Here is a 115343-nt window from a genome sequence, read left to right as displayed (position 1 = left end):
CAGCCAATTTCGCAGCATGAGGGCCACGGCCTGCCAGATCGCAGGCTATGCGTATCAAGTAAACGGGAGAGATCGTTCAATGCCACTTACAAAACCCAGCCTGGCGTCCGCTCTTCTCTTGGCAATGGCCGCTCCTGCTGTCGCGCAATCTGTAGAAGACGAACTCGGCGTGGCCACCATGCAGGATTTCAGTGGTGGTGGCATGCTCAATGGCACTTACTTCGATGTTCGCAACCAGTCGAACAGCGGGGTCGGTTACCAGCATGGATTTACGCAGATTGGTGCTCTGACACCACTGCTTAATGACGGGCAGTTCCTGATTGCTCCACAGGCGAGATTACTGATTACAGACACCAGTAAGATCGGCGTGAACGTGGGTTTGATCGGCCGTGTTTACGATGCCGGTCGAGATCGCATCTGGGGTGCCAACGTCTACTACGATAACGATGAAACGACTTACTCGAATCGCTACAGTCAGATTGGTTTTGGTTTCGAATCGCTGGGTCAGAACCTTGATCTGCGGGCCAACGCCTACCTTCCAACAGGTAGCAGTGACAAAGTGATTGGGCCCAACGGTCTATCTAATACACTGTTTTATACAGGGAACCAGCTCAATTTCACCGGTAGCTACCTGAGTGAAGAAGCTCTTCGCGGGGCAGATTTCGAACTGGGAATCCCTGTCACGCAGAATATGTCATGGCTGCGCGCTTATGGCGGTGGTTATTTCTATGATGCGACACAAAACAATGTCTCTGGTGTGCGCGGCCGACTGGATGCTCAGTTGTCAACAGACCTGACGGCTGGTGTGATTGCGACTCACGACAGTACATTCAAGACCCGTGTGAATGCCTATGTCGAATGGCGCTTTGCCGGCTTTGTGCCCACTGTCTGGTTCCCACGCCTGAATACTCAGGAACGCATGCTGACTTCTGTGCAGCGTAACTGGCGTGTCTCAACAACCACTTATAACACGACAGTTGCTGTTCCGGTGATCAATCCCCGGGATGATCAAGCCTACTTCATTACATGGGTTGACAGCGCCAATCCCAACGGTGGAGCAGGTACCGGAACTTATGAAGATCCATTGACCCAGCTTCCCCCGAATTCGCCTCCTGCCGACCTGATTCTCGTTCGGCAAGGGAACAGCAACGTTACTCCTTACAACAATTCCATCACCCTCACCGATTTCCAGCGATTGCTGGGCGAAGGCAAGGTTCATCAGATCGAGGGCTATGCCAACTACGGCCCCTTCTCGATCCCACAGCAGACCTTCACTCTGCCCGAGTTTGATTTCAACGACCCCAGTCGCAATCCCACACTCACCAGTACTGCTGGCAACGTCGTCACTCTAGCTAGTAACAACGAAGTCTCGGCGTTTAACATTCAGGACGCACTCGGCAGCGGGATCACCAATACTCCTGGCGGTTCGACCAACTTCCTGCTGCAGAACTTGAATATCACGAACAACAACACAGCTGGTTCCGCCACTGCCGGTGGAATCTATCTGTCGAATGTGGATGGTACAGGAACGATTCGGACAGTTACGACATCTAACAACCAGGGCTTTGGTACCCGCGTTGCCGCAGATACCGATCTTGACCTGCTGCTGGATGGCCTGGCCAGCACTGGCAACGAACTGGATAACCTGAACATCTCCGGTGCATCCGGTGCTGATATTGATGTCGCACTCACCTCGACCGGCGGTGCTAATGCCTTCACCGGCAGTACGGCAGGTTCCGGTATTGTCATGTCGATCGACAATGCGACCGGTACATTCACTTCTACGACGCCGCTTACTGCTTCGGGCAACGCTCTGGATGGTATCAGGCTGGAATCAACCAGTGGCATCCTGGGAACAGCTTTAACGCCCTTCTCACTTAACGGGGCCAATCTGGCGAACAATGGCCGCGATGCACTCAGCCTGATCGGTACAGGTGCCGGAGCCAACATCTCGGTGGCGGGTGCTAACATCAATGGCACCAGTGCGGGGCGTCACGGAATCAACATCGATGCAACAGCCGGTGCAAACGTCACGGCCAACCTCTCCAACTCACAGTTCGGTGGTGCCGGTGCCAACGGCCTGAATGCCGTTCTTGATGCCGCCACAGGAACCGTACTACTCACAAATGTTGATGTTTCCAACAACGGGCAAGCCGCGGGCGGAACAGGTCTGCAAGACGCGATCAATCTTGATCTTGCCAATGCTTCTTCGCTCGGCCTCGGCTTGACGGATGTCATCGGCGATGGTGGTGCCACCCAGGAACGCGGCCTTGTTTACAACGTCGCTTCCGGCAGTTCGTTGACCGTCAACGGTCTTCGCGGATCCTTCGACAACAACCTCGTCAACGCCATTAACGGTGTGGCCACCGGTGCGGGATCGATCGCAAACGTCTCGCTCGATGGGTTTACTGGCAACAATGCCGGTGCGGACGCAGTGGTCGTCTCCTCGCTGCTCGGTGCGACACAAAACTTCGAACTTCTGAACGGCACTTTCAACCTTGCTACCGGCAACGGATTGAATTTCACCGCCTCAGGCGCCTCGACTCTGAACACAGTACTCGAAGATGTCACTGTCAACGGCTCTGGTGCTGAAGGCATGCTGGTTTCCTCGACAGGTGGTTCAACCTTTACCGGTGTCATCCAGGATTCGTTCCTCACGGGTTCGACGCTCAGCGGCCTCAATGTCTCTGTGAGCGATGCGAACTCCGTCGCCACCTTTGGTGCCATCGACTCGCAGTTCAACGGCAATGGCGAAGAAGGACTCGTGGCTTCGGCTACGTCAGGTGGTGAGTTGAACTTCCGCAGTGCCGGCAGCCAGTTTAACGGCAACGGAACTTCGGGTGTCTTTGATGGCGTGAATGTCACTGCTGACGGTGCGAACACCATCGCCCGCACACTCTTCGCCGATTCGGAATCGAACAACAACACCGGAGATGGCTACGACTTCGCTGCATCGAACGGCGCCTTCATGACGGCCCGCATCGATACATCAACTGCCACCAACAACCAGGGTTTTGGTGTGCAGATGGCGGGAACAGGGGCAGGCACCACAGCCGTCCTCCTGATGGAAGGCGACAACGACATCAGCGGAAATACGCTGGGTCAATACAACGCCACGTTCACCAACGTCGATACTGCAGTCGTCAGCCTCTCGGGTTCGTTTAACAACGGGCCAGGCGATGGCGTGAATGTCAATATGACCGGCACGGGTACAGGCACAGGCCTGGTGTTGCTCAATGGAGCCGCTGGCCAGACCATCGATGGCAACGCTGGTAACGGCGTCAACATTTCGATGACGAACCTCCTCAATGCGGGAGTCACCGTCGCAGGTTACGATTCGATCAGTAATAACACACTCGACGGCATAAACATCAATCTGGATACCATCCTCGGTGCCGCTGCTGTCAACCTCACCGGGCCAACTGTTCTCTCCACCAACGGTGACAATGCCATCGACATTGCCCTCACCAATGTGGCTCTCGGTGCTTTGCCACCTGGCGTGGGAACCGACACTTACTCAGTACTCACTCGTACCGACAACGATGTGACCGAACCTCGCTTGCCAGTGCCGGTTGACCTGGCGCTCAACACGCTCGCCACTTTGCCAACCGCCGATGGAATCGTGATCGATTCCATGCTGGCCGACACCTCGGGGACTTCCTCCGGCAATGCAGCAGGGATCGCGATTGTCGGTGATACCGTCACCAACGGCTCCGGGACAGCTGGTATTGTTGTCACAAACTCGCAGTCGAACACGACGACAAATGGCGCTGGCCTCCTCGTGAGCCTGCTCAACTCGACGACTCCCGGGACAGAACTCAACCTCGATATCAACACGAACAACTTCAGCAACAACGATCTCGATGGTGTGCTCGTCACTCTCGATGCCTCGAACCTCGACACGCTCAATATCAGTGATAACGTCGATATCAGTGGGAATGGTGGTTCCGGTGTTGTCGTTGATCTGAGTAACGGTTCGACTGTCGCCACCACAACGATCAACAATAACCTGCTCATCGACGCCAACGCACTGAATGGCATTCAGCTCGTAGTGAACGGATCTGACTTCACGAACGGTGTGGAACTTCGCGGCAACACCATCACGGGCTCAGTCGCTGGCGACGGCATTAGTGTCGTTGATCCCACCACGACAGCCGGGCCACTCGTGCTGACCATTGCCGAGAATACGATCACCGGCAACGGCGGCAACGGTGTGAATCTCACAGCGACGACCGGTGGTGATTTCAGCGGCTCGGTGATTGACGACAACACAATCGACAGCAACCTGGCCAACGGTATCAACCTGACTCTGGTTAACTCCACAGCCGACAACTTCCAGATCATCAATAACAGCTCGATCTCCGGGAATACTCTCGACGGGATTAACATCGATCTCGACAACTCGAGCTTCGCCAACTTCCTCATCGATTCCAACGGCCTCGGTGGGAACAATCCGACACCGATCAGCCAGTTTAATATCGAGGTCGTCCTTCTCGGTGGCCTCACTCCTTCCCAGCAGGCCATCTTCTCCCAGGCGGCCGCTCGGTGGTCGCAACTCATCACAGGTGATCTGGCCGACGTCGACCTGGGTGGCGGCGATATCATCGACGATCTCAGAATCTCCGCCGAAGGTGCCAATATCGACGGCGTCGGCGGGATTCTCGGCCAAGCCGGACCTAATGGAATCCGGGCTGGCAGCAATCTCCCGTACTCCGGCGGCATGCGATTCGACAGTGCCGATCTCGCCAACCTCGAGGCTAGCGGACAGCTGTTCGATGTCATCCTCCATGAGATGGGACACGTTCTCGGGATTGGCACGGTCTGGAACCTCCAGGGTCTGTTGCAGGGTGGCGGCACAGCCGATCCACGCTTCACGGGTGCTCAAGCGACGGCGGAATACAACGCCCGCTTCGCGAACGTCGAAACTGGCGTGCCAGTGGAAAACACCGGCGGCCCTGGAACTCGCGATTCTCACTGGCGTGAATCGATTTACGATAACGAGTTGATGACCGGCTTCTTGAACCCCGGTGTGGACAACCCGATCAGCCGCACGACAACAGCTTCACTGGCCGACCAGGGCTATGTGGTCAACATCAACGCCTCCGATCCCTATTTGCAGGCTATCACCAGCGGATCCACTCCATCCAGCCCCTCATCCACGGCTGAGGTTGTCCGCACAACCAACTTCACTGTCACTCAGGCGATGGCACCCCATGCGGCTCTGGCCAGCATTGCCAATAACGGCCTAAACGGCATCGAGTTCAACGTCGTCAACAGCACCATCGGCGGTACGATCAGCAACAACACCATCGACGGCCACATCGGCGGCGACGGTATCCGCATGATCAACCCCACCAGCGGCAGCTCAATCGATATCGTCTACGATGCGAACACCATCACCAACAACACAGGTGGTGCGGGTATCAATCTCGCCGCCAATTCAACAACGATCCTGAACCAGACTTTCACGAATAACACGATTGATAACAACGGCGATCAAGGTGTGAATCTCGTCCTGGCGGATACCGCTCAGGCGACGATGACCTTCACCGATAATGCTTCGATTTCTGCCAACGGTGCCGAAGGCGTGAACTTCCTCGTCCAGAATGGTTCGCAGCTCACAACAACCTTTGCCAACAACCGTGTCAACAACAACACAGGTATCGGGATTAACATTGTTGCTAATGGCACAAATGCCAATGCCGTCAACCTGACGATGGAAGCGGGAGCCAACCCCAGCCTCGTCAATATTGTCGACAACAACCGCGGGGCGGGTGTCGCAGTGGCTCTCAGCAACACCGCCGGGGCTACGGTTGATATCTCGGGCACGACCATCTCGAACACACAGCTTGGTACGGTCGCAGGTTACGCTGGCCAGGGTCTCTCGTTGCGGGGTGTCGGATCGGCCACTTATGGTGGCATTACCATCGGGGATGCGACCGACACCACCGGAACACTGTTCAACGGAAACAACGCTGAGGGTATCGAAATCACCCTCACTGACAACACGCTGGCACCGAATGTGACCGTGCCTTCGATTGTGGTGCAGAATATCGATTCTTCAGCAAACGGAAGCCATGGCTTCTCGCTCAATACGAGATCGTTTGCTGATGTCACCGACGTCTCGATTACCGGGTCGACCTTCAACGCCAATGAAGGGGCTGGTGATGGTCTCCACTTTGACCGTGAAGCCGACTCGTTCATCCGCAATGTGCTGATCGACAACAACATCATCACGGGCAACAGCGACGGTATTGATATCACCGCCCGTGCCCGCAATCTCGATGCTGATGTCTACACGATCACCAACAACACCATCGATAACAACCGGGCCCGCGGTATTACTGCCCAGCTGGTGGCGGATGCTGACCTGCAGGTTGATATTGATACCAACTCAATCCAGAACAACGGCGGCGACGGGATCCAGTTCTCAGTCAATTCCGCTCTTACCGATACCCCCTTCATCAGCAGTGTGATCACCAACAATACGATTGTTGGAAATGGTAATGACGGTATTGACGTTTCAGTGGCTCATTCACTGTCAATCACCGACAACACCATCAGCGAGAACACAGCGAACGGAATTAACATTTCCGGTTCGAGCTTCAATCCGAACACCAATGCTCAGACGGTTGACACGATTGTCAACAATACTATCGATGCCAACGGTTCCAACGGGATCCTGGTTACATCTGGTGGCATCAACAACCTTCAGATTGCCGACAACGACGTTACCAATTCTGGTAACGACGGTATCCAGTTGAATTCCAGTGGAGCTATACTGACTGCCACGATCGACAACAACCTGATTGCTCTCAACACGGGTGACGGTCTGCAGTATGTCGCCACCGGCTCTGGAAATTTGCCGCTTGGGCCCAACAACGTCGTTCTGACGAACAATGATATTGCTCAGAACACAAGACGCGGGATCAACCTGCTCAATCGCGGGGACGCTAACACAGTCTTCACGATTGGTGATGGAACGATTGGCAACCAGAACCAGGTTCGCCGGAACCAGTTGGAAGGTATCTATGTTGTCAACACGGCCTCGACGACACAGGACGCCGACGCGAACGCCAATACCGCGTTGCTGGCAAACGGTTCCATCTTTGCTTCTCCAAATCTGCAACTGAACGTAGATACGAATGAAGTCACGGCTAACGGACGGATCAGTAACCCGGCGGCAGTCTTTGATACCACGGGCCTGGTATTGCGAGTTGGGACGAGTGATGGTGGGGATGGTTTTGATGATGAGGGTGGGTTTGCCGCTGGCGGGCGAGGTGGTGTGATTGCCAGCGTTACAGATAACATCTTCGGGGGCCACTTCGGTGCAGACGTGACCTTTGAATCGTTTGTTTCCACATCAAACCCTGGTGCGACTGGGGGCACTTGGAACTACGACAACACAGCCGTTTTTAATCCTGCAAATAACTTGTTCACGCCGACGAACTACCAATCTGACCCCCTGGCCCGCCTTGATTTGACTTTCACCGGGAACACCGGACAAGGCATCATCGCCACTCGAACCGGGGCAAGTTACACCAACTCTGAAGCAGTGTTCAAATCGCGTACAACCGATCCGGGTGGGTCTACTGCTCCAGGTGCTCCTGGCAGTGTTAATGGTCCATTCGGCAGTGACACCCGTGCCCGTAATGCCCAACGTCTGGCAGCCCGGTTTACGTTACCACCGACGATTAATATTCCTGCCAATGGTGGCTCTGATAACTTCCTGTTCCCAGGTCTTGGAGAAAGCACCTTCCGTGTCAACGCGAATGCCAATGCGGCCAACGTTGGATTTGGTGGAACCCTATTCATCTTTGATGCCCCCGCTTATATCGGCACAGGATCAGCAGGGGGAGTTGGAGCTACGGGTGGTGGCCCATTTGGTATCGATAACATGCCATTCGGCTGGGGAAGACTCCCATAACCTGATGCCAGCGTGAGTGCCCGGCACTTGCGGTGAGAATTCGAGGCGGGGTTGATCTGATTAGACCAACCCCGCCTTCGTTTTTTAGGAGCCAGAGCCGCAATCCATTTCCCAAAGAAATCTCGATTTCCCGATTTTTCGCGAGAAATCAGAACCTGGGCGTCGTTTTTCAATTGTCATCGTTGGCGTTGGCTGGCTGTCAGGCAAAGTCTCACAGGGTTTACCTTGTCACAGGCTGTGCCTCAAAAGTCTGCATCCACTTCTCGATGATACGACATCCTGAGCCTGGCGAATCGATGACGTCCTGATGAACAGGGTTCGTGATAGGATTGCGGTCACCGAATCACTCTTTCAAGGAACTCAACATGCTTTTGAAACGCTCTGTAACCGCCCTCTTTGCCATTTGCCTGACATGGCTGGCAGCTTTCCCTTCGCTACTGATGGCCCAGGAAACCGACGCTCCGGCGGAAAGCCAAGTCGCAGTCGAGGATCGGGTGATTGCAGAAGTTCAACTGGAGGGTGTGCGATTATCAGAAGCGATTGAGCACCTGAAAGAGGTCTATCCGGGGTTTCAGGCCATTGTGATTACCAAATCCAATGTCCCTGCCACCGATCCCGTTCTGCCGAACATTGCACTCAAGAATGTGAAACTGAGAAATATCCTGAGGCTGCTGGAAATCTCCGTTCCGGGTCTTGCCTATGAAACGATTGATGACGGCGAAGGGAATTCTGATCGCATTACGATGTTTCGAGTCGACTACACCGAAGATGCCCCGGAAAATGTTTTGAAGATCTTCTCTTTGCGAACCATTTTAAGCAGGTCTGATGATCGTCGAGCAGCGTTGGATGAAACTCTCTCACTCCTCCAGGCTACTCTCGAAGCGATTGGAGAATCCAATTCGGTCTCCATGAAGGTGCATGAAGGAACCGAAACCGTGCTGATTCGAGGAACTCTGGAGCAGGTCGCCGCTATCGAGGAGGCGATTATCGCTCTCACACCGACGGCAGAAGAATTGGAAATGGCAAATGCAGCCGAGTCATCTCAGGCTGAACTGGAAAAGATGGCAGCACAGATCCATCAACTGTCGGAGGCGTTGCCGCGAATTGTTTCTGTCATGGAAAAGTTAAAGCAAACCTCTGAAGCGACCTCAAGCGAACTCGCCGCCATGCAGAAAAGACTCGATGCTCTCGAAAAATCGGCAGCGGCCAAGTAGTTTCAAAGGATTGCTCTCTGAGACGATTCCCCGATCGATCTAATACCTGCAACCGAGAAACCATGTGCATCAGCCCATCAGCGAACTCACCCGAGCGATGTCTGCTGGATCTGTGAAGGCTATTGAAGAGTTCTATCGGGAATACTTTCCACAAATTTACCGAACGGCTCGGCGCATCACCGGACGCGACGAGTCGTTCGGTCTCGATGTGGTGCAGGAAGCCATGCTGCGAATTCTCCGCTGTATTAAGCCGATAGAGAATCAACAGCATCTCACTGCATGGCTGGATCTGGTGGTGAAATCGACAGCTTACGATCTGCTCAAAGCGGAAGCCCGCCGCCAGAAGCGAGAACAAACGGCGGTTCAAGGCCGACAGCTGACAGTTGGCATAGTGCCTGCCGCACTGGCTGGTGACGAGGAAGCGCATGACCGCCTGGTCTGGTTACGACAACAGCTCTCACAATTCGATCCGGAACTCGCTCAGATGATTGATCTGCGCTATCAACAATCGTGGACACTCGACCGCATGGCTGAGTTTCTAGGATTGTCGATCGCGACGGTCGATGGCAGGCTGCGTCGAGCCATTAATCGATTGAAGAAAGCCGCAATGTCTCAGGGTGCATTCGAAGAGATTACGACTTCAATACCAGGCTATCCATGCGAAACCATTCGTCCTGCCATCAACGGGGGAGGAAGTTATGATCGATGAAGCGCACTTGAGTCGCGAAGGTGAGCGACGAAAAGAGGCCATCCTGATGCTGGCGAAGCAGACTGGCCAGCGACGCAGAGATCGGCGTGTGGCCACCCGGTGGGGAATCATGCTGATGTTCTGCGGTGCGGGGTTGTTCGCAGCCTGGCAAGTGGTGATCACCGAAACAGCCCGATTCGTGCAACACGCCCCGGCACCTCATTCACCAACGAAGGAACCAGTTCTTCCGATCGACAATAAACGCCTGAGTCCAGTTGTCGGACAGCAGCCTGCGCTAGCCAGAGCACCAGATCGTCGAATCTCACCGGCTCGTGATCTTCAACCGGCCCGCCATCTTCAACCGACCAACAGGCCAGTGGTGATCTCGAAAATCAAAACGGATCCCGGGCTGCGGCAAAAATTAACGATCGCTCGAAAAACTCCCCTCTGGGAGAAGATCGACGATCAACTGTTGATCGAGGAATTGCGCCAGGGTCAGATCCCTGCGGGTCTGGCTATCGTCGCTGGAAAATCCCAATTGATCTACCATGATCTTCCGTGAACGAATCGAAGTCTTTTGCCGGTTCGAGCTTAAAAACCTTGTTTTATTGCTCCCCATGAACTCCGTGAGGATTGATCAGGCTGGTGGCGTGTCGTTGAGGAAGCAGCGATTTGACAGACCTTGATAAAGCCGGGAGCCCACACGCACATGTGTGGCACCGCATTCGATCGCGATGGGAAAATCGCCACTCATGCCCATCGAAAGCCATGGCAAGCGATGCTCCGAGGACATCGCTTCCAACTCGATTTTCAGGTCCTTGAGGCCGCTGAAAATCTGCACGAGTTCTGCCGGCGAAGCATCGATCGGGGCCATTGTCATCAGGCCGACAGGCAGGTGGCTCTGGGCCATACAACCTGCTGGACGCTCGACAGCCTGCGCTCGCCACCAGGCTCGCGCTTCATCGGGTGTGAATCCATGCTTCGAGACTTCTCCACTGATGTTGATCTCGAGGAAGAGGGGCAATGGACGCGGCGTGGCCGATAAAAGTTGATCCAGCCTCGTCAGCAGTCGTTCGCTATCGCACGAATGGATCGCATCCGCTTTACTGACTGCGAGCTCGGCTTTATTTCGCTGCAAATGACCAATCAGATGCCATTTCAAATCGGCTAATGTCCCCTCGTCACGAGTCGAACCGCTGGTAGTGGATGGGAACAAAGCCTCGACTTCACAGCGGCGGAGAGCCAGGTTCTGCGGGCGACTTTCGCCGACATCGCGCACACCCAAATCATACAGGGCGGCAATCACCGGCGCGTGAACGTATTTCGTGACAGCAATCAGCGTCACTTCGTTCGGGAGACGACCAGACTTCTCGCAAGACCGGATGATCTCCTGTTCCACACTCTTGAGGTTCAACGCCAGTTGCGCGACATCCTGTTCGGCAAGAGCATATCGAGCTGCTATGGCTGAGTAGTTGACCGCTGGTGAAAGTGAATTCGTCACGAGATATTTCATGAGTAGGATGCGGGTCGGAAGCTCTGACACTCAAATTTTAGTCATCCCGCGGAAATGAATGCGATGTTTTCCCGACAATATCTGAGGACCATGAATATCCCCGTGAGAATCATCACTTCGCACTCAGAATTCCAGTCCGCAGTGGCTGATATCTGATTCCGGGGCTCTGTTCATTCATGCGGATTTGGCTGAGGTCTGCTGTGTTGTTCCTGAGAATTCAAGCTGAGTCGAAAGTCGCTGGCTTGTCGTGAAAATACTTTCTGGTACATTTTCTGTACAGAACGCCTCCGTAGCTCAGCTGGCAGAGCGACGCTTTCGTAAAGCGTAGGTCGCTGGTTCGAATCCAGTTGGAGGCTCTTTCTCACCATTTTGACGATTCTCACATGGATTGTGACGCATGGTTTCGTCAGGCAGGAGCTACCCGCAACGTCCTGATTGCCGGTCAATGTGACATCGTGGAGCTTATTCCAGCTTTTTGGGGCTCATGAAGATCGCCGGCGAACTGCGCCCAGAATTCAATGGTGTGTTGAGGGCCAGTCAAGCATGCTTGCTCCGAGCTGCAAGCATGGCACATAAAGCGCTCTTAACACGCGGGGATGTTTTCAGGGGCAAATGGGACGTCCATCCGGAAAGAGCATACTGATGCTGGTGCGCTCGTGGATGGAGCGAATGGCTTCTGCGAACAGTGGGGCGACTGTCACCACCTGAACATTCGGCGGAAGCGGATCGAACGAGTTCTCGATGGTATCCGTCACGAACATCAACTTGATCTGACTTTGTGCAATCCGCTCACTGGCCCCTTTCGAAAGGACTGCGTGAGTCACAGCGGCATAAACATCTCGGGCACCCCGCTTCTTTAACGTCTCAGCCATTGCGATCAAAGAGCGGCCCGTGATTGTCAGATCGTCAACGAGCAGCACATTACGATCCTTGACATCACCAATCACTTCCAGCACTTCCACCGTTTCGGAGTGGTCTGTCCGCTGTTTGTTACCGATGACCACTGGAGTCCCCAGCAGATTAGCGTAAGCTGCTGCTCCCTTCGCGAAGCCCACATCCGGGCTGCACACCACGAGATCTGGAATCTGCAGCCTGCGGACATGTTCAGCCAGTACCTGCCGACCATAAAGATGATCAACAGGAACACGAAAGAACCCCTGAATCTGCGGGCTGTGTAAATCCATGGTCAGAACACGATCGGCACCAGCCGCTTCAATGGCGTCAGCACAAACGCGAGCCCTGATGGAAACGCGAGGTTCGTCCTTTTTATCGCCTTGTGCATAACTGAAAAAAGGAATCACAGCCGTGATGTTCTGAGCGCTGGCCCGCCTCAGTGCGTCAATCCAGAAGAGCAACTCCATGAAGTTGTCGTTGACCGGAAAATGACACCCTTGAATGATGTAGGCATCTTTCCCCCGGACATTTTCCTTAATGCGGACAAAGACATTTCCCTCACTGAAAATATGAGCCCGGCAAGGAGTCAGACTGACTCCCAGAGCCGTGGCCACATGCTGCGCCAGCAATGGATTGGCAGTACCTGAAAGGATCGCCAGATCGCCTTGAGGGGCTTGAAAGGGAATGGGGCGAGGACCTTCGAAAGTCGTTCGAGGAGTCTCCATGATCTCGCTTTTCTTCCTGCCGTCGATTGGATGATCAACACAAGGGACTGAAATAGAACACAATTTGAAACGACGAGTTGTTTAAATCAAAGCCATTTTCGCTCTCAGACGTTTCCTACGAACTAACAGCGATGTGTTGAAGCGAAGACATGCTTGCCCAGAGCCGCAAGCATGGCACGCAAAGCGCTGTTCAAACCTGGAATCTGTATGTCTGGAACCCATGTGACTGAAGTTCGTGTGACAAGGGTTAAATGTCGAGATCTTTCACATCCAGCGCATGCTTTTCGATGAATTCCCGGCGAGGTTCCACCTGGTCGCCCATCAGGACGCGGAACATTTCGTCAGCTGCTGCGGCATCGTCCATACGAACCTGCAGAAGCGTCCGAGCGGTGGGTTGCATACTGGTTTCCCAAAGTTCTTCGGGATCCATTTCGCCCAGTCCCTTAAAGCGGGTGACTGTCAGACCATCTTCACCGAGTGCTCTGAGCTTTTCGAGAAGCTCACGGAGACTTTGGAGCTTAAGAACAGACTTCTCTTGTTCGATCCGGAAGGGGAAAACCAGTTCCCCATCACGCATCCCAGCCGGAATAAGATGCCGGAATTGAATTCCAATCCCCCTGAGATCGGAGAGCACGTCGTTCAGCGTGCGGATCTCGTGAAGGTCTGTCAGTTGAGCAGCACCTTCGACGGGCTTGGCTGTATCAGCGGCAACAGGCTGTGCATCACTGTTCGCCATATTCAGTTCGCTGCCGCGACGAGCCGCTTCTGATTGCAGGAATGCCTCAACATCTTCGCGTGTGTGGAACCAGTGGTCGGTTCGTGTAATCGTGACCCGATACTGCGGGAGCTTAAAGCTCGCATTGAGCAGCGGTTCGAGAGATTTCAGAGAAATTCCCCGTCGTTCGAGAAGCTCGACAGGTTCAGCCAGTCGCCGCATCAGATTCACGACGTGCCGGAGTGATTCGCCCTCAAACGTGAATCCATCATTCGGGTCAACGAGCCGGGTGCCGTTCATCCCGAGTTCGATAAGCTCCGTCATCATCATGTCATGCGTCTGCACATAACGAGTCTTGTTTTTCTGAATGACTCGATAAAGAGGCGGCTGGGCAATGTAGATGCAGCCATGCTCCACAAGAGCCCGCATGTGACGGAACAGAAACGTGAGCAGCAGCGTCCGGATATGGCTGCCATCGACGTCGGCGTCGGTCATCAGAATGATCTTGCCGTACCGCCGTTTAGTGACATCTTCCAATTCAGCCATCGGTGGAATGCCGACGGCTTTGAACAGGTTGGCAATTTCGGCATTGTCGAGAATCTTGACGAGCTGGGCCTTCTCGACGTTCAGGATCTTACCGCGCAGTGGCAGAATGGCCTGTGTATTGGAGTCGCGGCCAGTATCTGCAGAACCACCAGCTGAATCACCTTCGACGAGGTACAGTTCGGTGATGTCAAGTTCTCGGCTGCGGCAATCACGCAGCTTTTCGGGCAGTCCACCAGAAGTCAAAGCCCCTTTGCGGCGTACCATCTCGCGGGACTTGCGGGCAGCTTCGCGGGCTTCAGCCGCCATCGCACCCTTCTGGCAAATCTTCTTCGCAATCCCTGGATTCTCTTCGAAGAACTTGGTGAGACCTTCAAAGACAATCGAGTTGACAATCCCTTCCACTTCCCCATTCGAAAGCTTGGTCTTGGTTTGACCTTCGAATTGAGGGTGCGGCACGCGGACGGCAATCACGCACACCAAACCTTCGCGGAAGTCATCACCAGTGGTGTCGATATCTTTGAACAGGTTTTCGCGCTTGCCATAGTTGTTGATGGCGCGTGTGAGTGCCGAGCGGAAGCCCGAAAGGTGAGTTCCACCTTCCATGTTGTAAATGTTGTTGGCGAATGCCCGCACGGTTTCGCTGAAGCCATCGTTGTGCTGCAGGCAGACCATGACCTTGACGCCCTCGATTTCTCCTTCAATCGAAAGAATATCAGCGTACAAAGTCGTTTCGGTGCGGTTCAGATGTTTGACGAACTCTCGCAATCCATCGGGGTAATGAAACTCTTCGGACTGTTCTGTTCGCTCGTCCGCAAGGCGAATATGTATCCCTGCATTGAGGAATGCCAGTTCCTGCAACCGCTTGGCAAGGACATCAAAAACGAACTTGCTCTCGGTAAAGATGGTGGAATCGGGCTTGAAGGTAATCTTGGTGCCGGTGACATCGGCCAGGCCGAGTTTGGTCAATTCGGTCGTGCGGGTGCCGCGTGCAAAATCCATGGTCCAGACATGGCCTTCACGACGGATCTCGGCTGAAAGCCACTCACTGAGGGCATTGACCGCTGTGATGCCGACGCCGTGCAGGCCGCCAGTTCCGGTCTTGTAGCCACCCTGACGGTCAAACTTCCCACCGGCATGAATCTTGGTGAGGACAATCTCGAGTGCCGACTTCCCACCCTGATCGGCCATCGCTCCGACAGGAATCCCGCGGCCATCGTCGATGATCGACACACTGCCATCGACGTTGATCTTCACGGAGACCCAGGTGGCATAGCCGGCCACAGCCTCGTCGATTGAGTTATCGACCACTTCGAACACGAGGTGATGCAATCCACGGGAGCCTCGATCGCCAATGTACATGTCGGGGCGAAGACGAATCCCTTCAATCCCTTCCAAGGCTCGAATGTTCTTTTCACTGTACTCACTCGTCGAAGGGGCAGGCGTCGCGGCGGCGTCGGACAACGGTCACTCCCGGCTGTGTGTTGCTCTCTTGTGCCCTGGCTCAATCCTTCTCGCGCCAAGGGCTTAAGGTCACTTAGATCGTACCAGAATCGAGGAAAAATTGACACTCCGAGTCGCAGGATTCTTCGCTATGGTCAAGAGACTTCAGAAGACAACTCTAACATTCGTAACATATTTATTCAAAATAGTTTACGACATGAAGCAAGTGCTGGAAAATCAAGATCTCTCAGCCTGACAGATCGCTGGGTATGAAAAGGGTGACTGAGCCCTTTGGTCTGCGTGGCAAAATGGCTGTTTCAAGTCGAGTCTGAGTCTTCAGGCAGGCGATTGGGGAATCATCGGCGGAATATGCCAGCCTTTGATTTTCCGAGGTGCGAACTGACGAAAACTGCCTTTCATCAATCGACCGACCGTAAGAATTTGACGGGTTATGCGGATTGTGGCGAAGTTTCTGGCCAACAGGCGCCGATGATTGGAAGGCCAGGAGAGATGGAACATTCCATGCTTTCCAGATCGATTGTCAGAATTGTCGAATTGGTCGCCCGGGGCGGCCCCATTTTCGCCTGTGGCCAGGAAGAGATCATGAACGGAATGCAATCGACCGGATGGCGGATGTCAGTCGCCCTGATGGTGCTGTCGGCTTCAGCCTCGATGTCGGGCTGCTTCCAGACCACTGTCGGCGGACAGACATTGCCTTCAGCCTATTATCTCGAAGACGATGTCCAGTATTTCCCCGCTGGCCCTGAAACGAGGTTATACAACCAGATTCAGGCTATGGAGCGATACAATCTCGAACGCGAACAGCTCGAATCTTCTTACTAATTGACGACGCGACTCCTGCAGAATCTAGAGAGTACCTCTCCACGAAACTGTTCGAGACGATGGTGAGTCGACTTCGACTCACCGAGCGAGTCATTTGTGAATTTGAGTGCCTTCGAGCCAGTACTTTCGAGTCAGTGCTTGCGATCTGGTAACGCCACGTTGATCGAGCAGTGCTCATCAATTCATTGGGCAGGTCTGATTATCTTCTTCAATCGCTTGTCTTCGGATGCTCGTCATGATGCCGGAAGATTCACTGACGCGCCCCTCACCTTTCAGGCTCACGCTGGCTCCCGATGACTTTTTTGCCAGTGTGGAACACGAAGAAGCGCTCTCCCGCCTCTGGTATCTGGCGGAACAGCGGGCACCTGTCGGTGTACTGAGCGGAATCAGCGGTACGGGAAAGACGTTTCTGCTGCATGTGCTCGCTCGAGAGCTTTCGCAGGTGGGAGTCGAGGCGATTCTGCTGGATGCCACCAGCCTGGATCGACACGAATTGCTCTGGCGCATTGTCGAAGCATTCGGACTCGGCCCGGATGTCGAAGACAGCCCGCTCTGGCTCTGGTCGCGGCTGACAGATTTCCTCGAAGGCCAGAAATCCACCGGCCAGCGTCTGGCATTTATGATCGATCATTGCCAGACACTCGACCCTGCGTCAGCGCACGTCTTGCGTCGATTGCTGGCACTTTCGATGGGCTGCGAATCGAATGTGACCTGGATCTTTGCGATTGGCCGCTCTGAAGAACATGCCTTTCTGTCGTGGCTCGAAGAATCGAGCGGCCTCAAAATTGATCTGCCGATCTGGTCATCGGCTCGATGTGATGAATTCCTCCGGTGGCGACTGGCCCGCAGTAATTACTCACTGCCGATCTTTACCAAAGCGGCCGTGGATCGGCTTTACACACGCTCGCGTGGGATTCCACTGGAGATCTGCCGCCTGGCCGATCTGGCACTGCTGGCGGGGTCAGCCGAGGGGCGAGAACTGATCGGTGCGGAGACGATCGATTGTGTCGCCCAGGAATTGATCCGAGATCGGGAAAGCTCAAGGCCCGGCACTGTCGTCTTTGATTGATCCATCACGATGTCGATCAATTCAGATCGGGAGCTTCGTCGCCGAAGAAAGCGGCAACGATCACTTTCTCTCATGGCGAAGTCCTTTCGCTCAGGGCAGAATAAAATCTGTCCACGTGAAGCCAGCACAGGCGACTGGCGACGATCACTCTTGAGAGGAACTTTGACGTGTTCAACTGGTTGCCCGGCACTTTGGCGGTCATCAGTTTTGTACTCCAGTTTTCTCTTGTTTCTGTGGTGCTCCTGACAAAGCGCCGTCAGGAAACAGCCACTGTAGCATGGATCATTACGATCATTACGCTGCCGTACATCGGTGCGATTTTGTACCTGATCTTTGGCATCAATCGGGTCGAATCGACTGTTAAACATCGTTTGCGAGCCTGGCGGCGACTCAGCCATCGGCTTCCCGAGCTCTCCGAACGACATCTGCTGGACAGTGATCGATTAACTCCACTTCAATCCAACATGGCAAAGGTCGCCACCCGCCTGGCCGAATCCCGCCCGACCATGCATAATCGAGTGGATCTTTTGCATGATGCCGGGATTGCTTTCGACGAAATTGAAACTGCGATCCGTAATGCACGCTCCACAATTCATCTCGAATACTACATCTGGCAACCGGATAAAATCGGCACCCGGCTCAGAGACTTGCTCATCGAAAAGGCCAGAGCTGGAGTCAAAGTTCGATTTCTTTATGACTCGATCGGTTCATTGAGATTGTCCCGCCGCTTTATTGCTCCGATGCGGGAAGCGGGAATTGAAATTTCGGCGTTTGTTCCGGGACGAGGCTGGCTCGAATCGTGGTCGCTGAACCTGCGTAATCATCGCAAGATCATCATTGTCGATGGGGAAATCGGTTTCACAGGTGGTATGAATGTGGGTGATGAGTATCTAAGTCGCGTCCCCCATTTTGGCCACTGGAGTGATACACACCTTCGACTCATGGGCCCTTCAGTGCTGCAATTGCAGATGATCTTTGCGGAAGACTGGCATTGTGCCACTGGTCGCGAGATCTCGTGGCAAGACGATTTTCCGCGACCCGAAACACATGGTCATGTCGAGGCGCAGGTGGTTTCCGGTGGTCCCCATATGGAAGACAGCGTATTTCAGTCGCTGTTCTTTGCAGCCATCAATGAAGCCCGGCATCACATCACAATTACCACAGGATACTTTGTTCCCACAAACGCCCTGGTCGTGGCATTGGAGTGTGCGGCTGTGCGCGGTGTGAAAGTGCGATTACTGCTCTCGGGTGCCAAAGGTTACTGGTACACCCGTATGGCGGGCCGGTCGAGTTACAGCCCGCTGCTGCGAGCCGGTGCTGAGATCTGGGAATACAACCGCGGTTATCTACACTCGAAAACGTTGACTCTGGACGGCGAGTACTCTCTGGTGGGAAGCCCCAATTTCGATTCGCGCAGCGTGTTTCTGAATTTTGAAGTCGCTGTCGCGATGTACGACAAGGGGATCGCTGAGCAGCTCAACTCGCAGTTTGAAATCGATGTCCGCCAGGCAGAGCCAATTGAGAAAAGCCTGTGGTTCAAACGTTCCCGCTGGCAGAAGCTCCAGGAAAACTGGGCTCGCATGTTCGCCCCGATTTTATGACACAGAAAGCCCCCTAAACAACCAGAAATACCCAGCTCACTGCGGGAGCCGGTCTGGACGTTTTCTTCGACTTCTGCAAAACTCCGTCTGGAAATCTCACCAGGAAACTTGCTCACTCAAGACTTACGATTCAGCAACCCATTCACTCACTAATTCACTGGCAATGCCTGCATCGATGACATGGATGTCATTCCGAGCGATGCAAATGCCCTATGGATGTCGGCAACAGGCGATTTAATATGCACGTTTCGATTGTCGTTCCGATCTATAACGAACTCGAAAACCTTCCCCTTTTGCATGCCGCCATCATGCGGGTGATGGAGCCCCTGGTACACAGTTGTGAGTTAATTCTCATCAACGATGGTTCCACCGATGGTTCTACCGAAGTCATGGATCAAATTGCCGCGGCAGATTCCCGGGTGAAGCTGATCGAGTTTCGCAAAAATTTTGGCCAGACGGCTGCGATGCAGGCGGGGATTCAGGCAGCCACTGGTGACGTCATTGTCACCATCGATGGCGACCTGCAGAACGAGCCCGAAGACATTCCAATGATGCTGGCGAAAATCGAGGAAGGTTACGATCTCGTGCATGGCTGGCGTAAGAACCGGCAGGATGCAGTTCTCCACCGGAAACTTCCGTCAGTTTGTGCCAACTGGCTGATTGGGAAAGTGACTGGTTTCCCGGTGCACGACCTGGGTTGCACACTCAAGGCCATTCGCAGCGAAATCGCCAAGGAACTACAGCTTTACGGCGAAATGCATCGCTTCATCCCCATTCTCGCCAGACAGCGCGGGGCAAGATGCATCGAAGTCGTTACGAGGCATCATGCCCGGCGTTTTGGTGTCTCGAAGTACGGCCTGGGCCGCGTCACTCGCGTGCTGCTGGATCTGGCAACCGTCAAATATCTGATTCAGTACGCCGTCAGCCCCATGAAACTCTTTGGGATGATGGGATTAATGGCCATGTTCACCAGCGGTCTGGCAGCATTCGCCAGTATCGGCCTTAAGCTGACCTATAACTATGATATGACTGGCAACCCCCTGCTGCTGTTGAGTGCTGTCTCCGGGTTGGCGGCGATTCAGTTTGTCTTTCTGGGTTTACTGAGCGAACTCTGCTCACGCATCTATTTTCAGGTGCAGAACGTACAGACGTATGCTGTCCGCAAAACGACAAATTTTGAGACAGTTTCACTCGCCATTTCACCGGCTCCACTACTGGATCCTCGCTCACGCCGGGCTGCCTGAATGCGGGTGTCATTTCGACTCCATTACTGAATTTTTCTCATGGGCTCTCGGGCGGCATATCACAAAAGTCATTGCTGCTCAAGAATTGAGACTTCGATAGCGCCGATCGGCGGCAGACAAGGATGATTGATTCCATGACGCACGAGAACACGACGAATTCGACAGAAACGACTCCAGCAGCTTCGCGGCTGCGGTTTCGCTGGATTCTGATTCTGGCAACGATCGTGGCCATGGGTGCTGGTGGCTGGGCTTATCGTCAGAATCATCGCTACAAGCATGTCGCGATTCACGATCCCGGAAAAGTGATTCGCTGCGCCTGGGTGGAAGCCGACGTGATGGCCGAACTCGTCCAGAAGCACCAGGTGAAGACGGTGCTCAATCTTTGCCGCCCGGGAGAAATGGGCCCGGATCGCGCACGGCAGGAGCGAATGGCTGTGGAAGCCGCCGGTGCCAAGCTGATTGAACTTTCACTTCCGGATATTGATGATCCTTCGAGCCCTCTGATCGCTCCACATATCGCAGTGTTAAAGGATCCCGCGAACTATCCACTGATTGTTCATTGTCAGCATGGATTCAATCGAACAGGCCGCGTGTTAACGATGTACGACGTAATGTTCCGTGGAAAAACAGGTGAAGAAGCTCTGTCGAAGATGCCTCTTTTCGGGCGCCACGACTACGCACCACTCGAGCATGCTTTCGCTCGAAACTTTGATGTCTTCTATGCTGCCGAAAAGGCCAAAGAAGCCGCTGGTGAAAAACCTGACCAGTCCACTCCCTCTTTAACGACTGAACATGTCGAGACAGCAGTCCCTGCCATTGAGCAGACCAGCTTCCAGGAGGGAACTGGCAAACCGTCGCGTTGATGAATGTCTTGCCGATCATCACTTGGACGTACGATTGACCGGCCTTTTCATGAGATGATGGCAGTGTGTTGATATTGAACATGCCACCCGAAGCGGTGTGAAGGGTCGTCGCAGGACACACGCTGGGCGCAGTTTCTTGTTGTCGTGGCGATGCACGACAACCCGGTCAAGAGTTGGCCGGGCTACCCGTCACCACTTTTGCAGGCCTGGCGCTGCGCCAGGTTGTGAAAAAGCCAATACATAGCCACGGGCATGGCACACTAACCGCTGCAAAATTGTGGGGACTTGAATATGAGCCCAACCACCCGTCTGATAACCACGCCCTTTCACAAAGCTTACAGGGCGTGCCACCCAACGCCCGCTGGTTTTCCACAAGCTGACAAAAAGAACCAGGGGGATCGGTGACAGGCACTGATCCCCCTGGAGGACTTACAAGAATTGATGTCTTGATCCGCCGAACTATGTGAGGCTCTTCTCCAACTGCATGTTCAGGCAGAGACCACGAATTTCGTTGTTGAGCACTTCAAAGCTGGCAGGTGTACCGGCTTCGAGAGTGTTTTCTCCCTTGACCATCGATTCGTAGATCTTCGTGCGGCCTTCCACATCGTCGCTCTTCACAGTGAGCAATTCCTGCAGAATATAGGCAGCACCGTAGGCTTCCAGAGCCCACACTTCCATCTCACCAAATCGCTGACCACCAAAACGAGCCTTACCACCCAGCGGCTGCTGAGTAATCAAAGAGTAAGGGCCAGTGGCGCGGGCATGAACTTTATCTTCGACCAGGTGATGCAGCTTGAGCATGTAGATGTAGCCCACAGTCGTCTTCTGCTCGAACGGTTCGCCGGTGCGGCCATCCAGCAACTGTGCCTTTCCGTCTTCGGGAAGACCAGCCTGCTTCAGCAGTTCGCGAATCGTTTCTTCAGCCGGTCCATCAAAGACAGGGCATTTCGCTCGGAAGCCCAGCTTGGCTGCAGCCCAGCCCAGATGAGTTTCGAGAATCTGCCCCACGTTCATACGGCTGGGCACACCCAGTGGGTTGAGAATGATGTCAACCGGTGTTCCATCGGCGAGGAATGGCATATCCTCGACTGGCAGCACCTTGGAAATCACCCCCTTGTTGCCGTGACGACCGGCCATCTTGTCACCGACAGAGATCTGCCGCTTCTGAGCGACATAGACCTTCACCATCTGCAGCACACCGCTGGGCAACTCATCGCCACGCTTCATGGTGTTCAGCTTACGGTCACGATCATCAATCGCTTCTTCCACCGGGCCCCAGAATTCCTTGATGGCCTTCTTGCAGTCGGCCTTCTTCTGAGGACTGCGGAGATCCATGGTTTCAAAACGATGCAGGAATGACTCCGCATAAGTGGCCAGGAACTTGGCATCATCGAGCTTGCCAAGATCACGTCCATCGTCATCCTGCAGTTTCTTTTCCAGAGCTGTTTCAAAATGAGTGAGGAAGGTCTTGAAAGCAGCTGCAATCAAATCATTTCCAGACTCTTCCACACGCTTCAGGTCAGTTTCGAACTTCTTACGTTCGGTTTCCGAGAGACTCATTCGACGAGAGAACTTCTCTGTATGAATGACGATCCCTTCCACACCACTGGGGACTTCCAGTGATTCGTTCTTCACGTCTTCCCCGGCCCGTCCGAAGATCGCGTGAAGGAGCTTTTCTTCCGGTGTCAGTTCGGTCTTGGCTTTGGGCGAAACCTTACCTACCAGAATATCGCCTGGCTCAACGCGTGTACCGACATGGATCACACCGTCATCATCCAGATGACGCAGAGCCTTATCGCTCACGTTGGGAATGTCGCGAGTGAATTCTTCGCGACCCAGTTTGGTTTCGCGAACTTCCACATCGAATTCATCGATGTGGATTGACGTGTAAACGTCTTCTTTCACGAGACGTTCCGAAAGGATGATCGCGTCTTCAAAGTTGAAGCCTTCCCAGGACATGAACGCGACGAGCACGTTTCGTCCCAGTGCCAACTCACCATCACCCACAGCAGCACTGTCAACAAGGATATCACCCTTCTTGACCTTATCACCCACCTTGACGACAGGAGTCTGGTTCAGACAGGTGCGCTCATTGAGGCCTGTGTACTTGCGAAGTGGTGTGCGTTTGCCATCGATTTCGATGCAATCCCCATCGACGTAAGTCACTTTACCTGACTTCTCGGCTCTCAAAACCATCCCGCTGTTCTGGGCAACCGGTCCTTCAAGACCAGTTCCTACCAGAGGTGGTTCCGCAATCAGCAGAGGAACGCCCTGCCGCTGCATGTTTGAACCCATCAGTGCGCGGTTGGCATCGTCGTGCTCAAGGAACGGAATCAAACCGGCCGAGACACCCACCATCTGGCAAGGTGCGACGTCGATGTAGTTCACCTGAGAAGCGGGCAGCCAGAGGAAGTCGTTGTGGTGACGACACATGACGCGTTCATCACGCATCTTGTCGTCCTGCACCGGCGTATCAGCCGGGGCGATGTAAACATGCGACTCTTCGTCGGCTCGCAGCCAGACGATTTCTTCAGTCACCTTCTTATCGACAACCTTGCGATATGGGGTGATAAGGAAACCGTAATCATCGACCTTCGCAAAAATGCTGAGGCTTGAAATCAGACCGATGTTGGTACCTTCCGGTGTTTCAATCGGGCAGATACGGCCATAGTGCGAAATATGTACGTCGCGAACTTCAAAGCCTGCCCGCTTGCGGTTCAAGCCGCCCGGGCCAAGGGCACTGAGCCGGCGCTCGTGAGTCAACGTGGCCAGAGGATTGGTCTGATCCACCACCTGTGAGAGTTCGCCACGGCCGAAGAAGAAATCAATCGCTGCCGAGACACTCTTCGGGTTGATCAAAGAGCGTGGTGACATTTCCTCCACATCTTTGAGGCTCATTCGCTCCTGAACGGTGCGGCGGAGCTTCAGGAAGCCTTTGCGAAGTTCTTCCTGTGCGAGTTCGTCAATGGTTCTCAGGCGCCGATTGCCCAGGTTATCGATATCATCGACATGGGCTGTCGCATCACCCGTCCGCAACTTCATCACATACCGGATGGAGTTGATGATATCTTCGGGACGAAGAGTCATCTCGGTATCAGGCACATCCTGATCAAATTTACGGTTCACGCGGAAACGACCGACGCGACCAATTCGATATCGATTCACGTCAAAGAACTTCTCTTTGAAGAGTTCGATGGCCTTTTCCAGCTGAGGTGGATTGCCTGGACGCAGACGCTGATAGATTCGAAGCAGCGCGTCTTCATGGCTCGCGGTCGAATCCTCAATCAGACTATCCATAATGATGGGATCATCCGACTTCTCGGCGACATCGACTGTCTTGATCCCCGATTCCTTAATCTCTTCAGCCAGTGGCTTCGTGATGACATGACAGGCTTCGCAGATGATCTCGCCCATCCGCTCGTGACCGGCTGGATAAACGATATCGTCCGCAGCGTGCTTGCCAGCGACGTGCTCCACGAAGTGGCTGTCGCTGACCTTGAATGTCACCACATTGTGGAACAGCTTGACCAGATCTTTCGTACGACCATACGCAGGATCCATCGCCCGCAGGAAGGTCATCGCACTGAACTTGCCTGACTGATCGATGCGGACATTCAGAGTATCCCGCTTGCCGATATTCAGCTCGATCCAGCTACCACGCTCGGGAATGACACGGCAGGAGAAAGTCTTCTTTTCACCGGGTTCGGCTGACATCACAAAGTCAACACCGGGAGAGCGGTGCAACTGACTGACAACAACTCGCTCGGAACCGTTGATGATGAATTCGCCACCACCGATCATGATGGGCAAATCACCCAGATAAACTTCTTCTTCCTGCGGCTGCTCCTTCATGAGCCGCAGCCAGACCCGGAAAGGACGTCCGTAGGTTAAGCGAAGCTGGCGGCACTCGAGTGGTGTATAGCGAGGCTTACCGAGTTCGTACTTGATGTACTCCAGGCGATACTTCTGATCGTAGCTCTCGATGGGGAAGACTTCCCGAAGAATCGCCTCCAGACCGTCATCAGCTCGCTCACGTGGCTCACTCTCAAGTTGCAGAAAGCGATGGTAAGAAGCTGTCTGGATTTGTGTGAGTTCAGAGATGGCAAACTCACCACGAATGGATCCAAAATGGCGAGTTTCATGAGTCTCAATCACACGCTGGGCGGGGTTGGGCATGCGAAGCTTCCTGTGACAACGAAATCAATCAACGTGATACAAAACAGGCATGTCAAACAGCACGAGTCATTCTCATGCCATCATGTACGCCGATCCGACCTCATTCGATGCAGAACACACCAGTGATCTGCAGATTGAAGCCGAAGGCAACGTGGGAGCACCCTGTTCATTATTGTGAGCAAAAGAACTGCCTGAGAATTCTCAAATCAACCATTCAACAGACTCATGGACGACTCTGCACGAGAGATCATGATCCTGAAGGTGGTTCGCTTCATCACCAAGCCAGCATAACGCGCGAGATTGTTATCGCAACTGTGCAGCCCATTCGATCACGGCCACTCAGTCGCTCAACCACGAGGATGATTCAAGACTCTGCCTGAAAGAAACCGGAGCTGAGACGCAGAACCTGCGAAATGAGAACGAAATTGCAGCGACAGCAGTTTGCTATCGCTGCAATTCGAAAACAATCGAAGGGTCGCACCGACAAATCTTTACAGCAGATTGCTGACAATTGATCGAAGCTCATTCAAAACGAGGGAGACCGCTTCTGTGCCGCCGACGAGAACTGTCACACGTGGGCAAGACGCCATCCAGCAAAACGAGAAGGCGGACAGATCACCCCCGTTTCACAATTACTTGATCTCAGCAGTGGCACCAGAAGCTTCGAGTTCCTTCTTGAGCTTGTCGGCATCTTCCTTCGAGATACCAGTCTTGACTGGCTTAGGAGCGCCTTCGACAAGATCCTTGGCTTCCTTGAGACCAAGGCCAGTGGCTGTACGGACAACCTTGATGACGCTCAGCTTGTTATCGCCAAAGCCAGTAAGAATCACATCGAACTCAGTCTTCTCTTCGACAGGAGCAGCAGGAGCGGCACCACCACCACCAGGTGCCATTACGACAGCACCGCCAGCAGGCTTAATGCCGTGAACCTGCTCGAGATAGTCGGCCAGAGCCTTCGCCTGGAGCAGAGTGAGAGCAACAATCTTGTCGCCCAGTTCAGTTGTTGCAGAATCAAAATCAGCCATTTGCCCGACCCTTTCGTAGATCGCACGAACTTATCAAAAATCACTCAAAATCCAGCGACTGGCAGAAGCATCCAGAGCACTGAGTTCGAGCCACCAATCTCTAAAAAATAAGATCGCATGCCATCGCAGGCGATCAGAAAACGACCAAACTATTCAGTCTTCTCAGCAATGCTTTGCACCTGTCCAGCCAATGTGCCACCAGCACCCAAGAGAGCACCAGCCAGGTTTGCACCTGGTGACAGAATCAAACCAACCAATTGACCCAGAACCTCTTTGCGGCCAGGGCTCTTGCTGAGCTTCTCCACATCAGAAGCTGAAAGAGCAGTCCCACTGAGAGTTCCGCCCTTGACTGCGAGGTTTTTACAGTCCTTGAGGGAATCAACAATCTCGCGAGCTAAAGCCACAACGTCTTCAGCACCCCACACTATAGTGGAAGGGCCTTTGAGCGAATCCGCCAGATCGATGCCGACTTCTCGAAGAGCAGCATTGGCGACTGAGTTACGCACGCCCAGAACAGAAATTTTCTTGGACTGCATCAGCAGTCGCCACTTGTTGGCGGAGACTGCATCAACCTTGGAGGCATCCAGAACTAATAAATCACGATGTTCGCCGACCGCTGTGCGGATGTCGTCGATCATCATTTTTTTGACAACTTTACTCATGATCTCTCAATCGACTCCGAACCATTAACCACAATTCGCATGACAAGAAGCATCACATCCATTCGCTGGCAACCTGTGGGAGAGCACAAAGGCTCTACCGGCACTAGACTGCAGTCACATAGACGGCGGGAGTCATGCTGCCGACGATGACAATATTACGAATGTACTGGCCCTTGGAGGTCGCGGGCTTGAGTGAGCGAATGTACTTCAAAAACGCTTCCACGTTTTCAATCAGCTGTTGCTCGCCGAAGCTCATCTTGCCGACTACACAATGGACGTTGCCGCCATCATCGACGCGGAACTCGACTTTACCAGCACGGTATTCTTTAACGGCAGCCGCGACGTCAGCAGTCACTGTCCCAGCCCTGGGAGAGGGCATCAAACCGCGAGGACCGAGGACCCGGCCAAGGGGACCGACGACACCCATCATGTCGGGCGTGGCAATGGCGACATCAAAGTCAACCCAGCCTTCTTTAATCTTGTCGGCCAACTCTTTGCCACCGACAAACTCGGCACCAGCGTCCTGAGCAATCTTGACGTTGTCGCCCTGAGCGAAGACCAGCACGCGCTTCGATTTACCAATGCCGTGAGGGAAAACGATCGAGCCGCGGACGATCTGATCAGCCTGACGCGGATCGACACCAAGGCGGACAGAGATGGTGACCGTCTGGTCAAACTTGCAAGGCTTGACACCCTTGGGCAGCTTCGACTCCATCCCCTTGAGAGATGTAACAGCTGCCGGCAGATCAACCACACCAATCTTACCGGCGATTTCGCCGAGATGCTTCATTCGCTTAGAAACAGTCGCCATTCTTAATCCTTAATCGCTCCCCAGTCGCAAACCGCTACTGAGTCGAACGCGAAAGAGAAACACAAACTAATCCAAAACTTCGAGACCAACACTGCGAGCCGTACCAGCGATAATTCGAACAGCAGCGTCCAAACTGGAGGCGTTCAAGTCGGCCATCTTCGTCTTGGCAATTTCAGCCAACTGAGCCTTCGTGACTGAACCGACTTTCTCGGAGCGATGCTTACTGGCACCCTTGGCAATGGCAGCAGCCTGCTTCAGGAGCACAGAGGCTGGCGGGCTCTTCAATTCAAACTTGAAGGTACGATCTTCGAAAATCGTAATCACAACCGGAACAATCATTCCGTTCAGATCTTTGGTGCGATCATTGAACTGAGTCACGAATTGACCAAGATTCACACCGTGAGGCCCGAGTGCAGTACCCACGGGAGGAGCCGGCGTGGCCTTCCCCCCAGGGATCTGGACCTTCACCTGAGCCTTAATCTTCGCTTCTTTCTTGGCCATATCTATTCAGCTTCAACAAGGATTGCAGATCTATCACCTGGAACGAGTTAACAACCAGCAGCGGAGACTACGGCCTTTCGGCCTGCCAGTACTCCAGCTCAACAGGTGTTGACCGTCCAAAAATTTCCACTAGTACGTTAATCTTGCCGTTCGCTTCGTCAATCGAATCAATCGGGCCTTCAAAACCTTCGAAGGTCCCTTCCTTGATCTTGACAATATCACCCACAGCAAACTCAATCTTCATGGCAGGAGCAGCAGATTCCTGCTTCTGCTCCTGCTTCTGCAGCATACGAGCTATCTCATGATCCTGCATCGGTGTCGGCTTACCGGCAGAACCAGTGAAATCACCCACACCACCCGTCGTTCTCACAATGTACCAGGTGTCATCGTTCAGAATCATCTGAACCATGAGGTATCCAGGGTACAACTTGTGCTCGACAACTTTCTTTTTACCGTTTTTATTCTCTACCACCTTTTCAGTGGGAATCAGAATCTCACCAAAAAACTGCTCGAGGCCTTCCTGCCGAATTCGCCTCAGGAGATTGTCTCGAATTGATTTCTCACGATTGCTCGTAATCTTCAAAACGTACCAGAGCATGGCGTTCTCGGTCGAAGCAACCTCTGAGTTGCTGGAGGAAGCACCCCCAGCGACTCCTTCTGTCGCTTTCCCATCTACCGCCATGACAACTCCTCCCGACAAATTAATCGCAAAACAATTTTTACTAGCCAGATAGATCACCAACCAGAAATGGCCGTTCTGCGCGAAGCAGGCATCATGACAGCAGCTATGAGATTTTGCAACTCAGCAGAGACCGGTTCAATTTAATGAATCCGAAGGGTTAACCCCACCACCATCAATGCCGGCAGCCCGCCCGAATCCAGTCGCCTAACCGTAAATCTGCAACACGCCAATCAAGCCCAACACCCATTGCCAAAAGAGATCAAACCCAAATAAAACCAGGCTCAATGAAATTGTCACAAAAAGGACCACCCCGGTAGCCTTCATGAGCTCAGGTCGCTCCGGCCACGTGACCCGGCTCATCTCTGATTCAACTTCAATGAGAAAATCAGCAAACACGGGATAGTGCACAAGCCTCCAAGCACACCAGCTTCCAAGTACCGCCATCACTGTGGGCACAGCAATTCGAATAGCATTCGAAAAGTTCGAAATCGCCGGAAAAGCCGCACTCAGCTGAGCCATGAGATCATCAAAGACTCGTACAGAGAATGTCCATGAGCCCAAGAGGACCGCAAGAATCATGGCAGCGGCCGTCAGGTAACGAACGAGTCGTCCCTGATTTCTTTTATAAAGGCCAGGAGAGATGATCGATTGCCAGATTGTGGCTTGGGCAGTGCTTGCCATATTCATCCATTAACCTGCCTGACGGACACTCAACTCTGCGTTGAACATTCATCAAGACTTGAAATCATCGAAACCAACTTCATCAAAATCGAGACCCACTGGCGGGTGCAGCTGCAGACCTTCTCGCCAGCCCCCTGGACGACCAAGACAATCAGGGCTGAGAACGACAGAGTGGTTGTGAGCTGAAAATCTCACTATGAACACGGGCGGAGGGACTCGAACCCCCAACCTGCGGATTTGGAATCCGCTGCTCTGCCAATTGAGCTACACCCGTAAGCCTCAAGGCATGACTCGTTCAATGGCCACACCATCCAGGCCTCGAAGCCGAAAACTACTTCTTACGAGACTCTTTATGGAGAGTATGCTTCCGCAGCCTGGGGCAATACTTCATGAGCTCCAGCCGTTCCGTACCACGAGTCTCTTTGGAGACGCGGTAATTCCTCTGACCAGATTCTGTACATTCGAGCCAAACGAATTCGCGAGCCATAATTGCCTCTCTCCAACAGCACCATCGGCCATCGACCGTGGCAGCCAGAGTTTACTCAAAAATCAGAGAACTGTTGAAAACAACCCCGCGGCTTACCAAAAAGCCGCGGGGAAACCACTCAATCAATAGCATGGCATGATCATCTCATAAAGATGAGAGCCATCCTGATTAACTAGGCGAGAATCTTTGTAACCACGCCTGAACCGACCGTCTTGCCACCTTCACGGATAGCAAAACGAACGTTTTCAGTCATGGCGATGGGCTTGAGCAGCTCAACTTCCATCTTCACGTTGTCGCCGGGCATACACATTTCTGCGCCGCCGAGGAGCTTGGCACCGCCGGTGACGTCTGTGGTACGGAAGTAGAACTGTGGCTTGTAACCATTGAAGAACGGGGTATGACGACCACCTTCTTCTTTGCTCAGCACGTAAACCTGGCACTCAAACTTGGTGTGCGGCTGAATTGAACCTGGCTTGGCCAGCACCTGACCACGCTGCACGTCTTCCTTCTTGATACCGCGGATGAGCACACCCACGTTATCGCCGGCACGACCTTCATCGAGAGTCTTCTGGAACATTTCCACGCCGGTGCAAACCGACTCAATGGTGTCCTTCAAACCGATAATCTGAACCTTATCACCAACCTTGAGGATGCCCTGCTCGATACGGCCGGTCACCACAGTACCACGACCTTCGATCGAGAAGACGTCTTCGATCGACATGAGCATGGGCTTGTCGACAGCACGTTCCGGTTCAGGAACGTTGGCATCGAGTGCGTCCATCAGGTCGCCGATGCACTTGTTGAACTTAGGATCGGCTGGGTTATCGAGAGCACCCTTGGCGTTGCCACGAACGATGGTGATATCATCGCCGGGGAAGTCGTACTTTGTAAGGAGCTCACGAACTTCCATTTCGACGAGTTCGAGAAGTTCTTCGTCGTCAACGAGATCGCACTTGTTGAGGAACACCACGAGAGCAGGGACGTCCACCTGACGGGCGAGCAGGATGTGCTCGCGAGTCTGTGGCATCGGACCGTCAGCAGCGGAAACCACGAGAATAGCGCCGTCCATCTGAGCGGCACCGGTGATCATATTCTTGATGTAGTCAGCGTGGCCTGGGCAATCGATGTGAGCGTAGTGACGAGTGGCGGTTTCGTATTCGACGTGTGAAACGGCAATCGTCACGGTCTTGGTTTCGTCGCGAACGGTACCACCCTTGGCGATATCCGAATAGCTCTTGAACTTGGCCAGACCCTTGGCAGTCTGCACAGCCAGAATCGCGGCAGTTGTCGTGGTCTTGCCATGGTCAATGTGACCAATCGTTCCAACGTTGACGTGGGGCTTTGTCCGCTGAAAAACTTCCTTCGCCATTTCTCCGAAACCTTCTTTGTTGCTGTTTGTCGACCAGCGGAACTTTCCGCCCGTGTATCAAATTGGGACGACAGAACGAGAGGACGACAATCCCATGGGCACCACGACGGCACCCACGCCAAATACGTGGACTCAAACACTCAATCGATGCTGACAGTAACCAAACTGCCAACATCCAGACAAAATTGCATCGTGTAAAGACTGGCAACCTTGCCAGAATCTCGCCACCAAAAGCTACCGGTGGGATTCGAACCCACGACCTCGTCCTTACCAAGGACGCACTCTACCAACTGAGCTACGGCAGCGAGATCAACTTCAAATCACCGACAACTTCCCTACGAGGCTGTAGACGATGACCCGAATTTTCCGCAATGTCAACCGACACGACCTGCACAGCTTTGAAACCTGGGAGTCTCTCTACAAGAAACCCCAGGAAGCTGCACAAATGTGACATTTTCACACAGAGAGCGGGTGAAGGGAATCGAACCCTCACCACCAGCTTGGAAGGCTGGAGCTCTACCATTGAGCTACACCCGCAACTACTTCGAAAAGCAATCAACACACAAAAATTGGCGGAAACAGGATTCGAACCTGTGAAGGCATAGCCACCAGATTTACAGTCTGGCCCCTTTGACCGCTCGGGAACTCCGCCGCTGAAAATTCACAAAAGCTGGCGGAGGGATTCGAACCCACAACCTCCTGTTTACAAAACAGGAGCTCTACCGTTGAGCTACACCAGCTTGAACTGACTTCCTCAGTTGATGACGAAATAACTCGTCACCTCGAAGCAGGCCACACAATTGACACACCAGCCACCGGCCAGTTCACCAAGTGCGAGACTTCTTTTCTGAGAAAATCGATTTGGATGAAAAGTATAGCAACCCCTACTCACCCTGCAAGGTTGGCGGACTTTCCAGAAAATGAACGCAACCTATTACTCAAAAACACCTTACGTTTTATCGCCCGCAGTGGCATTTCGGTTTTGGTACTGAGAAACCCCTTGGCGCTACGACTTTCGGCAATTTTTTAGATCGACTGTGGCTCACCTGCCGCGTCAGATTGAGACTTTTCGTTCACGGCATGCACGACTTCGCGGAAATCTGATAGTCAAGACTGAGTTGGTCGAACCACTCGAGGAATTGCTCCCAAAAGGCAGCTTTTGTGAAAGTTCGGGAGATCAATCCCCGCTTGAGCTCAACCGGCTCAAGCCACGATGAAATCGCTACCTGAGAAAACGGACTCGATCAAAGTCCGGGAGGCGGAGCAGCCATTCCTGATCACCAATCTTCAGGCGACCGGGCTGTGAAGGTAAATGGACGAGAAAAGGTTTTCCGACCAGCAATTTGCGATGAACACCCGGGACTTCCCACTGTCGGCTATCGTGCGAAACGGGACTGTTATCACCAAGGACAAAGAATTCATCCGGCCCCAGCTGATAGGGGCGATTGACCGCGTGGCGACTTCTATGGAACGTATAAAAGACATCCCGATAGAGCGTGGGATTGGAAATTCGCACTGTTCCACTCAGTGCGCCAAATCGAACAGGTGAGCGAGGTGACTCTGCCCCCAGAGGAACAGCTGAAATTGGCCACGCGGGGAAGACTTCGTGCCCATCAATCGCCAGGGCCACTTGCCGGTCAATCATGGAAGCCTCGATCTGCACACTCTGACCACGTTCTGGAGGAGACCAGGGACCCACTCGCAGTGGTCGATCCGTTCCCTCCAGGAATAGCCGGACCGATTCGCGCTCGCTGTCAAAATCCAGTGTGTATCGTTCGAAACCATCCGTCAGTTGAATGAAGAAGCGTCCCTGTTCCTGCGGCAACGAAAGGTCACCAACGAAGGCAATATCGCGGACAGAATTTGGTTCCATGGAGTTGGCTGCTGGGTTGTAGCCGTAACGATCCGTGATAGGAGCCAGGTGAGAGGCGGCCTTCAATTTGTCGATCGCCTGCAGAAAGACGAGGTTCTGCGAGTTTGTCCTTAAAAACGACACGACGTCATCGGGGAGGACACCAAAGCAGGAGAGTTTTTTAGTTTTCGAGTCGTATTTCAAACCCGACGGGGGAAGTGTGGCCAGTTGAAGATCGCTCGGCCACTCTTCGAGAGTGACAGTGGTGATATGAGTTCCACCGGAACGCACCCAGTGCTGGTACTCGATCCAGGAAATGGAGGATTCTGCAGCCACAGCCGTCTGGCCAGCAGGTTGAGATGTTATGTTTTGTTCAGAATCAGAACTTATCGCAGGGAGAGCCTCAGTAGCGCCGCCTGCTGTCTGTTCTCGAAAGAGAAACGAGGTGGGCGAACTTCTCCAGCCACGAAGGTTGGAAGTGGGCTCCAGCCAGCCATCAGTGCTGACCCAGCGATCCTGAAAGCTGGTATCGTGAGTGGGACGATGTTCCTGATGATAGACAGGAATCCACATTGTCCGCTGCACAGCGAGTGGTTTACGGGCAATTTCGCCGTTAATCCAGAGATCGCCATTTCGGATCGAAACGGCTTCACCGGGCAGACCGACAATCCGTTTGACGTAGGCTTCCGTAGGCAGATTCGGGTTACGAAAAACCGCAATCTCCCATCTTTGGGGAGAGCTCCACAAATAAGCCTGTTTGTTGACCAGTAACTGATCCCCATGATTTCTCGGGACATGGCTGAGATCGATCCCCTGCTGGCTGCAATTGGGGCAGATCGATTGTTCCACCTCAAACTCCGATGAACTGGCCGCCAGGTGATTGGCCGATTCATCCCAGGCAGTTCCATAGGCAAACAATTCACCGCATTTGGGGCAGGCCACCCGTTTATGAAAACCGAGTAATGTCGGGGCCATCGACCCCGTAGAGATCATAAAGCCTTCTGCCGCAAAGGTTCGAAACAGCAATACGGCCAATAACAGAGCCACCACACATTCAACGGTGGTACGCAAAGGCCCGTGGCCGAAGGTTGTGACCATCGGTTGAGGCGATCGGCGGTTGCGATCATGCGTTGAAGTTTGGAACATGAAGTCGAGGCCGAAACGAGTTCAATCCACCGCGTGTCAAAATCAAGGTCGGATCGCTGGTAAAACCATGGGCCCCCTACAGTGTACGAATCAGGCTGGTTGGCGAAAAGATCGACAGACGGGAGTCTCCCTGTGATCTCTGAAATGTGGCAAAAAGCGATGCATCGATTTCTGCTGGCCAGTTGTGCGGTGATTCTCATGAGCCAGCGGTGGGTGATCGCGGAAGATAACATCTCTTCTGTGCCACCTGCGCGACCTTGGCCGCGAGCACTTACAGAATTTACGCCTCTTTCATTAGAGCCCATTTTTACAGGTCGAGGTTTACCGACATCGCAAGAACTTTCCAGCCAGGAAAAACCGGCCTGGGATGCTCGAATTCGTGAACGAGGGGATATCCTGCGGCTCTCTCCTGACGACTGGCGACTGTATTACACAGGCTACGACGGTAGCAAAACCGGCATTCGACAACTGGGATTGGCACATTCCAAAGATGGTTTGCGATTTGAACGGAGTCAGCCTGAACCACTGATTCCCGGCCGTTGGGTGGAAGATGTGTGTGTTCGTACGCACAACAGCCAGAAAAACACGTCCTCTGCTCCTTTCCTGATGTTCGCGGAAGGGGAAGGGGATCAGATGCAGTGGTTTCAATCACAAAATGGAATCGAGTGGTCGCATCTGGGACAAGTGGACATCCGCAAAAGGTCAGGTGAACCAATTGAGCCGGGTCCTTATGGGACACCGACATTGTGGATTGAAGGTAATCAATGGCACCTGTTCTACGAGCGGCGGGATCTGGGGATCTGGCACGCCACGTCTGCAGATGGCAAAGTCTGGCAACTGGTCCAGGACGACCCTGTAATGGTTTGTGGGCCCCAGGATTTTGATCGCCTGCAGATTGCTGCGAATCAGGTGTTTCGTCATGGAGGGATGTACTACATGGTGTTTCACGGCTCGGGAGATGCCACCACACCTCGTCGCTGGGCGACAGGTCTGGCACGCTCGACCGACTTACACCACTGGGAGAAGTATCCGGGCGGGCCACTCAGGCCGATTGATGAAAATAAGTCGAGCGGAATCATCGTCCACGATGGATTGCGCTATCGCCTTTACACAATGCACGATCAGGTGATCGTGCATGTCGGGCCAATGACTTCTGATTGAGCTTTTTATTGCCAGCGGAGACGATCCAGATCCTGTGCGGCAGCGGTCATCGATGCGGCTTTACTCTGATTGCCCAGCACAATCAGGTCATGCCGGCGTAGAAATCTGGGCATGCGGTGCAGAATCGTGATCTCCTGAGGGAGCGCATCGACAATGTCTTCCATGCGATCCGCCCGGGTAATCAGATAACCTTCGGGAGCCTCATGGAAGAACTTTGTAATGTCTTTGGGAGAATCGAGCCTTTCGATGCGTTGTGCCGCATAAAAGACGACATTGGGGGCTGAATAATTGTGTGTCGCGATCCGCACCGGGCGTCCGTTGGCTTCATGCCGGATCAGTTTGGCCAATTGAGGAGAATCCTGGTAGCGGCTGATGCGTGGGGCAGCGACGCCCATCATGCCTAAAGAAAGCAGCAGTGCCGAAGCACAGCAGATCGCAACGGCTCGATGCCTTAATGCCTTTTGAGCAGCACTGAAAGCGAGGACTCCACCAACCAGAGGAATGACCCCCAGACTGGCAAGCCAGACTTCATTCGGCAGGTAAATGCTGGTGGCGTAGATCAGGGCTGGAATAGCGACGATGCCAACCACCGAAAGGAGCCGGCAGGCATTGCGAAATCCCAGCGAACGGATGTGAGAGGCTTCCTGCATCCATTCAGAAAGGTAATTGGCTACAAGTAAGGCGAGGGCCGGATAGCTGGGCAGGACATAGTTGGGCAATTTGGTGCTGGCCAGCGAAAAGAAACCAATCCAGACCATGGCCCAGGTGGCGACAAAGGTGACTGCCGCACGGTCGTTTGAAGGTTTTCGCACTTGCCGGGTCATCTGCCAGATCCCTGCCGGCAGAAAAATCGACCAGGGGAAGAAGCCCAAAGCAATTACGGGAATGTAGTAGATGATAGGGCCAGAGTGATTCTCCATCGGCCGCATGAAGCGATCGACATTATGCCCGCCAAGAAAACCTGCGAGCCACGCTCCTTGAGTCGCAAACCCGACGGCAATGTACCAGGGCAAGGCCACGAGCGCTGTTATCATCGTTCCTTGAACGACTCGCATCTCGCGGAGTGCCTCCCAGAAGGCACGGGGATGGTACAACTCCCACGTCATGAGGAATGTCCGGCTCAACCAATGCTGCCTGGCATCGATGACGCTGTTTCCGCACTCAGTGCGGTCTCGATACCTTTGCAACAAGAGGAACTGCCCCCAGATTGCCATGGGCAACAGAAAACCAATTGGGCCCTTGGCGAGGATCGCTAATCCCATGCTGGCATAGATGCTGGCGAACTCCCAGGTCGATTGGGGAACGTATTCACCCCACAATCTTTGAGCCACCACATTGCCATCACTATCGGCCTGGCCGAATCTTCCGCCATGACGACGGGCGACGGCAGTGACATAAGCGGTCATTGTCAGCAGGATGCAAAAGATTAACGTGGCATCGGGGGTGACTGATCGACCAACGGCGGCGAACATCAGGCTCGTGCCGAGAATCAAACCTGCCAAGAGACCAGTTTCTGATCTGAAGAGTGATTTTCCCAACTGCCAGACAAGCAGGACACTTCCTACAGACAAGATGGAGGAGTGCAGCCGGGCGGTGAGTTCGGAAACACCAAAGAGGTGGAACGAGGTCAGCATCAACCAATAGATGAGAATGGGTTTGTCAGTGCGGAGATCTTCGTTGAATGTGGGGACGAGCCAGTCGCCGCGAACATACATTTCACGGCCGCACTCGGCATTTTTAGGCTCATCTTCATCAAAGAGCCAGGGGCTTCCCAGGCCAGTGAAAAAGACCAGCCCCACGGCCAGCAAGAGACCCCATCGTTGTCGAGTTGTCAGCATCATCAGGCAGAATCCATTCCGCATGAACGCAATTCATGATTTTTGGAAGTCTCGCTCGCTGCTCACCAGCGGTGTGCAGCCAAGAAACGACTTCCGATATCGGCGCAGTCCTGTTCGTCAGGGATTTACGCCACGAGGACTGTAGCTGTAGAAGGGCTTGGGGAGCAACGGGAGTTTATCGATGACGCCTGAGAGAGAGATTCTGCACTTGTTGCGGCCTGCAGAATCTGCCGTTAAATCGACTCAAGTTCGTCTTGATCCACTTGAATAGATGGCATACACCTTGTGGAACTATCGAGAATGCTCGTCGGGTTGGTCAGGGTTTCGCACCTTGAAAAGCATCACAGGCAATCTTGATACGTGCCTGTTTTCTTCCCGCCACCTGCTCCTGCCCTTGCCCCAACTCTCATTACCTGTGAACCGTGAGCTCGCCTGTATTCAGCTTCTGATACCGGTAGCGATCACTTCCTGCCTGAATCTGTTTTCTCTCCACGCTGTTTCTCTCTCCACACTGTTTCTTTCTCACCTCACTGCTGCCCATTCCTGCCCGCTGCAGCGAACTCCGGAGTTTTCCGATGCCTGTTCGTCTTGTCAACATTCGTCGTTTTGCCTGTGCTGCCAGTCTGGCCTGGGCAATTGGATCTACTGTTGGTTGTGCCCCCATGAGTGGCTGGGTGATGAACAGTTCTGGTGCGGCGTACTACCAGCGCGGTGAGTTTGAAATGGCTCGCAATGAGTTTGCCAGAGCCGTCTATGACGACCCGCTCAATCCTGACTATCGTTTCAATCTGGCTGTGGCCCAATCGCGACTTGGACAAGTGGCTGAGGCTGAACAGATTCTGCAGCACAATTTAACCATTGATCCTTCGCACGAACCGACTTACGCAGCGCTCTCACGTCTGATGATCGATACGGGACGCTCTTCCGAAGCTGTCGGAGTGATGCAGACCTGGGTGGGTTCACAGCCTTACAATCCTGATGCTTATGTCGGCCTGGCCTCGGCTCAACAGAAGACAGGTGATCTGAGTGCAGCTCAGCAGACATTGCAGCAGGCACTGCGAGTCCAGCCCAACGAGCCCAAAGTTCTAGCGCAACTGGGCGAGATCCATCAGGCTCAGGGGAATGTGGCTATGGCCAGCCAGATGTATCAACAATCATTGGCGGCGAATGTGCATCAGCCGGATGTGCAGGCGAAACTCATGGCGACGGCCAACCAGGCTCATCCGGGAAGTATGCCTGCTACACAGCTTGCTCAGTCGATGCCCAAAGTCCCTTCAGTTCTGCACCCAATCGCGTCCGGCCAGAAAACCCCTGTCTCTCCGACTGCTGCACCAACTTCAATCGCCCGGCGGGCCCCGCAAAACGCCCATCAGGCTGTCCAGCAGCAGGCCCAGAACCAACCGGCTATCAATCAGGTGGCTCAGCATCGACCAGCATTGCAGCCCATTCCGGCTCGCCAGCCGACACCGATTGCAGCTTCACCTGCGATGAATGCACCTGCTCAATTCGCCATGGCCAGCCAGGTTTCGGCGATGCCACAAGGGAATATGGTGCAGTGGCAGGCACCTGCACAGGCTCCATCACCGGTCCCAGGATATCGGTATGTGATTCTTCCACAGCCAGTCGCCTTCTTGGTGCCGCAGGGACAGGTTGCTCAGCAACAGGTTCCCCAGCAATACCAGGTTTCTTACCAGCCGGTGATGTCACAGCCAGCGGGAGTTCAGCCTGCCATGCTTCCACAGGGCGTTGTGACTCAGGCACAGCCCGTTCAGACTCAACCGATGCAGGTGGTTTATCAGTGGCCTCAAAACTATGGAGTACCAGCGAATGGCATGACGGCCATGGTGATTCCACAAGCTTCGCAGCCACAAACTACATACGGCGCCCAGGCCATGATGGCACCGGCGACACAGAATTTCGCAACACAGAACCATGCGACGACATTTACGCCACCATTGTACCAGCAGCAACCAGCGGCTGTTCGTTCGCCCATGGTCAGTTCGGTGCCAAATCCCGGAACATCGGAAACGATCTTCCCTGTCAGCTATCATCCATTGCCGATGACGAATGCCACCAGTCGTAAAGAAGTTTCGCCTGTAGAAACGTCAGCACCAGCTCAGGTTCCAGCCTTTACACCTCCCCCGCAGGAACCAACCGTGGTGAGTGCATCGCACACGACGACTGCTCCCGCGACAACATCCAACCGCAGTGGCACGCCAATTCAGGTACTTTCGACACCCACGGAAACGCTGGTGTTGCCGGGAGTGATCCAACAGCCCTCGTCACCGGCCACAAATCTCGAAACCTCAGCAACAAACATGCATGTTCCACCGGCTCCCACCAGAACCGGCCAGCCAGTGGTTGTGGCACCGTCAACATCGCTGGTCTCTCAGACCACAACGGAACTGCCGCCAGGCTTCTAACCAGGTGCTGTTCCCGATAAGCTCTTTTAACAATGATCGTTGAATTGTAGACCACCGAATACCGCTTCGGTGGTCTACTCGCTTTCTATGAAATGCATTCGGAGAATCTGGTTTGCCGGGAAACGACTTGCCCAAATTGACAGTTTCGCAGCTCTCGGATTGTCTCCGGGAAATCGTGGAAATGGCATTTCCGCGAGTAATCGTCACTGGAGAGATCTCAGGGTTAACCCGAGCCAGTTCCGGGCATGTTTACTTCACACTCAAGGATGAAGCCTCGCAGATCAAGGCGGTGATGTGGCGATCATCGGCCATCAAGTTGAAGTTCGACCTCCGCGATGGTTTAGCCGTCGAAGCGATTGGAGGTGTCGAAGTCTATGCACCACGTGGGCAATACCAGTTGATGGTGGAGCGGCTGACGCCTCAGGGGATTGGGCCCCTTGAACTGGCATTTCGTCAATTGCATGCCAAGCTCGCGGCGGAGGGTTTGTTTGATGTGGCAAGGAAGCGACCACTGCCTCGCTTTCCCAAACGGATTGCCGTGATCACCAGTCCTGCCGGTGCGGCGGTGCATGACATTCTGCAGATCCTTCTCAGACGCTGGCCCGGCGTGAATGTGGTTGTAGTTCCCGTGCCTGTGCAGGGGCCAGAGGCAGCCCCAAAAATTGCAGCGGCTTTAGGAATGGTCCATCGACTGCCAGATGTGGATGTCGTGATCTGCGGTCGCGGTGGGGGAAGCCTGGAAGACCTCTGGGCCTTTAATGAAGAGCTTGTGGCCAGGGCCATTGCCCAATGCCGGATTCCCGTGATCAGTGCGGTGGGGCATGAAACCGATGTGACGATTGCCGATCTGGTCGCCGACCAAAGAGCATTGACTCCCAGTGAAGCTGCCGAGCGTGTCATTCCGGTTAAGGCGGAGTGGGTTCAGCATCTCGATCAGCTCCGTGATCGGCTCTGTTCCTCGCTAGTCGCGTTGACGAACAGTCGTCGCAAAGAACTTGAGCAACTGAAGAAGCGAAGAGCGTTGGCGAAGCCACTGGAACAGATCCATCGTTTCTCGCGGGAGTTGGATGATCTCGAAACTCGCCTTAAGCAAAGCTGGAAAAGAAAACTGGCCAGCCTGAATGCAGAACTGGAGAGTGCGGGCCGGGCACTCCAGGCATTGAGTCCACTGGCAGTGCTGGAACGTGGCTTTTCGATCAGCAAACGAGTACCCGGTGGTGACCTGATTCAATCCGTCAAGCAAGTGCAAGTGGGTGATCGATTGGCAACTCTGGTGGCCGATGGGCAGATTCTCAGCCAGGTTTTGCAAGTTGATGCGGACGATGATCAGCAGGATCCTGCTTCGAGCGAATCGTAGGATTGCTTTCAGAACTATCGATTGCTCCGGATGGCGCGTTGATTCCGTCAGTATCGATTTTCATTGAGGAATCGATTACAGGATGCACTTGTGGAAGCCACTCGCAGTGATCCCCAGGAAATTGAGCCTGCGAAGATCTTGAACTGATCTCGTCGGGTCGCGGACTCGCGAGGTCTGTCTCTGGCGAGATTTTCGTCACGAGCCATCAGTGATGCCGGGAGTTGGAGATAGTTCTCCCGCTGTCCCGAGTTCTTGTTGGACTGAGTGGAAATCCTGACCTACGGTTGCCACGCAGGCCCAGCCTGTTGCCGTTTTGCCACAAGCGACTCACCAGTTCTGGCACGGCATCCTGCGGCTCAGAATGCGATAAGGCAGCACTGTGTCCAATAGTTCACAATCCTCAACTCGACTACTGCAACTCATGAGGGGCGACCTGCCTGCACTCGATGCCAGGCTCAATGCCCTCTCGGCCGAGTTCGATATTCCCTCGGAAGAGGGGACAGATCGAAATGCGAAGCTCTGTCAACAGCTTTCGGGAATCGACCCTCACTCGACGAGAGAAGGATCGAAGTCTGACAAAGCTGCTCGCACTTCAACTTCTCAGGGTTCAACAACTCGGGCGCACGATCTGGAACCACAATCTTCTTCGAGCCCATCGCCCGGCAAGCCGCCACAACGGCGGATTTTTCAGGCCCATTATTCGGTTCTTTTGCCGCTGATTATCCCGGTGGCTGTCTTTGGCCAGACCGCAGTTCTGCTCTGTATTCTGCTGTTTGGCACGCCCATCAGTTCTTTGATCGTCTTTTTGTTCTGTCTGGGTGGTGTGCTGATCAGCGCTATGATTGCCGCCCGCTACGAAGCCGATGCCGCCAGGAGGCTTGGTCAACCTGAGAATCGCACACAATTGACAGCAGATCTGGTGCTGTTTCGAAACATTATCTCGGAAGCCAACCATCTCTTACAGCAGGCCGAAAAACGAACGGCAGAAGCAGTGCATGCCCGAGCGACTGTCGAAGCGCGATTCAAAGTGCAGAAACGTCACGTCCGCCGTCTGGAAATGGCTTTGGATGACATGGAACAACCAGTGGTCGTGACCGATGTCAATGGGCATGCGCTGTACCAGAATGAATCTGCGAGAAGTCTTTACAAACAGATCAGCCAGAAACTTGCACGGGAAATTCAAGAACAGACGGGGCTGATTGACATTCTCGAAGGGATGAAGCCGCTGCTGCAGGAGACTTTGACGCGGCGAGTGGCGAGTGATCGCAGAACAGCCGATATTCCCTGTCTGACCACGACGTATCGAATTCATGCACATACTCTCAAAGAGAACGAAAACACCCTGCTGGGGGCCGCGCTGGTTCTGCAGGATATCGGGCGAGAGGTGCAGGATCGCAGCCGGCATGCGGAGTTTGTCTCTTCGGTCTGCCACGAGTTCAAGACACCCATGTCGAGCATTAAAGCTTATGCAGAGCTACTGCGCGATGGCGAGATTGATGAAGCTGAAGAACAGCAGAAGATTCTGGTGTTCATCGATGAACAGGTTGATCGCCTGAGCCGGCTGGTCGACAATATGCTGAATCTGGCACGGATTGAAAGTGGTGTGATTCGAGTTCAGAGAAAAGATGTCGAAATCAACCGCTTGCTCAAGAGTGCGCTCGATGTGGTGACTCCTCAGGCTGCAGCGAAATCGCAGACCGTCGAATCGCTACTGAGTGATCTTTATATCCCCGCCCATGTCGATGAAGACCTCTTCAGCCAGGCCGTCGTGAATCTGTTATCGAACGCCGTGAAGTACACCCCAGCCGGCGGGAAGATTTCCCTCAAAAGCCGTTTGGAAGAAGATCGTGTCCTGATTGAAGTCCGGGATACCGGCATGGGGATTCCGGCGGCCAGCCTGCCTCGACTCTTTGAGCGGTTTTATCGAGTCCCGGAGAATATGAAAGCTGCTGCAGGAACGGGTTTAGGCCTGGCACTTGTGAAATACATCATTTCCAGCATCCACGACGGATCCATCAGCGTCTCTTCCAAACAAGGTGAAGGAAGCTGCTTTACGATCAGCATACCGGCTGGTCATCGCATTCGAAAAACACATCGTGTTAACGACCACGTCCTGCTCGATAACTGAAGAAGCGCTGCCATCAGAAGCACTGTCATCTCAACTGCGATACTGACAACTGCGAATTGGGAAGATCATGAATTACCGTGTCCTGTTATGTGATGACGAACCGCATGTGCTGTTGCCTTTGTCACTCAAGTTCCGCAAATCGGGGTTTGATGTGCAGATGGCAGAACATGGCGGGATTGCCTGGTCAAAAATTCTGGAAGAACAGCCCGATGTGGTGATCACTGATTGCAATATGCCGCATATGAGTGGCCTGCAACTCATTGAAAAGATCCGTAGTTGCGAGGCAACACGGCATCTGCCAGCCATTCTGCTGACCGCTAAAGGTTACGAAATGGACGAAGCGGAACTTCAGGAGCGGCTGGGAGTTTCGGCACTGGTCGTCAAACCCTTCAGCCCGAAAGAAGTTGTGCAGACAGCGATCCGATTATTGAATCCTGGTGGACACGATTCGGTCGAGATTACGGATCTGACGAATCACTTCCGGCCATAACCTGCCTGACTTGATCCCATTCGATGCAGAGCTGAATCTTCCTGTGAACGGTGAATGATATGCAGGTCTCGACAGAAACCTTTGGAAACGTGCTGGTCGCTCATACTCCGGAGGAGTTGACCGAAGAAACGACACGATTATTTCATGAAGCCATCGAGACGCATCTGCAGGCAGGGCTGAAAAGCGTCGTGTTGCAGATGGATCGCAGCGAAACCTTGGACAGTGCTGGTCTGACAGCTCTGGTTGACCTGCATGAAAGACTTCGCGAACAGGGCGGAAACGTCAAAATCTGCGCACTGACAGAGACGGGCCGCAAGATCTTTCATGTCACCAGGCTCGATGAAGAATTCGACCTGTATGAATCGATGATCGATGCTGTCGGAAGTTTCCAGTCGTGAAATCGACTCCACGTCTTAAGTGGCCTCTCATTCGAAAGCTCGGCAACTGAAATGGCTGGTTTACTTCAACTCAATAAACCGCGACTTGGCGATCTGCTTGTCCAGAAGGGATATCTCAGTGCAGAGCATCTGGATGAAGCTTTAGCCCAGCAGCACAGCAGTGGGGGGATGCAACTGCTGGGCGAGATTGTCGTCGCTCAAGGCTATTGCTCTGAAGACCAGGTACTCGAATGCGTCGCTGATGATTGCGGCATTCCTTACATCCGTCTCGACAGCCGACTGTTTGATCCACGCGCTGTCGAGTTGCTGCCTCGGGAGTTTCTCGAAAAGAACTGCATTCTGCCGTTGTTCAAAGTTCGCCAGACATTAACTGTCGCGACGGCAGAACCCTCGAACATTTTTATCATCGATCAATTGCGGCAGATCTCGGGCTGCGACATTCAACTGGCAGTAGCGAGCAGTCGAGATATACGGCGGACATTCCAGATGTACCTGCCGAACTCCAAAGTGTTTGTGATCGATGACATTATCGATGACGTGAACACCGAAGCTGTCGAATTAATCGAGGAATCGATCGACGATATTTCGTTTGATGTTGATCTTGCCGGTCAGAGCCCGATTATCAAGCTGGTGAATTATGTGATCTTCAGCGCGGTGCGGGATGGTGCCAGCGATGTGCATATCGAACCGACTGAACGCCAGATTCGTGTCCGTTATCGCGTGGATGGAGCGTTGCATCAGGCACTCGAATTGCCTTTACATATTGCTCCAGCGATTGCTTCGCGCATCAAGATTATGGCGACCCTCGACATCAGTGAGCGTCGCCTGCCTCAGGATGGACGCATTCATGTTTTGATGGAAGGGAGACCGATCGACCTGCGGGTGAGCACCTTGCCATTGCCGCATGGCGAGAAGGTGGTCATTCGAATTCTCGACAGTCAGAAGATCAACCTGACACTTTCTCAATTGGGATTCAGTGCCGAGATTCTGGAGAAATTTATTGCCCAGATTCATCATCCCAATGGAATTGCCCTGGTGACGGGGCCGACGGGAAGTGGCAAAAGTACGACGCTCTACTCGGCCATCAATGCCGTGACTTCGATGGAAAAGAACGTCTGCACTGTGGAAGACCCGGTGGAATTTCAGTTGCCGATGGTCAATCAGTTTCAAGTGAATGAAAAAATCGGGCTGTCGTTCGCGGCAGTGCTCAGGAGCCTGCTCAGGCAGGATCCGGATATCATCATGGTGGGTGAAATCCGCGATAATGAGACGGCCCGCATCGGGATTCAGGCAGCTTTGACGGGTCATCTGGTATTCAGCACGCTGCATACGAACGATGCCTGCTCCGCGGTAACACGTCTGATCAACATGGGTATCGAAAGCTACCTGCTGGCTGCCAGCCTGAACATGGTGCTGTCACAGCGACTGTGCCGGCGCATCTGTCCGAAGTGCAAGCAGTCATATGAACCACCCAAAGCCATGCAACTGGCCATGGGAAAAATGGGGATGGAAGCTAAGGAATTCTTCCGGGGAGTGGGGTGCAAGAAGTGTCGGAACACGGGATTTTCGGGACGAGTCGCGATTCATGAGCTGCTGGTGGTCGACGACGGCATGCGGGATCTGATTGCTCAATCGCCAGCACTGGGAGAGCTGAAAAGCTACGCCCAGAAGCAGGGCATGATGCCACTTCGTTTTGATGGATTCCGCAAAGTTCGCGAAGGTTTAACGACGATTGAAGAAGTCTTTCAGGCGAGTGATGAAGGCTGGTTACCGCTGAGAAGCTAATGGCAGGAAGTTAATGTCGGGAAGAAGTTAATGACTGGTCAAAGCGAGACTGCAAAGTGAGATTATCGGCCAAGTTCATCTGAAATCTGCGTTGGTGATGAGATGTGTTTGAGACTGATTTCCTCTGATGGCCTGCAATGGACCTGGTGCCCGTAATGAGCACGTTTACCTACACAGCACGTGATATTCAGGGCACGACCCATTCGGGCAGCGTGGAAGCTGAAACGCTGGCGATGGCAGTTCGTCAGCTCAAAACGGATGGATTGTATCCTGTCCAACTGGTGGAATCGGCAGTCTCTCTTCAATTGAAGCCCTGGTTGACACGTAAACCCAGGCAGGCAGATATTGTTTCGATGACGAGCCAACTGGCCGTTGTCGTCGATGCCGGCGTGGCACTTTCTGTGGCTCTGGAAGGACTGGCCTCACAAGCGGTTTCGCCCGCACTAAAACAGATGCTGACGACCATCGAAGAACGTGTGAAATCAGGAGACGACTTTTCGACGGCTTTAAGTGAGTTCCCGCGAAGCTTTGATGCACGGTACGTCAATCTTGTCAAAGCCGGTGAAGCGACAGGTCATCTGGGGCCAATTCTCAGTCGGCTGGCGGAACAGCTTCAGCAAGAATCCGAAACGAGGCAAAGAGTACAGGGGGCGATGATGTACCCTGCCGCCATGCTGCTGATGTGTGTCGGAGCCTGTATTTTTCTGCTGACGTATGTCTTCCCAAAAATTGCTCCGATGTTCGCTGGCCGGGGGATTGAATTGCCAGCAGCGACACGCATTCTGCTGACAGTTTCGAATTCGCTGACAGGTTACTGGTGGGCGTGGATCCTTGGTGTCGTGGCCCTGGTGGCGGCGAATGCTTATTTGCTCTCAAAGGAATGGGGTCAACGTCTTCGCGACCGCCTGATGCTGCAATTGCCTATTCTGGGGCCACTGGTTCGTAAAACCATTCTCGCTCGGATTGCAAGAACACTTTCGGCAACAGTCTCGGCCGGTGTGCCTGTACTGCCTGCACTCGAACTTGCTGCCAAAGTGGCTGGAAACCGCATCTTTCAGGATGCGATGGAAGATGTGGCCTTGCATGTGACCTCTGGTCAGTCGATCGCGCAGATCATGGCGACGAACCCTGTCTTTCCCAAATCGGTCGTGCAGATGATTGCTGCGGGAGAGCAGACGGGGCAATTGGGAACTGTGCTGGGCAAGTTGAGTGATCATTATGATCGCGAGGTGGCCGTCTCGATTAAATCGGCCACCAGCCTCATCGAGCCCATTATGGTCGCTGTAATGGGCCTGGTAATTGGCACAATTGCCCTGGGGATGCTGCTGCCGATCTTTAAGCTGAGCACGCATCATTAGGTGAACGCGAGAGCTGCTTATCTTGCCGGTAGCCAGTAATCGCCCGTCATCCATTGCACGAGCATTTCGAGTTCTCGTGGCGGTAACTTGTCGAATGCGGGCATGGCGTTTTTCGCACCAAAGTAATCGTCGCTACCAGGTGCTTTCAGGAATTGCGTGAGCCATTGGCTTCCGCCATAGCCTGTGAGTGTGGGTGCTCCTGTCCCGGAGTTTTCGGCAAGAGGCTTGTCTTCCCCGCGAACATGCATGGCATGGCAATCGATGCAGGCGGATGACAGACTTCCACTGGCGAGCTTGCCCGTGGCAAAGACTTCACGACCTTGCAGCGCCAGTTTCTCATCAATGGTCCCCCGATCTTTCCGGCCGGACTGCTGCGCCATGAATTCGAGCAGTGCCGCCAGGCTGGTGGCATTTTCTGGAGCCAACAACAGATCGCGGTTGTCACTGGACCAGCTGGCCATATCGCCTTCGAGAAACCGGGCTGCGACGGTGGCATCGGAGTGATTTTTGAGCGGAGCCAGAACAGTGGCGTAATCGATCAGGATGGCTTTCATCCATTCGCGTGAGCCGAAATGACTCAAATCCGCCGCCGAAAATTGGGGAGGATGAGCTGCATGGCTTGCCGCGACAGCTTCGTGGTGATGACAAGCGGCACAGTTCTTCTGAAATAGCCGTGGCCCTTGCGTGAGTGGATCGTTAGCCAGCAAAGCGACCGCACCACTGGCTGGAATACCGGTCTGCGAAGCAAGATCAACTGTTCGTTGGGCGAGTTGCTCGCTGTGGTGCAGCGCGAGTTGATGATCGACATTGAGAGCATCTTCTCGCAAAGTGGTGACAGTGAGATAACCCACACCTGCTAAAAGGAGCAGCAGGAAGGCGACATTCGCCTTGTGACCCCAACGGGAACGTCCCGTCCAGGGCATGATCAGGATGACCAGGCCAATGAGTGTGGGCAGGTAAATGGCACCGAACACCAGGCCGCCCAGTTGTTGAACGAATTCGAACTTCAGGAAGCGGAACAGAAAGAGAAAGTACCATTCCGGCCGGGCAGCAGAAAACGCCTCGGCAGGGTTCATGGGGGCTCCCAGTTCAGCCGGTTGTATCAAAGTCAAACCGACAACAGCCACGACAGCCAGCAACGAAAAGATTCCATTACGAAGTGCTTGCCCGGGCCAGAATCGAGTCGCGTTGAGCGGGACATCGTCCTGCCGGTTTCGTCTGGCTTCGGCTCGCCACAAAAGGGTTTGCAGGCACAATACCCCCAGGTAAGCGAGTGGAAGTAAGCCTACATGCAGAACATAGAGCCGCGATAAGGTGAGATTTCCGTAACGACTGCTCCCCTGCACCAGTTCCTGCAAATAAGGACCGGCCACGGGGGCTGAAGACATGATGTTCAGAAAAATGCTGGTGGCGGCATGAGCCCGCTGGTCACCAGGGAGCTGATAGCCAGTATGCGACAATCCCAAAATACAGAGCCCGCCTGCAATCGTGGCCCAGAAGCTCAATTCACGCGGAGCCAGATACCAGCGATCCCAGACAATCTGCAGCACCTGTAAAGCCAGAGCGACGACCATGGCCTGGGCGGCATAATGGTGAATTCCGCGGACAAGCCAGCCCCAATGCAATTGATGCTGGATGTAGTATGTGCTCTCCCACGAAGACAGGCGGCCTGGCGAATATGTGCCCGCCATGGCGAGGCCAGTGACGAGTTGAGTGATAAAGAGCACAACCAGCACAGAACCCCAGGCGTAACGCCAGCGCGGGCCACCCGCTACGGGAGCGTTTGCCAGCTCTCGAAACCAGGTGATCAATCCGGTGCGTGCTTCTAACCAATGACTCACTCGATGCATATTGCCGCATTCCTCAATGCCAGCGAGAACCTGCTGTACGCCGAACTGACACTTCAAGGTTGATGAGATGGAGTCGAGTTCGAGGTCTGTTGTGGGCTGTCAAACAACGACTTTTTCCGGGATCCCGGTTCGAAATTCCTGATACTTGACCCAGACCATTCCGGAGGGATCAATGCGTGCTTCCAATTGATCCAGCGGCCGGGGCGAGACTTTATTCATGGCCTGGCCATCGAGCGCAAAGGCACTGGAGTGACAGGGGCAGAAAAACCGGCTTTGATCGGCTTCGTAATCGACTTTGCAACCCAGATGCGGACAGATATCGCTGAAGACCACGACGGTTCGATCTGGAAATCTTCTCAGGTAGATGGTTCCGACTGGCTGATCAGGAAAAACCTGCCAGGCATCGCGGACATCAATCCGCACGACACTTTTGACAGGAGTTCCATCTTCAGGAAGTTCGTCAAACCTGATGATTGGCAAAAATCCACTGGCGAGTTCTGCTGCCGGGTTGCCTCCTGGAGATGAATCCGCAGTGCTACCGGACTTTCTGAGGAGAGGATCGAGAGTCAGGCCGACTGCGGCAGAGACCGGGATGGCGACAGCAGCCAGAAACGATCCACAGGCGAGCATGGCTGCGACAGCGTCGCGTCGCGAGGGCGCTAAATCGGTTGATGTCTGCGAAACGATCGCCTCTGCTGGAGCAGGAGGTGAGAGATGTGATCCCTCAGACTCAGACGCCACGCTGGGTTTGGTCGTCATAAAGGAAACACCGCTCGGTGGGAATTCGGGTGGGAGGGAATGGATGTCAAATGCTGACACGACGAACTTCCTGTCGGCATTTTGACAACCTGCTTGGAAACCTGAGTATACCGCCGCGGTCAACCCATCGAAATACACCGATTTGAAAATATGATTCGATTTGTCTTAACCGAGTTTGTCTTAACTGGCAGGAATTGAACTGCTGGCAGGATCGGGAAGGGCTTTCAAGCCTTCGAGCATGGCTGCGTGAACTCGCGCGTGTGCCACATCGAGGGGGCCGGGAAGAGTTGCACCGGCAGCCTGTTTATGACCACCACCCCCGAACTTTTCGGCAATGGAAGCTACGTTCAGTCCACCACGACTGCGAAAGCTGAATTTGATCTGGCTATTCATCTGTTCAACGCCGATGTAGGCCGCTCTGGTGCCAGCAATGCGCAGACATTCGTTCACGAGATCTTCGGTGTCTGCAGGCACTGCTCCGAGTTCGACAAAGTCGCTCCATTTCACAACTGTCGATGCCAGCAGGCCATCGGCATCGAGTTGAGCACGCCCTAAAACTCGGCCACAAAGGTGGAGCCTGGCAAGGGTCGATTGCTCGTAGAGATGACGGTAGATATCTGTGGGGTCGGCCCCACGCTCCATGAGTGCACCCGCGATCTGCATCGTTTGCGCATTGGTGGCAGGAAAGCGGAACCAGCCCGTATCAGTGGCAATGGCCGCATAAAGGGCCGTCGCTGCGACTTGGGTAAGAGGAACATTCATGAATTCGCAAAGACGGAAAATCAAAGAACCTGTCGCTTCCGATCGAGTGTCTTTGAATTCCATGGCTCCGAGATCATCACTGCTGACGTGATGATCGATGACGATCCTCGGAATGGTGGTCGTGCGCATCCATTTGCCGAGTTCGCCCAATTGTTGCCAGGCGCTGGTATCGACAATGATGTGCAAATCGGTCTCAGCCAGACTGGCACCATTCACAGAGCCGCCAAACGTTTCGACCATCTGCTCGGGGTCAATCCAGAACAGATTGGCCGGCGGTGCCGAGGGATTCACAATGCGGACTGTCTTGCCGAGATGTTTGAGCAGACAGGCTAAGCCTAAAGCCGATCCAATGGCATCCGCGTCTGGTCGAACATGGCTCGATACCAGAATGCGTTGATGAGATTCAATCAGCGGGACAATCGGTTTCCAATCAATCGTGTTCATATCACGAATGATAAATACCTGGAGCCCTGCTTCACCAGCAAAGTTTCCACAGAAATTTTGCGGAGGGCTTTCAATGGTCGATTGAAACCACTCCATCAACGGGATCTACACGTTGGATTAACAGCGAAAATCTTGCTGCTCAATCGGTTAATGGTGACTGAAGTACACGTATTCACCTTCAGATTTAATGGAATTCAATGGGCAATTCGTCACTCCACAGGAAAGCCGCACATCGACGCCTGCGCTTTTCTGCGGGGGGCCACTCCGACTGAATCTGCTGGCAGGCGAGAAAAATTTCCTCGACGGAGGGATCATTCCACTGCCGATCCAGCGACTCTTTTCGTGGTTGTGATCGCTTCACTGGTGTTTTGAACAAATGACTGGCGGTGGTCTGAAGGATCAAAATGTGACTCCTGATGGAAAATTGAAGATCGAAGGTGTGCAAATCACAGCTTGTGATCGCGCATGAAAAGGTCATCATGCGATTCCCCAGGCGGCATGGATCGCATACTTGGAACACCTGTTGGAACTGGGCGCGATGTAACTCTTGGCCAGCTTTCGTATCCCGTTGGGATCAGAAAAAAATGGTCTGGTCTTGTTGAGCCGCTTTTTGGAGGGATCAGGCTGGTTGATGAAAATCATCAGGCAAATTTCGTACCCCGGATTCAAAAGTTTTGTGCCTGTGAGCCTGCCGTTCATGGCGCTGTGATACGCATTCCGCAATCAATGGCGCGTTGAGAATCTGTCACGCATGCTTGCTCGGAGCCGCAAGCATGGCACTTACAGCGCTGTCAAATCCTGGTATTCGTAGAGGCCGGGATGCATGCCGTATGGCCGCAACTGTCGAAAGCCACCCATTTCCCCGGAGCTTTTTTGAGAGATGTTTTTAGTGCACTGTCACACGTGAGGCTGAGAAATGGAGATAACCCTTTAAGTCAGCTCGCCGCATGGGATTCATCTTCTTGATAAAGACCGCACCTCCGCGGCCAAGGAAATGAGAAGATTTCGACTGCCAACTGGTCGATTGGCAACCAGTTGGGCGGTGACCCGCCATCGATCGGGGTCAAAAACAGGAATTCGCGAGTCGATTGGTGACTTTCGAGCGTTTGGCACGACCCGTGCTTTGCAGGGCTCATCAGTCAACACAATTTTTTGAGTTACGACTGCGAATCGAACCATTTCCTAAAGTCATTTCTTAAGCGTGTGAACATCAGGCTGCCAATGCTTTGTGAAAGCCAGGCGAGGTCTCACACTTTTCGAAATGACGCATTCAGAAGATTGGAGAGCATCATGCTGAGCTGGGCACTGACATTTTTGATTGTGGCAATCATTGCCGGCGTCTTGGGATTTGGCGGGATTGCTGGTACAGCAGCCTGGATTGCGAAACTGTTATTCGTGGTATTTATCATATTGTTCTTATTGAGCCTGATTATGGGCGGAGTACGACGCCCCTCGATATAAATCGACACTCTATAAATAAGATGACTAGTGTTCTGATCGGATCAGATCACTAGTACGGGACGCTCGCTCAACACAGTGAACTTTTGTTTAGGAATCGATCAGCATGATTACACGTGAAGAAATCCAAGGACAGTGGACACACCTTAAAGGTCAGATTCGGGAACGCTGGGGCCAAATCAGTGATGATGAACTTCAGCAGGCCCAGGGGAATACTGAGCAATTGATCGGTCTGCTCGAAAGCAAGACTGGAGAATCACGTCGTCAACTGGAGCAGTTTGTTCAAGGGGCGGTGAAAAACGGACAGAACTTCCTGGGCAATGCAGGACAAACAGTTCGTGAATATGCCCAGACAGCTGCCCATGCCGCTGGCAAGGGATTGGGATCGATTGAGAGCGGGATTGAATCGGGGATGCAGGAAGCACACAAGATGGTTGCATCGCGTCCACTCGAGTCGATTACGACAGCCTTTGGTGTGGGACTACTGGCAGGAGTCGTCGTCACGCTGCTGCTACGTTCTGACCGAGCCTGATAACAAGTTCCCGATCTTGTAGCTATTATAAACGCTACTTATATACTTCAATAAAAAGCCTCACCGCCGAAAGACATATGATGGATGATCGAGAGAGAATTCGATTCAAGATGCGGCGGTTGAGGCGACAACTTGATCAGCATTCCAGCGAGTGGAGCGCTCAGGCCCACCGCTGGCTGGACTGGAAGTATCAGGTCAGCCAGCACCCTCTCCTGAGTGTGGGAATTGCAGCGGCAGCCGGTTATCTATTGATCCCGAGGAAAACGCCTGCTGTGCAGGTAGAAATCGATGAGGCAACGCGACGGGAAATCGTCAAGCAACTTCAGCGACAGCAGTTCAATGAGCCGATCAGCCAGTCACCTGCTGTACCAACTTTGTGGCAGACGGGAGTGACGATTGCGAGCCAATTTCTCCTACGCAGTGCAATCAACTATGGTGTTTCTCAAATTGATCGTTTGATTAACTCTGTTCAAACAGCGACTGAGCATCCATCATCAGATACGTTCAATGCTCCCGGCACTCATGATATCCATTCGCGAAATACGCCAATACCGGAAAACAACCTTCACCTCTACCATGGGTGATGATCGCAGATCGCTTTGACCGAGGGCCTGTCTGCAGCCATTCTAATTCTTCACAACATCATGGGGTGCTATCGGAAATGAGAGTACGAGAGAATCCGACTCAGGCATTACGGGTTACCGAGGGATTCACTGAGAATAAGCTTCTCGTAAGGACGATCGACAACGGTCGCTTACAGAGACCTGTTGATGCCTGGGATGTGGCGAATCGCTGGATTGCGCAGAATGCGGCCATGAGCCTCTTGATCGCTGCGACTATGGGAGCAACCTGGGGATGGATTCAGAAAAGATCGCGATGAATGAACGCGAGCCGGTACCTGCCAGCCGCGGCAATTTCAGAAACAATGAGCAGCCACCGACACTCATCACCATCGTTCACGAGTGTCTCAAACTGGCCGATCTTCAACTACAACTTTTCCAGATGGACATTGTTGAGTTCTGGAAGAGATCGCAACTGGCACTGGGACTGTTTTCACTAGGTAGTGCACTACTCCTGGGAAGTTTACCCATCGCACTGATGGCGATAGCTGCCTGGCTGAAAACGACTGTCGGCTTATCCCAAGAAGCGTCTCTAGCTTGCACAGCCGCCATGGGTGTGATCATCGCAGTCACAACATTGGCGTGGGCTGTGATGAGATTACAGCGTGCCATTGAACCACTCGCCAGTAATCAGGAGGAGTTCCGAGCTAATCTCCAATGGATGAGACATCTATTACACCAGGATGAGAGCAACGACTCAACAGGCCCCTAATCATTCGTTTTCTGGATCACTTACTACGTTTCATTCTCTGGCGGAAATCCGCTTGATTCATAGAGTTTCACGAGAACAAGTTATCATAGAAAGTCAATCATGATTACCAGTGAAGGTTATCAGGCGACGATTCCAGTTGGCCAAGAGAGAGACAATTCACTACCAGAAAGTGAGATGCTTTCTCATGCCTTGCAGCCGAGTTGTGAGCTTCAGCCATTTCATGATCTGGGAGAATACCTGAAAGTCTACGCCCGTGAAAAACCTGGCACTGCGGCAATGGTCTGCCTGGGTATCGGATTTGTACTGGGCTGGCGTCTTCGCCATTGGTAACCGTTCTCGCATTCTTTTTTCAGTATGCATTACAATAAGACGGGCGACTCATGGTAGAGTCGCCCGTTTTATGGCATGAGATCCAATCGCTTCAGCCACTGATCGTCTAAGGCCAGCTACGTTTGACGCGAAAAGATCAAGGCCGAGTAAGGGCCGACTTCGAGCGAAACATGGTGAGCTGGATTGGTGGCTTCATCCTGCAGATTCAGCTGATCGATACAGGGCGTATTGGCGAATTCTGGACTGTAAATCCTGGCGTCTGAATTCAATTCCAGTTGCCAGGTCGCTGCATTAGGGAAATTGAACTCGACCTGCCGGGGTTCGCGGTAAAAATTGAGGATCACTACTATATCGTCGTGTGGGGCTGGTGTATGCCAGCGGTGGAATACTAATGTTTTAGCGGTGTGGTCTTCATATAGCAGTGCAAGTCCTGAACCTGTCAATCCGCGAGAGACGCCTTTGTTATTGAGTCTCAAGTGGCAAAGATCCCGGAATAGCCGGAGAATTCCTTTGAGTTCAATAGCTTTATCCCAGTCGAGTGGCACGTCGTCGCGGAACCAGCCGTCTTCCAGAAATTCCTGTCCTTGAAAGACCATTGGAATTCCGGGGGTTGTCATGACCAGGGCGAGGCCTAAAGTGGCGCGCTTCTGGGCAAACCAGTTGCGAGTTTCGAGCGGCATGACTTCTGAAGGGATGCGGGCTTTGCCGTTTGCTACCTCATCGTGAGATTCGGTATAGATGACACGTTCAAATGGGTCGCCGTTGAAAGTGGCGAAGATGGCCCCCTTAATGGAATCGAGTGAACGGTCATCATCATCGGGTTCAATCAGGACTTCTCGTACTGGATGAACAAACCTGGCATCCCACTGCGCGGAGAAGGCAGCTCCGCCTCGTTCGACGGGTGCTGTCAGATCATCTTTATTGTGAAGATCTTCCGCGATTGTCAGGGCCTGGGGATGGCGCGCATGGATTTCGCGATTGATCCACTGCGTTAGAGACCACCCATCAGGGAGATCACCGCCGGGGTCGCCATCGCCACGCACACTGCGAATATATAACGTCATATCAAAGCGGAGGCCATCGCAATGAAAGTCTTCAAGCCAGTGGAGTGCATTATCACACAGGTATTGTCGAACCTCGGGTCGGCCGTAATCCGGGCGGGTGCTGCCCCAGGGAGTTTCAGCTCGCCAGTCGTTATAGAAGTAGATACCGCCGAGTTGATTTTCATTCCAGCCATCGAATTGCCATAGACTCAGATCAGATGGACCGAAGTGATTGTAGACAACATCAAGAATGACCCCGATGCCTCTTTGATGAGCTTCGCGAACGAACTCCTTAAAGGCTTTCGGCCCGCCATAACTCGACTCGACAGCGAAAATGTGAGCAGGATTGTAACCCCAGGAGAAATCGCCAGCGAATTCTGCCAGAGGCATGATTTCGACACAGTTTACACCCGTGCGTCTGAGATGATCGAGCTGGCGAATTGCTGAAGAAAGTGTTCCAGGCTGGCCATCGCCGGCATCTTTGGCGAAGGTGCCAATATGCATCTCATAAATGATAAGTTCGTTCCTGGGTGGCAGTTCGAAGGCATCGTTCTGCCAGTCAAAATGAGGATCTGTCACGACGGCGTGACCCACGGAATTCGTGACCTCTTTCGCGTAGGGGTCAATGCGCGTCATCCACTTCTCGCCAAGTTTTAAGGCGTACAAATACTCTGCACCGACACTGAGCCCTGTGACTTCGCCGTACCAGAAACCACTTGCGACAGATTCTGGAGCAGTTCCTGCCTGCTCATGATCTTCCAATTGCTCGCGGTACTCCTGGGAAAGTGGATGTCGAGTCTCCTGCCAGTCGTTGAAGTCTCCCACCACAGAGACGGCCTCGGCGTGTGGTGCCCAAACACGGAAGGCCACACCTTGTTGTGTAAGAATCGCCCCCATGCCCGCATGATGAGGAGCCGTTTCTGATGGTTTCGATGCCTGATTTTCAACCGATACACGATTTTCAACAGAGACGTTCGCTGGAACCATCAGCAACCTCATTTTCAGGGAGCGAAATGCCTGGGATTTCGCTTTTTGTGACCATCAGGCCCTAAATCTGCGTGAAATCCATGACCCGGATGAAGACAAAGGCGCTCGCACAACAATACCTCACCGCGCATGGAGACTATCAATTCCCAAATCTCTGCACGACGTGTACCAAACATTGACCGGGAAGAATCTCGATCTCGCGATGACTGTTGATCAGACAGACCTCAAAAGAATCGCCCTGAGTCTGGTTGCCAAACGATCATCCCGCCTGCCGATCGCGCGTTGATAGCCCACTCGATCCATGAGAGCCACGGCTTACAGTTCGGCTTGCTGGGTTTTGACGTAATTCTCGACCAGAATGGCATTGCGGATGTGGGCTTTGAAGGCAAGATCGAAGAGATCTCCCACAACGGGAATGCTCCCGGCTGCGAAATCGAGAACAATGTTGGCCGACATCTGCAGCAACAGCCATCGAGGGAGACCCACTCGATAGGCCAGATATACCAGCCATGCTCCGACCAGCCCGGTCAGTAAATCCCCTGCCCACGGAACCAGGCCAATGATGGAATCCCAGCCATAGCGAATGCTGGTGCCGGGAATAGTGAAACGAGCATCGAGTAAACGAGCCCACTTTTGAATCGTCAGGAGACGATCCAGATCGACGGAATTCAGTGTTTGTGTGGCGTCAACATCGGCATCGGCCTCTGGAAGAGAGGACAACTTCTGTCCCTTCGGGAGGATCACCGGTGTATGGAGTGGTGGTTTGGCTGGATTCACAGCATGCCCTGCTCTGATGTGGAAGTCTTTCAACAACCCCGGTTGTGACAGAACAGAATTGTAAGGCATCGATGGACACTCCTGCCAAAAATGTTGGATGACAAAAGCTTCTCAAGCAACCACCAGAAAGGAATACGCATGAGAATTTCTGCAGATGACGAAAAGTACCCTTCGGCGACTCATTTTCCTGAATTTTTGATCGAGGAGGGAATTGTCGCTTAGCTGTAAGCCCCGAAAACGGGTCTGAATCTCAGGTCGGGCTGAAGCGTCGTGGATCGATGATTCTGATCAGTGTGCGACTTCTTTGGACTTCGACTGTTATGCAGACCAGACCATGATGGGTTTTCGTGCCTATGTTTTCCGGTCTCGAAGGATCGCATTGAGGAAAGTGATCGCCGTTGCCTCGGGATGAATTTCGAGAGAACAGAACACAGGCATGGCACTTCACGCGGTGTGAAATTCTGAAATCTGTGTCAAATGTCACTGGTGAGAGCTACGATGCTGAATGACTGATTGAATTTTCGCTGATCTGGTTTTCCGTTGAGGTGGTGTGACCATGACATGGGCCGCGTGGGCGATGCTGATTCCGGCGTGGACGATTGTGATTCTGACAATGACCTGGTCAATGAATCGGGTGCTAAGGTCATCTTCAGGTTCCTCTGAGATGAAATCAGCCGACAGTGAATCAACCCAGGGTGCGCCATCCGAAGCGTCTGTTCCGAACCAGGGGAGTTACCGCGCGCTGACCTCGGATATGCAAGGTGCTCCGGAATAGCACTCGACGGTCGAGTTGAAAGGCTGAGAACTGCTCAGGCTCCAGGGCCGGAAGTCCCTTTGTCAGCTGAACCCAAAATCAGTTGAGATAAGCCAATTGGGCGGGGATGCGGAGAAATGCGTGTAACCATCGAATCGATGGGCACTTGCGTCCTTGACTTCTCTTGTTGAGCAACCCCACAATTCGCAAAAGAGAGAAACCTGTTGTGTGGCGTTTCTCAGCTTGTCCTTTCAAATTTCATATCATGCCAAATCACAGGTGATGATCGGGACTATTTGGGCAATACAGATCGATCAACACAGCTCGATCAACATCGTTGCCCAATGGCTCCGTAGTCGCCTGCTTCAATATTGCCTTCTGATCAAGCATTTCACTGGGCTGCCGCCGGCCATCTGAGTGGTTGGGACAGTCATGAACTGACGATTTTACAGCCGCCGATTTATCTGAATTGAACGCATATTCTGTGCATCTTTGAACTCGATTGACTTCAGAAAACTCAGGAGCCACCGATGGCGGATGATTACCTTCGCAAACTGATCAAGGATGGTCTCATCAGTAAGGATCAGCTTGGTGAAGCAGAGGACCTCGGCCGCAGTATGGGGATCTCGATTTCTGACGCCCTCATTAAACTGGGGTACGTGGGAGCGAGCGAGTTGGGCCAGAGGCAGGCCGCCGCTTTCGGCTACCAGTATGTCAGTCTGGACGGGATGGAGATCTCCAGTGGTGTGATCGGGCTGCTTCCCGAATCGGTTGCTCGCGAAAACATCGTGATCCCGCTGGCGATGGACGACGACCGGCTGAAGATCGCGATCAGCGACCCGATGAACTATGAGGTGCTTGATAAACTCCGATTTCTGCTGAACCGTGATATCGATCTGGCAGTGGCCTCGAAAGAATCGATTCAAAATGCCATCAATCGGCATTATGGCCAGAGTGAAACGGAATCTGTCGATTCGATTCTGCTGGAGTTCACCGAAACAGCCATTGATTTTACGGCGACGGATATTCCTTCATCGGCTGCCACGACTGCGGAGGAGAATGCCCCGATTGTCCGCCTGGCAAATCTGATTGTCAGTGAAGCCGTGAACATGCGTGCCTCCGACATTCATATTGAGCCTTTTGAAGACAAGGTGCGTGTTCGCTACCGAATTGACGGAGTGCTGGTCGAACGAGACAGCCCCCCCAAGCGGCTGCATTCGGCACTGATTTCCCGTTTCAAGATTATGGGAAATATGGATATTGCCGAGAAGCGGCGGCCCCAGGACGGACGCATCAAGACCCGCATCAACGGCCAGGACTTTGACCTGCGAGTCAGCATTCTCCCCACTGGTTTTGGCCAGGCCATCGTGATGCGAATCCTCGATCGCAACAATATTAAAGTGGGGATCCGCAGCCTGGGGTTGTCGGACGAGAATTACCGCAGGTTCAACAACACGATTCGACGTCCGAACGGAATCTTCCTGGTGACAGGGCCCACCGGTTCCGGGAAGACCACCACTTTGTACAGTGCCCTGGGCGAAATGAACCGGCCGGACAAAAAGATCATCACGGCTGAAGACCCTGTCGAGTATTACCTGCCCGGAATCAATCAGGTCGAAGTGAAGGCCGACATTGGATTGAACTTTGCACGCATTATTCGTGCGATGTTGCGGCAAGCTCCGAACATCATTCTGGTGGGGGAAATTCGAGATGCCGAGACCGCTCAGATGGCAATTCAGGCTTCTTTAACTGGACACCTGGTTTTCAGTACTCTTCACACGAACGACGCACCCAGTTCTATTACACGTCTGATTGACATGGGGGTCGAGCCATTTCTGGTGGCATCGTCGATTGTGGCCATTATGGCGCAGCGACTGGTGCGTACCGTCTGTCCGAAGTGCAAAGAACCTTATGCACCCGACCCCAGCGAAATTGCACACTTTGCCCTGACACCAGAACAGGTTGCAGGAGCGAACTTTATGCGAGGCAAGGGTTGTAATCACTGCCAGCAATCAGGTTATCGAGGTCGAGCCGCTGTGTTCGAGCTGATGATGATGAACTCCACATTGCGTGAAATGACATTTAAAGGGGAACCTTCCCAGTCACTGCGGAGACAGGCGCGACTGTTCGGCATGAAGACGCTGGTCGAAGATGCCGTCGACAAGGCCTTGATCGGAAAGTCAACGCTGCTTGAGGCTTACAAGCTTGACAAGGGGAGCGGACACTAGGCGGAAGTTAGGTTTTCGGCGCCGAAAGCAGCGCCGAACTTCTTTCGCACTGCGTGCAATACAATCTATTGAGCTCGGCCTCAGCTTACGGGTAGTACGACAGCACTCCAAGCGGCCTGGCAATCAAGAGGAAATCTTGATTGCCAATGGTGAAGGGGAGACGGCTGAAGATTTGCCTGCTGACTTCAGCTCTATGCATCACCTTGAATGTTGCAGAAGTGAGCACAGGTTTCGGCAGAGCCCTTCGTTCTGCAACATCTTCCTGGGCAAGGTGAGAGATTGAGAGCTCAACAAATTTGCTTGCCGGGAAATCAGGAAGTGCAACAGATGGCGGATGACGTGTTGCTGCTTAGCCGTGAACTTGAAAGCAAAATGAGGAGCTTTTGATGCGATGGCTTGAGATCGTCGGGAAGCGATGAATAATGTCTTCAGCGGGCCATCGATCAGTTTTCTTTCATACTCACAGTGTTTGACCGATTTTTCGCAAACGAATTTTGATCTGGTTCTCAGGTCACTCTCAGTCATTCATTTCATTTCGCTTTTCACACACCATTTCGTCATTCCTTTCGTCTTGTTTTCCTTCTGACTCGATCTTCACCGAAAACTGATACGGATTCACGGAAATCTGGCAGAGAGATCTCATAGTTCTTATTCAACTTCGACACTGTTTTTGGCAAGACGAATGCTCGCAGAAGGATAAGTGAGTTTTTGCCAATTTGTGTGGTTGATCAGACAATTGAACAGCATTTGATCTCTGTTCTCTGTAATTTTCTCCGTGTGCGATTTCTTGATCTGTGAACTATCGACAGAAACTTGGGTGCCATGGCTTTTCTGCAAATCGACAAACTGTTGGAAACAGTGGTTCGCGAGCGTGTCAGCGACCTGCACATCACGACTGGGCAGCCTCCCGTGGTACGTGTCAGTGGTCACATGGTCCGGCTGGATACCAAATCATTGGAGCCTGAAGACACAGTCGCTCTCATGAAAAGTATCACGCCTGAGCGTAACCAGCAGGAGCTCCAGGAGGTTGGTGGAACTGACTTCGGATTTGCGTTTGGTGATAAGGCTCGATTTCGTGTGGCTGTGTTCAAGCAGCGCGGCCACATCGGGATGGTGCTGCGGCGTATTCCGAATGAGTTTCTTTCGTTCGAACAACTCGGATTGCCCCCGATCATTCGAGATCTGATCCGCAGGCCGCGAGGTTTGTTTCTGGTGACCGGGCCGACCGGTTCGGGCAAAACCACCTCTCTGGCCAGTATGATCAACTACCTGAATGACAATGATGATGCGCACATCATCACACTGGAAGATCCGATCGAGTATTACCATCAGCATAAAAAGGCGACGATCAATCAGCGGGAAGTCGGTGTGGATGTACCTGATTTTCCAGAAGCACTCCGACGTGCGCTGCGTATGGATCCGGACATTATTCTCGTGGGGGAAATGCGTGACCTGGCGACGATTTCGTCTGCGATTACCGCAGCCGAAACAGGCCACGTGGTTTTTGGAACTTTGCACACTACCGGTGCTCAGGGAACTGTGGATCGAATTATCGACGTGTTTCCGACCAACCAGCAGGAGCAGATTCGAACCCAGCTCTCGACTTCGATTATCGGGATTCTTTCACAAGCGCTGTTGCCGCGAAAACCCAAGGGTGTGGTGGCAGCTTATGAACTTCTCGTGGTGACGCCTGCGATCGCGAACCTGATTCGTGAAGCAAAGACTTACCGAATTAACTCGGCCATTCAGACAGGCCGCAAGTTCGGGATGCAGCTTCTGGACGATGCGCTCTTCAATCTGTGGAAAAACCAGATCTGCGAAGAAGATGACGTGGTGGTTCGATCCAATCAGCCTGGCGAATTGAAAGCCCGTATTGCCCGGGCCAAGAAGGGATTGCTGGATGATGAACCTGAAGACGAAGAGGACGAGGAATAATCTTCGTGGCAGTAGATCGATCTCGCCTTAAAGGAACGCCCCACCTTCTGCACATCGGATTGAAGCGATGTTTGAGTGGGTGCTGAGTACTGGTTTCAGTTTGAGTATTCGTATCGACGGCAAACAGAATTGTTAGCCCGTTGTTAGATAAAGTTGGACGTATGGCACAGCGTAAACTCGGACAGATTCTGGTCGACCTGGGGTACATTTCAGAGGATCAACTCTGGGATGTGCTGGAGGAGCAGAAGCGCAGTCCGGGGGAGATCATCGGCCAGGTAGCGATCCGCATGGGTCTGGTGACCGAAGCACAGGTCACAGAAGCTCTGGCGGAACAATGGGGGATGCCAGTCGTCAATCTGGGAGAAACAACAATCCCACCCCGCGCCATTGAAATGGTGCCCCAGACGATGGCTGAACTTTACAAGATCATGCCCATTTCTCTGAAGGATAATGTGCTGACAGTCGCCATGGCTGACCCGCAGAATGTGGCGGCCCTGGATGATTTGAGGAATTTTCTGGGAGCCGAAGTCCGCGGTGCGATTTCGAACTTGAAGGATGTCGAAGCGGCTATTGCCCGTTACTACGCCGACAAGCAGGATAGTATTGAAGATCTGATTACCTCGATGGAGGAATCTTATGGAGGGACCGGCGGCCAGAATAGCCGTGAATATAATCTCGATGAAGCCGAGCTGGCTGATGCCGCACCGATTCGTAAGCTGCTGAACATGATTCTGCTGCTGGCCATTAAGGATCAGGCCAGCGACATTCACTTTGAACCGTTTGAAGACGAGTTCAAGGTGCGTGTGAAAGCGGACGGGATGCTCTATGAAATGGTGCCACCCCCTCGTCACCTGGCGAATGCCATTGTCAGTCGTATCAAGATTATGAGTGATCTGGATATTGCTGAACGTCGGCTCCCCCAGGACGGTCGAATTGAGCTGAACGTGGGTGGGAACAGTGTGGACTTGCGAGTCAGTATTCTGCCCACACTGTTTGGCGAAGCGGTCGTTATGCGAGTGCTGGACCGAACGGTCGTGCAGCTCGATCTGAATAAAATCGGGATGGACGCCAATACGCTGACACGCTTTCGCAGCATGATCAAGCGGCCGAACGGCATTGTGCTGGTGACGGGACCGACAGGTTCTGGCAAGACGACCACGCTGTATTCGGCTTTAAATGAACTCAATGACGTTGAAACCAAGATCATTACGACAGAAGACCCGATTGAATACGAAATCGAGGGCCTGCTGCAGGTGCCTGTGAACCATGATATCGGGGTGACTTTCGCGACGGTGCTGCGAGCGATTTTGCGTCACGATCCTGACACGATTCTGGTGGGTGAGATTCGCGACTACGAAACGGCTGAAGTTTCAGTTCAATCCGCACTTACGGGGCACCTGGTCTTCAGTACGCTGCATACCAACGATGCCCCATCGGCGATTACTCGATTGCGGGATATGGGTGTCCCACCCTTCCTGATTACGGCTTGTGTTGAAGCAGTACTGGCTCAGCGGCTGGTGCGACGAATCTGTACAGAATGCCGCACGAAGTTTGATCCCAGTGATGAATTGCTGATGGAGTTGCAACTGCCGATTCAGCAGGCTCGTAAATATAATTTCTACTACGGCAAAGGTTGCCAGCGTTGTAACAACTCTGGCTATAAAGGCCGTTGCGGAATTTACGAACTGCTGGATGTCACAGACGATATTCGCGATCTGATTGCCGCGAGTGCTTCTGTGGACGACATCCGTAATTTTGCCCGCTCGCAGGGGATGACCACTTTGCGAGAGGCCGGATTGAAGCTGATTTTTGACGGTGTGACCACGATTGATGAAATTGTGAGGGAAACAATTACGGAAGATGGCGAAGGCTAAAGATCATGGGCTCTTCGCTGGTTTTTCATGATTCCCTCGACGGGATTTGATGACGTTCTGGACACTTCACGATCAATCGATCGATTGAAACATGTTTGCTTGAGTCTTGAGAGTCTACTACTTCTGCATCTTTTTCAGATAAGGAACTGATAATGCCCACCTTCATGTACGAAGCGATGGACAACAAGGGCATGGAAGTCAAGGATACGATTGAAGCCGCCACCGAACAGGAGGCTCAATCGAAGATCCGCGAGCGTGGCTTCTATGTCACCAAGATCTCTGAAAAAGGTCGCACCAAGAAGAAAAAAGACACAAGCCCAGCCAAGGATGGGAAGAAGAAACCCAACGCCCGCAAGAAGGGAACGTTCACGATTGGTGGGGTAGGTGCCAAGCAGCTTTGCACCTTTACACGGCAATTGTCGACACTTCAGGATGCTGGTCTACCCATTCTTCGAAGTCTGCGAATTCTGGAAGTGCAGGCCAAGCCTGGTGCCCTTAAGAACTCCTTGATGGGCGTCATCGAAGATATTGAATCCGGTAGCACTCTATCGGAAGCCATGGGTAAGCAGCCCAAAGCTTTTGATAATCTCTACGTGAACATGGTGAGGGCCGGTGAAGCAGGCGGTGCGTTGGAAGTGATTCTCCAGCGACTCGCAGAATTCAAAGAACGGCAGCAAAGCCTGAAGCGTAAAGTTCAAGGCGCCATGATCTACCCGGCAGCGGTGATCACTGTGGCCACGTTGATCGTGGGCTTCATTATGTACTGGATTATCCCGAAGTTCAAAAAGATCTTCGACGACTTCGGTACGAAACTGCCCATGATGACGGAAGTCTTGATCGGCACCAGTAGTGCGGTCGTGAACTACTGGTACCTGGGGCCCGTCATTCCGATTTCGATCTGGCTGCTGATCAAGATTATCAAAAAGAACAAAACCGGGGCCTTTGTTGTCGACTGGATTTCACTCCGCATTCCCATGCTGGGGCTGATCTTGAAAAAGTCGATTATCGCGAGAACGTGCCGCACGCTGGGAACACTCGTGGCCTCAGGTGTACCGATTCTGGAAGCATTGTCGATTACCCGTGATACCGCTGGAAACGCCGTGTTCGTGAAGGCTTTCGAGCACGTCAATGCGGCTATTCGCGAAGGGGAATCGATGGCTGTTCCTCTCCGAGAAACAAAAATTTACGACGAGATCGTCGTCAATATGGTCGACGTCGGTGAAGAAACGGGAGCACTCGACAACATGCTCTATAAAGTCGCCGATGTCTACGACGAAGAAGTGGGCGTGCTGGTCGAAGGTCTGATCAACATGCTCGAACCACTCATGGTCGTGGTGCTGGGCTTGATTGTGGGCTTCATTGTGATTGCCCTCTTCATGCCTCTGATTCAGTTGCTGAACGACCTGTCCTGATCCCGGTTGAAACTGCACTGGGTGGAAACTGACACGGAAGCATGTCGCCAGCCTCGATTCATCAGAGAAATCTCTGATTTCAGGGGCGAGGTGTTTCCAGTGTCTGAACAGCCCTTTGCGATCTTCGCCTTGAACGAATTGTTTGTAACCCAAGAAATTCATCCATCGACCACCGGCTATCATCGCTGCGACTGGAGTTCATCATGTTCCTGAAAACCAACCCCTACAGCCTTCGTTTTGCCGGGCGCGGATGCGATTCCAGTACACAGTCAGACGGTGGCTCCTCCGGGCCTCGTGCGGGCTTCACGCTGATTGAATTGCTGGCTGTCATTGTGGTGATCTCGATACTGATCGCTCTCCTCTTGCCTGCCATTAACGGCGCCCGCCGCAGAGCAACCATTGCTCAGGTGCGTACAGAAATCAGTGCAATCGAATCGGCCTGTGTCGCCTTTGAGAAAGAGTATGGAATCCATCCCCCCAGCCGCATTGTCATTCCACAAACAGCGACACTCTGGGCCACTCCGGCGGATGGTGGGGTGGCACCGAATTTGTACACGGCTCAAGAGATTCGCGAGTCCAAAGCCATTATCCGTCAGTTCTGGCCACAGTTTGACTTTGCCTATACCGCTGGTGCTCCGGATATCGATGGCGATGGGACGGCTGGTGGGAGTGCGATTGTGCTCTCGAATGCGGAATGCCTGGCCTTCTTCCTGGGTGGTTTACACGAAAAGACAGTTGAAGGTTCCACCACGTTATGGCGGGCCATTGGTTTTTCCAAAGACCCGGCTGCCCCCTTCCGACGTGGAACTGGCCCGCGCACCACTCCTTACTACGAACATCCTGCAAGTCGCTATACCGATCTTGATGGCGACAATCTGCCAGAAATTGTCGATCCCATCTCAGGGCAGGGTACTCCTTATTTTTACGCAGCCACCACGAATGGTAAGTATGGCATTTTAACTTACGGCCCCCAGGGAAACTCAGCTAACTACCCTATCCTCCCCTATGCACAGGATAAAGCCAATAAGTCAGCCTGGAATGCTAAATCTTTCCAGATCATCTCTCCCGGGTATGACCAGACTTTCGGGCCGGGTGGGCCGTTCCAACCTGAAGTCGCTACACCATTGCCAGGTTACGCTGCCACCGATATTCCTTCTGCTGTCTGGGCACCGGGAATTACCGGGGCTGTGAGTGTGGCAGACCGCGAGGCGGAATTCGATAACATTACCAACTTTTATTCGGGAACACTGGGTGGTCGCTAGGCGCTGAGCCGAACCTCTATCTGTCATGTTCTTGATTTATATATAGCTTGCTTCTAGTCATAGCCACGGGGCGATCGCGGGATGCTCAGATGATCCATCCGTTTCACCAATTCGATTTTCGTAGTTCACCAACTGGCGCCATTGCCCGTTGCGCGAACAGAATTTCGTCGAATTCCAGCTTCCCGCCTCGTACTCGCGGTTCGCAACATCGCCGGGCAGGTTTTACCGTCATTGAATTGCTGGTTGTGATCGGCCTGATCCTGCTGATGATTTCGATATTTGCGGCTGTTTTTGGGAATACGATTCTTACAGCGCGTGAGCGAGCGACACAGGCGACAATTCTTAAAATCGATGGCCTTCTTCAGCAGCGGTTGGAATCGTTTAACCGCGCTGTTGATAAAGCCCTGGAGCAGGGGACAAACAACCAGAGATACTTCCGGCAGGTGCGGGCTGATCTGGGGATCAGTAATGCGAACACCAATAACTATATCCCGGCGATGAAAGTCCTTGCCCGGAAGATGCTGCTGAAACAGACGTTTCCTCAGTCATTCAGCGAGTTGCCATCGAGTCATCCCCTGTTGACATCAACAGCCTATATCAGTGCCAATCATAAGGTCGAAACCGAATCATCGGCACTACTTTATTACGCCCTCACCCAAGCCCAGGTTTTTGGATTACCACCCGTCAGTCCCGATAATTTTTCGAGTAACGAAGTCCGGGATACCGACGGCGATGGTCACCTGGAGTTTATTGATGCCTGGGGCGAACCATTGCGGTTCTATCGCTGGCCGACGGCTCTGGTCCGCAATACGACGAGTGGCACCACAGCGACTCTGGCAACAGCAAGCAATTCAAACCCACCACTCACTTATCCGAGTGGCACAATTGATCGACAGTATGGCCTTGTACTGATTCCTGAACTGCCAGCATCCACCGGCACCAATCTCGATCCCTTGGGTGTCGATCCTGATGATGGCTACGGCCGGATTCAATCGATGCTGCTCGGGCTGGGTCAAAGCGATGCGGCTTTTCGTAATAACTATCACCAGCTCGATACGTTCTTTACCCCTCTCATCGTTTCCGCAGGGCCGGGAAAAGTGCTGGGGTTGCAGGAGCCGCATACCACCACAGGGCGACTTGGCTTGCCGGCATCTCGCGATGATTTACTGGATGATATTTCGAACTTCAACAACCGTCGCTGATTCAAGGACGGGAGATTGACTCTCATGTTTGCTAAATACGTAATATTGCCGATCGGTCGCCAGCCGGTTCAGAGAATCTCTGAGCGACGCGGCTTTACGCTGATCGAACTGCTGGTTGTGATCTCGATTCTGGTCACGCTCCTGGTCATCACTGCGACGATGGTGCGACTGAGCCTCGATGGTGACAAAGTCCGCGCAGGTGCCAGGCAGATACAGTCGTTCCTCAATGGTGCGCGTGACCGAGCCATTTATGCTAAAGCACCCGTGGGTGTCCGTTTCATCAAGAGTCCGAATAATGACCGCACGATTACAAGTATGGTGTATATCCAACCTGGTGAGCTATGGTCGGATGGAACGATTGAATTGCGACGGGATGAATCGAACCTGACTTCGACCGATGTTCGAGTGGTGGCTGAAGCGGCAGGAACGAACTGGTCCAATCTCATTTCTCGCCAGCGATTTCCTAATGACATTCGCATTCGGATTCCTAAAGGAAGCCAGGGGACGTGGTATCGAGCAACCTTGGATACCAGTGCCGGCCAGATTCGTTTACGGCTCACAACTCCCTTCCGTTTACCAGCAGAAACACCTTCAGGAACACTTGAGGCCTTCGCTGCAGGCCGGGATGGTGTCACAACCTATGACCTGCAACTCGATCCGGTACCGTTTGTGGGTCAGAAGCCCGTCTTTCTGCCCGCAGGTGTGGTCGTGCATCTCGATCGATGCTCCCGGAATATCGACAATCTCGCGACAGCTTCTGCCAGGGGAAATATTCTACCGACCGCCTGGCGAGATGGCTCAGTCAATCCCCCTCGCTATAGCAACCAGATTGACATCATGTTCTCGCCCAGTGGCACCGTCATTGGTCAGGCCGCCACAGCGGGTTTACTACATCTCTACGTTGGAACACAAAAAGATGCCGATCTGGATCGACTGGCTTGGGAAAGCGGCTCTGCTGCCGAACTGGAAGACAGCGAAAACCGAGGCGATAAGTACTTTGTCAGTGTGGCAACTCGCACGGGAGCAGTTTCTGTGCATGAATTGGGATACGGAGCAGGGAGTGATCGCTTGCTGTATGCCGAAACTGGTGAAGGAGCCGGTAAATGAAAACATTACTTCCGCTCCCTCGGTCTACCAGAACTAACTATCGGCCAAACAAAACTCACGGCTCAAATGCTCGTGCAGGTGTGACGCTGAGTGAAGTTCTCATCTCGCTGATGATTATGGGGATTGGTATTGTCGGTCTGGCCTCCCTCTTCCCGATCAGCGTGCTGAAGTCGGTCGCTGCGACCAATATGACCAACTCGGCCATTCTGAGTTACAATGTTCGCGGAATGCGGAATGCACTTAGTCAGGTCAACACCGGCGCTGCACTCTGGCAACCGGGACTGACGGCGACATCCATCACCGACAATCCCGCGCGCCCCACATTTATATTGCCCAGTAACCCCATCACTCGTTCACAGTTTCCACGCCTGGTCTTTGGTTGCAGCACCAGTGGTGTCCTGGGAAATACGGAACCTGTCTGGGCCAGTACCGGGCCCATTACAGCGGCTGATGGGACGATCTGGCAGCCAGTTTCCATTACCAATGGTTATGTGGTGGATCCCCTGGGTTCGTTCCGCATGGCGGATGTCCTGGCACCCAATGCTGGTCGCTTTTTCGGAAATGATGGAACCAACGCGCTCACTGTCGTGCCGCGTTTTACGGGCGGTGCCACGACGTTATTGCAGGCAAGCCAGATCGCAACATTGCCCGACAGCTGGCTCCTGCAGGTGGAATCGGTCGATTTTGCTGCTCCCGTTGATAACGGAGACGGCACCTTTACGATCACCTTTGCTGACCAGACAGGCTTGAGTCAGATCGTCAATCCGGCCGTTACTTCCAGCCGGATGGTGATGTTCGATGCGGATATGCGTCGCGTCGAAGTTCGTCCAATCAGCGGGACACCCGCGCCGACATCGACGAGCCTGTCGTTCGTCGGTGCACTGGGCTTTTCACCAGTCAAGATTCGTATCGAAACACAGGAGTTGCGATACACCTGGCTGACGACAACGCGCGTTAAGGCCGATGGAACACGCAATTCGGATGCGGTGGTCTTCTTCCGCCGCCAGTTTGGCATCAATGACGAACGGATTCAGGGAGCGTTCTTCGCCTCGTATGTCGATACCTCCGGCGCAGCATCTTCGGTCATCGTTGTCAAATACGATGAGAACGATCCTCCCAAGTGGAAGAAGGGTGGCTATATCCTCGATGCCGGCCGCATGCGCTGGTATCGCATCTCCCAATTAGAAGAAAGTTTCACCAGTCTGGCGGCAGCCAAGCCTGCTGAGTTTCCAGCCGCTTCTTTTTACCCCACTGGTCTTTCGACAGGCTCAGGGACCAGCTATGCCCGCATACGTATTGAGGGCCGCGTGTTTGAAAATGCGAATGATGGATCGGCAGTCATCATGCCCAATGTGGTGGATGTCTTTCCGCTCAATCCAGTCTCTATTCGAGATGTGCAATAAATGAACTCTTTAACTCAACAACCAAGACTACAAGGCCATCGAAAGGGGCATTCCGCCGGTTTTACACTGGTCGAAATGCTGGTTTCGGTCGCACTTGTCCTGTTGATGATGACGCTCTTTGCGCAGGTTTTTCAGATCGCTGCAGGGACAGTCTCAACCCAGCGCGGCATCATGGAGAACGATCAGCGGGCGCGATCGATCCAGACGATCATCACCAAAGACCTCAATAACCGCACCTATCGCTATGTCTGGCCCTGGGCTGCCCGGCCCACGGGATATACAGATACCGTGAATACAGAAGAGAGCGATATGCTCGGCTACTTCTATATCTCGGAAAACAACCCGTTCGATGATACTGATGATGTGCTGGAGTTCACGGGCAAGATCACTGCGACGATTAACTCTTTAGCCGACACGGACAGCTACTCCGGGCGTGCGCTGCAGGTGGGCAACAGTCTGAATCAACCCGATTATGATGATGGCGACCTGGGTAACCTCTCGTCACTCAGTTCGACAGCCGAGATTTCGCTGTTTATGCGGCGCGGCACCACCGGTCGGCCAGGGGCTCTTTATCGACGTGTCATGCTGGTTCGTCAGCCCGCCGATTCAACTGCCGAAATTGAGCCTCATGAAGACGGCAATACCACGAACACGCTGTTCGATTCCACATCAGGAGCCACCACCAGATATACACCATCTGCTACTTCGACATTCTGGAAGGACTTTGATTTTTCGGCACGCCCAATCAGTTCTCGAACCTTCAACCAGACCATGCCACCGCCGTTTATCAATGGGGTCAGATTTAATACTCTGGCTGATCTGCAACTTCCAACCAGCCGCTTTGGTTTCGAATTCGCCGATGGAACGGCTGATGCCGGTAAACCGCGTGAGTTTCTATCCGGTGTGTTTTTTGGTCGCTACACGATGGAAGAAACCTCGAATGTCGCTTTTCAATATCCATTTACAGCAACGCCGAGCCCCATGAATCAGGCCACGGCGGGCCTGACGGTTGATGCCGCCACGGGAGTTGTGGATCCACTCCAGCACAATTCCGCGAATGGCAGTCGGCGCGGTGAAGATCTATTATTGGCGAATGTGGTTTCATTCGACGTGAAAGTCTGGGATGACTTTGCCAATGGAGGTTTAGGAGCCTTTGTTGATATCGGCGGTCCAGGAAGTGTGCTCTATAGCACCAATCCTGCAGTCACCGGAAATCCGGATCGTCGCCTGAATATTGATTTTGGGCCTGATGGACCAAGTGGAAACAATGTTTTTGATACCTGGGCAAAGGATGTTCGACTGGCGACCATCACGTCAGATCCGGCTGAAAATCCTCCCCTGCTTCCCAGACGCTACATTGCGGCTGCGACAGCGTCCGCCTTCGAATTGCCGCGATTTACTCCGGGAACGACGGCAGGCGCTGTATTGCCTGCACTGTCCGGGGGTGTCTCCAGCATTCCCGGCGATCCTGTCTTCTTCGTTCGCTCAGGAGCCAGTGCCGGGACGAACAATGCCGCTGGAGCCGCTATTCCACTGACACTACCCATCGTCTATGGAACTCCGATCAATGATGGATTGGTCGAATGGACTCCTGTCGATAACCGTCGCCCAATTCGCTTAATACAGATCACGGTTCGATTTTTAGACCCGACATCCCAGCAACTACGAACAGTCACCATGCAATGTGACCTGACTCCTTAACCATAAAAAAATTCAGATATCCGCGACCTGCAGTGCTATTCGAATCTCGTTAACAAATATCGAGTGCACGCAACTGGGGTTGGCTTGATCAACAATATCTAGCAGAAATATTGATCGATACCATTCGAGATTGCGGGCCGAAGCAACTCGTGAACGAAGTGTTCGAGCACCGTCGATGGGCATCTTGATTGATGCCGCTGCCAATTCTGGCAGGAGAGAACATTATGAAAAACATGATTCATGCAAAATCGGCTCAGCAGGTTGTTCAGCTTGGCAAAGATCGAAAGCCAGCAACCATCGCACATCCTCGCCGCGGATCGACATTGCTGATCGTTCTTGTGCTGCTGGGATTGCTCTCGATCCTGGGGGTGATCTTTTTCACCTTCGCCCGGCAGGAGCAAAGTAATGCCGAATATTTTTCGGAAGCGGCTAAAGCTCCCCAGGAACTGGGACTGACTGGCGAAGTTCTATTCGACTTCGCTTTGGAACAGATCGTCGTTGGCACCCGGCCCGAGTATCGCAGCAGTGCGTTATGGTCGAGCACTCATTCGATGGTGACCAACGCCATGGGGAATGTGCAACGCGTTGATTCAGCCGGGACAGGTCGTGTCGTTTACCAGTATCCCGACCGGCATCCGTTTGATGGCGGATCGATGCGTATGTCGTGGAATGCCGGCACTCTGGCCATTGATAACTATCTGATTGCCGATGTGGCGGCTCCTGTCCGTGTCAGTAATTTTAACCTCCTCGCAGGAACTGGAGACCGCATCAATGTTTCCACCGGAGCGACCGTTTCGACCATCACTGCCGGGCAAACCGAATACAACCCGCTGTCACTGAACGTCTCACCGGCTGCCAATAACTGGCGAAGTGCCGATCCACTGCTCCTTCCCCGCCGTGGTGGAGATTACACAGCCCCTGATATCAATACCGCATTCCTGGCTTATCGGGGATATATACCACACCCGACCAATCCAGCATTGTCTGTCCCGGTCATCGTGCCTTCTTATCACAGACCTCAGTACATGCGAAGGCCTGGTACGAACGATCCATTATTGGCGACAGATCCTGCTGGTCAGCGCTGGTATGACTATAACGGATGGGGTAGCCGCTCCTTGAGGCCGCACCCTGATCATCGAGTCCAGGTGCAGGGTTCTTCTGCCGTCAGTCGCTTCCTGACAAATGCTGAGGCGGCGAGTCCATCACTGAATCCGCCGATGACGCAGGGGTTCCCCATGCAGCCGATGGATGAAAGCTACACGACATCTGTCCCAGTATTTAAGACCGGTCGTCAGGGCATCTGGGAACGAATCGCGACTTCTTCCGGTACGTTCCTCACCGATGCTGCCACTTATGAATATGACATTGATAATGACCTCGACGGTATTCCAGAAGGGATCTGGCTCGACCTCGATTATCCTGTCCAGGAAGATGCTAATGGCAACCCATTCGTGCCCCTCTTTTCCGCCACGATCTATGATCTGGACAGTCTGATCAACCTGAATGCCCATGGAAATCTCGCTTTGAATCAGGCATTGGGAGTGCCTGCACTGGGGACGAATCCCAATGGTGCCACGGGAGCAGTACCTGCAGGAGTTCTCGGTGCAGCGGCTTCGCTCGAATTCTTTTCGCGATCCAATCAAGGCTTAGGGCCTGCCGAAGTGAACCCGTCCTGGGTCTTCAACTCCCGCCCGGGAACTGCTGATGTGGCAGGTGGTGTCGATTGGTCACCTTACTCTCAGATGTTCGGTGCACAGCCTGCGAGTTACCCTGGGCCGACGACAAATCCACCCATTACATCGATCGTCAATACCTGGAAGGAAGCTTCGAATATGGAATTGGCGATGATCCTCTTAGGCAGGGTAAAGTTCAGTGCCCCTTCAGTTATAGAGACACTTTATCCAGGTCGCCATGGAGAGCAATCGCTGCTGCAAAGCGTTGCGACCGGTACTGGAACTGTACTCCCTAGGGCAGGACTGACGAACAGTGATGATAACAATGATTCTGCCAATGGTGGCACAGGCTATCCAACCTCGTGGCCATATCCAGTCGCTGCGAACGTACTGAATTCGACATTTGCGTGGCCGCTCGATTTCATGGGTGTTGGATCTTATGTCTTATCAACGAACGTGAAAAATCTGGATTTCTTCAACAACCAGTTCCGCTTCAGCCGGATGGTCGGGCAGGACACGAATTCCTTCGTGAAATGGAATACCACGAATGCACCTCGCTTGGCCGGTGTCTTTACGTTGGGTGATGATCCTTACGAAACCGCCTACTATCGCGACACTCCCGATCTGAATGACAGCCTGTTCGATGCTTTTGATAGTGCCGTCCTGCAGATGCGTCAGGCAAAAGCCACGGAATATAATGTTGCAACCCGACTGACTGATCTGGCCCCTTTCAATCTCAATACAGGCAACAGCACTCGTGCCGATGATATTCGCACGAAGCTGACGACAGTGAGCTCGGATCGTAAGCAGTTCTCGTGGCCACGAAGCATCAGTCGAGCCTGGGAATACACAGCCAGTGGTGGACGATTTGTGTTTCCTCCCCAGTTCGGTGCTGTGGCGCCCTATTCAGCAGCAGATCCCTTGCGTGGCCCTGTGCGGAAGTGGTTGGAGATCATCGAAAATGATAACAACACAGCACGCATCCACCGCCGCATTCCACTCAACAGTGTGATTGATGGCACAGCAGCCAGCCCGACAGTCCGCCCATTGGTGCAGCATGAAGTGAATGCCGGCGCGAATATCGCGACAAGCACTCAAGAGCGGCAAGCGCGGCTGGATCGACAGCGACTGGCTCGCGATGTCTATGTCCTGCTCTATTTGTTTGGTGGAGCAGCCGACAACCTCAATGCGGCCACCCAGCCGGCCTCTGCACTTTATTCGCCGGATCAACTCCGGGAGATGGCGCAGTTTGCCGTCAACTATGTCGATGCCATGGATCGCGATGAAGTGATTACCCGCTTTGTCTACGACATCGACCTTTCTGATGGCTGGAACGTCGACGATGCCAACCTGCCCACTTCTGCGACAGTTTCTGGCAGTTCAACCTATGCTCAGGTTTATGGGATTGAGCGGCAGCGTCTGGCGATTAACGAAGTGCTGGCCATTAAAGCCAATCAAGTTGAAGACGCCTCAATGGTCCCTGTCGATCATCAGGCCACTCAGTGGGATGATACGACTGATCAATATCTGATGTATGTCGAATTGGCAAACACCGGTCCGGATAACATTGACTTTACTAATGGTGACTACCAGATTGTCGTCCAGCCTCGCATCGCTATGACGTTACCCGACCTTTCCAAAGCCAGAGCACTCACAATGCAACTGGGGACGATTGCTCCGAATGGCCGGTATACGATTGGCGGAACGAGCTTTGACGTGGGCGCTTCTGCACAGCCGACCGATATGCAAAGTGTGATGAAGGTCGATTTTGAATGGACAAGCGGGACACCAGATTTCACGATCAATCGAACCTGGATTGCACCTCGAAACGGAGTGCTTGATCTCGATGTCGTCAGGCGGGAATCAACAAACGGCACCACGCACCGGCTCATGGCAGGAGATGCCAACGAATACGGAGCTGTGACCGCTGGTATCCGGCTTCTCGAAGACAGCATGATTACCAATGCCAACGACCCACTGGATGTGATTTTGTACCGCCGACAGTACCTGGGGCGAACCCGTCCCGCTGATGCGACGGCAGCGACTGACAACGAATGGGTGGAAGTCGATCGATTGCGAGTGACTGGATTGCGAGAGTTCGATCTTCAACCATCGACGGCTTATCCGAATATTGATACAGAACTCAATAAGCTGCGGTCCTTTGAGCGAAACCAGCCACTCGACGCAACTGCTGCCAGCCTGACTCAACATCCGGATGGCACACCACCAACTCCGCCTGATGGTACCGAAACAGCGCCACTCGATCCTTATGTCAACTCGATTGGAGCAGCCAACCCTGGTGCGCTGGTGACATGGACAGCACTGCAAAGGCATTTTGACCGCGATCTGGCGAATATGGGTGAGCTGTTTTTGATCCCGTTGTTTGGTCCGAAGCATTTGACGTTACGACTGGTCGATACACGAAAGAGCTATGCCGCCGGTCAGCAGAACCTCGAAGAGCAATACGATTCAAACAACGATGGAGCGATCGATTTCATCGAGTATTCGCGAACGGCGGGAGCCAAGTTCCTGGCGCCGTTGTATCAGTCTCCTGTAAGTACCACGCCTCCAGCGGGGAATAACCACAACCGCTGGCACCGTGTTCTCGAACTTCTGGAAGTCCCCTCAAGGGTCAATAAAAATCTCAGCAATGAGACCGCCATGAACTCCATCAATCGAGTACCAGGCAAGCTGAATCCCAATACGATCCGGCATCCCGAAGTGCTGGCAGCATGGCTGGATGACGAACGCGTGGTGAATGTCGATCTCACCACCAATGTTTCTGCACCTCCACTCAGTACGATCGATGGTCTCAACTGGTGGAATGAGTTTCTGTTCAACAGAGATTACTCGGAAGCTGATCCATGGTATGGAGATAGTGGCCAGCAGTATGGATTACCCGGTTTGCCGGGAAGTCGCCCATTCCGCAGCTTTAGTGCCACTCCGACAGTGGGAGCCGGGAATCCTGCACTGCCTTCATGGATTCGCAGCGTCGATCCATTGGATCAGAATACACGGCTACTCTTCGAAGTCGGTTCAGATACTGACCATAGCAATGGCGCACTCGATCCGATGACCCGGGAACGTCTGATTGCGAAGATGTCGCAGAATGGGACGACTCGAAGCAATACGTTTGTGGTGTTTTTGACCTGCAAGTTCTTCCGGGCGACTTACGATACGGCGAATGGCAATGCCGTCCGGATTGGAGCACCACTGAACGACTTGTACGAGCCTGAGTTCCGCGGCGCGTTTGTGGTCGATCGTTCCAAACTGGAAGCTGCCTATGACGCCGGCCAGGGGACGTTCGACTTCCGCAAGTTTATCGAGGCAGGTCAGGTTCTGGAGAAGTAGAGGCAGGGGCTGGCGAAGAGGTCGTCTCGATTGATCGCAATTCGTTGCGGTGTGACACGCCATCGGACGACTTCAAAGTCTTTTTCTCCTTCTCCCGTTCTGACGGGAGAAGGCTGGGATGAGGGCGAGTCAGAACGTATTTGGGCGTTCTATTAACAACCGGCTTCATCGCCATATGATCTAATACGGATTCCAACAGTTAACTACGATCCCTGCTATGGGGTGGCTGGGGTTGAGCCTCTTCGCGAACCCCCAGATCGTGCCGATGATCGCTGGGGGTTCGAAGACTCAACCCCAGCCACCCGCCCGTTTCTGGCCAATGGCCAACAATCGCCGCCCCTGCGGAAGCCTGATCACTGATACACATCGAACGGTCAGACCCTCACCCGGCGTTTCGTGCCAACCTCTCCCACAAAGACGCGGGCAAGGGTTTTACCGGACGCGGGCCTTGAAGGTGATGACGCCACCTTTACGGGCTTCGAGAGAGTTTTCGAGTTCCCAGATCAGGATCTCACTCCCTACGCCATTGGGTGTGACCACCAGCTGGCCTGGCAACGTGCAGGTAGCACTGTCAGGAATGTATGACAATCGTGGCGTGAGGTTATCAATCAGCCGCACTCCTGAGACCGCATTAGGGCCAAGGTTGTCGAAGCGAATGACGAATTCAATCACATCACCACTGACGGCATCCTGCTTGTCGGCCAGCTTGACCACACGAAGTTCACCGGGTTCGTTGTTTTTGGCATCATCGATCAAGGTGATCACAGCAGCATGCACATCACTGCGGCCTTCAATCGGCACATCGAGTTTGGCAGCAATGATCGGCGACTGCTCTCGGCTCCAGGCCATCGAAGCCTGCATCCCCTGCTGAATAGCAGCCACGTCATCCACTTCCATCAAACCTGTTCGCAGAAAGCCAATGTCCTGGAAAAGATTGACCAGCTTTTCATGAGCGGCGAGCCGGGTAATCGAAGCAAAATCTCCCTGGCCAGAGGTTGATTCCAAACCACTGGAGCGCGAACGCATTCTCAAGCCACCGGTCGGAGTCTGCTGGGCCGATTGATCGATTTTGGTCTGAGCTCGCATACTGCGATCGCCTGTCGAGCCGGCAACATTCGCCAGCTCGCTCACCGCTTCACCGACGGCAGGGACGCTGACAGAACGAACGGCGGCAAATCGAGGTGCATACACACATACGCGGCTTGAGGGCTTGACTCGCTCTTTGCCTGTGTGATCGACGAATTCAGCCACAGTGTCTTCAGTTTCAAGACCTTGAATACCCACAGAGTCGTAATGCACCGGCAGACCGCGATCTCCACCATCACAAATGTATTCGTCGGGATAACGTTTTTTGCATTCCATCAGGTAGCACTCGGCCATGGTAAAGCCAGGTGCAAACGGTGGTGGGCAGATTTTGGGATCAGGACAACCGGCGACAACTCGTCGATCGGGAGGACAAACTTCGATCTTCATCCCCACGGGAAGTGCTTCGATAGCCGGAGTATGACTGACGGTTTGAACCTGTCGGCCATTCGCTGATTTCGAACCTAGCTTGACCCGACCTGCCATGTTGCCGGAATCGTCGGGCGATTGTCCTCGAACCGTGATTTCGTCATTCACGATGATCAGATAGGCGGGAGGCTCAGAAATCTGCCGCATGGCTGTGACAGCCCGCTGAGTGGTACAACCTGTCGAACCGGCAGCTGCCAGCATCAGGCCACCCAGAATCAGACGACGTGGCAGCAGACGATGGCTCTTCAGGTGATCGATGAGCATCGCAGGGAGCCCGCACGATAGTGGGCGAGTCGCACTTGTGAGGAGTTTCCGAGTCATAGGGACACTCTCAATCATGAACCCAGAATGGGTAAAAACTCGAACTGAGGATGAGACCGAAAGCAGCTCTGGGATTAGCGACCACCCGTTTGCTGAATTGAAGCCGAGGCTCGAACGCCACTTGGGCGAGTACGCGCCTGTGGCGTTTCATTTTGGATCGGAGTGGGATTGGCCGGTTGACCGTTTTCAGGTGTTGCCGTTGCGGGAGAAGGTTGCACTGGCGGGCAGAATCCAAAGAAGGTTGGATCCAGCGGATTGTGGCTATCGGGTGTGCGTCCACCCAGCCTGACAATGGCGACTGGTCGTCCTAAAAGATCTGCTTCGGCCAGCGCGTTCTGTTGCGGAGGCACTTCTGTGACACGGAGATCTGCATCAAGAACTGAGAGTGGAATTCGATCGGGCTGTTCCAGATAAACCACCTTCGTCACCAATCGGCCCTGGGCAGCAAACTCGAAATCGTCCTCGCTGAACTGGACTTCTACAGGGAATCGATCAGCCAATCCTTCAGGGGGATGCAGGCGATCGATGAGTTCAATCGTGGGATAAAATTCCTGATTGGGGAACTCGGGCAGGGCGGTTAAACGCACCCGGTATGTCTGGCCAACCAGGAGCGCCGCCTGCCCCGGCGCTGCCATCGACACGGGCCGAGCTGGCGAGCCGTCGAAGAAGTCAACTCGGCCCTTTGTGGGGACCGTAATCCGCACAGGCTGGAAGTAGGCCGGATGAGCTTTGCCATTGGCGACCGCCCACGCGGCAGCGGTGCCTGGCGAAGTCATGTGATTGAGTGGGAAGTGGCGGCGGTCAGTCGAGGGATACTGCTGTGCGGAAGCCACCATGGGTAGACAGCTCAACAGGAGCATCCAAAGGATAGTTTTCCATCCAAGAGCCACAACTTTCGAGTTTGCCTGGGGGGCTAGGCATCGCATGGCAGGAAACTCTTTTCGAGAAGAGGAAACCATCGAATTGAACAGCATGACGGGAGAAAACGAGAGCAGAATTACCATCATCAGGAACGCCTGAACCCCGGAGAACCGACATAAGCAAGTTCTCCGGGGTAGGCGAATCTCCATTCAATTATCGTTGCATACCGGGTGGGCAGTAAGCACCGTCTCCACCGGCTCCAGCGCCGGGGGCATTCCAGGCTGGGTTGCTGAGTTCGCCGGGTGAGTACACAGGATGAGTTTCCTTGTATTCGACATAGCGAACCGGTTTTGGCAGGCTCAGACCAGGGGCATGCTCAACATCGATCAGCATGTGATCCACAGGTTCTGGGATATCCATTTTGGTACGGTTACGAATGGTGTGGCTCTTGAGACCGGCTGGACCACCATAAGGCAGGTGGGGAGGGCCAGCGAGTCCGATCGGTGTCCCTGTGATGGGTTGACCCCACATTGGCATTCCAACACCACTCACATAAGGGCTGCCTGCTGGCTGTCCGGGCAAACCATAGCCAGCGACCATCATTGCATCGGGAACACCTGGGCCATACCCGGGCATAATGCTCATAGGCATTGGAGGAACATGCTGACCTTTGTCACCATCAACCACGTTGTAAGCGACCTGATTCAGACCACCGTTTGGACCGCCGACTGTTGCACCAGGAGCACCTGGGGCACCGGGCATTTCGAGATCCATGTTGCCTAAGCGAAGGATCGCCATGATCGTACCACGCTTGTCAGCTTCCTGGACGGGATCCACACCTGGGTCGAGCCGAGTCGAAACGAGCGTTTCCACGTTGGCAATCGCCAGTTCCTGATACTTGGCATCGGGCAGGTAGATCACCTTGGTGACAAAGTTGTTGCTTTCGACCTGATCGAGATCTTCAACGGTAATCTGCAGTGGTACACTGTTGTGAGACAGGTAGCCAACTGTATTCGGGTGGCTGGGGTAGACCTGCAATGTTGGGTACAGGTTCAAACCAGCACGACCAGGAATATTGGTCAGCTTGAGGCGATACGTTGCAGCTTGCTGGAAGTTGAATCGAGCAGGAGCCACGAGCTGGTTCTCAGCATATCCATCGGGAATCTGCCAGCCGACGTGCATGCCGTCAGGCCCGACGAAGCGAACCTGAGTCGTGGTGGGAATCCCGGGAGGAATCATCCCGCCAGCAGGACCACCCATCATCGGGCCGCCCATCATGGGGCCACCCATACCTGTCGGAAGTGCTGGCATCACGCCAGGTCCCGGGCCATCGACCATGGGGCCCGGCCGCATCATCATAGCGGCAGGGGGAGCATGGTACTCGCCCTTGTTCATCACTTGCTGTCCGTCCATGGCGCAGCCGACGCACACGACGACGACCGTCCCCAATGCCAGGAAGTAAAACTTCATCGCGACCCCTCTTTGCTATCCAACGCACCGCCTGGGGACGCCGGGCTGCCAAATAGGACAGACCTCGTGTCCGAACATATGACGCGCACATGCTTTTACCTCCGGATGAACTTCCCGTTCACCTCGTGGCCTCAATTGCATACCATCCCCAGACCGGCATCCCTGAAGGGATGTCTGCTGTTCGGGAATGCCTCTGAAGGCCACGCGCAAAAGCACTTGACACACCTGTTTTCGGAACTCCAGGGCATGCAGCTTTGGAAAATCCGTCAATTTGGGAACGAAATGCATAATCAGCAAACTCGACCAACCCCAACAAACACGCAGAAACAGACAAGAGCCTCAATGCACAGGTACGCGGCTCTGTTCGTCGCCGGCTTAGTGGTCATGGGAGGAATCTGGACGGTAACACCTCAGCTTCGGAAGATCGCCTTTGCCGCGCAAGTTGATAGCCAAGAGAATGTTACGTCAAAAAAGGACGCCATCGAACAGGCCGCTTTTACAAAAGCAGCCGAGCCGCAAATCCTCCCTGGATCCGTCCCCGGCGCAGGCCAAACTCCCGCCCTGTTGAGTGGAGCGACTGGTTCTGTTCAACCTCTCCAGCCTGCAAAGAGTGCCGATCAATCCGCATCCAGCTCCAAGGGGGCATTGGAGACGACCACGCCCAGCGAACTTGCTCCCAATGCACTCGCACCGTCTGAGGCATCTGTTCGAGTGCTGGCACTGGTACAAGAGGCCCAGGTTTCGCTGGCCCGGCGGAAGTCGATTCAGGCGAATGTGAAAACACTCGTCCAGTTTGGGGAGCAGACAATAATCTCCACGGGTCGGTATGAAGCTGAGGGACTGAAGCTGCGACTGACGACCCAGCTCAAACTCAAATCCGGAATCACGGGGGAAACACTCGAAGTCTGCGATGGCGAAACACTCTGGAATCGCACGGTCATTGATGACATCAAACGCTATACCCGCCGGGATGTGCGGCAGATTCTCAATGCGGGAGCGGCGGGTGGCACCGCCGAAACATTAATGCTTTCCGAACTGGGGCTGGGTGGTCTCCCTGGGATCATGGCCTCGATTCAGCGCTGTATGAACTTTACAGCACTCAAACCCGAAGAAACCGAACAAGGCAAAGTCTTCCATGTCCAGGGGGAATGGAAACCTGAATTTCCTGCGAAATGGTTTCCTTCCAAACCTCTATCGACGCTACCCTTCTTTCCTGAGGTCGTTCGTATCACCTACTCAGCCGAGACACTTTTCCCACTCCGCCTGCTCTATCTCAAGCGCACTGCCGGCCCCGAGAAATCTTTGCGTCCTATCTTCTCGATGGAGTTCTCTCAGGTCGTTCTCGATGAACCACTCGATGACCAGACGTTTGAGTTCATACCCACAGATGGTGTGATCCCGGAAGATGTGACCAAGCAGTATCTCGAACGAATTTTCGCTGCGAAACCGAAACCCGCCCTCGCCTCTGACGACAGCAGATAAATCCATTCGTAATGTTCATGCTTGCTATCACTGAACAAACCGAAATTGAATGCCAGGCTCGTTATGACGAATTCCCCCAGGGTTGATGTGTTGATTTTTGGCTGTGGCTATGTGGGATTGCAGGTTGCGTGCCAGTTTGTCTCAGCCGGGCTTAGCTGTGCTGCAGTGACACGCAGCCAGGAAAAAGCGGCGTTTCTGAAAAGCCAGTCGATCGAACCGGTTCTCGCGGAAATCACCACTGCCCAATCACTCGAAGTACTTCCTGCTGCCAAGCGGATCCTCTGGGCCGTTGGTTATGACCGCAATTCCACCGCCAGCAAGCGTGAGGTCTACGTCGATGGGTTGCGAAATGCACTGATCGCGACGGCTCCTGCCGCTGAGTCTGTGGTATCCATTTCGAGTACCAGTGTCTGGGGGTTTGATGATGGACGCTGGGTCGATGAAACAACGCCTGTTTCCCCGACAACTGAAGGTGGCGAAATCTGTGCGACAGCCGAAGAGGTTGTGAGAACCCATTGCCCCGCTGGAAAGTCTACCATTTTGCGACTAGCGGGAATTTACGGCCCCGGACGTTTGCTGGCGAAAGTGGAGGCACTGAAACATCAGCAGCCGATTGCCGGTTCAGGAGAGGCATGGCTCAACCTCATCCATCAGGCCGATGCGGCTGCTTTAGCCTATCGATTACTCTGTGAAGGAGGGCCAGAAGTTGTGGTGGGGGTTGATCGAGAACCTGTTCGGCGGATTGACTATTACAGCGAACTGGCACGTCGAATTGGATCGGCACCACCAGTATTCGATGAAGCCTCTCTTCCGAAACGAGGCTCCGGCGGGCTCAATAAGCGGGTTCGTTCTCAATTTCCCGATCAATTCGAATTTCGCTATGAAAGTTATCGCTCAGGCCTCGCTCAAGCGGTGGAATCACCTCCAACCGTATGAAAACAAACGAACGCTTTGTGATGTTTGACAGAGGCTGAGTTCTCAAGTTGTCTGGTTTGGAAAAACGCTCCTGCAAGCTCTGGAGAAGTTCGACCAGAAGTTCTGGCACAGCAGGCAGACCGCTTTACGGTGCTTGCGGCAACCACCAGTGTGTCCATTGAGGATGCCAGAAACGGATATGGCCGATAGTCGCGAGTATCAGTACGACGAACAGGCTGATTCCCAAACCCCACCAGAGTGACCACGGCTGGTAACTCCAGACGAGAATCGTCTCACCTTCTGGCACTTCAACCTTTCGGGAAAGCCCAGCGGCTTCCCAGGATGTGGGCTGGCCATTGATGGTCAGCTTCCAGTCACGGTCAGCGAGTTCCGTCAGTACCAGCGTTTGTCGGGAGCCGGCCTCGACCTGAACTTCAATCCTCTGGGGACCATGCTCCACCATAGTCACTTTTCGAGCAGGTTGGGAACCGATCCCTTCCAGATAACAACGACCGGGTGCCGCAGGCAAACTGTAAAGATAAAGCGGTTCATCAAAGCGGCCCCAGGCCCGATTGAGGAATTCATCAAAGCCACTCCAGACCAGTCGTAACGACTCCTCGTTTGTCGATCCGCCTGTCGAAGGATCTTTGCTTCCAGCAGCTGGCAAACTTAAAGGATCCATCGTCAACCAGTGCGTGACGCCTTGTTTCGAGAGAAACTCGATCTGTTGAGAGAGTGGTGCTTCTGTTGGGAATCTGGCTTCAGGTGAAAAGTAAGCCGCCGGTCCAATCCCAAGAAAAACCGGTGTTGTCGAAACGCCCAGCAGGTTTGGCAGGTTGGCTCCAGGAGCGTAAACCCGCACGGGTTGCCTGGGATCGGCGAGAAGGATGCGGCGAACTTCGCTTTTCGCAATCATCGAGTACGGAGACTTTTCGATAATCACCCCATAAGTGGCCTGCATGCTCACAATCTGCAGATCGAACCAGGTGAACCCAATCACAAGACACCACAAAATCCAGCGATATCTCGCACTGATGTGATTCAGTAACTGATCCCACGCCAATCCCCCGGCGACCGCCAGGCAGAACGTGGCCACTATTCCGAACCGACCTGGCCCCGTGAAATACGAGAATCCCGGGAGTGACGCAGTGACGAACAGTGGCAACCCCGTCGCAAATATCATCGCCACGAAGCTGCCGAGCAAAAAGACGCCTATCCAGCGAAAGACGATCAAGTTCCCGGCACTTCGATAGGCCAGCCAACCTACCCCTACGAGCCCCATCCAGACAGCCAGCCCCACATATAAATGGGCTTCAACGCGGTTTGTTCCGGCTCCGGTGGGTGACCACATCTGCGAAAGTTCTTCGTCAATATTGTGATTTGCCGGATTCCACCAGGTGGGCGCAAATAACTGGCCAAGAAACTGTGGGGGAATGTGGCCATATCCCGGCTGAAAGTCCTGCCCTTTCTCGGCGCGCTGGGATTGTCCCTTCAATTCCCAGGTCGGCAAGAGTTGAACAGCACCCAAACCAAACCCGAATCCAATGGCTGTCACGAGTGCAAGTGCTAGCGGCAGACGTGCTCTTGCCGAGATTTCTGATGTTTGTGGCGAATCTTCCATCGTGGGCAACAGCCACAGACGAACGGGAATGTAGGCCAGCCACACCAGCACTTCGATAAAGGCCAGGTTGTAATGCCCTGCCAGCAGATGCAGCCCCAGCACACCGGCCAAAGCGATCGCATACTTCCAGCTTTTTCGCTGAAGAAATCGTTCGATCAGCCACAAGCCTAACGGCAGATAGAGACCGCCAATAATGGCCCATTCGAGTATGATCCGCGTGGGAAACCAACCGTAGACATAGACCACACAACCAAAAATCGTGCCCGGTATGGAAAGACCTATTTGCCTTAAATAAAGCCACATACAAAAAAAGGCGGCCACATAATGCGCGAGTTGTTCAGCGGTATAGGCGTGGTCTGCCGCAAAAAGGCTCAGCGATAAGAGACGTGCCGGATAAAAGACTGCCGTCTGGCTCTCGGCAATCACCGGGTAGCCATGACCTGTGAGATTGTTCCAGAGTGGCCAGCGGCCAACCGCCAGTTCCTGCTGGAAAAAAGCCTTCTGTGGAAGCAGATACGTGTAAAGATCGCCACCAATGAGCGTGGAACCTTCGTAGAACGAAGCCCACGCCAGCCACGAGGCCAGGATCGCTGCACCCAGAGCCCAGAGCCACTCAGGAATCAGGAATGATGGTGCCCCCTTCCCACTTTCAGAAGTTGATCGTTCGGCAACAGCTTTGGCGGCAGAACGTGGTGGCATACTCTCATAAATCTGAAGGTGGAGGATCGAGTCGAAGAAAATCCTTTCTGACACATCCATTCGAAACTAGAGGATTTCCAGTGTCGGCATCGATGGAGCACTGAGGAGGCTTTTGGCAACCTGCTCAGCCACATTTTCGCAGATGGTCAGCAGGGCATCCCGCGAAGGATTCTCTTCCCGGACAAGGCGGGCGATTTCACCGGCATCCCCAGCGACTCGAATCCCGGCATCCATGGGTAATTCACCCAGAAAGGGAATGCCAAGTTCAGCAGCTTTGGCCTGAGCACCGCCGCGCCCAAAAATCTCACCCGACATGTTCTCTACCATCCCCAGGACGGGGATCTTCACCTGCCGGAACATACTCACAGCCTTCACGGCATCCAGAAGTGCCACCTGCTGAGGACTGCAGACAACCACCGCACCCGCCAAGCCTAAAAGTTGCGATAGCGTTAATGAGACGTCGCCGGTTCCTGGAGGCATGTCGATAATCAGATAGTCGAGCGGGCCCCAGTCGACCTGCTGCAAAAACTGGGAAATCGCCTGATGCAGCATCGGCCCGCGCCAGATGACCGCCTGATCGGCCTGGACAAAAAAGCCCATGGAAATCGTAGGTAACCCACTAGCCAGCACGGGCTGGATCCGCATCATCTTCTTGCCGTCAGGCGATGTTCTTTCCAGAGCGACAGGTTGCTCATTCACTCCGACCAGATGCGGCACACTCGGGCCATACACGTCGGCATCCATCAACCCGACATTGGCACCCAGTTCCTGCAGGCCATAAGCCAACGTGGCAGCAACGGTGCTCTTACCAACACCACCTTTCCCACTGCCGACGGCAATCACGTTTTTCACACTCAGACCAATCGATCCCCCCGAGTTTTTCCCCTTGATGTTCAATTCCAGATCGAACTCAACGGGGGTGCCCTGGGCCAGTTCCTGGGTGGCACTGCGAACATGTTCCTTGAGGGCGTTGGCTTTGACAAAGCCAGGGAAAGGGACATCGAGCGAGACAATAATTTTGTCGCTCCCCAGCGAGACTCCGCGAACGAGCTTCAATTCGCCAAGAGTTCGCCCGAGGTGAGGTTCTTTTAAACGTGAAAGTGTCGAAAGCCAGGTCTGTTCATCAGCCATAGGAAGTATCTTTGATCTGCCAGTGAATGTTGATGTCGGAGTGAATGGAAACGCTTTGGCGATCCCTGTTGGATTCTATGGAGAGCCTCCACAGATACCCGCAATTCTCGCAGCCCCCCTGATGATTTGCCAGTCGCAGAGGTGTACTGTTGATTGAAGCTGACGAGTCGCATCCTGCGGTGAAAGGGATCACATGCTTATCTCTATATTGATGCACCTGATTCTGCTGGGCTTGGCAGTCGTGATTGTGGTGGCACCGTTTCGCAGTCAGAAGAATGAACCCGCACGCTATCGTGATCTCTGGTGGTGGCTGGCAGTTTCCGTGATCCCCTTGTTCATTCTGCCATTCCTTTCGTTTTATCCACTGGAGAATCACTTCTTCGCATATGCGCTGGCATTCTTTTGTCTGGTCATGGGAATTCTGGGGGCGATGTCAACGATCTGGCGTACAGAATCGCAACGGCCACGGGCACGTCCTGTGGGTGCGGTGATTGCCACATCCATTCTTTCACTGCTCTTTGCAGCTCTTTTCCTCCCCGCGATGACACCCGCTCGCGAAGCTGCCGTACGTCAAGAATGCCGAAACCATTTGAAGTTGATTGGTCTCGCAATCCACAGGCACTATAACGCACTTCGTGTTTTCCCCATGGCCAGTTCGGGGCAGGGAGAACTGGCCGTGAGCTGGCGAGTGACTTTAGAGCCTTACCTGGATGCTCATCAAATCGATCCGAAATACAGCGATCAATTCGCCTGGAATGCCGAACCCAATTGGGCATTCAGTAAACGCCGAAGGCCTGTCTATGAATGCCCTGCGGCTGGTTATAGGCGGGCCGATCCCAAGGATGGCTTTGGCCTCACAGACTACGTGGTCCTCGTGGGAGACGAGACCGCTTTTCCACAGGGCAAAATGCTTTTGATCCAGAATATCGAAGATGGACTTAGCAATACGGCTTTTGTGGTCGAGGCAATCGACACGGGTATTCGCTGGGCAGAACCTAAAGACCTTGATGTGAATCAGGTGGAATTGGTTGTCAAAAGCTCAAATACAAACCAGCAGGCCACTCATCCGATCATGTCTTCAGCCCATAGCCACGGGTCGCATATCCTCTTAGGTGACGGCAGCGTTCGATTCATCTCATCACAAATTTCACCCGAGATACTGAGAATGCTAACAACAGCAAGTGCTGGTGATGTCATCAGGGACGAATAGATCGCACTGCCCGGGTGGCGGGCTCGTCATGTTCGCTGATGGAACCGTGAGACAACTTTCGACAAACATCGACCCGGCTGTATTAAAGGCATTAACCACACCATCTGGTGGCGAACCGATTCCCGAAGACTATTAAGTAACAAAACCTCGATACGAAATCGTGCCGAGGTTTATTTGTGATGATACGGATTTCAATAAACAACTCCGGGGCGGGTGGCTGGGGTTGAGTCTTCGAACCCCTAGCAATCTTCGGCACGATCTGGGAGTTCGCGAAGACGCTCAACCCCAGCCACCCCATACCAAGGAGCATAGTTTATCATTGGACTCTGTGTAGCATCACCGCATGCAGATCACAGTGAATGTTACGCCATCCCTTGCTTCATGAACTTGAGGGCATTGGTCGCGAGATAGGTTTCATCGGGGAACATGCGGCGCCAGATTTTGGTGGCGGCCGCAATCGCCGGAAGTGCCAGGCCAAAAGCTTCGACCATCAGCCAGCCGTCGTACTTGAGTTCCTTGAGCATATTGAAGGTGGTGTCAAAATCGACGTGACCTTCACCCGGGGTCGAGCGATCGTTTTCAGAAATGTGAACGTGAACGACCTGATCCCAGCACCCCTTCATGGCGGCTGCCAGATCTTTTTCTTCAATGTTGGCGTGGAAGGTGTCATACATCATCTTCAGATTTGGATGATTAACTTCGCGACAGAAGCGGGCATCATCGGCAGCACAGGTGAGGAAGTAGCACTCAAAACGATTGAGGTATTCGCAAACCAAAGTGACTTTGTTCTGCTGAGCGTAATCAGCCGCTTTGGAGAGGGTTTCCTTGGCCCAGTTCCATTCGTCAGGAGTAGCGCCCTGGCCACTGAAAGAACCAATGGCTGAGTGAATAGGCCCGCACAAATGAGAAACCCCGGCGGCGGCACAGCAATCAATGGCCTTCTTCAAACGAGCCAATGCCGCTGCACGAATTGCCGCATCGGGTGAAATCGGGTTCTCGGTGTCGGTACAGATCGTGACGGCAGTCCGCCCCAGTTCGAGGCGGGAAAGTTCTTTGCCCACTTTTTCGAAGCGGGCGACATCCATATCGAAAATCGGCAATTCGACGCCGTCGTAGCCGATCGTCTTCAGTTGCTCGAGCAAAGGAAAGTGCTCTTCGTTTACATCGGAAGTCCACAGGAGCATGTTCATGCCGTACTTCATTGCAATTTCTCTCCGGGAGTTGTTCAGGTGAGGGGATGACTCAGATTAATAGCAATCTGCGCTGCCACCTAGCGAATGGGCCAAGCGTACAAATGTTTGGGCAAGAGTTCATCAGTTCGGTGCCTGACGAGCTTGCGTGCTGCGGGAATGGCTTGTTCCAGTTGATCGGGCATGTGATCGAGACCGATCCTTTTCCAGACTTGCCGAAGTCGCCACGAGAGCAGCGTATCATCGAGATAATCGGGAAGAAACCGTTCTTCCAGAAATGCCGGAATGAACCAGTCAAAGACGGTCGTCGGATGCCTGGACGCCAGGTTGACTGCCAGTTCCACGACCTCCGCATCCACCAGCCTGAGGGATTCGTAATACTGATCGATTTTGCCAGGATACCGCTCCATCAGGCTGGCATCGAGCAGAAGTTCGAGTGCCAGATGGGCGAGAAACCCGCCGCGAAATCCATCCTGTGCCCCAAAGGCCTGCCGAAAATCAAGTGTGAGCTGAGCCTGCACTTCCTGAAAGGCGGCTGTGCGGTGGAACCAGTCGTCATCGTGATGGTGCTGCTCAATCCCTGACAGAATGGATTGAACCTGCTGCCGGGCGGGTGCGTGCGGAAATGTGTTGGTGATGATCTCTGGCAATAACTTTTCGGGTCGCGGGCGAGTTCGCCTGGCCACAGCTCCCAGCCAGTCAGGGACAGCCGTCCCCGCGACAAACCACGGGTCGGCCAGATGAGGGAGTGCATGGGCAAAATAGTTCAACCGGTGCTCCAGCGGCTCAGAATTCACTGCTGATATTGACTAACACAAGACCAATGAGAGACCAATGCGGTGAATTCCTGTTGCGTGTTTGCGAAATTCTCGCGTAAGTTCAAGGTGATCTCAAGGATTCTTGCAGATTTTGGGCAGCATCAGATTCTGGTCTTTCGCATCCTCACTTGCCATAGACAAGACCTGCAGGACGGAAGGTCTCTTTGAAGGAGATTGGGCCATGAGGCGACGATTCGATCATCACCAGCGATTCGCTTTCCCATCGGGCCTGATCCTTGTGGGGAGTCTGGTGCTGCTCGTGCTGCATGACCAAAGCTGCTACGGGCAGGCCACCGCCAAACCAAAAACTACTGGTGGGCCGTCGGCTCAACGTAACGAAAAAGTTCCCACGACGTTGATTGGGATGGAACTATTGACTTCCGATCCCGCTGCGGCGGTGCATGCGCATGCGTGGCGAACGACACTTGAAGAACTGGATGTCACCCTCAGCACTCGCAAACCGATTCTCGACGATAAGCCGCGCATTGAGCAGCAGATGCTGGGAACACTGCGGAAGATCACCATCATGGCGATTTTAACCAGAGATGGCTCGATCAAGACCGATCGCCGGACATTCGCCCAGAAAGATGTGGCTGCTCTTAAAGAGTGGATTGATGAACTTCGTGTCTATGGTGCCCAGGGAGCACCTCAAGGCCAGCCGCTGTGGGGCTTGAGTGAACTGCAGTTCAACCCATTGTACGACACGCTCAGTCAGCCACTGGGAGTGGAATTGAAAGGGAAAACACTAGGCGAGATTTTGCCACTCATTCCGGGAAAAGAGCGTTACCAGTGGCGAGTCGCTGAGGCAGCGGCGTTAGCGATCTCCAAACGGCCCGAGGATCGTCGCGTCGTGCGGCAAAGCGTCGGCAGATTCACAATCGGGACAGCACTTGCCATGGCCCTGCGCGATCTGGAACTGGGGTTTCACCCGCGTCGTACACCGGCTGGTGATATTGAACTGCTGATCGAGCCTTTGCCTGAAAAACTGCAGACACCCCAGATGGAAACCGCCGATTTCTGGCCAGTCGGCTGGGCCGTCAAGGCCTCTCCTCAAAAGCTGGCACCGGGTTTGTTTGATATTCAGGCCATGATGCTGGACGGAATACTGTTGGGTGAGGTGCTGATCAAAGCTCAAATGGAAAGCAAAGTTCCCATTCACTTTGATTTTGCAGCGATCGATCGCGGGAATATCGACATTGTGACGCCACTTGTGAAGTACCCTGCGCGCAAAACGAGCTGGAGTGTGGCCATCCGGGGTGCCGTTTCTCAAGTGGGACTTTCGCGGGAGCTACTGCAAGATGAAGGCGGCCACGCGTTTGTCTGGATCTATCGAAACCCCGCCTCAATCAACTGATGGCTGACGAAGATGCTTGAAATCTCAGCGACGGCGATTCCTGCCGATGGGAGATGTGTTCAGCGATTGCGATGTTTCGCATAGATTCCAACAAGCACAAATGAAGCAATCTCTCGTTGTGCATGCCCGCATCGACCAAAATCCGCTGATACAGGGTGGAATCATGGATAACAACACACAACGGCCACTCTCTGAAGAAGCGAACACCTTCGAAGCTGCCGTTCCCCATCCTTCGATTGAAGTGACAGCCTTAGAACAGCGCTGGGCACCGCTGATGTTTTTTGCCTCGGTGGCTTCGCTGGTCTGTTTCAGCGGAGTGCTTCATCTTCACGATCGCCCCGAGTTCCTGCCGATTTTCGTGGGCTGTTTAGCGGGCTCGCTGGCAGTTTATCCGTTGTACTGGGCCGAATTGCTCACACGCTGGGCAGCAGGTGATCCCCGCTGGACTCGATTCTTTCTGTATTGCCTGTTGCCCCCTTTGCGGCTGACTGCCCGAAATCAATCACGCAATGCCGTCTGGTTTCCGAAGCTCGGCTGGACGCCTGTGGGCCCCACTTCATTTGTGGCGATGCAGGGGCGGCTTTCAGGTCCGCTGTTCGTCGTCGCCCTGGCGGTTCTGCCACTGATTGGGATTGAGTTTGCCTACCACGAACGGATCGCTGCCGATGCCCGGCTGGATGCGGCCATTCGCTGTGGTACCGCTTTTGTGTGGCTCGCTTTTACGCTCGAATTCTTCACGATGATCAGCCTGACTGAGCGGCAGACCAAGTATATCCGCACGAACTGGCTCGATCTGGCCATTATTCTCATGCCACTGGCGATGTTCGCCCAGGCTGCTCAGATCAGCGGCCTCTTGCGACTGCAGCAGCTTTCAAAACTTGGCAGAGCCTACCGGCTGCGCGGCGTGGCCATGCGCATGTTTCGAGTTCTATTGCTGATGAAGGCCATTCAGAAACTGATGGCACCGGCGACCGAAGGGCGGCTCTCGCAGTTAAAAGAAGAGGCGATCGAAACTGCACAAAAGCTGGAATCGCTGCACCAGCAGATCGCGGAACTGGAACGCGTGCTTCACGAAAAAAAAATGGCCCGCTTCAACAAAGATCATTCGACAGTGACCAATAGATCCCTGCGAGACGCTGCCTGATCTCCGATGAGTTCGTCGCAAGTGATCAGGTAAACTCAATGCTGCTGGAACTTCCAGCCATCCAGCGAGTAGTCTTCCTGGAATTGCGCCTCGATGGGGTCATGCATGATCCAGTGGCCATCTTCATGGCGAAGAAGCTGGCGGCCCTCTGTTCCATCGTCTGAAGTCATCACGATCCGGTCATAACTTTCGAGATAGCGCCCCGTTTCGCCTGCTGAAACAGGCCCGAAACTTCCTGCTGTTCGTACCCAGGTGCGACGCAGGAAATAGTACCCATGGCGATGCAGCGTGAGAGTGGCGCTGGCTTGGCGGTGAGTGGCGTCAAATCGCTTCAATAACGTCCAGCGCGAGATCCGCCATGCTTCTATGATGATCCAGGGCAAGACGCAAAGAAATAAGACTGTGCCCAGGTCTGTGATCCAGACCAGCGGGATGAACCAACTCGACCGGCCGGTGACCAGAACCCAGCCCGTCAAAGCGATGGGGCCGATCAACGGAATGAGTATGGCGGAGCAGTTTCGTCCCGTGCGACGACTCTCAATGGCTGCCAGAATGAGCGTTACGAAACTCACCACAGGGAAGAAGAAGCCCAAGCCGAGCAAGACTTTACTTAGGAAATCCATTCCAGGCTCTCAACCAGCAACCGTGAAATAATTCGGATTCCAATAACCAACTGCGCGGCGGGTGGCTGGGGTTGAGTCTTCGAACCCCCAGCGATTTTCGGATTTTCGGAACGAACTGGGGGTTCGCGAAGACGTGTGGCCCCAGCCACCCGATACCAAGGATTGTAGTTGAATATTGCGAATCCGTATGACAACCAATAACCAACAATTTCCACCCCTAAAAACAGACACGGGGACGAGAAAAATTCTCGTCCCCGCGGCTCGCAGGACATCCGTGAACGCGATGAGGCCAAATACGCTGCCGGAAGACCGCAATTCTTCCGGCAGCAGTATCAAGTCAGATCATTCCCGCCGTCTTCAGATTAGAACTTGAAGATAGCGTCGACGCCGAAGATGAATTCTTCGTAGCTGATTCCAGGAGCCCACTGGTAGCGGACTTCAGGACGCAGAACAAAGTTTTGAGTTGGTTTGTAGTTCACACCGTAGGTCATTTCGTAGTACGAAACACCATCGGGCTTGTACCATTCCCAACGAGCACCAGTCTTCCACTGATCGTTGATCGTGTAGAACAGGTAGTTGACCAGACCGTTCGAGTCGCGAACGACACCGTCTGTCTGGAAATCAACGTCGTTATTCGTTCCGAGCACGTCGTACTGACCAACGTACTGGAGCTTGTCGGTAATCATGTAGGAGAGGATGAAGCTGTTGATGGCCCCTGTCCCACGGAGACCGAAATCGCCGAGAGCTGTGGTGTAGACCAGGCTCAACTTGTCAGTGGCAGCATAGCTCATACCACCGAGGAAGTTGCTACCGCCATCGAACTGGGCAAAGCCGGTATCCCAACCAGCAGTCCAACCGCCCCAGACAGTCAGCTTGTCGCTGGCTTTCCAAGTGGCGAGAGCACCGGTGTGAGTGAAGGGCTCACTGTTCCAGAACATGATCTGGCGGCTGTAGAAGAAGTTGTCAGGCGAGGTCACAACTTCGTAACCGATGATGGTATAGAAGTGACCCAGCTTGACCGAGACATCTCCCACAGCGATTTCGCCGTAGAGCTGTGGCAAGGCCCACTCGTAGATCCCGTGATCAAACGCAGCTGAGTTGTCATAGGTACGGTTGGGGTTACCAAACGACTGAGCGTCGTCACCGTCAGTACCGTAGAGGGCGTCGAAGCGGAAACCCCAATCGATCCCTTTGGAGCCGTCAGCTTCTTTCTTCAGGAACATGTAGAACTGGCTGAGGTTGACATTGTCGTCTTCAGCAGCGCTGGTAAACGACAGGTCAGGATTGCTGGAGTAACCGATATCGGCCCATCCGCCAAAAACGATGCCTTTATCGGCCAGGCCAGAGCCCATCACGCTCTGGAGTGTCCAGGGACCAGCTTCTTCAGCTTCTGCGGGTGCAGCGTAACCAGGATCCACGAAAATCTGGTCTGGTTGACCAACGTTGGCACCAGGAACAGGTGGAGGCACCTGTTCCTGCATAGCGCTGACCTGGTAAATCGGGGAGGCAGGGGCTGCCACCACTTCGCCGTTCAAACGCTTTTTGGCCTGTTCGGCAATCGTGGTTGCATCCTCAGCAAACACCGGCATTGCCATCGCGCCAAAAGCACCCAGCAGCACACCGGCGCGAGCCAGTGATGTCCGCCAGGACTTTGGGAGAGAAAACTGCATCATGCGCTCCTCAATCACACGTTCCATGTGTTCGGAAAATCCCGAGTCTGGCGATATCCCACCGCCAAACTCCCTGCGAGCCTTGCAGAGTCAAGGGGATGATGCCGACCGGCATCCATTCCGAAATTCGCGACTGGCAGGCCTCTTGAGCGCGAGCGTCTGCCATGGTCTCGTCGAACGTATCGGAATCGTTAACCGCATCAACACATGGTCCAATGCTCAGGGCGTCAGGTTTACTGATTCCGCAACATCGATACAGGCCATACAGATTCACATCAAAGTCGTGCGTTTCGTGCCGCTTTTATCGCTTGTAGGCACAATTGCTCGATCACACCAAGACGAACTGTCGTTCGAGCCCTGCGAATGGCAACTTCTGCCGAAACAAGTCAACGATCAGGACGTTGGATTTTTGCTTGAAGACGGTAGCTCAGCCGCTCGACCGCCCGCTCTGGAGATAGATTCATGAGCAATCGACAGGCAAATCGCCACCGCAATGGTTCATCCCTTAAGGAATTCAACCGGAGGTCTGAGGCTTGATCGGAAGCAATATCCGCTACAGATGGCAGATCAACAGTTCCAGTTTTTGAATCTGTATTCTGGTGGGGGAGAGGATGATCGGGGCGATGAAACTGCGGTTCCATGGGTTCCGATAAATTGATTGCCGCATAGTGAAACAGCAGACTGGCCTGCTTGATCTGATCAGCACCAGGAGCATCGAGCAACTCTTCATTGTTTGATAGATCGGGAAGCAACTCAATCCCCGCTACTGCCCACACGCCAATGGTGGAAGGCGCTGTTGCCAACACGATCTCTGGTTGCCACCCCATGATCTGCCAGCAGATGCCGCGATGGCCTCCTCTGTGTAAATACTCTTCTGCAGTACGGGTCAGGCTGTTCCAATGCAGCAGGATATCGTGCTCGGCTGAAGCCAGAATTTCTGCATCAATCTGCTGGTCGGGCACACGATGCTGGTCAGAATTTGCTGCCAATGTGGCATCAGCAAACACATTCGACCCGGCACCGGCATTTGGCGAGTGGTGCGAAACATCTTGATCAATCGGCGATATCTCATTTTTTGAACATGAAGGAGTGGAAGTTGAGCCTCCCCGATTCTTTTCCGTGCGGGTTCGCTTTGTGGAGACAATCGCGACTGCGATCCCGAGGAGCATGCACCCCATCGCCAGACCGATGATCAAAACCTGGTACCACTGCGTCACTGTCGATTCACTTTCCACCGGCAAACCCAGACCTCAATGATTATCGAGTCATTCAATGTGAGTCCGATGAGCGTTAAGGTATTCTTTGAGAAAAATCAGATCCGTCCGGAGAATGCCAGTGTCGATTCTTGGTGCGCACATGTCGATTGCGGGGGGCTGTTATAAAGCCCTCGAAGCGGGTCATCGCCTGGGGATGGGCTGCGTGCAGCTCTTCACCAAGAATAACAATCAATGGCGGGGGAAACCGCTGACAGAGGACGACATTCGCCAATTCCAGACGACCTGGAAATCGACCGGAATTCAGGCCACCTGCGCTCATGCCAGTTATCTGATCAACTTAGCCAGTCCTGATGACGTGCTTTGGAATAAATCCTGCGATGCCCTCGTGGATGAACTGGAGCGAGCCGAAGCGCTGGGGATTCCCGGCGTCGTGTTGCATCCCGGCAGTGCCGTCAAATCGACGCCCGAAGCCGGGATTACCCGCGTGATTGAAGCCCTGGACGATGTCCATGCGAAGTGCAAAGGATTTCGGGCTCAGGTCTGGCTCGAAACGACTGCCGGTCAGGGAAGTTGCCTCGGCGCCCGGTTTGAAGAGTTGTCTCAGATGCTCGATGGTGTGCGGGAACCGGATCGAATTGGAATCTGCATCGATACCTGTCACATTTTCGCCGCTGGTTATCCACTACATACGGCTGATGATTACGCGGACACTTTGGAGAAGTTTTCGCAAAAGATTGGCTTCGATCGCGTGCGTGCGTTTCATCTCAATGACAGTATGAAAGGGTTGGGCAGTCGGGTGGATCGACATGCCCATATTGGCGAAGGGCAGCTGGGTCGCATCCCTTTTTCGCGATTGCTCCATGACGATCGGTTGTCCCACATCCCCAAGTATCTGGAGACCGAAAAAGGGGAGCGGGATGGCGTGGATCTCGATCTGATCAATTTGCAGACACTCCAGCAACTCATCGCGAATCCTGAACACGACTGATGATTGAGAACTGAAGACAATTGCTGGCCTGAAGTTTTTTGACGATAAAGCAGCGATCGCATTCAAGACTTTCGGCAGATGCGGAATAGAGGGTATTCATACGTCATGAGTGAAACAGGAATGTCCGAACTGACTGTCAGGCAGGCACTGCCGGCCGATGTGCCGGCTCTGGCTGAGTTTCTGACGCCCTTTGTCGCCGTCGGCCGACTTTTGCCGCGAACTCACGATGAACTTGAGATTCTTACCAAGCATGGCTTTATCGCAGAAATTGGCGGTAGAATTGCCGGTTTTGCCGCCTTAGAAATTTATTCACCCAAACTCGGAGAGCTGCGAAGTCTGGCGGTCAGTCCCATCTATCAAGGACGCGGCGTCGGTCGTGCCGTGGTGCAGGCCGTGATTGATCGAGCACGGGAACAGAACGTGTTCGAAGTTCTGGCAATCACTTCGACCGAGGATTTCTTCAGAAAGTGTGGGTTTGATTTCACACTTCCGGGCGAAAGAAAAGCCTTGTTCTATCAGACACGCCCTTCTTACCTCGAAAAACCAGGCGAAGTCCTGGCAGAAGATTAACGTCGTTCCACCTCAACAGATGACGGCTTTGTCAGCAAATCACTTTGTCAGCAAATTACAGTCAATTGTGTTTGAGCAGGTTGATATCCGATGACGATCTCCGCGAACCTCTCTGCGAGTGACGTGTCAAAAATGAGGCTTATTTCCCGGAATGGAAACGTCGTAAACTATTTGTCGTCTCTGTATGAGGCCACGACTCGGATCACTCACTGATCTGCCGTTGCGTCGTTACGGACGGAAACTCTTTTCTGACTTCAGAATTCTTTCTCAGCGCGAAAGATGATCCAGTAATGTCAGGTATTCGTTCGTAGAGAAGGGAAGAGCGTTTGAATACCTGGTGCTTTGAGTCAGACACGCAGCTCGGCTTCAACCCTGGTTTTCAGACATATGAAGTTTTCAGATATGAAGGCCGGGGGATTTTCCGGCCTGAAATCTGCACTCAATCAGGTCAGGGGCCGGAAGAACGAGTTTCTGTGGTGAACGTTCCGCGAAAATTGAACGGTGTGAAACAGAATGCAACGTTCATCGGTTCATAATGGAACACTTGTCTCAATGGACGACCATCCCGAAGAAAACCTCCAAGGAACGTCTTGCCAAAGGCAAACCCATATTCGTTGTTGTTGAATACTTTTTGTTTGAACGAATTCCAGGTTTTTGAATCCAATATCCTCAGGCCAGAAATGAAAGGGCCGATCATGTCGAATTACCGCCATCCGGCCTTGAGACTTCTGGCCGAACAGCAGATGCGCTATTCACCTCGCGATGTCCGCCTGCAGCAGCTTGAGCGTGCTGAACGGCTGGCTCATCGTGTCGATCCGCAGATTGAATATCCGTGGCAGAAAGTCTGTCAGGAAGTGACTTCGTATCGACCTGAGTCATACCCGGATCTGCTCATCACCGGGTCCGATCTGCTGCATGATCTGCGGGTCTTCATTGAAGACCTGTCGGAGTCGATTGAACTACGCCCAGAGCAGATGACTGAAGATGTACTGACCGTCGAAGATGTCAGCCGACAGTACAACGTCAGCACAAAAACCGTTGACCGCTGGCGGGATCGTGGCTTGATCAGTCGCAAATTCCTCTTTGGTGGTCGTAAGCGAGTGGCCTTTCTCAGGTCATCGGTGGATCAATTTGTGGAGGCCAATCACGAAGACATCGGCCGTGTGGGGAATTTTCGCCATGTCACGGACGATGAACGACGGATGATTCTCGGTCGTGCCAGGCGTTTGGCACGCTTTGGTGCCGGCCCGACAGAAATCAATCGTCGGCTGGCCAGGAAGTTTCATCGTTCTCCCGAAACGATTCGACTGATGTTGAAAGATTTTGATCGAGAACAGCCCGAGATTGCATTGTTCCCCGATGACTCCGATGTGCTTTCGCTGACCGAGCGCGAAGCAGTTTACGAGGCCTACCACCAGGGTGTGGCCGTCGAAGATCTCGCGACCAAGTTCAAGCGAACCAAGTCGAGTCTTTATCGAACGATTGCCGAAGTGAGAGCCCGGCATCTCCTGAGTCGCTCGATCGATTACATGGATGCGCCCGAGTTCCATCGGGAAGCCGCTAAAGCCATTGAGTCTGAAGAACCGCCCGCTGTTATCGATCAGGGAGTAACTAAGCCACCACCCGGTTTGCCTCCTTATCTGGCGAGCTTGTATGCCACTCCACTGCTGACCAGGGAGCAGGAGCATCATTACTTCCGCAAAATGAACTACCTGAAGTTTGCCGCGGAAAATCTGCGCAAAACGATTTCGTTAGCGCAGCCTCGCGTGAAGCTCATGGATGAAATTGAATCGCTGCTCGCCAGATCAACCGAGATCAAGAACTTCCTGATTCGCAGTAATTTGCGATTGGTCGTGTCGATTGCCAAAAAGCATTCGCATCCGACAGCCAACTTTTTTGAGATGATCAGTGATGGGAATATGTCTCTCATCAAGGCGATTGAAAAATTTGATTACACACGCGGCTTTAAGTTCTCCACTTACGCCTCGTGGGCCATCATGAAGAACTTCGCCAGATCGATTCCTGCTGAGAACACTCGGCTCGATCGCTTCCGCACAGGGAGCGAAGAAGTCTTTGTGCAGTCCATGGATCCGCGCACCGATCAGTTCCGAGACGAAATCGTGAACTATCGTCAGCGGGAAGCCCTCATGGGGATTCTCGGACAACTCGAATTGCGAGAACGCGATATCATCATGCATCGCTATGGCCTGGAAACTGGCCAGCAACCGCAAACTCTCGAACAGGTCGGGCATCGTTTAGGTGTCACGAAAGAACGAATTCGACAAATCGAAGCCCGCGCTTTGAAGAAGTTGAAGCGTATTGCCACTGACGAACGTCTCGATATTCCCGGGATCTAAGTCGGATTCTAATAATTAGCTGCGTTTCTTGATATGGGGTGGCTGGGGTTGAGTCTTCGAACCCCCAGTTCGTTCCGAAAATCGCTGGGGCGTTCGAAGACTCAACCCCAGCCACCCGTCCGATCGTTGCCCCGTTCGGTGCCGTGACTCCCGAGATTCAGTCGCGAGACCTCGTCACAGAACAACTGTGGCTAAGCAACAAAGCCCAGCAAACACGATTTGTGCTTGCCGGGCTTTGGCATTTTCGAGGAGACCTGTGGGTTGACTTGGTCAACCAAGATTACTCAGCGGCTGGCTTCTCGGCTTCATCAGCCAATACAGCCTTCCGCGAAAGCTTGACACGGTTCTGTTCGTCGATGGCGATGACTTTCACCTGAATCTTCTCGCCCACCTGGACAACTTCGTTCACATTCTTCACGAAGCCGTCCGAGAGTTCGCTGATGTGGCAGAGCCCATCTTTGCCCGGAGCGATTTCGATAAAGGCACCGAAATCCTTGATCGAGCTGACCGTCCCGTTATAGACCCGGCCGACCTTGATCTCTTCAGCGATCGCTTCGACTCGGGCCAGTGCGTCTTCGGCACCCACGCTCGAACTGCTGGCGATCACCACAGTTCCATCATCTTCGATATCGATTGTCGCACCGGTCTGTTCCTGAATGGCTCGAATATTCTTGCCACCGGGACCAATCAGCAGGCCGATCTTGCTGGGGTCGATCTTGGTACGAAGCAGTCTCGGTGCGTGTGTCGAAATCTCGGAGCGAGGCCGACGAATGGCACTGAGCATCGTCTTGAGCAGTTCGATACGGGCTTTCTTGGCCTGCTCGAGTGTGGCCCGCACGATTTCTTCGCTGATGCCATCGATCTTCAGGTCGAGCTGGATGCCAGTCACGCCCTTTTGAGTACCGGCCACCTTGAAGTCCATATCACCAAAGTGATCTTCATCACCCATGATGTCTGTGAGGAGAATGAACCGGTCAGCCGACTTCACAAGTCCAATCGAAATCCCAGCCACTGGCTGGCTGATGGGCACACCGGCGTCCATCAGTGCCAGTGTTGCACTGCAGACTGAAGCCATCGAACTCGATCCGTTCGATTCGAGAATGTCCGAGATGACTCGTATCGTATAGGGGAACTTTTCCGGCGAGGGCAGAACGCTGGCAACGGATCGTTCAGCCAAGGCCCCATGACCCAATTCGCGACGACCAGGGCCACGCAAAGGCTTGCATTCACCCACAGAGTAAGGAGGGAAGTAGTAGTCGAGCATAAAGGCTTTGGCTTCTTCGCCAAAGAGCCCTTCCACGCGCTGGACATCGCGAATCGTTCCCAATGTCACGGTTGCCAGCGATTGAGTTTCACCCCGTGTGAAGAGTGAAGAGCCGTGAACTCGTGGCAAGACACTGGCCGCACAACTAACAGCGCGGAGATCGTCGTGCTTCCGTCCATCCAGACGTACGCCATCAAGAATCAAGTCGCGAACTGCCTTGGTTTCAACTGCATAAAAGGCGGCGAAGAACTGTGCTTTCGTCAGCCCAGCGGCGGTCGTTTCAGCATCATTGGGAAAGAATTCGGCAAGAAGTTCTTTCTTGTAGGCCGATGTCTGGCTGCTACGCTCTTTCTTGACGCTCGACTGCTTGACTTCACGCAGTTTGGCATAAGCCTTTTCGAGCAGAATCGCTTCAAAAGGATTGGCTTCGGGAGCAGGGAGCACAAATCGTTCGCGGCCGGACTTCGCAACCAGTTCCAGCTGCAACTGGCACAATTCGACAATGGTCCGGTGCCCGAACATAATGGCATCGGCCATCTGATCTTCGGGAAGTTGCTTACCGAAGCCTTCAATCATCAGCACGGACTTCTCAGTACCGGCTACCACCAGATCCAGTTCGGAATCGGCAATCTGTTCCTGAGTCGGGAAGAGGATGAATTCGCCATCGATCAAGCCCACCCGCACAGCGGCCAGTGGTCCCTGGAAAGGAACCGGAGCCAGGCAAAGCGCGGCACTGGCACCAATAATCGACAACACATCGGGATCGTTCACGCCATCTGAGGCGAGCACGTTCGACATGACCTGCACTTCTTCAATATACCCTTCGGGGAAGAGTGGTCGAATGGGACGGTCAGTCAGGCGACTCGTCAGCACTTCGCGAAGTGTGGGGCGACCTTCTCGCTTGATGAATCCACCAGGAAACTTCCCAGCGGCAGCCAGACGCTCCCGATAGTCGCATGTCAGCGGGAAGAAATCGGTTCCCGGGCGGGAAGGGCCATTCTGAGCAGCGACGAAAACCATTGTTTCGCCATATTGAATTGTCACAGCGCCAGCAGCCTGCTTGGCTAACTCGCCGGTGGTGATGGATAAGGTGCGACCTGCAAACTGACGCTCTACGGTAACTTTCATACGTTTCAATCCTTCAACAAACATTTTTCAACAAACAACTTTTGTATTCATACACACAGGCTCGGGAGTGAGACATGAGCCATATCTATGGCTGAAGATTCACCCCTCGTTTTGAGCCAGATGGTCTTTGACGGGAAATGACTTATCACCTTCAGGCGAGTGAATTCACTCTCTCTGCAGGTCTTTGTCTGGTCAGAAAAGCCCCTGACCTGGACTTGGTGGTTTCTCGGGAAACCACGGAAGAGGAAACGGCATGTCGACCGATTTGTAAACTTCTGGCTTGAAATTCTCTGCCGGAAGCCGGTTTGCGCGACCATCGAATCACCAGACGACAGGACACTCGAGCGCGTCAGCCATAATTGCTGGTGCTGCGGTATCAATCGCACAATCGAACAGAAGGCTTGACTCTGCTGCAAAACCGGAATGCCCATACCCTGACTGTCGACCGCTGAAACGAGACGCCCCAGACAGGCGTGTCATTTCCATTGGCTGCAAATCTCTCGAAGCAACCAGACGGTACTTTTCACTGCAATCGCTAGATTCTTAAGCCACTGCTGACTTAGGCCTCTTCACGAAATTTTGAACCCTACTGAGAACCTGAACTAACCATCGCTGCAATTCTTCCTGCAGGGATCAATCAGTTTGCAAAACTACCTGCCTCAACAGAAACCGCCTCAAACTCGGGAAGAGTCGAGGCGGATATTGAAACTACTTGCGGAGGCTCAGTCGTTCGAGCAGTTCAAAATACTTGGCTGGAGACTTCGCCTTCACATAATCGAGCTGCCGTCGTCTTTTGCTCACCAGCATCAACAAACCACGTCGGCTGGCGTGATCTTTCTTGTGGCTGCGCAGATGTTCCGTCAGCTCGGCAATTCGCGAAGACAACACAGCAATCTGAACTTCAGGCGAGCCAGTATCTGACTCTGATCGCTGGAAGTCCTTGATAACCTGTGTTTTACGCTCTTTTGTGATCGACATTTCTGTTCCTCTTCGCTCCACCCGACACTTCTCGGGACATCCAGCCGTCGCGACGTGCTGGGGAGCAACCCTAGTTTTTCCCAATCATTGATGTCAGACAGTCTAACTTTTCGCCACAGACTTTCAATCGTAAAGACCTTTAAATCTGATCAAAAAGACACCATTGCTTTCTGGCCTGAGTTTTCGATTGAATAAATGTATTCACCTTGTTCTGTTCAAAGTGTAGCCAGAGAGTTCCAGCGAAGCTGATATTGAATCCGCCACCAGCCATACTCGATTTTTCCGTAACGTCAAACCCCACAAACAGATGCATTCTGGTGATGCATGATTTCGTGATTCAATTCAAAACATTCCCAGACTTTGCTGCACGCATCCCAATTCGAAATCGAACCGTTGGTACTGAATTGACTCCCTCCATCGAATGCCATCCCTCTCGCGAGCCTGCCCATGCCTTTTCTCCATCGTTTTTTTATCAGCACCCTGACCGCTCTGCTGATTGCGACAGTGATTGCCTCCAGCAACCTGGGAGTCCAAGAGGCACAAGGCGAGAATGAAAGTCCTGCAAAGCCTTCTGCAAACCTTCAAACGTCTAACAAGTTGCAGTTCAATCGCGATATTCGTCCGATTCTTTCTGATCGATGTTTTCATTGCCATGGGCCGGATAGTGCCACTCGCGCAGCCGGCTTGAGACTCGATCAAAGAGAAGAAGCTGTTCGTGCGAAGGCGATTCACCTCGACCAACTGGATCAAAGCGAGTTGCTGGTACGGATCTCATCCGACGATCCCGATCTGGTCATGCCTCCGCCCTCACTGAAGAAACCACTCTCAGCGACTCAAAAGGCCACCTTGAAACAATGGGTGCTCGCAGGAGCCGAGTATCAGCCCCATTGGTCCTTTATTCCTGTCCCTCAGACAATTTCCACTCCTGCAGAAACTCAATCGCAATTCGTTGAGAAGCCGCCCATTGATCAGTTCATTGAGGCTCGCCTGGCCGAAGTCGGCTGGCAACCATCTCCTCCAGCCACACGACTGGCTTGGCTGCGTCGCGTCACGCTGGACCTCACGGGACTTCCCCCATCAACCGTCGAAATCGAGCAATTTCTCTCGCTGGCCGATTCTCCTGAAACTCGTAGAGCTGTGGTCGATCGCTTGTTTTCAACACCCGCCTACGCCGAGCGGATGACCAACGAGTGGCTCGATCTCGCCCGCTATGCCGATACTTTCGGCTATCAAGCCGACCGGGAAATGCACGTCTGGCCCTGGCGCGACTGGGTGATTCGCGCGTACTCAAAGAATCTTTCTTACCGCGATTTTCTCACCTGGCAGGTCGCAGGAGATCTCCTTCCCCAGGCCACGCAAGAACAAAAGCTGGCCACCGCTTTCAATCGCCTGCACCGACAGACCAACGAAGGGGGAAGTGTCGAAGAAGAGTTTCGCATCGAATATGTCTCAGATCGCGTGCGAACCATCGGGACAGCGGCACTCGGCCTCACCATGGAATGTTGCCGCTGTCATGATCACAAGTACGACCCGATTTCCCAAAAGGAGTTCTACGCACTTAGTGCTTTCTTCGCGAACATCGACGAGCACGGCCTGTACTCCCATTTCACAGAAACGGCCCCCACGCCCGCCCTGCCACTTTTTGCCGATGGGCAGCAGGCACAGCATGAAAAACTGCTGCAAGAAATCCAACAGGCCGCTACAGCTTTGAAAGAAGTCGAAAGCCAGTTGATCACTCAACGTGAGGAGTCACAGCTCAACGCCAAAAATGAACCCATGCCAATTCAACCAGTTGAACCGGTCGCCCAGTTTGATTTTGAGGGGATTTCGCCCGGCGGAACCAACAAGCTGGTCGACAGCCGCAAGACTGCCAGCGGACAAGATCGTGGCCAGGCGATCGAGTTCAGTGGCGATGACGAATACAAACTCAAAGAAGTGGGGAACTTTGCCCGAACTTCCCCGTTCAGCCTTTCCATGTGGTTGAAGCCCGCGGAGCATAAGCCCCGCATGGTGATCGCGCACTGTTCACAAGCGGCCGAAGATTCTGCCTTCCGAGGTTATGCGTTTACTCTTGATGAAGGTCGTCCCACCTTCTCACTGATTCATTTCTGGCCAGGTAATGCCATTCGAGTCCAGGCACCGAACGTATTGCCGCTGGGTCAATGGTCACATGTGGCAATCACTTATGATGGTTCGAGCAAAGCCTCCGGTGTGCAGATCTATCTCGATTGCCAGCCACTTTCGCTGGTTGTCGAGCGCGATAAACTCACGCGCGATATCCGCCATCGATCCGAATGGGGCGATTCGGCGGCTGGAAGTTTAACTCTCTCACTAGGTGCCCGCTTTCGTGACATCGGCTTCTCCCAAGGGCAGCTGGATGACCTGAAAATCTTCGACGTGGAATTGTCGCAGGCCGAGATTGCTCAACTGGCCGAAGCGAAAGCAGAAGAACTCTCCCTCGCAAAAAACTCGTCCCGACCACTCCACTGGCTCAGGGTTCAACCCGAGTGGAAGGAGGCCTTTTCCAAACTCGCTTCTGCTCGAGTCGCAGAAGACGATTTCATCACTCGCATCAAACAAATCATGGTGATGGAAGAGCTTCCCGGCATGAGACCAACCCATTTGCTTAAGCGTGGTGAATATCTTCAGCCAGCAGAAGTCGTGCAGCCGGATGTCCCGCAGGCTATTGGATCATTAAAGCCTGAATGGCCCCGCAATCGACTGGGGTTAGCCTACTGGCTGGTTGATGATGCGAACCCACTGACGGCTCGTGTGGCTGTTAATCGACTGTGGCAGCTAGCTTTCGGTCGAGGGTTGGTCGCCACACCTGAGGATTATGGCAGCCAGGGAGCATTACCCAGTCATCCTGAACTGCTGGACTGGCTGGCACGCGATTTCATGGATCACGGTTGGGACCTGCAGCACACGCTACGGCAGATTGTTCTTTCGGATGCCTACGCGCGATCGGCAACCCCGGTCGATGTCGCCTACTATTCGGCAGATCCGGAAAATCGATTACTGGCTCGTGGACCCCGGTTTCGTCTCTCATCAGAAATGCTGCGCGATCAGGCACTTGCGGTGAGTGGCCTCTTGATCACAAAAGTGGGCGGGCCCAGCGTTTACCCCTATCAACCGGCTGGACTTTGGGAAGAAGCGGGAACAGGAAAAAGCTATCCCAAGGTGGGAGGTGAGCACCTTTACCGCCGGAGTATGTACACCTTCTGGCGGAGGATTCTGCCTCCACCATCCATGAGCACCTTTGACGCCCCCAGCCGAGAAAGCTGCATTGCGAAACGCGAGCGCACCAGCACGCCGCTCCAGGCACTGGTGTTGATGAACGATCCCCAGTTCATCGAGGCAGCGAGAGTTTACGCCGAGAATCTCAGCCTTGCGCATGCAGCTCCTGCTGATCGGGTGAAAGTCGCCTATACGGCACTCCTTACACGCGAACCGAGTTCTCGCGAACTGGAGTTGCTACTGGCATTCTATGACCAGCAGGTGGCCACTTATCAATCTCAGCCAGAGACCACCGCCGAACTCTTAAAGATCGGCGAGAAGCCAGCCTCAGGCAAAGTCTCGCCCGCTCAGCACGCCGCTCTCACCCAGGTCATCCTGCTGTTGTTCAGCCATGATGATGGGGTTTCGAGATAACCTTGTCGTGACGTTCGGAATACCTGCCCACAACCTTACTGCTTTGATCATCCGTTGGAATGATCCGACGTTCTCAACTATGCAATCTGCATAAATTCGTCATACCTTGCAATGATTGACCTGTTTTTGATTGCCATTCGCATTGATGACGTCAATAATGTCCAACGACTTGTTTATTTGTTCACTTTTTATTGGCGACTGGAGAGAGCGTATGCGGAAAAAACATGGTTTCACCTTGATTGAATTGCTCGTGGTCATTGCGATTATTGCCATTCTGATTGCCTTATTGTTACCCGCTGTTCAACAGGCACGCGAAGCGGCCAGAAGGTCGGCTTGCAAAAACAATCTTAAGCAGTTCGGACTGGCAATCCATAATTATCACGATGTTTATAACATGTTTCCGCGTGCGAATTTTGAAACTCGCAGTACCGGTGACAACTCGTACTGGGGTTGGAGCGCCCACTCGATGCTGTTGCCTTATTTTGAGCAGGCGAACATTACTGGTGACCTCGATTTTTCACTAGCAGTGAATGAATCCGGAGCAGGAACTCCCAACTGGCAAATGATCACTCGTCGCATTCCTGTCTTCCTGTGTCCATCGGATCAGGGGCCAAGCGATCCTCGCGGTGGTGGAAACAGCTATGTGATGAGTGCCGGCCCTACGCTTTATTGGGGGCATAGTGGTGCACTACGCGGCGGAGTTCCACTCAGCGAACAGGTGGGTGTCTTTAACTTCCGCGCTCGCGTTCGAATTGGTGACATTACAGATGGCACATCGAACACTATTGCTGCCAGCGAACAGATTGCTTCCGGTAGCGGATCTCCCGATTCCAAGCTTGCGGAAAGCTGGGGGCCAAGTGACTTCAGCACCATCAATTTGTCCTTTCCCACTCAGACCCAAATGCAGGCTCTCGGGACGGCCTGCAAAGCTCTTTCTGATGCTGCTTCAGCGACGGGGTCTGTCCATCGCCGATCAGGAAATTTGAAGGAGCAGATTCACTGGGCCTTAGGAATTGGTGGGCAAACAGTTTTCAACACTGTCTACAACCCGAATTCTACATTTCCGAACTGCGTGGCCTGCAGCGGTTGCTGGTCAACTGACAACATTGGAGTTTATACCGCTCGCAGCAGGCATACGGGCGGTGTACATGTTCTCATGGCTGACGGTGCTGTCCGATTCGTGAGCGATAACGTCGACAATACCACATGGCAACGACTCGGCGGCCGAAATGATGGACAGATTGCCTCGCTCGATAACTGATTTTTTGACCAAAGATTTGATATAAGCCTCTCCTGACGACTCGATCACAAATTAAAAGATTGAATAAGAGAACAGGCCGAATCGCATTGAGCGATTCGGCCTTTCAGTTTCTTATGGTGACAAATCCTGTTCAATTAGTACTTATATAGAAGATCTACTTCGTCTTCAACGAAAACTCGAACGTGTTATCACTCACATTCCGGCTGGGTTTCACTTCGGCAGTCAACGTCGAGGCTGAGTTATACTTTTGGGGGATTAATGCCACATAGTCGGGCATCCCTCCGGGAGAAGCGGGCGGAATCTCCTTCGTAGAAGTAATCTCCACGCGTTTCGAACCTGAGGTGCAATCAAACGCAAATTCTCCATTCTTGATTGCCCCGGCATCGGGCCGCCCCTTGCCATCCGCAGGCAGAATCAGCACTTCGCCATGTTCCAGTGGATTTCCATCCAAAGTGACCCGCCCCAATATCGGATACCGCTGAGGTGCATCACTGCCCCCGCCGCACCCGGCTAAGCCTGTCAGCAGCCATCCGGCACTCAAGGCCATGACCGGCAGATAGCTTTTCCAATTTGTATATGTAGACATTCGTATTTATCCAGCAGGTAGCTATCGAGAGGTTGATGAGAGATCTAGCATGTATTCTAGTATTCGACTTCAAGCCTTGGTATGGGGTAGCTGGGGTTGAGTCTTCGAACCCCCAGCGATTTACGGCATAAACTGGGGGTTCGCGAAGACGCTCAACCCCAGCCACCCGCCGAGATATTGACACGAGTTGCGAATCTGAAGTTGAAGTCGATTCAGGATGCGCCTGATTAGTTAAAGAGCGGTAACCTGCGTGGCATCGTTTATACTTTACGATCAGGCAACAACATCCATGCTGTCGCCTTGTGATCGTAATGAAAGCGATGACTTGAATAGGAGGTGGCTTAGAATTCCGAAACCACTTCACCGCCAGCCCGAGTTCCCAAGGCACGCCAGACACCCAGGTCGATGTTCTCGCTGATAAATCGCATCGATCCATCGGCCAGAGCCATGTGCACACCACCGGTATGCCGACTACGGGCATAAATCACTTGAGGATCTGTCGAGGCAGTGCAGGGTGCATATGTCGGACTGACGGGAGACCCTTCACATGTCCGGCAGCGGTCGGAAGCGGTCGTATTTGGCGGCAGGTTGGTGCTGAAGATGCTGCTCAAATGATCGGCACGCCAGTAACGACCGCGCCAGTCGCGGCTTACGTTTGGTGTCACTTCCGGAACCAGATTCACTTCTGCCAGCATGACGGTGTTCGATGTCCCATCGATGATGTCACGCATACGCACCGATGAGCGATAGAAGAACATACCGTCCATTGCTCGCGAATTGGCCACAGTCACTTCTGTGCTGCCGTTACAGGCGAGATAGTTCCCACAGAAACCATCATTGCGGTCGATCGTGGCACCATGAAACTCGGTCAGCTTCGATCCATTCGGGTCGGATGGACAGACGAAAGCCGGGATGACTTTGTTGATCAAATTGCTCGGAAAATCACGCGAATTCGTCGTCACAAAATAAGGCGAGACGGAATTGTAAAGCGGAGCCTGATCGATGTATGGCAGCGTCATCGGCATCCACGAAATGTCGGTCGGTGGCAGCGATGCTCCGGTGGCCGTCGTGGAAGGTGTCGCCCCTCCACCACCGGAGTTATTCAGCGCGTTCGAAATACTTCCAAATGGAAAGCACTGCATCACGTCGTGATAATTATGTAATGCCAGACCAATCTGCTTGAGATTATTGCGACACTGCGTTCTACGAGCTGCCTCCCGGGCCTGCTGAACGGCCGGTAAAAGCAGTGCAATCAGAATCGCAATAATCGCGATGACGACCAACAGTTCAATCAGCGTAAAACCTCGTCTGGCGCTGGAGAGATGCATCATTCGGTCCTGTTCGAAACGGAGAAAGGAGAAAGGGAATTGAGAGACTTCTTAACTTCCGCCTGGTGACTTCCTCGACAATGTCACATTGGCCGGGTTTGATGTGATTGACGAGATTAGATTCGAGGTTCAGTTCCCGCCTCACGCATTCGCGTGATTTCGTTCACAAAATGAGGAAGTATTGTGGCCAGGTATGCACCGGAAGTTTTCACTCCCCTGAATCTCCGGCTGTGGCGACTGCTGGCACTACTGCTAATAGGCTTACTCTCAACTTCAAATCTGCAGGCCGAAGCGAAAACTCCCTGGTTTGATCAACTCGCCCGCATCCTCAGTCCTCAAGTTGCTCAGTTATCTCGCTCGGAGCAGGATCTGAAGAGCCGGTTGGCGTCGCTGCCTCTGTACACACCACAAGAAGTCTTGCGCGCGGGCTATCACTCACAATTCCAACCTTCACGAGATGATCAGGAATGGATTCAGGTCGATCTGGGGGCCATTCGGACATTCGAATCGATTGTGCTCGCTCCTGTCCTGCTCAGGTTGAATGATCAGCAAATCCCGGGCTATGGCTTTCCCAAAAGGTTTCGAGTGGAAGTTGCAGATCAGTTGGATTTTCAGAATCCGAGAATACTGGCCGATTTCACCGCAGAAGATTTTCCCGCACCAGGCTACTTCCCGGTCCAAATTGCGACGCCGGGAGCTATTGGTCGTTATGTACGGATCACCTTCACACGACTGGCAACGTTGGATGGAAATCACTTTGTGGCGATTGGCGAACTGCTCGTCATCTCGGGCATGCGGAACATTGCCTTCTGGCGGCCGGTCGATGCCAAGAGTTCCATCGAGGCCGACTTACGCTGGTCCACTGAATATCTAGTCGATGAGTTCTCTGTCATCCCCCCACCCGTCGGCTTGCAGAAAAGTCCATCCGATGGTTTTCAACAGAAAGGGCCCAAGGCCACTCAGCTCACAATCACCATCGATCTGGGCGAAACCTACCCCATCGACGAAGTGCGGCTCTACCCGGCTCAACCCACCGATTCACCCAGTTCTCCCGGATGGGGATTCCCCACCAGCTTTCAAATCCTCTTAAGCAACTCTCCCGAATTTGAAGATGCCGAAGCGATCCTCGATTTCAGTCGTTTTGAACTGCGTCACTGGACAGATCGGCCGCTGATCATTCCTGTCGCCTCTCGCAGGTTGTTCAGGCAGCAGCTACCACAACTTCACGATATGCGCGGCGAGGTCGATTTACCCATTGATCCACTCCCTGCCCGATATGTGCGATTGATCGTCAACGTGCCCGATGAACGGCAATCGCCCCCAGTCGCAGCGCTGGCCGAGATGCAGGTCTACGCCGGCGATCAGAATGTGGCCCTCAAAAAACGAGTCACCATCACTCACTCTGACACTGCTTCCACTGGGTCTGATAAGTCTGAAACAGCTTCCTCACGCTGGTTTCCCGCTGCGATCGTCGATGATTTCACCAGTCGCAACGACATTATCGAACTGGCGAACTGGCTGAAGCAGATCGATTTACGCCGGCAGTACGAAGCCCAGCTTTCCAGTGTGCAGGAAAAGCTCGCACAGAGCCGCAGTTCGTTCTGGGTGAATGCTGGTGTCGGAGGTGGCGGCATTCTCATCTTGTCACTGAGCTTCTTACTGACGGCCATCCTCTGGCAGAAAGGTCGAATTCACCGCGAAACGACAAAACTTCGCGAACGCATTGCCAGTGACCTGCATGATGACATTGGCAGTAATCTTGGAACCATTGCCCTCATGAGCCGAAATCTCGCGACCGAGACAGGCATCCCGCAGGAATCGACACACGATTTGATTGAGATTTCCAAGATTGCCACCGAGACCAGCCAGGCGATGCGGGATATGCTCTGGATTATTAAACCTGCACCGCTCACTCTGGAAGAGTTCATCAGCCAGGTACGTCAATCCGCGACGCGAATGCTCGGGAATCTGGATCTCAAGATCGAGACACCGAAAGAGATCCCGGAGGTGACGGTCGATATCGTCTGGCGGAGGAATTTATTTCTTTCGATCAAAGAAATCTTTCACAATTTGAGCCGCCATAGCCTGGCGACGGCTGTCTCGATCACGATTATTCTTGATCGCAAATCGTTTCTGTTGGAAATCGTTGATAATGGCGTCGGTTTTGACTCACAAAAGGTGCTGACAGGGGATGGTCTGCCGAACATTCGCAAACGAATCGGCGAACTGCACGGCTCCATCGAGTTCTTGACGGGAACTCCGCACACGACCACCTTGAAAGTGCCACTCCCGTAAACTTTGGCTTTCTCAGGAAACTGATGGGCGATGACGAAGACGAACGAACGCCGCAACATCTGGCTGATTGAAGACAATCAGTCATTCCGCCGGGCATTATCGAAAACGATCGATGCCATGCCGGCCTATCACTGTGCGGCCAATTTCTCGACAGCCGAGGAAGCGCTAACAGCACTTGAAGTTCAATCCGCCCCCGAGCTGATTCTGCTGGATATTGGTTTACCGGGCATGAATGGCATCTCGGCCATGAAACCATTACGAGCAGCGTCACCTGCTCTCAAAATCATCATTTTGACAGTCTTCGATGATCATAACCGGATTTTTGGAGCCATTTGTGCGGGGGCCGATGGTTACCTGCTGAAGACTTCTTCGGCGGAGGAAATCGCCCGGGCCATTGAGGAAGTTTTGTCCGGCGGTGCTTCGATGACTCCTCAGATTGCGCGTAAAGTGCTGGAGTTAATGTCGAACACTCCACCCAAAGCGACTGTGCCAAAATCACCCAGCGATCTCAGCCTGCGGGAGCAGGATGTGCTGAAACAGGTGGTGCGGGGGTTGACTAAAGACGAAATCGCCCGCGCATTAAAACTCAGCCCCCACACGATTGATACCCATCTCAGAAACATCTACCAGAAACTCCACGTCCACAACCGCGCCGGTGCCGTCGCGATTGCGATACGAGATGGTCTGGTGTGAGGTGGAGACTTCGCCACAGTGCTATGTAGAAGTCAATGGGTGCCACTGCTGACTTGCTCAGCAGTGTTTTTCGAAGGCTCTGATCGAGAAAGTCAAAGGCCGGCAATCAAGGCGTATTGCCAGCGGAAATGGTTGGCAATATTTTTGGAGTTTTTGAAGTGTTAAGGCTATTCTCCAGTAACCTTTGTTTGGTCGTAACTGTGTATTCTGGTTTGGAGAATCAATTCTCGACAACCGCGCAGTGAAACATAAGAGATGCAAAGAACGAGGGAGGGAATTATTGCCCCCGGGCACTAACACCTTTTTTCGGAATTAAATGCCCGTGAGATACATAATGCTAAATCAACCAAGTCCAGACTTTTCGCTCATCATCAAGGATAACGAGAAAACAGCGGCACAGGCATTGAGCGATGGGCAGTTCGTCCAGACGTACCTGCTTGTTCACTCACTTATCGAAGCATTGCTCCGGCACTTCCTCCAAATATCTGATGAGAAGAACATCAGCTTTGACAAGCTTATCCAGAAGTACCGCGTTTACCTTGACCAAATGGGATACACAATTCCTACCTTCCTAGATGAGCTTACGCAGTTTAATCGTCGACGTAATCGCATCGTTCACCAGCTCTGGCGGAAAGGCCACTCATACACCAATCTTCAAGCGGAGCCAGCCGCGCGTGGCGCAGTGATTATGTACAGCCTTCTTATCGAATGGCTTGAAACATATGACCCAGCAATTACCCAGATAGGTTTTCGACTTGATGAGGGCATCTGAATTTTTCTTGCGACCAACATCGCGCCGAAACAGGTTGAAAGGTGCAGTAAAGAACATTTTCTTGACACCCCACCCCTGTAAAAATCAAACTCTCAACCGGGGCCACCCTTACGAACATTCAAAGGAAACGAGTGGCCTCAAATATGGCACGACGTCTCTTGAGAGCCAGTGACTCTCGCCTTCTTTCCCGCGACCTGCCACACTTGCCACTCAACGAAGTTGGCCAAACCAGGCTGTACCGCAAGATCGAGGAACGATTTAATTCATTTCAACAGTCGATCCTGCGTTCGGAAATAATGCACCGAAGTGATGAGACCACAAGTGAGACCGCGACTAGAACCACGCGCACTGTTTGACGAAATGGCAAAGACGTATGGAATTGTCCATGTCATCTCGTCTCTAGGATTTGCCTTCTTCTGGCGGAGGCAGTGCGCGAAGGCTATCGA

82 protein-coding genes and 6 tRNA genes (1 of these 88 cut by a window edge) are annotated in these 115343 nt (G+C 53.4%); 48 read left to right on the top strand and 40 right to left on the bottom strand.

The features are described from left to right. Window positions 1-79 precede the first annotated feature (79 nt). From PLIM_RS02395 to PLIM_RS02380, 4 genes are all read left to right on the top strand, one after another. A complete protein-coding gene (locus PLIM_RS02395) occupies window positions 80-7927 on the top strand; it encodes an inverse autotransporter beta-barrel domain-containing protein (RefSeq protein ID WP_013108737.1) in 7848 nt (2615 codons plus the stop codon). Window positions 7928-8292: 365 nt separating this feature from the next. Continuing rightward, window positions 8293-9141, top strand: a complete 849-nt coding sequence (locus PLIM_RS02390) for a hypothetical protein (RefSeq protein ID WP_013108736.1) — start codon at window positions 8293-8295, stop codon at window positions 9139-9141. A gap of 64 nt (window positions 9142-9205) precedes the next feature. After that, entirely contained in the window at window positions 9206-9850 is a 645-nt protein-coding gene (locus PLIM_RS02385; RefSeq protein WP_013108735.1) for an RNA polymerase sigma factor, read from the top strand. Further along, window positions 9840-10391, top strand: a complete 552-nt coding sequence (locus tag PLIM_RS02380) for a hypothetical protein (protein ID WP_013108734.1) — start codon at window positions 9840-9842, stop codon at window positions 10389-10391. The genes PLIM_RS02385 and PLIM_RS02380 overlap by 11 nt, the downstream gene beginning before the upstream one ends. A gap of 75 nt (window positions 10392-10466) precedes the next feature. On the opposite strand, the gene PLIM_RS02375 is transcribed toward PLIM_RS02380, so the two are convergent. Then, window positions 10467-11330, bottom strand: a complete 864-nt coding sequence (locus tag PLIM_RS02375; protein WP_196349513.1) for a YggS family pyridoxal phosphate-dependent enzyme — start codon at window positions 11328-11330, stop codon at window positions 10467-10469. 295 nt (window positions 11331-11625) lie between these two features. On the opposite strand from PLIM_RS02375, the gene PLIM_RS02370 reads away from it, so the two are divergent. Next, window positions 11626-11698, top strand: a tRNA-Thr gene (locus PLIM_RS02370). Window positions 11699-11944: 246 nt separating this feature from the next. Here PLIM_RS02370 and PLIM_RS02365 read toward each other — a convergent pair. Both PLIM_RS02365 and PLIM_RS02360 read right to left on the bottom strand, forming a co-directional pair. Continuing rightward, complete coding sequence (locus PLIM_RS02365) at window positions 11945-12961, bottom strand: ribose-phosphate diphosphokinase (RefSeq protein ID WP_013108732.1); 1017 nt, start codon at window positions 12959-12961, stop codon at window positions 11945-11947. A gap of 247 nt (window positions 12962-13208) precedes the next feature. Next, the gene (locus tag PLIM_RS02360) at window positions 13209-15683 is read right to left on the bottom strand and encodes a DNA gyrase subunit B (RefSeq protein WP_013108731.1); all 2475 of its coding nucleotides are present in this window, start codon (window positions 15681-15683) and stop codon (window positions 13209-13211) included. A gap of 501 nt (window positions 15684-16184) precedes the next feature. On the opposite strand from PLIM_RS02360, the gene PLIM_RS02355 reads away from it, so the two are divergent. The 5 genes from PLIM_RS02355 (at window position 16185) to PLIM_RS02335 (ending at window position 21282) form a co-directional block, all read left to right on the top strand. Next, complete coding sequence (locus PLIM_RS02355; protein ID WP_230849376.1) at window positions 16185-16505, top strand: hypothetical protein; 321 nt, start codon at window positions 16185-16187, stop codon at window positions 16503-16505. Between the two features lie 235 nt (window positions 16506-16740). Then, window positions 16741-17574: an ExeA family protein gene (locus PLIM_RS02350; protein WP_013108728.1), complete on the top strand. Its 834-nt coding sequence runs from the start codon at window positions 16741-16743 to the stop codon at window positions 17572-17574. Window positions 17575-17741: 167 nt separating this feature from the next. After that, complete coding sequence (gene cls / locus PLIM_RS02345; protein WP_013108727.1) at window positions 17742-19175, top strand: cardiolipin synthase; 1434 nt, start codon at window positions 17742-17744, stop codon at window positions 19173-19175. Between the two features lie 239 nt (window positions 19176-19414). Next, a complete protein-coding gene (locus PLIM_RS02340) occupies window positions 19415-20419 on the top strand; it encodes a glycosyltransferase family 2 protein (RefSeq protein WP_013108726.1) in 1005 nt (334 codons plus the stop codon). A gap of 134 nt (window positions 20420-20553) precedes the next feature. Next, the gene (locus PLIM_RS02335; protein ID WP_013108725.1) at window positions 20554-21282 is read left to right on the top strand and encodes a phosphatase domain-containing putative toxin; all 729 of its coding nucleotides are present in this window, start codon (window positions 20554-20556) and stop codon (window positions 21280-21282) included. Window positions 21283-21741: 459 nt separating this feature from the next. Here PLIM_RS02335 and rpoB read toward each other — a convergent pair whose 3' ends face one another. The 15 genes from rpoB to lepB all read right to left on the bottom strand — a co-directional run bounded on the left by rpoB (window position 21742) and on the right by lepB (window position 34674). Continuing rightward, complete coding sequence (gene rpoB, locus PLIM_RS02330) at window positions 21742-25458, bottom strand: DNA-directed RNA polymerase subunit beta (protein WP_013108724.1); 3717 nt, start codon at window positions 25456-25458, stop codon at window positions 21742-21744. A gap of 632 nt (window positions 25459-26090) precedes the next feature. Further along, window positions 26091-26483 carry a 50S ribosomal protein L7/L12 gene (rplL, locus tag PLIM_RS02325; protein WP_013108723.1) on the bottom strand — a complete coding sequence of 131 codons (393 nt, stop codon included), beginning with the start codon at window positions 26481-26483 and terminating at the stop codon, window positions 26091-26093. A gap of 149 nt (window positions 26484-26632) precedes the next feature. After that, entirely contained in the window at window positions 26633-27145 is a 513-nt protein-coding gene (gene rplJ / locus PLIM_RS02320; RefSeq protein WP_013108722.1) for a 50S ribosomal protein L10, read from the bottom strand. Between the two features lie 103 nt (window positions 27146-27248). Then, window positions 27249-27860 (bottom strand): 50S ribosomal protein L1, encoded by a 612-nt coding sequence (rplA, locus tag PLIM_RS02315; protein ID WP_390416250.1) that lies wholly within the window; start codon window positions 27858-27860, stop codon window positions 27249-27251. A gap of 162 nt (window positions 27861-28022) precedes the next feature. Continuing rightward, the gene (gene rplK, locus PLIM_RS02310) at window positions 28023-28457 is read right to left on the bottom strand and encodes a 50S ribosomal protein L11 (RefSeq protein WP_013108720.1); all 435 of its coding nucleotides are present in this window, start codon (window positions 28455-28457) and stop codon (window positions 28023-28025) included. A gap of 67 nt (window positions 28458-28524) precedes the next feature. Further along, the gene (gene nusG / locus PLIM_RS02305; protein ID WP_013108719.1) at window positions 28525-29139 is read right to left on the bottom strand and encodes a transcription termination/antitermination protein NusG; all 615 of its coding nucleotides are present in this window, start codon (window positions 29137-29139) and stop codon (window positions 28525-28527) included. Between the two features lie 204 nt (window positions 29140-29343). Beyond that, window positions 29344-29718, bottom strand: a complete 375-nt coding sequence (gene secE, locus PLIM_RS02300; RefSeq protein ID WP_196349512.1) for a preprotein translocase subunit SecE — start codon at window positions 29716-29718, stop codon at window positions 29344-29346. 303 nt (window positions 29719-30021) lie between these two features. Further along, a tRNA-Trp gene (locus PLIM_RS02295) sits at window positions 30022-30094 on the bottom strand. Window positions 30095-30151: 57 nt separating this feature from the next. Next, complete coding sequence (gene rpmG, locus PLIM_RS23540; RefSeq protein WP_013108717.1) at window positions 30152-30307, bottom strand: 50S ribosomal protein L33; 156 nt, start codon at window positions 30305-30307, stop codon at window positions 30152-30154. A gap of 172 nt (window positions 30308-30479) precedes the next feature. Continuing rightward, window positions 30480-31676 (bottom strand): elongation factor Tu, encoded by a 1197-nt coding sequence (gene tuf, locus PLIM_RS02285; protein WP_013108716.1) that lies wholly within the window; start codon window positions 31674-31676, stop codon window positions 30480-30482. A gap of 232 nt (window positions 31677-31908) precedes the next feature. After that, window positions 31909-31981 (bottom strand) — tRNA-Thr (locus PLIM_RS02280). Between the two features lie 161 nt (window positions 31982-32142). Further along, window positions 32143-32213 (bottom strand) — tRNA-Gly (locus PLIM_RS02275). A gap of 33 nt (window positions 32214-32246) precedes the next feature. Further along, window positions 32247-32328, bottom strand: a tRNA-Tyr gene (locus PLIM_RS02270). A 16-nt stretch (window positions 32329-32344) separates the two neighbouring features. Further along, window positions 32345-32416: transfer RNA gene (locus tag PLIM_RS02265), tRNA-Thr, on the bottom strand. A 482-nt stretch (window positions 32417-32898) separates the two neighbouring features. After that, complete coding sequence (gene lepB, locus PLIM_RS22270; RefSeq protein WP_052301469.1) at window positions 32899-34674, bottom strand: signal peptidase I; 1776 nt, start codon at window positions 34672-34674, stop codon at window positions 32899-32901. A 132-nt stretch (window positions 34675-34806) separates the two neighbouring features. Between lepB and PLIM_RS02250 the strand changes: the two genes are divergently transcribed. Continuing rightward, on the top strand, window positions 34807-35835 hold the full coding sequence (locus tag PLIM_RS02250; RefSeq protein ID WP_013108714.1) for a glycoside hydrolase family protein: 1029 nt from the start codon (window positions 34807-34809) through the stop codon (window positions 35833-35835). A 5-nt stretch (window positions 35836-35840) separates the two neighbouring features. Here PLIM_RS02250 and PLIM_RS02245 read toward each other — a convergent pair whose 3' ends face one another. Beyond that, window positions 35841-37676, bottom strand: a complete 1836-nt coding sequence (locus PLIM_RS02245; protein ID WP_013108713.1) for an ArnT family glycosyltransferase — start codon at window positions 37674-37676, stop codon at window positions 35841-35843. 572 nt (window positions 37677-38248) lie between these two features. On the opposite strand from PLIM_RS02245, the gene PLIM_RS02240 reads away from it, so the two are divergent. The 7 genes from PLIM_RS02240 to PLIM_RS02210 all read left to right on the top strand — a co-directional run bounded on the left by PLIM_RS02240 (window position 38249) and on the right by PLIM_RS02210 (window position 47612). Beyond that, window positions 38249-40096, top strand: coding sequence for a tetratricopeptide repeat protein (locus PLIM_RS02240; RefSeq protein WP_013108712.1), 1848 nt, complete (start codon window positions 38249-38251; stop codon window positions 40094-40096). 127 nt (window positions 40097-40223) lie between these two features. Next, on the top strand, window positions 40224-41453 hold the full coding sequence (gene xseA / locus PLIM_RS02235; protein ID WP_230849375.1) for an exodeoxyribonuclease VII large subunit: 1230 nt from the start codon (window positions 40224-40226) through the stop codon (window positions 41451-41453). A 379-nt stretch (window positions 41454-41832) separates the two neighbouring features. After that, entirely contained in the window at window positions 41833-43581 is a 1749-nt protein-coding gene (locus tag PLIM_RS02230; RefSeq protein WP_148226947.1) for a sensor histidine kinase, read from the top strand. A 67-nt stretch (window positions 43582-43648) separates the two neighbouring features. Next, window positions 43649-44071, top strand: coding sequence for a response regulator (locus PLIM_RS02225; RefSeq protein WP_013108709.1), 423 nt, complete (start codon window positions 43649-43651; stop codon window positions 44069-44071). Between the two features lie 59 nt (window positions 44072-44130). Then, window positions 44131-44469, top strand: a complete 339-nt coding sequence (locus PLIM_RS02220; RefSeq protein ID WP_013108708.1) for an STAS domain-containing protein — start codon at window positions 44131-44133, stop codon at window positions 44467-44469. A gap of 51 nt (window positions 44470-44520) precedes the next feature. Continuing rightward, window positions 44521-46254, top strand: coding sequence for a GspE/PulE family protein (locus tag PLIM_RS02215; protein ID WP_013108707.1), 1734 nt, complete (start codon window positions 44521-44523; stop codon window positions 46252-46254). A gap of 155 nt (window positions 46255-46409) precedes the next feature. Next, window positions 46410-47612 (top strand): type II secretion system F family protein, encoded by a 1203-nt coding sequence (locus PLIM_RS02210; protein ID WP_041402705.1) that lies wholly within the window; start codon window positions 46410-46412, stop codon window positions 47610-47612. A gap of 17 nt (window positions 47613-47629) precedes the next feature. Here PLIM_RS02210 and PLIM_RS02205 read toward each other — a convergent pair whose 3' ends face one another. From PLIM_RS02205 to PLIM_RS02190, 4 genes are all read right to left on the bottom strand, one after another. After that, entirely contained in the window at window positions 47630-49462 is a 1833-nt protein-coding gene (locus tag PLIM_RS02205; RefSeq protein ID WP_013108705.1) for a cytochrome b N-terminal domain-containing protein, read from the bottom strand. 99 nt (window positions 49463-49561) lie between these two features. Continuing rightward, the gene (locus PLIM_RS02200) at window positions 49562-50281 is read right to left on the bottom strand and encodes a QcrA and Rieske domain-containing protein (RefSeq protein WP_013108704.1); all 720 of its coding nucleotides are present in this window, start codon (window positions 50279-50281) and stop codon (window positions 49562-49564) included. A 120-nt stretch (window positions 50282-50401) separates the two neighbouring features. Next, window positions 50402-51523: a DHH family phosphoesterase gene (locus PLIM_RS02195; RefSeq protein WP_148226946.1), complete on the bottom strand. Its 1122-nt coding sequence runs from the start codon at window positions 51521-51523 to the stop codon at window positions 50402-50404. Window positions 51524-51611: 88 nt separating this feature from the next. Beyond that, on the bottom strand, window positions 51612-51830 hold the full coding sequence (locus tag PLIM_RS02190) for a hypothetical protein (protein ID WP_148226945.1): 219 nt from the start codon (window positions 51828-51830) through the stop codon (window positions 51612-51614). A gap of 887 nt (window positions 51831-52717) precedes the next feature. Here PLIM_RS02190 and PLIM_RS23535 point away from each other — a divergent pair. From PLIM_RS23535 to PLIM_RS02155, 5 genes are all read left to right on the top strand, one after another. Next, complete coding sequence (locus PLIM_RS23535) at window positions 52718-52888, top strand: DUF1328 domain-containing protein (protein WP_013108700.1); 171 nt, start codon at window positions 52718-52720, stop codon at window positions 52886-52888. Between the two features lie 103 nt (window positions 52889-52991). After that, window positions 52992-53417 (top strand): CsbD family protein, encoded by a 426-nt coding sequence (locus tag PLIM_RS02175; RefSeq protein WP_013108699.1) that lies wholly within the window; start codon window positions 52992-52994, stop codon window positions 53415-53417. Window positions 53418-53527: 110 nt separating this feature from the next. After that, entirely contained in the window at window positions 53528-54001 is a 474-nt protein-coding gene (locus PLIM_RS02170; protein WP_148226944.1) for a hypothetical protein, read from the top strand. A gap of 292 nt (window positions 54002-54293) precedes the next feature. Then, window positions 54294-54749: a phage holin family protein gene (locus PLIM_RS02160; RefSeq protein ID WP_041400950.1), complete on the top strand. Its 456-nt coding sequence runs from the start codon at window positions 54294-54296 to the stop codon at window positions 54747-54749. 99 nt (window positions 54750-54848) lie between these two features. Next, window positions 54849-55079 (top strand): hypothetical protein, encoded by a 231-nt coding sequence (locus PLIM_RS02155; protein ID WP_013108695.1) that lies wholly within the window; start codon window positions 54849-54851, stop codon window positions 55077-55079. A gap of 116 nt (window positions 55080-55195) precedes the next feature. On the opposite strand, the gene PLIM_RS02150 is transcribed toward PLIM_RS02155, so the two are convergent. Both PLIM_RS02150 and PLIM_RS02145 read right to left on the bottom strand, forming a co-directional pair. After that, window positions 55196-57109: an alpha-amylase family glycosyl hydrolase gene (locus tag PLIM_RS02150; RefSeq protein WP_013108694.1), complete on the bottom strand. Its 1914-nt coding sequence runs from the start codon at window positions 57107-57109 to the stop codon at window positions 55196-55198. 315 nt (window positions 57110-57424) lie between these two features. Beyond that, a complete protein-coding gene (locus PLIM_RS02145) occupies window positions 57425-57955 on the bottom strand; it encodes a DUF4112 domain-containing protein (RefSeq protein WP_013108693.1) in 531 nt (176 codons plus the stop codon). 487 nt (window positions 57956-58442) lie between these two features. Here PLIM_RS02145 and PLIM_RS02140 point away from each other — a divergent pair, with 487 nt between their 5' ends. The 11 genes from PLIM_RS02140 to PLIM_RS02075 all read left to right on the top strand — a co-directional run bounded on the left by PLIM_RS02140 (window position 58443) and on the right by PLIM_RS02075 (window position 77788). Next, a complete protein-coding gene (locus PLIM_RS02140; RefSeq protein WP_013108692.1) occupies window positions 58443-58661 on the top strand; it encodes a hypothetical protein in 219 nt (72 codons plus the stop codon). A gap of 509 nt (window positions 58662-59170) precedes the next feature. Beyond that, on the top strand, window positions 59171-60868 hold the full coding sequence (locus PLIM_RS02130) for a GspE/PulE family protein (RefSeq protein ID WP_013108691.1): 1698 nt from the start codon (window positions 59171-59173) through the stop codon (window positions 60866-60868). 822 nt (window positions 60869-61690) lie between these two features. Beyond that, complete coding sequence (locus PLIM_RS02120) at window positions 61691-62803, top strand: type IV pilus twitching motility protein PilT (RefSeq protein ID WP_013108690.1); 1113 nt, start codon at window positions 61691-61693, stop codon at window positions 62801-62803. 161 nt (window positions 62804-62964) lie between these two features. Further along, the gene (locus tag PLIM_RS02115) at window positions 62965-64677 is read left to right on the top strand and encodes a GspE/PulE family protein (RefSeq protein ID WP_013108689.1); all 1713 of its coding nucleotides are present in this window, start codon (window positions 62965-62967) and stop codon (window positions 64675-64677) included. 152 nt (window positions 64678-64829) lie between these two features. After that, window positions 64830-66089, top strand: coding sequence for a type II secretion system F family protein (locus PLIM_RS02110; protein WP_013108688.1), 1260 nt, complete (start codon window positions 64830-64832; stop codon window positions 66087-66089). Between the two features lie 203 nt (window positions 66090-66292). Next, a complete protein-coding gene (locus PLIM_RS02100) occupies window positions 66293-67351 on the top strand; it encodes a type II secretion system protein (protein ID WP_013108687.1) in 1059 nt (352 codons plus the stop codon). An 89-nt stretch (window positions 67352-67440) separates the two neighbouring features. Beyond that, window positions 67441-68553: a hypothetical protein gene (locus PLIM_RS02095; RefSeq protein WP_013108686.1), complete on the top strand. Its 1113-nt coding sequence runs from the start codon at window positions 67441-67443 to the stop codon at window positions 68551-68553. 24 nt (window positions 68554-68577) lie between these two features. Then, on the top strand, window positions 68578-69660 hold the full coding sequence (locus PLIM_RS02090) for a pilus assembly FimT family protein (protein WP_013108685.1): 1083 nt from the start codon (window positions 68578-68580) through the stop codon (window positions 69658-69660). Further along, window positions 69657-71063: a type IV pilus modification PilV family protein gene (locus PLIM_RS02085; RefSeq protein WP_013108684.1), complete on the top strand. Its 1407-nt coding sequence runs from the start codon at window positions 69657-69659 to the stop codon at window positions 71061-71063. Before PLIM_RS02090 ends, PLIM_RS02085 begins: the two co-directional genes overlap by 4 nt. Further along, window positions 71064-72764 carry a prepilin-type N-terminal cleavage/methylation domain-containing protein gene (locus PLIM_RS02080; RefSeq protein ID WP_013108683.1) on the top strand — a complete coding sequence of 567 codons (1701 nt, stop codon included), beginning with the start codon at window positions 71064-71066 and terminating at the stop codon, window positions 72762-72764. Window positions 72765-72988: 224 nt separating this feature from the next. After that, the gene (locus tag PLIM_RS02075) at window positions 72989-77788 is read left to right on the top strand and encodes a hypothetical protein (protein ID WP_013108682.1); all 4800 of its coding nucleotides are present in this window, start codon (window positions 72989-72991) and stop codon (window positions 77786-77788) included. 199 nt (window positions 77789-77987) lie between these two features. Here the strand turns inward: PLIM_RS02075 and PLIM_RS24330 are convergent, their stop codons facing one another. The 4 genes from PLIM_RS24330 to PLIM_RS02060 all read right to left on the bottom strand — a co-directional run bounded on the left by PLIM_RS24330 (window position 77988) and on the right by PLIM_RS02060 (window position 81952). Then, window positions 77988-78155 (bottom strand): hypothetical protein, encoded by a 168-nt coding sequence (locus PLIM_RS24330; protein ID WP_155523239.1) that lies wholly within the window; start codon window positions 78153-78155, stop codon window positions 77988-77990. A 65-nt stretch (window positions 78156-78220) separates the two neighbouring features. Continuing rightward, window positions 78221-79621 carry a DUF11 domain-containing protein gene (locus tag PLIM_RS02070; protein ID WP_013108681.1) on the bottom strand — a complete coding sequence of 467 codons (1401 nt, stop codon included), beginning with the start codon at window positions 79619-79621 and terminating at the stop codon, window positions 78221-78223. A gap of 74 nt (window positions 79622-79695) precedes the next feature. Continuing rightward, window positions 79696-80481: a hypothetical protein gene (locus tag PLIM_RS02065; protein ID WP_196349511.1), complete on the bottom strand. Its 786-nt coding sequence runs from the start codon at window positions 80479-80481 to the stop codon at window positions 79696-79698. Between the two features lie 214 nt (window positions 80482-80695). Beyond that, window positions 80696-81952 (bottom strand): hypothetical protein, encoded by a 1257-nt coding sequence (locus PLIM_RS02060; RefSeq protein WP_013108678.1) that lies wholly within the window; start codon window positions 81950-81952, stop codon window positions 80696-80698. A 342-nt stretch (window positions 81953-82294) separates the two neighbouring features. Here PLIM_RS02060 and PLIM_RS02055 point away from each other — a divergent pair, with 342 nt between their 5' ends. After that, window positions 82295-83434 carry a hypothetical protein gene (locus PLIM_RS02055; protein WP_148226942.1) on the top strand — a complete coding sequence of 380 codons (1140 nt, stop codon included), beginning with the start codon at window positions 82295-82297 and terminating at the stop codon, window positions 83432-83434. A gap of 63 nt (window positions 83435-83497) precedes the next feature. Continuing rightward, on the top strand, window positions 83498-84370 hold the full coding sequence (locus PLIM_RS22260; RefSeq protein ID WP_013108676.1) for an NAD-dependent epimerase/dehydratase family protein: 873 nt from the start codon (window positions 83498-83500) through the stop codon (window positions 84368-84370). 124 nt (window positions 84371-84494) lie between these two features. Here PLIM_RS22260 and PLIM_RS02045 read toward each other — a convergent pair whose 3' ends face one another. Together PLIM_RS02045 and PLIM_RS02040 are read right to left on the bottom strand one after the other, a co-directional pair. Then, window positions 84495-86669, bottom strand: coding sequence for a YfhO family protein (locus PLIM_RS02045; protein ID WP_148226941.1), 2175 nt, complete (start codon window positions 86667-86669; stop codon window positions 84495-84497). 66 nt (window positions 86670-86735) lie between these two features. Beyond that, a complete protein-coding gene (locus PLIM_RS02040) occupies window positions 86736-87800 on the bottom strand; it encodes an Mrp/NBP35 family ATP-binding protein (RefSeq protein WP_013108674.1) in 1065 nt (354 codons plus the stop codon). 193 nt (window positions 87801-87993) lie between these two features. Here PLIM_RS02040 and PLIM_RS02035 point away from each other — a divergent pair, with 193 nt between their 5' ends. After that, window positions 87994-89010 (top strand): DUF1559 family PulG-like putative transporter, encoded by a 1017-nt coding sequence (locus PLIM_RS02035; RefSeq protein WP_013108673.1) that lies wholly within the window; start codon window positions 87994-87996, stop codon window positions 89008-89010. Window positions 89011-89372: 362 nt separating this feature from the next. Here the strand turns inward: PLIM_RS02035 and PLIM_RS02025 are convergent, their stop codons facing one another. Then, entirely contained in the window at window positions 89373-90212 is an 840-nt protein-coding gene (locus PLIM_RS02025) for a sugar phosphate isomerase/epimerase family protein (RefSeq protein WP_013108672.1), read from the bottom strand. Window positions 90213-90280: 68 nt separating this feature from the next. Beyond that, window positions 90281-90970 carry a hypothetical protein gene (locus tag PLIM_RS02020; protein ID WP_013108671.1) on the bottom strand — a complete coding sequence of 230 codons (690 nt, stop codon included), beginning with the start codon at window positions 90968-90970 and terminating at the stop codon, window positions 90281-90283. A gap of 229 nt (window positions 90971-91199) precedes the next feature. On the opposite strand from PLIM_RS02020, the gene PLIM_RS02015 reads away from it, so the two are divergent. Together PLIM_RS02015 and PLIM_RS02010 are read left to right on the top strand one after the other, a co-directional pair. Further along, window positions 91200-92372 (top strand): hypothetical protein, encoded by a 1173-nt coding sequence (locus PLIM_RS02015; RefSeq protein ID WP_013108670.1) that lies wholly within the window; start codon window positions 91200-91202, stop codon window positions 92370-92372. 100 nt (window positions 92373-92472) lie between these two features. Further along, complete coding sequence (locus tag PLIM_RS02010; RefSeq protein WP_148226940.1) at window positions 92473-93516, top strand: hypothetical protein; 1044 nt, start codon at window positions 92473-92475, stop codon at window positions 93514-93516. 35 nt (window positions 93517-93551) lie between these two features. On the opposite strand, the gene PLIM_RS02005 is transcribed toward PLIM_RS02010, so the two are convergent. The 3 genes from PLIM_RS02005 to PLIM_RS01990 form a co-directional block, all read right to left on the bottom strand. Next, window positions 93552-94139 carry a hypothetical protein gene (locus PLIM_RS02005; protein WP_013108668.1) on the bottom strand — a complete coding sequence of 196 codons (588 nt, stop codon included), beginning with the start codon at window positions 94137-94139 and terminating at the stop codon, window positions 93552-93554. Between the two features lie 362 nt (window positions 94140-94501). After that, on the bottom strand, window positions 94502-95836 hold the full coding sequence (locus tag PLIM_RS01995; protein ID WP_052301464.1) for an outer membrane beta-barrel protein: 1335 nt from the start codon (window positions 95834-95836) through the stop codon (window positions 94502-94504). Between the two features lie 359 nt (window positions 95837-96195). Then, window positions 96196-97026 (bottom strand): hypothetical protein, encoded by an 831-nt coding sequence (locus tag PLIM_RS01990; RefSeq protein WP_148226939.1) that lies wholly within the window; start codon window positions 97024-97026, stop codon window positions 96196-96198. Between the two features lie 118 nt (window positions 97027-97144). Here PLIM_RS01990 and PLIM_RS01985 point away from each other — a divergent pair, with 118 nt between their 5' ends. From PLIM_RS01985 to PLIM_RS01970, 3 genes are all read left to right on the top strand, one after another. After that, window positions 97145-98014, top strand: coding sequence for a deoxyribonuclease IV (locus PLIM_RS01985; RefSeq protein WP_013108665.1), 870 nt, complete (start codon window positions 97145-97147; stop codon window positions 98012-98014). A 120-nt stretch (window positions 98015-98134) separates the two neighbouring features. Continuing rightward, a complete protein-coding gene (locus PLIM_RS01980; RefSeq protein ID WP_013108664.1) occupies window positions 98135-98584 on the top strand; it encodes a GNAT family N-acetyltransferase in 450 nt (149 codons plus the stop codon). Between the two features lie 695 nt (window positions 98585-99279). After that, window positions 99280-100941: a sigma-70 family RNA polymerase sigma factor gene (locus PLIM_RS01970; RefSeq protein ID WP_196349510.1), complete on the top strand. Its 1662-nt coding sequence runs from the start codon at window positions 99280-99282 to the stop codon at window positions 100939-100941. 280 nt (window positions 100942-101221) lie between these two features. Here the strand turns inward: PLIM_RS01970 and pnp are convergent, their stop codons facing one another. Together pnp and rpsO are read right to left on the bottom strand one after the other, a co-directional pair. After that, window positions 101222-103333 carry a polyribonucleotide nucleotidyltransferase gene (pnp, locus tag PLIM_RS01965; RefSeq protein WP_013108662.1) on the bottom strand — a complete coding sequence of 704 codons (2112 nt, stop codon included), beginning with the start codon at window positions 103331-103333 and terminating at the stop codon, window positions 101222-101224. Window positions 103334-104041: 708 nt separating this feature from the next. After that, window positions 104042-104311, bottom strand: a complete 270-nt coding sequence (gene rpsO, locus PLIM_RS01955) for a 30S ribosomal protein S15 (protein WP_013108661.1) — start codon at window positions 104309-104311, stop codon at window positions 104042-104044. Between the two features lie 447 nt (window positions 104312-104758). Here rpsO and PLIM_RS01950 point away from each other — a divergent pair, with 447 nt between their 5' ends. Both PLIM_RS01950 and PLIM_RS01945 read left to right on the top strand, forming a co-directional pair. After that, window positions 104759-107962 carry a DUF1553 domain-containing protein gene (locus PLIM_RS01950; RefSeq protein ID WP_013108660.1) on the top strand — a complete coding sequence of 1068 codons (3204 nt, stop codon included), beginning with the start codon at window positions 104759-104761 and terminating at the stop codon, window positions 107960-107962. 211 nt (window positions 107963-108173) lie between these two features. Further along, the gene (locus PLIM_RS01945; RefSeq protein ID WP_013108659.1) at window positions 108174-109223 is read left to right on the top strand and encodes a DUF1559 domain-containing protein; all 1050 of its coding nucleotides are present in this window, start codon (window positions 108174-108176) and stop codon (window positions 109221-109223) included. 154 nt (window positions 109224-109377) lie between these two features. Here the strand turns inward: PLIM_RS01945 and PLIM_RS01940 are convergent, their stop codons facing one another. Together PLIM_RS01940 and PLIM_RS01935 are read right to left on the bottom strand one after the other, a co-directional pair. Continuing rightward, on the bottom strand, window positions 109378-109809 hold the full coding sequence (locus PLIM_RS01940) for a signal peptide-containing protein (protein ID WP_013108658.1): 432 nt from the start codon (window positions 109807-109809) through the stop codon (window positions 109378-109380). Window positions 109810-110150: 341 nt separating this feature from the next. Further along, on the bottom strand, window positions 110151-111140 hold the full coding sequence (locus PLIM_RS01935) for a DUF1559 domain-containing protein (RefSeq protein ID WP_041400918.1): 990 nt from the start codon (window positions 111138-111140) through the stop codon (window positions 110151-110153). 180 nt (window positions 111141-111320) lie between these two features. Here PLIM_RS01935 and PLIM_RS01930 point away from each other — a divergent pair, with 180 nt between their 5' ends. The 4 genes from PLIM_RS01930 to PLIM_RS01915 form a co-directional block, all read left to right on the top strand. After that, the gene (locus tag PLIM_RS01930) at window positions 111321-113432 is read left to right on the top strand and encodes a histidine kinase (protein ID WP_013108656.1); all 2112 of its coding nucleotides are present in this window, start codon (window positions 111321-111323) and stop codon (window positions 113430-113432) included. Window positions 113433-113462: 30 nt separating this feature from the next. Beyond that, entirely contained in the window at window positions 113463-114125 is a 663-nt protein-coding gene (locus PLIM_RS01925) for a response regulator (RefSeq protein WP_013108655.1), read from the top strand. Window positions 114126-114459: 334 nt separating this feature from the next. Further along, on the top strand, window positions 114460-114897 hold the full coding sequence (locus tag PLIM_RS01920) for a hypothetical protein (protein ID WP_013108654.1): 438 nt from the start codon (window positions 114460-114462) through the stop codon (window positions 114895-114897). 309 nt (window positions 114898-115206) lie between these two features. Then, window positions 115207-115343: the 5' end (the start) of a class I SAM-dependent methyltransferase gene (locus tag PLIM_RS01915; RefSeq protein ID WP_081440176.1), read on the top strand. Its footprint extends 574 nt past the window's final position; only the first 137 of its 711 coding nucleotides appear in the window; it begins with the start codon at window positions 115207-115209; the stop codon falls past the right edge of the window.

The sequence above is a fragment of the Planctopirus limnophila DSM 3776 genome, from assembly GCF_000092105.1.
GTDB classification, from domain to species: Bacteria; Planctomycetota; Planctomycetia; order Planctomycetales; family Planctomycetaceae; genus Planctopirus; species Planctopirus limnophila.
The sequence above is the reverse complement of the archived record's forward strand: the minus strand, read 5'-3'. Positions and strand labels throughout refer to the sequence as shown.

Coding starts and splice junctions, on each gene's coding strand:
- PLIM_RS02395 (WP_013108737.1), top strand. CDS start 80: ATGCCACTTACAAAACCCAGCCTGGCGTCCGCTCTTCTCTTGGCAATG.
- PLIM_RS02390 (WP_013108736.1), top strand. CDS start 8,293: ATGCTTTTGAAACGCTCTGTAACCGCCCTCTTTGCCATTTGCCTGACA.
- PLIM_RS02380 (WP_013108734.1), top strand. CDS start 9,840: ATGATCGATGAAGCGCACTTGAGTCGCGAAGGTGAGCGACGAAAAGAG.
- PLIM_RS02365 (WP_013108732.1), bottom strand. CDS start 12,961: ATGGAGACTCCTCGAACGACTTTCGAAGGTCCTCGCCCCATTCCCTTT.
- PLIM_RS02355 (WP_230849376.1), top strand. CDS start 16,185: ATGCTTTCCAGATCGATTGTCAGAATTGTCGAATTGGTCGCCCGGGGC.
- PLIM_RS02350 (WP_013108728.1), top strand. CDS start 16,741: ATGATGCCGGAAGATTCACTGACGCGCCCCTCACCTTTCAGGCTCACG.
- PLIM_RS02340 (WP_013108726.1), top strand. CDS start 19,415: ATGCACGTTTCGATTGTCGTTCCGATCTATAACGAACTCGAAAACCTT.
- PLIM_RS02335 (WP_013108725.1), top strand. CDS start 20,554: ATGACGCACGAGAACACGACGAATTCGACAGAAACGACTCCAGCAGCT.
- rpoB (WP_013108724.1), bottom strand. CDS start 25,458: ATGCCCAACCCCGCCCAGCGTGTGATTGAGACTCATGAAACTCGCCAT.
- rplL (WP_013108723.1), bottom strand. CDS start 26,483: ATGGCTGATTTTGATTCTGCAACAACTGAACTGGGCGACAAGATTGTT.
- rplJ (WP_013108722.1), bottom strand. CDS start 27,145: ATGAGTAAAGTTGTCAAAAAAATGATGATCGACGACATCCGCACAGCG.
- rplA (WP_390416250.1), bottom strand. CDS start 27,860: ATGGAGTCGAAGCTGCCCAAGGGTGTCAAGCCTTGCAAGTTTGACCAG.
- rplK (WP_013108720.1), bottom strand. CDS start 28,457: ATGGCCAAGAAAGAAGCGAAGATTAAGGCTCAGGTGAAGGTCCAGATC.
- nusG (WP_013108719.1), bottom strand. CDS start 29,139: ATGGCGGTAGATGGGAAAGCGACAGAAGGAGTCGCTGGGGGTGCTTCC.
- secE (WP_196349512.1), bottom strand. CDS start 29,718: ATGATTCTTGCGGTCCTCTTGGGCTCATGGACATTCTCTGTACGAGTC.
- rpmG (WP_013108717.1), bottom strand. CDS start 30,307: ATGGCTCGCGAATTCGTTTGGCTCGAATGTACAGAATCTGGTCAGAGG.
- tuf (WP_013108716.1), bottom strand. CDS start 31,676: ATGGCGAAGGAAGTTTTTCAGCGGACAAAGCCCCACGTCAACGTTGGA.
- lepB (WP_052301469.1), bottom strand. CDS start 34,674: ATGTTCCAAACTTCAACGCATGATCGCAACCGCCGATCGCCTCAACCG.
- PLIM_RS02245 (WP_013108713.1), bottom strand. CDS start 37,676: ATGATGCTGACAACTCGACAACGATGGGGTCTCTTGCTGGCCGTGGGG.
- PLIM_RS02240 (WP_013108712.1), top strand. CDS start 38,249: ATGCCTGTTCGTCTTGTCAACATTCGTCGTTTTGCCTGTGCTGCCAGT.
- PLIM_RS02225 (WP_013108709.1), top strand. CDS start 43,649: ATGAATTACCGTGTCCTGTTATGTGATGACGAACCGCATGTGCTGTTG.
- PLIM_RS02220 (WP_013108708.1), top strand. CDS start 44,131: ATGCAGGTCTCGACAGAAACCTTTGGAAACGTGCTGGTCGCTCATACT.
- PLIM_RS02215 (WP_013108707.1), top strand. CDS start 44,521: ATGGCTGGTTTACTTCAACTCAATAAACCGCGACTTGGCGATCTGCTT.
- PLIM_RS02210 (WP_041402705.1), top strand. CDS start 46,410: ATGAGCACGTTTACCTACACAGCACGTGATATTCAGGGCACGACCCAT.
- PLIM_RS02205 (WP_013108705.1), bottom strand. CDS start 49,462: ATGCATCGAGTGAGTCATTGGTTAGAAGCACGCACCGGATTGATCACC.
- PLIM_RS02195 (WP_148226946.1), bottom strand. CDS start 51,523: ATGGAGTGGTTTCAATCGACCATTGAAAGCCCTCCGCAAAATTTCTGT.
- PLIM_RS23535 (WP_013108700.1), top strand. CDS start 52,718: ATGCTGAGCTGGGCACTGACATTTTTGATTGTGGCAATCATTGCCGGC.
- PLIM_RS02175 (WP_013108699.1), top strand. CDS start 52,992: ATGATTACACGTGAAGAAATCCAAGGACAGTGGACACACCTTAAAGGT.
- PLIM_RS02170 (WP_148226944.1), top strand. CDS start 53,528: ATGCGGCGGTTGAGGCGACAACTTGATCAGCATTCCAGCGAGTGGAGC.
- PLIM_RS02160 (WP_041400950.1), top strand. CDS start 54,294: ATGAATGAACGCGAGCCGGTACCTGCCAGCCGCGGCAATTTCAGAAAC.
- PLIM_RS02155 (WP_013108695.1), top strand. CDS start 54,849: ATGATTACCAGTGAAGGTTATCAGGCGACGATTCCAGTTGGCCAAGAG.
- PLIM_RS02150 (WP_013108694.1), bottom strand. CDS start 57,109: ATGGTTCCAGCGAACGTCTCTGTTGAAAATCGTGTATCGGTTGAAAAT.
- PLIM_RS02145 (WP_013108693.1), bottom strand. CDS start 57,955: ATGCCTTACAATTCTGTTCTGTCACAACCGGGGTTGTTGAAAGACTTC.
- PLIM_RS02140 (WP_013108692.1), top strand. CDS start 58,443: ATGACATGGGCCGCGTGGGCGATGCTGATTCCGGCGTGGACGATTGTG.
- PLIM_RS02130 (WP_013108691.1), top strand. CDS start 59,171: ATGGCGGATGATTACCTTCGCAAACTGATCAAGGATGGTCTCATCAGT.
- PLIM_RS02120 (WP_013108690.1), top strand. CDS start 61,691: ATGGCTTTTCTGCAAATCGACAAACTGTTGGAAACAGTGGTTCGCGAG.
- PLIM_RS02115 (WP_013108689.1), top strand. CDS start 62,965: ATGGCACAGCGTAAACTCGGACAGATTCTGGTCGACCTGGGGTACATT.
- PLIM_RS02110 (WP_013108688.1), top strand. CDS start 64,830: ATGCCCACCTTCATGTACGAAGCGATGGACAACAAGGGCATGGAAGTC.
- PLIM_RS02100 (WP_013108687.1), top strand. CDS start 66,293: ATGTTCCTGAAAACCAACCCCTACAGCCTTCGTTTTGCCGGGCGCGGA.
- PLIM_RS02095 (WP_013108686.1), top strand. CDS start 67,441: ATGATCCATCCGTTTCACCAATTCGATTTTCGTAGTTCACCAACTGGC.
- PLIM_RS02090 (WP_013108685.1), top strand. CDS start 68,578: ATGTTTGCTAAATACGTAATATTGCCGATCGGTCGCCAGCCGGTTCAG.
- PLIM_RS02085 (WP_013108684.1), top strand. CDS start 69,657: ATGAAAACATTACTTCCGCTCCCTCGGTCTACCAGAACTAACTATCGG.
- PLIM_RS02080 (WP_013108683.1), top strand. CDS start 71,064: ATGAACTCTTTAACTCAACAACCAAGACTACAAGGCCATCGAAAGGGG.
- PLIM_RS02075 (WP_013108682.1), top strand. CDS start 72,989: ATGAAAAACATGATTCATGCAAAATCGGCTCAGCAGGTTGTTCAGCTT.
- PLIM_RS24330 (WP_155523239.1), bottom strand. CDS start 78,155: ATGTGTATCAGTGATCAGGCTTCCGCAGGGGCGGCGATTGTTGGCCAT.
- PLIM_RS02070 (WP_013108681.1), bottom strand. CDS start 79,621: ATGACTCGGAAACTCCTCACAAGTGCGACTCGCCCACTATCGTGCGGG.
- PLIM_RS02065 (WP_196349511.1), bottom strand. CDS start 80,481: ATGCTCCTGTTGAGCTGTCTACCCATGGTGGCTTCCGCACAGCAGTAT.
- PLIM_RS02060 (WP_013108678.1), bottom strand. CDS start 81,952: ATGAAGTTTTACTTCCTGGCATTGGGGACGGTCGTCGTCGTGTGCGTC.
- PLIM_RS02055 (WP_148226942.1), top strand. CDS start 82,295: ATGCACAGGTACGCGGCTCTGTTCGTCGCCGGCTTAGTGGTCATGGGA.
- PLIM_RS22260 (WP_013108676.1), top strand. CDS start 83,498: ATGACGAATTCCCCCAGGGTTGATGTGTTGATTTTTGGCTGTGGCTAT.
- PLIM_RS02045 (WP_148226941.1), bottom strand. CDS start 86,669: ATGCCACCACGTTCTGCCGCCAAAGCTGTTGCCGAACGATCAACTTCT.
- PLIM_RS02040 (WP_013108674.1), bottom strand. CDS start 87,800: ATGGCTGATGAACAGACCTGGCTTTCGACACTTTCACGTTTAAAAGAA.
- PLIM_RS02035 (WP_013108673.1), top strand. CDS start 87,994: ATGCTTATCTCTATATTGATGCACCTGATTCTGCTGGGCTTGGCAGTC.
- PLIM_RS02025 (WP_013108672.1), bottom strand. CDS start 90,212: ATGAAGTACGGCATGAACATGCTCCTGTGGACTTCCGATGTAAACGAA.
- PLIM_RS02015 (WP_013108670.1), top strand. CDS start 91,200: ATGAGGCGACGATTCGATCATCACCAGCGATTCGCTTTCCCATCGGGC.
- PLIM_RS02010 (WP_148226940.1), top strand. CDS start 92,473: ATGAAGCAATCTCTCGTTGTGCATGCCCGCATCGACCAAAATCCGCTG.
- PLIM_RS02005 (WP_013108668.1), bottom strand. CDS start 94,139: ATGGATTTCCTAAGTAAAGTCTTGCTCGGCTTGGGCTTCTTCTTCCCT.
- PLIM_RS01995 (WP_052301464.1), bottom strand. CDS start 95,836: ATGGAACGTGTGATTGAGGAGCGCATGATGCAGTTTTCTCTCCCAAAG.
- PLIM_RS01980 (WP_013108664.1), top strand. CDS start 98,135: ATGTCCGAACTGACTGTCAGGCAGGCACTGCCGGCCGATGTGCCGGCT.
- PLIM_RS01970 (WP_196349510.1), top strand. CDS start 99,280: ATGTCGAATTACCGCCATCCGGCCTTGAGACTTCTGGCCGAACAGCAG.
- pnp (WP_013108662.1), bottom strand. CDS start 103,333: ATGAAAGTTACCGTAGAGCGTCAGTTTGCAGGTCGCACCTTATCCATC.
- rpsO (WP_013108661.1), bottom strand. CDS start 104,311: ATGTCGATCACAAAAGAGCGTAAAACACAGGTTATCAAGGACTTCCAG.
- PLIM_RS01950 (WP_013108660.1), top strand. CDS start 104,759: ATGCCTTTTCTCCATCGTTTTTTTATCAGCACCCTGACCGCTCTGCTG.
- PLIM_RS01945 (WP_013108659.1), top strand. CDS start 108,174: ATGCGGAAAAAACATGGTTTCACCTTGATTGAATTGCTCGTGGTCATT.
- PLIM_RS01940 (WP_013108658.1), bottom strand. CDS start 109,809: ATGTCTACATATACAAATTGGAAAAGCTATCTGCCGGTCATGGCCTTG.
- PLIM_RS01935 (WP_041400918.1), bottom strand. CDS start 111,140: ATGATGCATCTCTCCAGCGCCAGACGAGGTTTTACGCTGATTGAACTG.
- PLIM_RS01925 (WP_013108655.1), top strand. CDS start 113,463: ATGACGAAGACGAACGAACGCCGCAACATCTGGCTGATTGAAGACAAT.
- PLIM_RS01920 (WP_013108654.1), top strand. CDS start 114,460: ATGCTAAATCAACCAAGTCCAGACTTTTCGCTCATCATCAAGGATAAC.